Origin of the sequence: Salinisphaera sp. Q1T1-3, assembly GCF_003602005.1 — a bacterium.
GTDB lineage: Bacteria > Pseudomonadota > Gammaproteobacteria > Nevskiales > Salinisphaeraceae > Salinisphaera.
This window is the reverse complement of sequence record NZ_QZWD01000004.1, coordinates 1-115343: the sequence shown is the minus strand read 5'-3', so window position 1 is coordinate 115343 and position 115343 is coordinate 1. Positions and strand designations below refer to the sequence as shown.

Genomic DNA, 115343 nt, shown 5'->3' with positions numbered 1-115343 from the left:
GGCATCGGCCGCGGCGCGACGGGCCTCGGCCTGGGCGGATTGCAGCGCGGCCGTGGCATTGTCGATGTCGGCGCCGCTGGTCTGGCGGGTCACCGACAGATCCTGCTGGCTGGCGTTGTAGGAGGCCTGCGCCGACTCCAGGCTGGCCTCGGCCTTGGCGAGATCGGTCTGGAAGTCCGCCGGGTCGAGCGTGAACAGGACATCGCCTTTCTGCACGTGCTCGTTATCGCGCACGAAAACGCGCGCGACCGTGCCAGTCACCCGTGGGGCCATCTGGGCGATGTCGGATTGGACATAGGCATCGTCGGTCGATACCAGATGTCGGTGCAGGAACCACCAGGCCAGCCATATCAGGCCGCAGATCGCGACCAGCAGCACCGCGATCATCGCCACGCGTCGGCCCTTGTTCTTCTTCGGCGCCGGCGTCGCCGTGCTCGCTGTGTCCGTATCGGAGGTCGCACTCATGGCGTCATCGGGTGAGTCAGTGAAAATTGCTGGGCGCGCCCGAGGGCGGCGGCCAGGTTGATGCGGGCCCGGGTGTACTCGGCCAGGGCGTCGATCCGCTGGGTGCGGGCATCGGCGAGCGACGACTGGGCGTCGACGACTTCGACGTTGTCCGTCACGCCGTGGGCGAACCGGTCCTGCGAACGATCGAGTTCCTGCTTGGCCAGCGTCAGGTTGGCCCGTGCGGCGCGCACACGGGCGGCCAGCTCGGTGAGCGTCTCGCGCGACGTGCGCACGTCCTGCTCGACCTGATCCTGCGTGTCGCGAAAGCGGATCTGTTGCTGATTCAGACGGCTGGCGGCGGCATCGACCTGCCCGGAAATACGCCCGCCGTCAAAGATCGGCACCGAGAGCGTGGCGCCCACGGCATAGGTCGGCCGGCTGTTCTCGCTCGGCGTGTTGCCGGATTCACCGTAGTCCGCCTCCAGACCGAGGGTCGGCAGGCGCTGGCCGCGGGCCGAGGCCAGGTCGTGCTGACGCCGGGCGATCTGCAACCGTGCCATGGTGATCTCCGGCCGATCGGCGAGGGCCGAATCGATATCCGTGGTGGCGCTACCCAGCGGCATCGGGCGAAAGACCAGCGGGTCGGTCAGGTGGATCGGCTGGCCCAGTGGCAGGCCGACGGTACGGGCCAGACGGATGCGCGCACGCACCGCCGCGGCCCGGCGCTGGGCCAGGGTGGCCTGATCGCGTGCCAGCCGGGCCTGGGCCCGTGTGACATCCACGCCCGTGGCTACGCCGACGTGTTCCTGATCACGCGCGAGCTTGCGCAGAGTCTTGGCCTGGCGCACATCGGCCTCGGCCGCCTGCACGGCGGCCTGTGCCGAGCCGTAGGCCACGTAGTCCAGCTCGGCTTGCGAGGCGACCTGTTCGCGGGCCACGGCCAGTTGCGCATCGGCGGCGCGTTCGCCGATCTTTGCGCTCTGATAGTCCTTCCAGGCGCTGTAGTCGAACAGGGTCTGGCGCAGTTTGGCCCGGGCATCGAACGTGTTGTAGGTCACCGTCGTGGGGAAATTCAGATCGAGGCCGGGGCCGCCGGCCAGGTCGGGGCCGATATCGGAGCCGAAATCGAAGCCCTGGGCCGCCAGATTGGTCTGACGACGCGATTCGCTCACCTGGCCGGAGATGTGCGGCAAAAAGGCCGCGCGGGCCTGAACGCGCTCGCCGGCCGCTTCCTTCTGGCCGGCGCGCGCCAGCAGCGCATTCGTATTCGTTGCCAGCGCGCCGTTGATGGCCTGTTCCATCGACAGCGGCCGGCCGGCCGGGGCCTCGGCCAGAGCCGGCAGACTGGCCACGATCAGGCTCAGCGCCAGGGCGGCGACGGACAATGCCTGTATCGATCGCATCACTCGGTCCCCGCGTTCAGGCGGACGAGCAGGGCGCGGAGCTGTTCCTGCTCTGTGTCGTTCAGTGGCGCGAGCATCTCGGCCTTGGCCCGCTGAACGGCGGGGCCGATATCGACGAGCGTCTGCTGACCGGCCGCGGTGAGCGAGATGACATAGGCGCGGCGATCGTTCGGATCACGCTCGCGAGCCGCCCAGCCGTGCGTCTCGAGTCCGTCGACAAGATAGGTCACCGTCGTGCGGTCGAGCCCCAGCGCCTCGGCGATCTGGCTCTGCCAGAGTTTCTCGTGTGCCTCGAGCAGAAGCATGACGGCATATTCGCGCCCGGAGATCCCGAACGCGGCCGTATGCCGGGCGAACAGATCGAGCTGACGCAGGTAGGCCCGTGACAGCAGATAGGGCAGACGATCGCGAATGGTGTCGGGCAGACGGACGGACACGACGATTCCGGACTGATTGAATCCGGCGATATTCTTGTATCTAGATAGTCAGCAGTCAAGATTGTTTTGTCATACAGTTTTCTGGCCGATACAAAACGCTCGGTTTCGTGAAAAACTCTAATGAGAGGTCACACCTATGGCGTGTCGTCACGAGACAGGCAGCTGTATTGCCCCTGCCGGGCGCGTCAAGCAAGGCGTGGGCCGCCGAGCACGGTGCTACGGTCAAGGCACGCAACGCGGCGTGGCGCGGCCGGCAGGGGCAACCCGAGGGGCCAGCGGGCAAGCGAGGACAATCCGGCGTTATCGCCCGCTCACGCGGCTGGGCCACGCCATGCTCACGATGCCTTGTCTTGTCGCCGCTTGGCCGCGGGGGCGACGGTCCATCTCGTGACGACGCGCCCTGGGGCGTGTTGAGGTTTCGTGCGAGTCCGCGCCAAGTGCGCCCTGAAATTGACGATGGGCGGCAAGACGAGGTGTCGCAGGCATAGCGTGTCATGCTGCGCCAGCGGGCTACAACGCTGGATTGCCGTCGTGTTTTTGATTTCGGGGCGCCTGTCCCTTTGGGTTGGGCCGCCCATGAAAAATCGACGATGGGCGCCCGGCGGCGTTGCGAGTCTGGATCGTGGCACGCCACGATCGGCGACTCGCGCCTTGCCGGACACACGGCGATCTCTCGACGAAAAGGCGCTCGCACGAAACATCAACAGACCCTAGAACGCGCGGGCGATGAGGTCGGCGGCACGATCGCCGCAGTCGGCGACCCCATAAGCACGCGAGCCCGGTCCGGCGAGGCGCGTATCGCAGAACAGGGCACCGACCCAATCGGCATCGGCCCGCAGGAGGATGGCGGCCTGCAGGGCCTTGGCGGCATCCTCGGCCATGGCCCGGGCAGCGGCCGGTAGCGCGGCCGCGTCGTCAAACGATCGGGCAAGCCGGTCGCAGTGGGTGTCGAAATGCCGGTTCAGGCCACGCGCGGCGTCGAGCTCGGCCAGCAGGGCATCGCGACTGGCCGGACTGCGCGCCAGGGCGCGCAGCATGTCCAGACACTGGACGTTGCCGGCGCCTTCCCAGATGGAATTCAGCGGCGATTGCCGGAATAGTCGTGGCATCAGGCCGGTCTCGACATAGCCGGCGCCACCGAGGCATTCCTGGGCTTCGTTGACGAACGCCGGCGCACTGCGACAGATCCAGTACTTGCCGATCGGAGTGGCCAGGCGTGCCAGCTGCTGCTCATGTTCGTCACCGCCCTCGAAGGCCCGCGCCATGCGCATGGCCAGCGCGATCGCGGCCTCGGATTCGAGCGCGAGATCGGCAAGCACGCGTTGCTGGAGCGGCTGGTCGACGAGTGCGGCGCCGAAGACATGGCGCGCCCGTGAATGATGAATCGCCTGGACGAGGGCGGCGCGCATCAGGCCGGCCGAGCCGAGCATGCAGTCGAGCCGCGTCTGGCCGACCATTTCGATGATCGTGGCCACACCGCGGCCGGGCACGCCGATGCGATGGGCTTCGGCGTCGACGAATTCGACTTCCGAGGAGGCATTGGCGCGATCGCCGAGCTTGTCCTTGAGCTGCATGACGTTGATCGCGTTGCGTTGGCCGTCCGATCGCCAGCGCGGCAGCAGAAAACACGACAGGCCTTCATCGTCCTCCTGGGCGAGGACGATGAAGGCATCGCTCATCGGTGCGGAGAAGAACCACTTGTGACCGGTCAGATGATGCCGATCGTCGCCGGTGGCCACCGCACGCGTGGTGTTGGCCCGGACATCCGAGCCGCCCTGTTTCTCGGTCATGCCCATACCGATCGACAGGCCGCGTTTCTCGCCGGGCGGGCGACAGTCGGGATCGTACTCCGACGAGAGCACACCGGGCAGCCAGGCCGGTGCCAGTGCCGGGGCATGACGCAATACCGGCACGGCCGCATGGGTCATCGTGGTCGGACAGGCTGTGCCTGCCTCGTACTGGTTGTGCAGATAGCACAGGGCGCTGCGTACGACCTGGGCCCCGGGCCGTTCCTGCGTCCAGGTCAGGCTGTGCAGCTCGTGTTCGCGGGCCAGCGCCATGCAGCGGTGATAGGCCGGATGAAAATCGACCTCGTCGATACGCCCGCCGAATCGATCGAACGAGACCAGGCGCGGCGGATGCTCGTTGGCGGCGAAACCGAGCCGCAGCAACTCGCCACCGGCGATCCGGCCATAGGCATCGCACCGGCCTGCCCCCCAGTCACCGCCTTCACGAGCCAACGCTTCGACGAGCGGCGCGTCGGTGGCGAACGCGTTGAAGTCGAACAGCTCCGTCGGCTGGTTGCTGACCTCGTGCGTGACAAGGCGATGGCGCGGGCGCAGCGGCGTATGGTGATCCATGACAGGCCTCGATCCGTGGTTCATGCCGCAAGGCTTTAACACGCCCGAAGGTGGCGGTGATATGCGCGCTTCGGCGCAGGGCGGCGGTCGCCACCGGTCGCAGGCGTCGTGACAACGCGGCTGGCCGTCATGGCGGATCGGGTCGGGCGTCGGTCCCGAAAAAGAAAAAACCGGCCCGGAAGTGCTCCGGCACCGGTTGCGACACGGGGCATACCCCCGAAATCACCCAAGCTGTGGTCATACGGCTTGTTTTTCGCGTCGAGGCGAGCCCGACGACATTCATGCTGCCGAGCGTCGATGACAGCCGTATGACAACGACCCGGCGATTTTCAGACAGCCTGGCTCGTTGCCGGCACACGCTTGACCGGCGCAAAGCCCCCCACGAAGGAGATCTCCGGCTCCAGCCAGTATCCGGTGGTTGCCGAGACCGTGCGCTGGACATGCATGATCAGTGCACAGACCTCGGCTGCGGTCGCCCGGCCGCGGTTGACGATGATATTGGCGTGTCGCGGCGAGATTTCGGCATCCCCCACGCGAAAGCCCTTGAGGCCGGCTTCGTCGATCAGCCGGCCGGCGCCGATGCCGTCGATCTTCTTGAAGATCGAGCCAGCCGAGGGCTCGGTGTCCAGCGGCGGATGACGGTCGGCACGCCAGCGCAGATTCTCTTCCATGATGCGGGTCAGCGCATCACCGTTGGCCGGCTCCAGTTCGAAGGTCGCCGACAGCACGACATCGTCGCGGTTGTGGAGCACGGACTGGTCGTAGCCGAATTCGAAATAATCGACGTCCACCGTGCGGCGGACGTTGTCGGCGTCCAGGATGTCGGCGGATTCGAGCACTTCGCCAATGAACATCGTGCGCTCGCGGGCCGGCGCCGGTGAAAGGAAATGCAGGTTCTGCCAGAGCGCGCCGCCCACCGATGACGGGATGCCGACATAGTGCTCCAGCCCGGACAGCCCACGCGCAACCGCGGCATCGATGACGTCCGGGTAGATCAGCGCACCGCTGGCCGCGGTCAGACGCGTGCCACGCGTGGCGATCGCATCCGCGCGATTGGCGATCACTAGGCCGGCGAAGCCGCGGTCGCCGACCAGGATGTTGGCGCCGGTGCCCAACAGGAACCAGTCGATGTCCAACGCCCGGGCGACACGCACGGCCGTGGCCAGCGCTTCCGGCGTGCGAGCCTCGAAGTACAGCTCGGCGGGGCCGCCGATACCGAAACTGGTGCGCTCGGCCAGGCAGACGTTGCGAGTGAGCCCCGGCCCGAGCCGGCGCGCGAGGGCGCGCCGCTGGGCGGGCGTGGGGCGACGAGGATTGCGCATGAGGCCTCCGGACGGCTGACGCGGAAAATGGTCGGGGCCCGGGCCGTGCTTTGCAAGCCGGTCCGCAACGCGTGCTCGCGCGAATCGTCGACAGGGCCTAAGCTGGCACGAATCTCATCCGCGACCCGGGGCTGGATTGGCTTTTCATCCACGCATCGTCGTCTTCGATCTCGATGTCACGCTCACCGAGTACGATACGTTCCTGCCGTTTCTGTTCGGCTATCTGCGGCATTACCGTCGGCGCCGCAGTCTCAAGCTGTATCGCCTGCCAATCAATCTGCTCAAGTTCTGGCGCTGGGGCGATCGCACATGGCTCAAGACCGAGATGCTGCGCGCGTTTCTCGGCGGCGAGCCGCGCCATCGCATCGACGGCTGGGTGGCCGAGTTCGTCGAGGAGCTCATGGACGAAGCGATGCGCGAGCAGGGGCTGGCCCAGCTGCGCGCCTATCAGCGCGACGGCGTGCGGGTGATTCTCGCCTCCGCCAGTTTCGATATCTATGTCCGGGCGATCGCCGATGCCCTGAACATCGACGAGGTGCTGGCTACGCGAGCGGCCTGGGACCATCGCGATCGTCTGGTCGGCATGGACGGCGAGAACTGCCGCGACGACGAGAAGCTGCGTCGCGTCAAGGGGTTGGCCGACATGCCGGCGGATGGCAGCAGGGTGGCCGCCTATTCGGATTCCCATGCCGATCTGCCGTTGCTGCGCTGGGCCGAGCACGGCGTGGCCGTGTGTCCGTCCAAGCGGTTGTTTCATCAGGTCGGTGGGCTCGGGCTCGAAGTGGCGCGCTGGTGAACGATTTCGCGATGCGTGTGGGTGATCGCGCGTACACTCGGCGTATCGCACCGACCATGGGCAGTGGCCGTTCGCAGGCGTAGACTGCGCGCCGCGCGACGGTCCGGGGGCTGCAACAGGGGGCATATGTCGTTACTGGAATACACGATCACGCCGGCCGACCCGGCTGCGCATCGCGTGACCGTCGAACTGGCCTTCGCGGCCGAACCCGGGGCCACCGTCGGCCTGAATCTGGCCACCTGGATTCCCGGCAGCTACGTGATCCGCGATTTTGCACGTCATCTGCTGTCGATCGAGGCCGAGGCGGGCGGGACGCCGATTCCGGTCACGGCCGTCGAGCGCAGCCGCTGGACGATCGCGCCGCCGACCGGCGATGTCGTCGTGCGCTGCACGTTCTACGCCCGCGACCCGTCGGTGCGGGCGGCGTTTCTCGACGACACGCGGGCCCTGTTCAATTTCACCTCGCTGGCGCTCTGGCCGGACGGCGGACGTGGCCGCCCGGTGCGCGTGCATCTGGGCGAACCGCCGGCGCGCTACGACTGGCAGGTGGCCACCACGCTGGCCCCGGTGGACGATGACTGCGTCTCGGCGGCCGGCTACGGCGTGTATGAAGCACGCGATTACGACGATCTGATCGATCATCCCGTGGCGATGGGCGAGGCGATCGAGCGCGTGCCCTTCAGCGTGCGCGACGTACCGCACGCCTTCGTGCTGCTCGGCAGCCACGACGCCGACACCCGCCAGCTGGCCATCGACCTGGCTGCGATCTGCGAGGCTCAGGCAGCGGTCTTCGGTGAGCTGCCGGCCCGGCAGTATCTGTTTCTGGCCAATATCATGGCTCGCGGGTTCGGCGGGCTGGAGCATCGCGAATCCAGCGTGCTGGACGTGGCCCGCAACGCGCTGCCCAGCGCGGCACGCGTGGCCGCGACCGGCCGTCGCGACCCGGCCTACGAGACGCTGCTGGGGCTGGCCAGCCACGAATATTTCCATCTGTGGAACGTCAAGCGGATCCGTCCGGCCGCGGTGGCGGCCTCGGATCTCGCTGGCGAAGCGTATTTCCGGGATCTCTGGGCCTACGAGGGCGTGACCTCGTACTACGACGACCTGGGTCTCGTGCGGGCCGGGGTGATCACCGAGCAGAGCTATCTCGACCGGCTGGCCAAGCTTGCCACCCGCATCGAGCGCACGCCGGGGCGACATCGCCAGAGCCTGGCCGAGTCCTCCTTCGATGCCTGGCTCAAGTTCTATCGCCCGGACGAGAACACCCCGAACGCCGTCGTCAGCTACTACGGCAAGGGCGCCCAGCTCGCGCTCGGTCTGGATCTCAAGCTGCGTCTCGAGACCGAGGGGCGGGTTTCGCTGGATACCGTCATGCGCGCGGTCTGGCAGCGTTACGGCCGGGACGATGCGCCAGTGCCCGAGAACGCCCTGGCCCGGCTGGCAGCCGATGTCTCCGGCCTGGAGCTCGCGGATTTCTTCGATCTGCATCTGAATACCACCGCCGATGCGCCCTGGGCGGATTTCCTGGGGGATTTCGGCATCCGGGCGCTGGCTCGGCCGGCCGCCGACGACGCCGCGGTCGTGCGCGGCCGGATGGGGTTGTCGCGCGAGTCGCCCAGCTCGGCCCGTATCACGCACGTCGTGGATGACGGACCGGCCCAGCGGGCCGGCCTGTCGCCGGGAGACCGGTTACTGGCACTCGACGGCATCGAGATGGCCGAGGAGCTGGCCAGCCAGCTCGCACGCTATCCCGCCGGCGCCTGTCTGCGCGTGCATGTCTTTCGAGACGATCGGCTGCTGACGCGCGATGTCACGCTGGCCGGCGACGCCGCGCCGGAATGGCATCTATCGATCGACGAGACGGCCGATGCGACAGCCCATGCGCGTCGTGCGGCCTGGTTGCATCGTGAGTCGCGCGCCGACTGAGGGGCGACCGGCCGCCTGGCTGGACCGCGACAGCGCCGACACGCTCTGTGGGCTGTTCGATGCGCGGGTCGCGGCCACCCCTGATGCGCCGGCCTATCGGTTCTACTCGCCGCGGCGCGGGGCATGGCTGGATCGGACCTGGGCCGAGACCGATCGCCGTGTGGCCGCCTGGACCCGTGTGCTCAAGGCCCAGGGCGTGGGCGCCGGCGATCGGGTGGCGATCATGCTGCGCAACTCGCCGGAATGGCTTTGCGTGGAACAGGCCGCGATGCGACTCGGCGCGATGAGTGTGGGCCTGTTCTGTGCCGATACGCCGGCCAGCAATGCCCATCTCGTGGCGCACAGCCAGTCCTGTGTACTGGTGGCGGTCAAGGCGCGCTGGGTGATGCGCCTGCTGGCCGCCGATCCCTGCGAGCATCTGCGCGCCGCGCTGGTTTTCACCGGCGGGCTCGATGAGGACGCGCGGCTGACCAGCGCGGATGCTGCCCTTGAAGCGGCCACGGACGATACGGATCCCTTCGAGACCCGACCGCGTGCCGATGACGTCGCCAGCCTGGTCTATACATCCGGGTCCTCGGGACGCGCCCGCGGGGCGATGCTCACGCACGCCAATCTGTTGTCCAACGCGCAGGATGTGGCCGATGCGCTGCCGGCAGTGGCCGATGAATATGCGTTGTCCTATGTGCCGCTGGCCCACAGCTACGAGCGCGTGGTCGATGCCTATCGGGCGATGATCACCGGTGCCCGGATCGTGTTCTGTCGACACCCGCGCTTTCTGGGGCTGACGCTGGCGCGCGAACCGGTGACCACGCTCATCGGTGTGCCGCGGATCTACGAACGTTTCTATATCGAGCTGCATCGCTGGCTGTCGCGCCACCCGCGCTGGATCAAGCGTCTGGTCGCCACGACCATCAACGTCGGCGAGTCGGTCTTCGAGCGCCAACAGGGCCGCGGCCGGTTCGCGCTGTCGCATCTGGCCTGGCCATTGTTGCGCTATTTCGTCGCGCGGCGCTGCCTGCGTCTGTTCGGCGCCCACATGCAGCTCGCCGTCTCGGGGGCCGCCGCGTTGCCGCATCCGGTGGCCCGCACGCTGGTCGGGCTGGGTCTGCCGGTGTTGCAGGGCTATGGTCTCACCGAGGCGGGGCCGGTGGTCAGCGTGAACCGTGTCGACAACAACGAGATCGACAGTGTGGGCGTGGCCATCAACGGCGTGGCCACCAAGATCGGGCCGGACAACGAACTGCTCGTCCGCTCGCCCGGCGTGATGCACGGCTACTGGCGGGACGCCGAAGCCACGGCTCGAGTGCTCTCGCCGGGCGGTTGGCTCCATACCGGCGACAAGGTCAGCCGGTTGGACAAGAAACGGCTGTACCTGACCGGGCGCATGAAGGAAGTGATCGTGATGACCTCCGGCGAGAAGGCTTCACCGGAGCCGATCGAAGAGACCCTGCGTCTCGACCCGCTGGTCACCCGGGCCATCGTCGTCGGCGAAGCCCGTCCCGTTCTGGCAGCCGTGATCAGCTGTCCGGCACATCGCCTGACGCCGATCATGCGTCGTCTTGGGCTCGATCCGGATACACCGCAGGCGCTGGCCGCGGCGCGCCTGGAAAACTATTTTCTCGAGCGCTTCGCCCGTCTGATGACTCAGTTTCCTGCCCATGCCCAGATCCGGCGCGTGGCCGTGACCACGGACGGGTGGCGCCAGGACAATAGCCTGGTCACCGCGACCGACAAGACGCGCCGACGTCGGGTGGCGCGGCGTTATGCGACCGATATCGATCGTCTCTACGGCCGGCGCGCAGCCGGACAGAAAACCGATGTGTCCCAGAATACCAATCTCGGCTAGCCGAACACGGCCCGCTATGGCGCGTTGCCGTGGCCGAATGGCACCGACCGGCGCGGCGCGCCGGCGGCGGTCCGACAGCATGAACGGCCGGACGCATGCTTGAGGGCATGGCCATCGCGCTGGCGCTCGTATCCGCGTACCTGATCGGTTCGTTTTCCGGCGCGCTGGTGCTAGCACCGGTGTTCGGGGTTTCCGACGTGCGCGATCGCGGCAGCGGCAACGCCGGCGCCACCAATGCCTGGCGTGTGGGCGGGCGCGCCTACGGCGGGGCGGTGCTGGCCTTCGATGCCGTCAAGGGGGCGGTGGCGGCCGGGTTCGTGTCGGGCCTGATCGCCCCGGACCTGCCGTGGCCTTACGCCTGCGGCTGGCTGGCGATCGCCGGCCATGTCTGGCCGGTCTTTCATCGTTTCCGTGGTGGCAAGGGCGCGGCCACGGCCGTCGGCGTGTTCGCCATTCTGCTCCCGCTGGCGCTCGTGGTCGGTTGCCTTGTCTTTGCGGTGTTGCTCGCCTGGCGCCGGATCGTATCGGTAGCCACCCTCGGCGGGGGCGCGGCCTGCGTGCTGAGCGCCTGTCTGGTGCCGGGCTTGCCGGCGGCGGCCTCGGGGCTGGCCGTCTGTGCGTTCGCGCTGATCGTCTATACTCATCGGCCCAACCTGCAACGCCTGGCGGCCGGGACCGAGCCGCGCCTTGCCCGGCGCGACGGGCACAAGGTCTCGCAACGATGCCCCTGACCGATCGAATCGAGATGCCGGACCGGCTTCTGGCGGAACTGGCTGACGGCGAATGGCACAGCGGCCCGGCGTTGGCGCGGGCACTGGGCGTCACGCGGTCGGCGATCTCGGCACGAATCGGGCGTCTGCGTGCAACGGGGCTCGATGTGTTCAGCGTTTCCGGGCGCGGCTATCGGCTGGCCGCACCGCTCGATCTGCTCGACGGTGAACAAGTGCGCCACGAACTCGGTCCGCGAGCGGTCGGGCTGCTCGATCAGCTGCTCATCATGCAGCACACGGACTCGACCAACACCCGGCTGGCCGCTTACGACGACGGTGCCACGCGGGCCTGTCTGGCCGAGCAGCAAAGCGCTGGCCGAGGGCGGGCCGGCCGGGCCTGGGTTTCGCCCATGGCGAGCAATCTGTATCTGTCGGTCGGGCACGATCTGATGGCCGCCGGCGCGCCGCTCGGCGCCTTGAGCCTGGCGATCGGCGTGTCGGTTGCCGAGACACTGACGGACCTCGGCGTACGTGGCATGGCCCTGAAATGGCCGAACGACCTCTGGGTCGGACAGGCCAAGGTCGGCGGGATTCTGATCGAGGCCCGCAGCGAGGCCTCCGGCATTGCGCGTGTGGTCGCCGGTCTAGGGCTCAATCTGTCCATGCCGGCGACTGCCTCGTCACCCATCGATCAGCCCTGGACGCGCCTGGCCGATCACGTGACGCGCATGCCGGCCCGGAGCACGATTGCCGGTCGCTGTCTCGACGCTGTGTTGCGCGCGCTGGACACGTTCGCGGCGGCGGGTTTTGCGCCGTTCGCCCGACAGTGGCCATGTTTCGATCTTACCGTCGACCAGCCCGTACGGATCATCGACGGGCGCCACGAGCGATTCGGCATCGCACGCGGGCTCAACGACGATGCCAGCCTCATCGTCGAGATCGATGGGCGCCGAGAGGCCGTGTATTCCGGGGATGTGAGCCTGCGCCTGGCGTAAGGTCGGCCAGGCGAGACGGGTTTCGGGCCGGCGAGTCAGCGGGTACGGACGGGGCGCATGGCCGCCGGCGCTCGTGTTGCCTATGGCCAATCCGGGCCAGAGCATTCAGAATACCGCTCGACGACGCCCGCGTAGCTCAGCTGGTAGAGCAGCTGTCTTGTAAACAGCAGGTCATCGGTTCGACTCCGGTCGCGGGCTCCACTCGTCCCTCGTTGCGTTGTTGGTGACTGTGCATCCGGGCGCACCAGCGTGGCCGGATCGTTGGCCATAGCACTAAAGTAGCGCGCGGTTATCCTCGTTATCGTGCATCCAGGCCGCTAGGCTCGTGTTTCCGGGCCGTATGCATGGCGTGATTTTCGCTTGTCAGCAGGATCGCCGCTGCGCCGTGCGCGTGTCGGCTCGCATCATCTGCAGTGACTTTCGAGGAAAAGGCTTATGGCCACATCATCCGCCGCAGGCGGCAAGCTGAGACAGAGTGCCGGCCCGATCGGTCTTCTGTTTGCCAGCACCACGAGCATGATCGGCTCGGGTTGGCTGTTCGGTGCATACCACGCGGCCAAGCTCGCCGGTCCGTGGAGCATCCTGAGCTGGATCATCGGGGCCGTCATCATTCTCATGCTGGCGTTCTGCTTCGCCGAGCTGGCCACCATGTTTCCACGCAGTGGCGCGCTCGTGCACATCAGCCACGCCAGCCACGGCAGCGGCCTGGGCCGCATCTGGGGCTGGATGCTGTTTCTGGCCTATGTGCCGATTCCACCGGTCGAGGCCGAGGCGATCGTCACTTACGCGAACAACTATCTGCCGTTTCTGGTCAGTCCGGACAACGGCGTTCTGACCGTCACCGGTTTCATCGTTTCCGCGCTCCTGATCGGTTTGCTCGCCTGGCTGAACCTGCTGGCCGTGCGTACGCTGCTCAAGTTCAACTCGGCCGTGACGTGGTGGAAGATCTTCGTGCCGGTTGCCACGATCATCGGGTTGATCGTCGTTGCCTGGCATCCAGAGAACATGCACGCCGCGCCGGGCAGCTATCAGATTTCGGGCATTTTCACGGCGCTGCCGGCTGCCGGCATCGTATTCAGTTTCCTCGGCTTCCGGACGGCCATCGATCTGGCCGGGGAGAGCAGCAATCCGAATCGTTATATGCCGTTCGCGGTCATCGGCTCCGTGATACTGGCCAGCATCGTCTATGTGGGGTTGCAGGTCGCCTTCATCATGTCGATCAATCCGAGCGAGTTGGGCGGCGGCTGGGCCGCGTTGTCCTTCGCTGGCGATCTCGGGCCATTCGCCGGTCTGGCGGCCGGCCTCGGGATGACCTGGCTCGCCGCGATCCTCTATATCGATGCCTACGTCTCGCCGGGCGGGACCGGGCTGATGTTTTTGACCGGCGGCTCGCGCATCCTCATGGCCAACGGCCGACTCAAGGCCGGGCCCAGCGGTTTGGCGCGCTTGAACAGTCAGGGCGTGCCGTGGGTAGGCGTGCTCGTGATGTGGGTGGTCGGCTGTCTGTTCCTGCTGCCGTTCCCGGCCTGGCAGAAGATGGTCGGCTATATCACGTCGATCACGGTGTTGACCTACGGCATCGGTCCGGTCGTGCTGCTGTGTCTGAGGCGCAATGCGCCGGACGTGGCGCGGCCGTTCAAACTCGCAGGGGCCAACATCCTGGCGCCGATCGCTTTCATCTTGAGTAACTGGATCATCTACTGGGCCGGGTTCTACACGAACTCTGTCCTGTTCATCCTGATCGGCATCGGTTTCGTCATCTATGCCCTGTACTACCATTTCGTCGCGCGCATGCCGGGAGATGAATTCGGCTGGCGCCACATCGCCTGGCTTGCGCCCTGGTTCGGCGGCATCTGGTTGCTCTCCGCGCTGGGTGACATCGGCAACGGCCTGGGCGTGCTCGGCTTCGTGACCGAACTGATCCTGCTGGCGATCTGGAGCCTCGTGGTCATGTGGATCGCGTACAGGACCGCGCTCACGCCGTCCGAAACGCAGCACGCGATCGACCAGATTCTGGCCGATGAGGGCAGCGAGTCGGCGCATTCGCTGACGTAGCGCTATCGATAGGTCCAGGACGGATCAGCCGCTCGGCGGTCCGCTGAATCCGCGTGTATCGGGCCGGGCGGCGCCTTGGTCCGGCTCACGCGGCGCACGATGTCGCTGCCGGCCGCGCAACGCGCGGCGGAAGCGGATCGTGGCATGTCCGCTGCGTGCCGGATGGCGCGTGTGAGATCGATTCTGCTTGTGCGTTTCCAGAGGCTGTGGCAAAAGCGGCCCGCGCGGCGGCGCCGGCGGAAGGCAATCCCGGGTGCGGAGCGGCTGCGTCCGGGCCGCGGCGCGGCTGCTCATCGACGACCAAAGAGAATCATGAAAGATCTATCGCTGAAGCGGGTGGTGCTCGGCGCCGCCGCGACGCTGATCACGGCAGGCCAGGTCACGAGTGCGAGCGCGGCGCCGGTTCCGCGTACCGGCACGACTCGTCAGCCGATGTCGGATGCGTTGTTCACGGGCCCGCTGGTCGCGCCCAACGCGACCGCTCTGCCGGCGGGCCACTGGAACATCGAGCCGTATGTGGTGGATTCCATCCAGTACGGTCAGTTCGACAACGACTGGGACTCGCACAACACGAGCAACAGCCATGCGTATCGATCCGTCACACTGCTTGAATACGGATTCACTGACCGGCTAACCATCGCGTTGTTGCCGAGTTTCGGTTACAACGTGGCCGACGAGGGGCCGGACAGTCAGGGTGTCCAGCTCGGCGACACCACGCTGCGCATGCAGTACATGGTCCATGCCTTTTCCGAAGGCAGTCTGTTGCCGACCGTCGCGCTGTCGTATGCGCAAAACTTTCCGACCGGCAAATACGACGGGCTCCAGGGACACGTAGCCGATGGTCTAGGGAGCGGCGTGCTGTCCAGCACCGTCGGCCTCTTCACTCAGGATTATTTCTGGCTGCCGAACGGCCGGATCCTGCGCGCACGCCTGAATTTCACTTATACGTTCGCCGATGCCGACGCCTCGGTCGATGGTGTCAGCGTCTACGGTACGCCGGCCGGCTTCAACGGACACGTGGAGACCGGTGACAGCTATTCGGCGGATCTGGCCTTCGAATACAGCCTCACACGTCACTGGGCGCCGGCCATCGATATTGTCTACAACCACAGCCAGGGTGGCGTCATCCAGGGCAGTCGAGCGGCCGACGGCCTGATCACGCCGGTCCGGAGCAGCAGCGATTCCAGTGAGTCGATCTCGATAGCGCCGGCGTTGGAATACAACTGGAACAAGCACTACGGCGTCATCGTCGGGGCTGAGGTTGTCGCGGCCGGTCGTAACGCCGCCGCCACGGTCACGCCGCAGGCAGCGCTCAACATCTACTACTGAGATGCGCGCGGCAACGCGTGCCATGGACGACGGATGTCCGGCATGCGCGGCGATGTGGCCGTCGCGGCCCCGTGGGCCGGGCGCCGCGCCGGGCTCGCGAGACGTCGGCATCGCCTGGCAGCTGGCCGAGCGAGATGCCGTGGCCAGCCGATTGCGACATCATGGTTGACAAGCGCTGCGAATTTGCCAAAATGCGCCGCTCGATTGGGGAGGGATACCCAAGCGGTCAAAGGGAACAGACTGTAAATCTGTCGGCTCAGCCTTCGGAGGTTCGAATCCTCCTCCCTCCACCACATAAACATGAGTAATGGTCTGGCGATTGCGGGAGCCTGTCACGCGCAGGTCGCGGAATCGAGCGCCGGGTAAGCCGCTTTCAGGGCGGTGCTATTCGCAGGCCAAACCAAGGCAGTGCCGCATTCAAGTGGCGTCATGCCATGGTTTTGCCGGTTAATGGCTCGGCGATCTTTGGAATCGAAGCGGCTTGACCGGCCGCTCGGCGATTCCCGTTCCCTGGCAGGTGCCGCAGCGCGGGGCTTGCATCGAACGCAACGATTGGCCAGAGTCTGTCAGCGTTGAGCGTGCGGGCGTAGTTCAACGGTAGAACCTCAGCCTTCCAAGCTGATGATGCCGGTTCGATTCCGGTCGCCCGCTCCAGTTCGACTCGTCGAGCTGGTATCGACAACTTGTTGGCCCATGTAGCTCAGAGGTAGAGCACTCCCTTGGTAAGGGAGAGGTCACCGGTTCAACTCCGGTCATGGGCTCCATTGAACGCGTGCGGTGCGGTCGTAAAGAGCGCGCCGCTTGTATGGGTTGCCGGGTGCGTGTTGCGCCCCGGTCGGTACTTGAAGCCCAACGGCGAAAGGCGAGGCAATGTCCAAAGCAAAATTCGAGCGTAGCAAGCCGCACGTAAACGTCGGCACGATTGGTCACGTGGACCATGGCAAGACGACGCTGACGGCGGCGTTGACGGTGGTTTCGAACCGTTTGTTCGGTTCGGAGCTGTCGGCCTTTGACGCGATCGACAAGGCGCCGGAAGAGAAGGCGCGTGGTATCACGATCTCGACCTCGCACGTGGAGTACGAGTCGGAGACGCGTCACTACGCGCACGTCGACTGCCCGGGTCACGCGGACTACGTGAAGAACATGATCACGGGTGCCGCGCAGATGGACGGCGCGATTCTGGTGGTATCGGCGGCTGACGGCCCGATGCCGCAGACGCGCGAGCACATTCTGCTGGCGCGCCAGGTTGGCGTGCCGTTCATCGTCGTGTACCTGAACAAGGCCGACATGGTCGACGACGAAGAGTTGCTCGAACTCGTCGAAATGGAAGTGCGCGAACTGCTGGACGCCTACGACTTCCCGGGCGACGACACGCCGGTGATCGTGGGTTCCGCGCTGAAGGCGCTGGAAGGCGACGAAGGCGAGCACGGCTCGGAATCGATCGCCAAGCTGGTTCGTGCGATGGACGCCTTCATTCCGGATCCGGAGCGTGCCGTGGACGGTGCCTTCCTGATGCCGGTTGAAGACGTCTTCTCGATCTCGGGTCGTGGCACCGTGGCGACCGGTCGCGTCGAGCGCGGCATCGTCAACGTGGGCGACGACATCGAAATCGTCGGCATCAACCCGACGACCAAGACCACCGTCACCGGCGTGGAGATGTTCCGCAAGCTGCTGGACCAGGGTCAGGCAGGCGACAACATCGGCGCGCTGCTGCGCGGCACCAAGCGCGAAGACATCGAGCGTGGTCAGGTGCTGGCCAAGCCGGGATCGATCACGCCGCACACGCAGTTCGAATGCGAAGTGTATGTGCTGAAGAAGGAAGAGGGCGGTCGTCACACGCCGTTCTTCAAGGGCTATCGTCCGCAGTTCTACTTCCGCACGACCGACGTGACGGGCGCATGTGAACTGCCGGCGGACACCGAGATGGTGATGCCGGGCGACAACGTGACGATGAACGTCGAACTCATCCACCCGATCGCGATGGAAGAAGGCCTGCGCTTTGCCATTCGCGAAGGCGGCCGCACCGTGGGTGCGGGCGTCGTGACCAAGATTACGGTCTGAATCCGACCCTGAGGCCGGATGGTGGCCCGCAGCGATGACTCGCTGCGGGCCTTTTCGGCTCTGTGCTGCGACGCATCCGATCGGGGTGTGTTGTGGTGCCGAAGTTCTGGTACACTTCGTGGCAGTTGCCAAATGCGCGATTTGTGGTACCATCCGCGATCTTTATCGCGGCGACAAGTTTGTATTGCGTCTAGGTCAGTAGCTCAATTGGCAGAGCAGCGGTCTCCAAAACCGCAGGTTGGGGGTTCGAGTCCCTCCTGGCCTGCCATTCAAGACGCACGGTTTCCTTCAGGTCGAATAGTCGATGGCAACTTCCGAACAACGCTCTGCGAGCGCGCTCGACACGGCGCTGCTCTGGCTCGCCATCCTGGTTCTCGTGGCCAGCATCGCTGGTTACTACTGGTTCACGGCCTATTCCGATCTCATTCGCGTGCTGGGCATGCTCGGCGGCGTGGTTGTGGCGGCGCTGATCGCATTTCAGTCGGCGATCGGCAAGACGGCGTGGTCCTACGTGCAGGGCTCCCGAACCGAGTTGCGGCGCATGGTCTGGCCGACGCGTCGCGAAACCGTGCAGACCACGCTGCTCGTGGTCGTATTCGTGATCATACTGGCAGCCTTCATCTGGGCGCTGGATGTGGTCCTCGCCTATGCGGTGACAATGCTCACGGGGCGCGCGTAAGCGCGAAGGACAGTTATGGCCAAGCACTGGTATGTGGTTCAGGCCTTCTCGCAGTACGAGAAGAAAGTCCGTGACTCGCTCAAGGACTACGTGGCCCGCCACGAGATGGAAGACTATTTCGGCGATATCCTCGTGCCGACCGAGGAAGTGGTCGAAGTGCGCGACGGTCAGCGCCGCACCACCGAGCGCAAGTTCTTTCCGGGCTATGTGCTGGTCAACATGGAGCTGAATGACGACACCTGGCACCTCGTCAAGAGCGTGCCTCGTGTGCTCGGTTTCATTGGTGGCACCGCCGACCGGCCGGCGCCGATCACCGACGCCGAGGCCGATCAGATTCTCAATCGGGTCGAGGAGTCCGTCGACAAGCCGCGCCCGAAGACGGTCTTCGAGCCGGGTCAGGAAGTGCGCGTCATCGACGGGCCGTTCTCCGACTTCAACGGCGTGGTCGAGGAAGTCAACTACGACAAGAACCGGCTGCGTGTCGCGGTGACCATTTTCGGTCGCTCGACGCCGGTCGATCTCGAATTCGATCAGGTCGAAAAGACCTGATCATCGGGCGTCGCCGGTCGCGACGTCTTTCATCCAGGGAGCTCGGCAGCCCCGAGCGCGATCACCTGACAGGAGTGCAACATGGCTAAGAAAGTAGCCGGCTATATCAAGCTGCAGATTGCAGCGGGCAAGGCCAACCCGAGCCCGCCCGTGGGCCCCGCGCTGGGTCAGCATGGCGTGAACATCATGGAATTCTGCAAGGCGTTCAACGCCGCGACGCAGGACATCGAGCCGGGTCTGCCGACGCCGGTCGTGATCACGGTGTTCTCGGACCGCAGTTTTTCCTTCGTCACCAAGACGCCGCCGGCCTCCATTCTGCTCAAGAAGGCGGCCAATATCAGCTCCGGCGCCAAGGATCCGCTGCGCGAAAAGGTTGGCAGCGTGACTCGCGAGCAGGTCGAGCAGATCGCCGAACAGAAATGGCCGGACCTCAACGCGGCTGACATGGAAGCCGCAGTGCGCATCATTTCCGGCAGTGCCCGTTCGATGGGCATCAAGGTGGAGGGCTAAGCCATGGCGAAGATTTCCAAGCGCAAGGCGGCCATTCGCGATCAGATCGATCCGGTCAAGGCCTACACTGTCGACGAGGCGCTGGACCTGCTCAAGAAGCTGTCCAGTGCCAAGTTCACCGAAACCGTTGAAGTCTCGGTGAACCTCGGCGTCAACGCCCGCAAGTCGGATCAGAACGTGCGCGGTTCCACCGTGATGCCGAACGGCACGGGCAAAAGTGTTCGTGTGGCGGTGTTCACGCAGGGCGCCAATGCCGACGCGGCGACGGAAGCCGGTGCCGATATCGTGGGTCTCAATGATCTGGCCGAGCAGGTCCAGAATGGCGAGATCAATTTCGATATGGTCGTGGCCACGCCGGATGCGATGCCGGTCGTGGGGCGCCTCGGTCAGATCCTGGGCCCGAAAGGACTGATGCCGAACCCGAAGACGGGCACGGTCACCACGGATGTCGCGACGGCGGTCAAGAATGCGAAGGCCGGTCAGGTGCAGTACCGTACCGACAAGGCTGGCATCATCCATGCGCCGATCGGTAAGCTGGATTTCGACAACCAGGCGCTGCTCGAGAACCTGACCGCGCTGATTCAGGATCTCAAGAAGGCCAAGCCGGCCAACGCCAAGGGTGTGTATTTCCGCAAGGTCTCGCTGTCGACGACGATGGGCCCGGGGCTCACCGTCGATCACTCGGGTGTTGCGGCGTAAAAATGGCAATGCCGCGAGCCCGGCGCTCGCGACGTTGGCAGTAGAAGTTCTTTGTAGCGCAGCCCGCTCCGTCGATGGCTGCGTCGTCAAAGACCGCGAGGCGGGCCGTGTATCAGGCGGCTCTTAAAGACGAATCAGTCGTCAGCCTGCGCAGATGACGTGTGTCGCATGACCGAGTGTCATGTGGCAGTCGTCGACAAGGGTCCGCTCGTTAGCGGGCGGATTCGGGAATCATCGATGTTTTATGCATCGATATTTGAAGGAGTGATGACTATGGCCATGAGTTTCCAAGCCAAACAGGCCATGGTGGCAGAAGTCAGCGATGTGGCGAACCGCGCGCAATCCGCCGTTCTGGCGGAGTACCGTGGTCTCACCGCAGGGCAGATGGATCACCTTCGTACCGAGGCCCGCAATGGCGGTGCCTATCTGAAGGTGATCAAGAACAATCTGGCCAAGCTGGCACTCAAGGGCACCGAATACGAGTGCATGACAGATGCGTTCAAGGGGCCGGTGATCCTGGGTTTCTCGATCGAGGATCCGGGTTCGGCCGCACGCGTCATGTCTGCATTCGCCAAGGACCACGATGCCCTGAAGGTCACGGCGCTCTCGGTCAACGGGCAATTGCTGCCCGGTGAACAGCTCGATCGCCTGGCCAAGCTGCCGACACGTGACGAGGCGCTGAGTCAGTTGATGCGTGCCATGAAGGCGCCCATCGACAAGCTGGCCCGCACCACGCGCGAACCGGTGGCCAAGACTGCCCGTGCCATGGCAGCAGTCCGCGACCAGAAGCAGGCTGCTTGAATCCCGAGTTGAATACTCGTCATTGAATCGGATCAGTTGATCCCAACGTATTGAACAGGAGCTAGACAATGGCTGCTACGAAGGAAGAAGTACTCGAAGCGATCTCCGAAATGTCCGTGATGGACGTCGTCGAGCTCGTCGAGATGATGGAAGAGAAGTTCGGCGTCTCCGCTGCGGCCCCGGTCGCGATGGCTGCCGGCGGTGCTGCCGGTGGCGAAGCCGAAGCGGCGGAAGAGCAGACCGAGTTCGATGTCGTGCTGACCAGCTTCGGCGACAACAAGGTTGGCGCCATTAAGGCCGTGCGTCAGATCACCGGCCTTGGTCTGAAGGAAGCCAAGGAAATGGTTGAAGGCGTGCCGGCCACGCTGAAGGAAGGCGTCGAGAAGGAAGAAGCCGAGAAGATGAAGAAGGATCTTGAGGAAGCCGGTGCTTCCGTCGACCTCAAGTAATTCGCGCTTCGCGGCAGGATACGTATAACGAGTTGATCAAAAAGATAACTTGAAGTGTCCTCGGAATTGGCTGGTGGCGTGCTTCGCTGCCGGCCTTTTCCCGTTGTCGCTGCTTATGGAAATCTGGTGTGTGCTCCGCTGGCGTGGCGGATCAGACACAAGCTTTTCGAAGCTCGCGCGAATCCACCGTGGGAACGCCCCACCCGCGGTCCGTCCAACCAAGAGGGTTGAGTGACATGGCCTACTCGTTTACCGAGAAAAAACGAATCCGAAAGGATTTCGCCAAACAGCCTTCGGTGCTGGAGATGCCGTTTCTCCTCGCCACGCAGATCGACTCCTATCGGCAATTTCTGCAGCAGGGTCTGGATGCAGACAAGCGCGGCGACGTCGGTCTGCACGCGGCTTTCAACTCTGTCTTTCCGATGGCCAGCCATTCGGGGAGCGCGGCGCTCGAATACGTCGGCTACCGTCTGGGCATGCCGGTGTTCGACGAGAAGGAATGTCGTGTCCGCGGCATGATCTACTCGGCCCCGCTCCGGGTCACCGTGCGTCTGATCATCTACGACAAGGACAGCAAGGCCAACCCGAAGCCGGTCAAGGATATCAAGGAGCAGGAAGTCTACATGGGCGAAATGCCGCTCATGACGGATACCGGCACCTTCATCATCAACGGCACTGAACGGGTCATCGTCAATCAGCTGCACCGCAGCCCGGGCGTGTTCTTCGATCACGACCGCGGCAAGACCCACAGCTCCGGCAAGTATCTCTATTCCGCACGTGTGATTCCCTATCGCGGGTCCTGGCTCGATTTCGAGTTCGACCCGAAGGACAACGTGTATGTCCGCATCGATCGTCGCCGCAAGCTGCCGGCGACCATTCTGCTGCGGGCGCTCGGTTACGACACCGAGCAGATGCTGGACATGTTCCACGAGACCAATCTGTTCCACCTGACCTCGAACGGCGTGGAGATGGAGCTCGTGCCGGAGCGCCTGCGCGGCGAGACGGCCACGTTCGACATCAAGGCCGGCGGTGATGTGATCGTCGAGGAAGGGCGCCGGATCACCGTGCGTCACATCAAGAAGCTCGAGGAAGCCGGCGTCGACAAGCTCGAGGTCCCGTCCGACTATCTCATCGGCAAGATTCTGTCGAAGGCGATCGTGGACACGGACACCGGAGAAGAGCTCGCGGCCGCGAATACCGAGATCACCGAAGAGCTGGTCGATGCATTCCGCACGGCCGGTATCGTCGACGTGCCCACGTTGTACGTCAACGATCTCGATCACGGTCCGTACATCTCGACCACGCTGGGTCAGGACCCGTCGACGACGCAGCTCGAAGCGCTCGTCGAGATCTATCGCATGATGCGCCCGGGTGAGCCGCCGACCAAGGACGCGGCCGAGAACCTGTTCGACAACCTGTTCTTCTCCGAGGATCGATACGACCTGTCCGCGGTCGGTCGGATGAAGTTCAACCGTCGGTTGGGTCGCGAGTCGCCGGAAGGCGCCTCGACGCTGTCGAGCGAAGATATCGTGGACGTGCTCAAGGAGCTGGTCTCGATCCGCAACGGCGTCGGCACGACGGACGATATCGACCATTTGGGCAACCGGCGCGTGCGCAGTGTCGGCGAAATGGCGGAGAACGCCTTCCGTACCGGCCTGGTCCGCGTTGAGCGCGCCGTGCGTGAGCGGCTGTCGATCGCCGAGTCCGAGGGGCTGATGCCCCAGGATCTGATCAACGCCAAGCCCGTGGCCGCGGCGATCAAGGAATTCTTCGGCTCCTCGCAGCTGTCGCAGTTCATGGATCAGAACAACCCGCTGTCCGAGGTCACGCACAAGCGTCGTGTCTCCGCGCTCGGGCCGGGTGGCCTGACGCGCGAGCGGGCCGGCTTCGAGGTGCGCGACGTGCACCCGACGCACTATGGCCGTATCTGTCCGATCGAAACACCGGAAGGCCCGAACATCGGTCTGATCAACTCGCTGTCGGTCTATTCGCGAACCAACAAGTACGGGTTCCTCGAAACGCCTTACCGTCGTGTCGAAAACGGCGTGGCGACACAGGACATCGAATACCTGTCGGCGATCGAGGAAGGCCGTTACGTCATCGCCCAGGCCAACGCCAAGGTCGACGACGACGGGCAGTTCACCGACGAACTCGTCTCCTGTCGCTATCAGGGCGAGTTCACGCCGTCTTCGCCGGATCGTGTCCAGTACATGGACATTTCGCCGAAGCAGATTCTGTCGGTGGCCGCCTCGCTCGTGCCCTTCATTGAGCACGACGACGCCAACCGGGCTCTGATGGGCGCGAACATGCAGCGCCAGGCCGTACCGTGCCTGCGAGCTGACAAGCCGCTGGTCGGCACCGGCATCGAGCGCAAGGTGGCCGTGGACTCCGGCAATGCCGTCACGGCCCGCCGCGGCGGCGTCGTCGAGAAGGTCGATGCCTCGCGCGTCGTCGTGCGGGTGCACGATAGCGAGACCGGGGCCGACGAATCGGGCGTGGATATCTACAACATGGTCAAGTACACGCGTTCGAACCAGAACACGTGTCTGAACCAGCGCCCGCTGGTCTCGCCCGGTGACGTCATCGAGCGCGGTGACGTGCTGGCGGACGGGCCGTCGACGGACATGGGCGAGCTCGCGCTCGGCCAGAATCTGCTCGTGGCCTTCATGCCCTGGCACGGTTACAACTTCGAGGACTCGATCCTCATCTCCGAGCGCGTTGTCGAGGAGGACCGGTTCACCTCGGTGCACATCGAGGAAATGACCTGTGTCGCCCGCGAGACGAAGCTCGGGCCGGAAGAGATCACCTCGGACATCCCGAACGTCAACGAGTCCGCGCTTTCCAAGCTGGACGAGTCGGGCATCGCCTACATCGGTGCCGAGGTCAAGGCCGGGGACATCCTCGTCGGCAAGGTCACGCCCAAGGGCGAGACCCAGCTGACACCCGAGGAGAAACTCCTGCGGGCGATCTTCGGCGAGAAGGCCTCCGACGTGAAGGACTCCTCGCAGCGCGTGCCGCCGGGCATGGACGGCACCGTGATCGACGTGCGCGTGTTCACGCGTGACGGCGTCGAGAAGGATGCGCGGGCGTTGTCCATCGAAGAAGACGAGATGGACGAGGTCCGTCGCGATCTGGCCGATCAGCAGCGCATCTTCGAGGATGATCTGTTCGACCGGCTGCGCACGGTGCTGCTCGGCAAGACCGCCGATGGCGGGCCGAACAAGCTCAAGGCCGGCAGCGAGATCTCGGCGTCGTATCTCGACGATCTGGACCGCAACAAGTGGTTCGATATCCGTCTGCAGAACGAGGAGGCCCAGTCGCAGCTCGAAACCGCGGCCAAGCGTCTCAAGGAGCAGAAGGCCGACTTCGAGCGTCAACTGGCTTCGAAGAAGGAAAAGATCACCCAGGGCGACGAACTCGCGCCGGGCGTGCTCAAGATGGTCAAGGTCTACCTGGCCGTGAAGCGTCGTGTGCAGCCGGGTGACAAGATGGCCGGCCGCCACGGGAACAAGGGCGTGATCTCGCAGATCGTGCCGGTCGAGGACATGCCGTATCTGGAAGACGGTACCCCGGCCGACATCGTTCTCAACCCGCTGGGTGTGCCGTCCCGGATGAACATCGGGCAGGTGCTCGAGACCCATCTGGGCTGGGCGGCGCGCGGCATCGGCCTGCGCGTCGGCGAGATGCTCGAGCAGCAGAAGGCAGTCGGTGAGATTCGCGAGTTTCTGAAGAAGGCGTATTTCGTCCAGGACGGCACGCAGGAAGACGTCGATCAGCTGACCGATAACGAGATGCTGACCATGGCGCAGAACCTCGTGAAAGGCATGCCGACGGCGACGCCGGTCTTCGACGGGGCGCAGGAGCACGAGATCCGTGAACTGCTCAAGCTCGCCGGTCTGCCGGAGTCCGGCCAGGCGGAGCTGATCGATGGCCGCACCGGCGAGACCTTCGACCGGCCGGTCACGGTGGGCTATATGTACATGCTCAAGCTCAACCATCTGGTCGACGACAAGATGCATGCGCGTTCGACCGGACCGTACTCCCTGGTTACCCAGCAGCCGCTGGGCGGCAAGGCACAGTTCGGTGGTCAGCGCTTCGGCGAAATGGAGGTCTGGGCTCTGCAGGCATACGGCGCGGCCTATACGCTTCAGGAAATGCTCACCGTCAAGTCGGACGATGTGGCCGGTCGCACGCGGATGTACAAGAACATCGTGGATGGCGATCACAAGATGCACGCTGGGATGCCGGAGTCGTTCAACGTGCTGACCAAGGAAATCCGCGCGCTGGGTCTCAACATCGAACTCGAGGAAGACGATTAGTGAGATGTGCGGTGGCGGCCGGCCAAGCCGGTCGCCTGCACGGTCTAACCCGCCGTGCGCGTTGCAATCGACATCTCACGATCCGGAGTAGGACATGAAAGATCTGCTGAATCTGTTCAAAAGCGCTGACGACGTCGAAGAGTTCGACGCCATTCGGATCGGCCTGGCCTCGCCGGAGACGATCCGTTCGTGGTCGTATGGCGAAGTCAAGAAGCCTGAAACCATCAACTACCGCACGTTCAAGCCCGAGCGTGACGGCTTGTTCTGCGCGCGCATCTTTGGTCCGGTCAAGGACTACGAGTGCCTGTGCGGCAAATACAAGCGGATGAAGCATCGCGGCGTCATCTGCGAAAAGTGCGGCGTCGAGGTCACCCAGACCAAGGTGCGTCGCGAGCGCATGGGCCACATCGAGCTGGCTGCGCCGGTCGCCCATATCTGGTTCCTGAAGAGCCTGCCGTCCCGTATCGGCCTGCTGCTCGACATGCCGCTGCGTGCGATCGAGCGCGTGCTGTATTTCGAAGCCTATGTGGTGACCGATCCCGGCATGACGCCGCTCGAGCCGTATCAGCTGCTCTCGGAAGAAGAGTATCTGGACACGGTCGAGCAGTATGGTGACGAGTTCACCGCCAAGATGGGCGCCGAAGCGGTTCTGGACATCCTCAAGAACATGGATATGGGCGCCGAAGCGGCGCGCATGCGTGAGGAACTCAACGCCACCGGCTCGGCGACGAAGATCAAGCGGCTCGGCAAGCGCCTGAAGCTGCTGGAGTATTTCCAGCAGTCGGGTAACAAGGCCGAGTGGATGGTGCTGCGCGTGCTGCCGGTGCTGCCACCGGATCTGCGTCCGCTGGTGCCGTTGGACGGTGGTCGTTTCGCGACGTCGGATCTCAACGATCTGTATCGGCGCGTGATCAACCGCAACAATCGTTTGAGCCGCCTGCTGGACCTGAACGCCCCGGACATCATTGTGCGCAACGAAAAGCGCATGCTGCAGGAGTCGGTGGACGCGTTGATCGACAACGGCCGTCGTGGCCGGGCGATCACGGGTTCCAATCGTCGCCCGCTGAAGTCCCTGGCCGACATGATCAAGGGCAAGCAGGGCCGGTTCCGCCAGAACCTGCTCGGCAAGCGCGTCGACTACTCCGGCCGATCGGTCATCGTGGTCGGCCCGACGCTCAAGCTGCACCAGTGCGGCCTGCCGAAGAAGATGGCGCTGGAACTGTTCAAGCCGTTCATCTATTCCCGTCTGCAGCGTCTGGAGTATGCCTCCACGATCAAGGCGGCCAAGAAGATGGTCGAGCGCGAGGAGCCGGAAGTCTGGGACATGCTCGAGGATGTGATCCGCGAGCACCCGGTCATGCTCAACCGGGCGCCGACGCTTCATCGCCTGGGCATCCAGGCTTTCGAGCCGGTGCTCATCGAGGGCAAGGCCATCCAGCTGCATCCGCTGGTCTGCACGGCGTTCAACGCCGACTTCGACGGCGACCAGATGGCCGTCCACGTGCCGCTTTCCATCGAGGCACAGATGGAAGCCCGCGTGCTGATGATGTCGACCAACAACGTGTTGTCGCCGGCCTCGGGGGCGCCGATCATCGTGCCGACGCAGGACGTCGTGCTCGGCCTGTACTGGATGACGCGCTCGCGCGTGAACCAGCAGGGCGAAGGCATGATCTTCTCGAACCCGTCGGAGGTGCATCGCGCCTATGACGCCGGCCAGGTGCATCTCCAGGCGCTGATCAAGGTGCGCATGGACGATGTCCACATGGACGGCGATGGCAACACGACGCCGGTCACGCATATCGTCGATACGACCGTCGGCCGTGCGATGCTCTATGACATCCTGCCGCCCGGCATGCCGTTCGCGCTGATCAACCAGGAGCTCGGCAAGAAGAACGTCAGCGAGGTCATCAACCAGGCGTATCGCAACGTCGGGCTGAAGGAGACTGTGGTCTTCGCCGACCAGCTGATGTACACCGGTTTCCGGATGTCCACCAAGGCCGGTGTGTCGATCGCCGTGGGCGACATGGTCATCCCGGAAGAAAAGACCGAGCAGCTCGAGCGCGCCGAAGCCGAGGTCAAGGAGATCGAGGAGCAGTACACCTCCGGTCTCGTGACCCAGGGTGAGCGTTACAACAAGGTCATCGATATCTGGTCGCGTGCCAACGAGCACATTGCCGGGGCGATGATGGACAAGCTCGGTCTGGACGAAGTCGTCGACGGCGACGGCAATCCGGTCGATCAGACGTCGTTCAATTCCATCTTCATGATGGCGGACTCCGGGGCCCGTGGTAGTGCGGCCCAGATTCGTCAGCTGGCCGGCATGCGTGGCCTGATGGCCAAGCCGGACGGCTCGATCATCGAGACGCCCATCACCGCGAACTTCCGTGAAGGTCTGAACGTACTCCAGTACTTCATTTCCACCCACGGTGCGCGTAAGGGGCTGGCCGATACCGCGCTCAAGACCGCCAACTCCGGTTACCTGACTCGGCGTCTGGTCGATGTGTCGCAGGACGTGGTCATCACCGATCACGACTGCGGCACGGAAGTCGGCATCCCGATGTATCCGATCGTGGAAGGCGGCGACGTGGTCGAACCGCTGCGCGAGCGGGTGCTCGGTCGGGTGCTGGCCGCCGACGTCGTCGATCCGGCCACGAACGAGACGCTGATCGATGCCGGTACACTGCTCACCGAGCGGCTGGTCGACAAGCTCGAGACCAACTCGATCGACATGGTCCATGTCCGCAGCCCGATCACCTGCGAGGCCGCCTTCGGCGTCTGTGCGCAGTGCTACGGCCGTGATCTGGCCCGTGGTGAACAGGTCGCGATCGGGGAGTCGGTCGGTGTTATCGCTGCCCAGTCCATCGGCGAGCCCGGTACGCAGCTGACCATGCGCACCTTCCACGTCGGTGGTGCGGCCTCGCGTGCGGCTTCGGCGGATGGCGTCGAAACCAAGACCGACGGCACGGTCAAGCTGCACAACATCAAGACCGTGAAGCACGCCGAGGGCGGGCATCTGGTCGCGGTCTCGCGTTCCGGCGAGATCGGGGTGATCGACGAGAACTTCCGCGAGAAGGAACGTTACAAGATCCCCTACGGCGCCCGGTTGCACGTCGGCGAAGGCGATGAAGTCGCTGCCGGCACGCGTCTGGCCGACTGGGATCCGCACACCCATCCGGTGATCTCGGAAGTGGCCGGCAAGGTCAAGTTCGAGGACTTCATCGAGGGCGTGACAGTCCAGCGCGAGATCGACGAGATCACCGGCGTATCGACGCTGGTCGTGACCGAGCCGAAATCGCGTGGCCAAGGCAACCGTGACCTGCGTCCGGTGATCAAGCTGCTCGACGAGTCCGGCAACGAGCTGAACTTCCCGGGCACCGAGATCCCGGCCGCCTACAGCCTGCCGCCCAAGGCGATCGTGGTCGTCGAGGACGGCCAGGACGTGGTTGTCGGTGACGTGACCGCCCGTATTCCGCAGGAATCGTCCAAGACCCGCGACATCACCGGTGGTCTGCCGCGTGTTGCCGATCTGTTCGAGGCCCGCAAGCCCAAGGTCCCGGCGATTCTCGCCGAGGCCGCGGGTACGGTGCGCTTCGGTGAGGCGACCAAGGGCAAGCAGCGTCTCAAGATCGTCGACGGCGACGGTTACGAGACCGAGCTGCTGATTCCCAAGTGGCGTCAGATCAACGTGTTCGAAGGCGAGCACGTCGAGACCGGCGAGATGATCTCGGACGGTGAGCCGATGCCCCACGATATCCTGCGTCTGCAGGGGATCCCGAAGCTGTCGGACTACCTGGTCAAGGAGATTCAGGACGTCTATCGGCTGCAGGGTGTGCGGATCAACGACAAGCACATCGAGGTGATCGTTCGCCAGATGCTGCGTCGGGTCGAGATTCTGGACGCCGGGGACACCAAGTTCCTGCAGGGTGAGCAGCTCGAGTACCAGACCGTGCTCGACGAGAATCGTCGGGTCGAGGCCAAGGGCGAGCAGCCTGCGACCTTCGAGCGTCTGTTGCTCGGCATCACCAAGGCAAGCCTGTCGACGGAGTCGTTCATCTCGGCCGCCTCGTTCCAGGAGACCACGCGTGTCCTGACCGAGGCTGCGGTCCGCGGTGCGCGCGACGATCTGCGCGGTCTCAAGGAGAACGTCATCGTCGGGCGGCTGATCCCGGCCGGTACCGGTCTGGCCTACCACGAGCAGCGGCGTCGAGAGCGTCTCGGCCCGCTGGATCTGGCCGGCGCCTTGCCGGCCACGCAGGGCGAGGCCGGCGAGCAGGGGGTTGAGGCCGAGGCGGAGATCGCCGCCGATGCCGAAGATGCCCTCGATCGGGCCGATGCTGGCGATCACAACGCCGACGACACGACGATCTAGCGCGGAATCGTCGTGGCAGAGCGGCTCGCTTCGTTGACATGCGGGCTGCTCTGTTTTAGTATCCGCCGTCCTTTATCGGCAGCCCGGGTTCTCCGGGCTGCCTTAGTTTTTAGAAACGAAGCAGGGTGACGACGTGTCTACGGTCAACCAACTGGTCCGCAAGGGCCGCAAGGACAAGCGGCAGAAAAACGATGTGCCGGCGCTCCAGGGCTGCCCGCAGCGTCGTGGCGTCTGCACGCGTGTCTACACCACAACGCCGAAGAAGCCGAACTCCGCGCTGCGTAAGGTCGCGCGTGTTCGTCTGACCAACGGCTATGAAGTCGCCAGCTACATCGGCGGCGAAGGTCACAATCTCCAGGAACACTCCGTCGTGCTGATTCGCGGTGGGCGAGTCAAGGACTTGCCGGGTGTGCGTTATCACACGGTGCGCGGTGCGCTTGACGCCTCGGGTGTCGAGGCGCGTCGTCAGGGCCGTTCGAAGTACGGCGCCAAGAAGCCGAAGTCCTAAGGCTTTCGTCCTCGTCTTCATCGAATAGGTATATCAGGCTATGTCCCGTCGTGCTTCCGCCCCGCGTCGCGAGATCCTTCCGGATCCGCGCTACAACAGCGAACTGCTTGCCAAGTTCATGAACATGATCATGGAGGATGGCAAGAAATCGAAGGCCGAGATGATCGTCTACGGCGCGCTGTCCCAGATCTCCACCAAAAAGGGCACCGACGAGCCGATCGAGGTGCTGGAAGAGGCGCTCGACAACGTTCGTCCCGCGGTCGAGGTCAAGTCCCGTCGCGTGGGTGGTGCCACCTATCAGGTGCCGGTCGAAGTGCGCGCCGTGCGCCGTACCACGCTCGCCATGCGTTGGGTGATCGATGCATCCCGTAAGCGCGGTGAGAACACGATGGCCCGTCGTCTGGCGGGCGAGCTGATCGATGCCTCGGAGCATCGTGGTGCCGCGGTCAAGAAGCGTGAGGACACGCACCGCATGGCGGATGCGAACAAGGCCTTCTCGCACTTCCGCTGGTAATTGGCTAGCCACGCGGGTGCTTCCCGCGTGCTCCATTTCGACAAGATTCAAGAGATCCTCATGGCCCGCAAGCACCCTCTCGAGCGCTATCGCAATATCGGCATCATGGCGCACATCGATGCCGGCAAGACCACGACCACCGAGCGCGTGCTCTACTACACCGGCATTTCGCACAAGATGGGCGAAGTGCACGACGGCGCTGCCGTGATGGACTGGATGTCCCAGGAACAAGAGCGCGGCATCACCATCACGTCTGCTGCGACGACCTGTTTCTGGCAGGGCATGGAGCAGCAGTACCCGGAGCAGTATCGGATCAACATCATCGATACCCCCGGTCACGTTGACTTCACCATCGAAGTGGAGCGCAGCCTGCGCGTGCTTGACGGCGCCGTGTGCGTGCTGGACGCCAACGCGGGTGTCGAGCCGCAGACCGAGACGGTCTGGCGTCAGGCTGACAAGTACCACGTGCCGCGCATCACGTTCGTCAATAAGATGGACAAGCTCGGCGCGGATTACTGGCGCTGCATCGACATGATGAAGCAGCGTCTGGCGACCTATCCGGTCACTATCCAGCTGCCGATCGGCGCCGAGGACGAGTTCGAAGGCATCGTGGATCTGATCCGCATGCAGGCGATCTACTGGAACCAGGAAGACGCGGGTCGAACCTTCGAGGCACGCGAGATCCCGGACCATCTCAAGGCCGATGCCCAGAAGTATCGCGACGAGATGATCGAGGCCGCTGCCGAAGCCGACGAAGAGATCATGGAGATGTATCTCGACGCCGGCGAGCTGACCGATGACCAGATCAAGGCCGGTCTGCGCAAGCGGGTGATCAACAACGAGATCACACTCTGCCTCTGTGGCACCGCGTTCAAGAACAAGGGCGTCCAGGCGATGCTCGACGCCGTGATCGACTACCTGCCGTCGCCGACGGAAGTGCCGCCGATCAAAGGCCAGGACGCCAACGACGAAGAAATCCAGATCGAGCGTCATGCTTCGGACGAACAGCCGTTTGCAGCGCTCGTGTTCAAGATCGCGACCGATCCGTTCGTGGGTTCGCTGTCATTCATCCGGGTCTACTCGGGTGTGCTGCAGTCCGGCGACTCGGTCTACAACCCGATCGAGAACAAGAAAGAACGCGTCGGGCGTATCCTTCAGATGCACTCGAACACGCGTGAAGAGATCAAGGAAGTCCGCGCCGGCGATATCGCTGCCGTGGTCGGCCTCAAGAACGTGACCACGGGTTATACGCTGTGTGCCCCGGATTCCCAGGTCATTCTGGAGCGGATGGAGTTTCCGGAGCCGGTCATCGCGGTGGCCGTCGAGCCGAAGTCCAAGTCCGACCAGGAAAAGATGGGTGTCGCGCTGTCGAAGCTCGCGCAGGAAGACCCCTCCTTCCGTGTGCGGACTGACGAGGAAACCGCCCAGACCATTATTTCGGGCATGGGCGAGCTCCACCTCGAGATCATCGTCGATCGCATGAAGCGTGAGTTCGGTGTCGAGGCCAACGTCGGTGCGCCGCAGGTGGCCTACCGTGAAACCATTCGCACGCAGGTCGAACAGGAAGGCAAGTTCGTTCGCCAGTCGGGCGGTCGCGGCCAGTACGGTCATGTTTTCCTGCGGATCGAGCCGCAGGAAGAGGCAGGCGCCGGTTACGAGTTCGTCAACGCCATCGTTGGTGGCGTGGTGCCGAAGGAATACATCGGCGCCGTCGACAAGGGCATTCAGGAAGCGATGACCAATGGCGTCGTCGCCGGTTATCCGATGGTCGATGTCAAGGTCACGCTGTACGACGGCTCCTACCATGACGTCGACTCGAACGAGTCGGCGTTCAAGGTCGCCGCATCGATGGCGCTCAAGGACGGTGCCCGGAAAGCCAAGCCCGTGCTTCTCGAGCCGATGATGGACGTCGAGGTTGTCACGCCCGAGGAATACATGGGCGATGTCATGGGCGATCTGAACCGTCGTCGCGGCAACCTGCGCGGCATGGAAGACATCCCGACCGGCAAGCATTTGTCGGCATCGGTGCCGCTTTCCGAAATGTTCGGTTACGCGACCGACCTGCGCTCCATGAGTCAGGGTCGTGCAACCTACACCATGCAATTCGATAACTACGCAGAAGCGCCGAAGAACATCGTCGAGGCGCTGACCCGAAATCAACCGGAAAAGGCATAAGAGGTAGTCGCCGTGTCCAAAGCAAAATTCGAGCGTAGCAAGCCGCACGTAAACGTCGGCACGATTGGTCACGTGGACCATGGCAAGACGACGCTGACGGCGGCGTTGACGGTGGTTTCGAACCGTTTGTTCGGTTCGGAGCTGTCGGCCTTTGACGCGATCGACAAGGCGCCGGAAGAGAAGGCGCGTGGTATCACGATCTCGACCTCGCACGTGGAGTACGAGTCGGAGACGCGTCACTACGCGCACGTCGACTGCCCGGGTCACGCGGACTACGTGAAGAACATGATCACGGGTGCCGCGCAGATGGACGGCGCGATTCTGGTGGTATCGGCGGCTGACGGCCCGATGCCGCAGACGCGCGAGCACATTCTGCTGGCGCGCCAGGTTGGCGTGCCGTTCATCGTCGTGTACCTGAACAAGGCCGACATGGTCGACGACGAAGAGTTGCTCGAACTCGTCGAAATGGAAGTGCGCGAACTGCTGGACGCCTACGACTTCCCGGGCGACGACACGCCGGTGATCGTGGGTTCCGCGCTGAAGGCGCTGGAAGGCGACGAAGGCGAGCACGGCTCGGAATCGATCGCCAAGCTGGTTCGTGCGATGGACGCCTTCATTCCGGATCCGGAGCGTGCCGTGGACGGTGCCTTCCTGATGCCGGTTGAAGACGTCTTCTCGATCTCGGGTCGTGGCACCGTGGCGACCGGTCGCGTCGAGCGCGGCATCGTCAACGTGGGCGACGACATCGAAATCGTCGGCATCAACCCGACGACCAAGACCACCGTCACCGGCGTGGAGATGTTCCGCAAGCTGCTGGACCAGGGTCAGGCAGGCGACAACATCGGCGCGCTGCTGCGCGGCACCAAGCGCGAAGACATCGAGCGTGGTCAGGTGCTGGCCAAGCCGGGATCGATCACGCCGCACACGCAGTTCGAATGCGAAGTGTATGTGCTGAAGAAGGAAGAGGGCGGTCGTCACACGCCGTTCTTCAAGGGCTATCGTCCGCAGTTCTACTTCCGCACGACCGACGTGACGGGCGCATGTGAACTGCCGGCGGACACCGAGATGGTGATGCCGGGCGACAACGTGACGATGAACGTCGAACTCATCCACCCGATCGCGATGGAAGAAGGCCTGCGCTTTGCCATTCGCGAAGGCGGCCGCACCGTGGGTGCGGGCGTCGTGACCAAGATTACGGTCTGAATCATGGCAGCAAGTCAAAACATTCGTATTCGTCTCAAGGCGTTCGATCATCGTCTGATCGACAAGTCGGCCCGCGAGATCGTCGAGACCGCCAAGCGCACCGGTGCGCAGGTCCACGGCCCGATCCCGCTGCCGACTCGCAAGGAGCGCTACACGATCCTCATCTCGCCGCACGTCAACAAGGACGCGCGAGACCAGTACGAGATCCGTACGCACAAGCGGATGATGGATATCGTGGACCCCACCGAAAAGACGGTGGATGCGCTGATGAAGCTCGATCTGGCTGCGGGCGTCGACGTCCAAATTAAATTGCAGTAAGAACGAGACAACGACGGCGCGATCTGTTATAGTTCGCGCCCTTGTTCGCTGGGGCCCGCATCACGCGGGCCCTTTGCACTGGACACACCATACTTGAACTGTCGCCCCCTCTAGCGAGTGGCGATAAGCGAGAAGGTACTTATAAATGGCTATTGGATTGGTAGGTCGCAAGCGCGGCATGACGCGCGTGTTCGACGAAAATGGCGCGTCCGTGTCCGTCACGGTCGTGGAAGTCGAACCCAATCGAGTCGTTCAGAAAAAAGACGTTGAAGCCGACGGCTATCGCGCGTTGCAGGTCACCACGGGGACGCGTCGTCCCAGTCGTGTGACCAAGGCGGCGGCTGGCCACTTCAAGGCGGCCGGGGTCGAAGCCGGGCGCGGTCTCTGGGAGTTCCGCGTTGACGGTGACTGGCCCAAGGTCGCGGCGCCGACTTCCCAGGCAGCGGAAGGCGAAGAAGCAGGCGACGCCGAGCAGGTCGAAATCGAAGTGGGCGGCGAGCTCACGGTTTCGCTTTTCGAGGCCGGTCAGCAGGTGGACGTCATCGGGCGGTCGATCGGTAAAGGCTACGGCGGTGTGATCAAGCGTCACAACTTCCGTTCGCAGCGCACGACGCACGGTAACTCGAAGGCGCATCGCGCGCCGGGTTCGATCGGTCAGAACCAGTCGCCCGGCCACGTCTTCAAGGGCAAGAAGATGGCGGGGCAGCTGGGCAATGTCCGCAAGACGGTCCAGAACCTGGAAGTCGTCCGCGTCGACGCCGAGCGTGGCCTGATTCTGGTGCGCGGCGGTGTGCCGGGTGCCAAGAACGGTGACGTCATCATCCAGCCGGCCGTCAAGAAGGCCGGCTGAAGAGTCCGCGACTAGGTAGGTTCGACAATGGAATTGAATCTGGCAAACGGTGGCAAGGCAGTGTCGGTATCCGACGCGGTCTTTGCGCGGCCGTTCAATGAAACGCTGGTGCACCAGATCGTGACGGCCTATCTGGCAGGCGCGCGCGCGGGCACCAAAGCACAGAAGAACCGCGCGGCGGTCAGTGGCGGCGGCAAGAAGCCGTGGCGGCAGAAGGGCACGGGTCGTGCCCGTGCCGGCACCATCCGCAGCCCGATCTGGTCCGGCGGTGGCGTGACGTTCGCGGCCGTGCCGCGTGATCACGCTCAGAAGGTCAATCGGAAGATGTATCGCGCCGGCATGAGCGCGATCGTTTCGGAGCTGGTGCGCCAGGATCGCTTCTCGGTGATCGGCGAGCTCTCGCTCGACGGTCGTAGCACGAAGGGATTGGTCAAGGCGCTTTCCGAGGCCGGTTGCGAGGCCAAGGGCCTGCTGGTGGTCGATGAGGTCGACGACAGGCTGGGTTATTCGGCCAACAACATCGTCGGCTTCGACGTGGTTGCCGTGACGGATCTGGATCCGGTCACGCTCGTCGGTGCCGACAAGGTGATCATGACGGAAAACGCGCTTGCCGCGCTCGAAGGATGGCTGGCATGAACCAGGAACGAATGCTTCAGGTTCTCCGCGCGCCGCATCTCTCGGAGAAGACCACGACACAGGCCGATGAGGCCAATCAGGTTGTTTTCGAGGTCGCGCGCGACGCGAACAAGAAAGAAATCGCAACGGCCGTCGCCAAGCTTTTCGACGTTTCCGTCGTGGGTGTCACCACGAGCAACGTCAAGCCGAAGCAGAAGCGTTTTCGCGGTCGTCCGGGCGTACGTGGAGGTTGGAAAAAAGCCTACGTGACGCTCGCCGAAGGCGACGAGATCGATTTTCTCGACGGCGCCTCGAGCTAAGCGGATTAGGAGCACGCAATGGCATTGAAGAAAGCCAAACCGACATCTGCGGGCCGCCGCTTCGTCATCAGCGTCACCAACAAGGCGCTGTACGACGGTAAGCCGCACGCGCCGCTGTTGGTCAAAAAGACCCGTCAGGGCGGTCGCAATACCAATGGCCGCATCACGGTCCGTCATCGGGGCGGTGGTCATCAGAAGCATTACCGCCTGATCGACTTCAAGCGCAACAAGGACGGCGTGCCGGGCCGTGTCGAGCGACTCGAATACGATCCGAACCGGAGCGCGAACATCGCGCTGGTTCTTTATGCAGACGGCGAGCGCCGTTACATCATCGCCCCGCGTGGCGTGGATGTGGACACGCCGATCGTCTCCGGTCCGCAGTCGCCGATCCGTCCGGGCAACGCCTTGCCCCTGGCCAGCATTCCGGTCGGCACGACCGTGCACTGCGTCGAAATGCGTCCGGGCAAGGGCGCGCAGCTGGCCCGCAGCGCCGGAACGGCGATTCAGGTCGCAGCGCGTGCCGGTGAGTACTGCGTACTGCGCCTGAAGTCGGGAGAGACCCGTCGTGTGCATGTGAATTGCCGCGCGACGGTCGGCGAAGTCGGTAACAACGAGCACAGCCTGTCGCAGCTCGGCAAGGCCGGCGCCAAGCGCTGGCGCGGCAAGCGCCCGACGGTCCGTGGTGTGGCCATGAACCCGATCGATCACCCGCACGGTGGTGGTGAAGGGCGCACCAGTGGCGGTCGTCATCCGACGAGCCCGTGGGGTTGGAAGACGAAGGGCTTCAAGACCCGTTCGAACAAGCGGACGGACGGCATGATCGTGCGCCGCAGCTCCAAGCGCAAGAAGCGCTAGGTCGCGACAAGAGGTATTTAGCACTATGCCACGCTCTATCAAGAAAGGTCCGTTCATCGATCTGCACCTGGCCAAGAAGGTCGAGAAGGCGCAGGGTGCGAGCACCAAGCGTCCGATCAAGACCTGGTCGCGCCGCTCGATGGTCACGCCGGACATGATCGGTCTGACGATCGCGGTGCACAACGGCCGCCAGCACGTGCCGGTCTTCGTGTCCGAGAACATGGTCGGCCACAAGCTGGGCGAATTCTCCCCGACGCGGACGTTCAAGGGTCACCTTGGCGATCGCAAGGGCTAGCGCAGGAAGATCGTGATGGAATCAACAGCCAAACTGCGTTTCGCGCGCATCTCCCCGCAGAAAGCTCGGCTTGTCGCCGATGAAGTGCGCGGGATGCCGGTGGAGCGTGCATTGGAAACGCTCCAGTTTTCGACCAAGAAGGCCGCGCATGTCGTGCGCAAGGTGCTCGAGTCGGCCGTGGCAAACGCGGAGCACAACGAAGGCGCGGACATCGACGAGCTGACGGTTGCCACGATCATGGTCGACGAAGGTCCGGTCATGAAGCGGATGAAGCCGCGGGCTCGGGGCAGTGCGGACCGCATCATCAAGCGGACCAGTCACGTCACGATTCGTGTCGCCGACCGCTAGTCGGTACAGCTCAAGCGGATAGCAATATGGGTCATAAAGTACATCCTGTCGGTTTTCGGCTCGGCATCACGAGCGAATGGTCCTCGCGCTGGTACGCCGAGGGGCAGGGCTATGCGGATGCGCTGAACACGGATCTCGAGGTTCGTGATTTCATTCGCAACAAGCTCTCGCACGCCTCGGTCAGCCGAATCCAGATCGATCGTCCGGCGCGTTCGGCACGCATCACGATTCACACGGCACGTCCGGGTATCGTGATCGGCAAGAAGGGCGAGGATATCGACAAGCTGCGCGCCGAGGTATCTCAGCGCATGGGCGTGCCGGTGCATCTGTCGGTCGAGGAGATTCGTCGGCCGGAACTGGATGCCTATCTGGTGGCCCAGAATATCGCGCAGCAGCTCGAGCGCCGCATCATGTTCCGCCGCGCGATGAAACGCGCCGTCGGTAATGCGATGCGCCTTGGCGCCGGTGGTATCCGTGTCAATGTCGCGGGTCGCCTCAACGGTGCCGAAATCGCGCGGACCGAGTGGTACCGCGACGGTCGCGTACCGCTGCATACCCTGCGTGCCGATATCGACTACGGCCTGGCAGAAGCCAAGACCACTTACGGCGTGATCGGCGTGAAGGTCTGGATCTTCAAGGGCGAAGTGTTCGACACCGAGCCGCGAATCGAAGAAAGCGCCGAAGCCGGCGCTCAGGGGTAACGCGTCATGTTGCAACCGAAACGAGTCAAGTTCCGCAAGGTCCAGAAAGGACGCAACCGCGGCCTGGCCCAGCGTGGCAACGAGGTCAGCTTCGGCGAATACGGGCTCAAGGCGGTCGAGCGTGGCCGTCTGACGGCGCGTCAGATCGAGGCCGCACGTCGTGCGATGACCCGTCACATCAAACGTGGCGGCAAGACCTGGATCCGCGTGTTCCCGGACAAGCCGGTGACCAAGAAGCCCATCGAAGTGCGTATGGGCAAGGGCAAGGGCAACGTCGAATTCTGGGTCGCCAGAGTGCAGCCGGGTTCGATGCTTTACGAGATGGAAGGTGTCTCGCGCGAAGTCGCGCAGGAGGCATTTCGTCTCGCAGCGTCCAAGCTGCCGGTCAAGACCGTGTTCGTCGAGCGCAAGATTCTCTAAGAGGCGATCATGAAAGCAGCAGATCTTCGAGAAAAGACGGCAGCCGAGCTCAATGACGAGCTGATCGCGTTGCGCCGGGAGCAGTTCAATCTGCGTATGCAGAAAGCCTCCGGTCAGCTCGCGCAGACGCACCAGTTCGGTCAGATTCGCCGCGATATCGCCCGCATCAAGACGGTGCTGGCCGAGTCGCGCAACCAGGGTTAACGGCGATGAGCGATAACAGTAACGCTAATCAGGATGCCAACAGCCGCACGCTCGTCGGCCGTGTTGTCAGCAACAGCATGGACAAGACCGCCGTAGTGCGTATCGAGCGTCGCATGCAGCACCCGCTGTATGGCAAGTACGTCAAGCGCAGCACCCGGCTCAAGGTTCATGATGCCGAGAACGAGTGCAACGTGGGCGACTGGGTTGAGATCTTCGAAGGTCGACCCATTTCCCGCGGCAAGTCCTGGTCTCTCGCTCGCGTGGTCGACAAGGCCGGCGAATTCGACACGGCAGGGTAATAGCATGATTCAAACAGAATCGGAGCTTTCTGCGGCCGACAACAGCGGCGCGCGTCGTGTGCAGTGCATCAAGGTGCTCGGCGGCTCGCATCGTCGTTACGCACGCGTGGGCGACATCATCAAGATCACGGTCAAGGACGCCATCCCGCGCGGTCGTGTGAAGAAGGGCGACGTGATGAACGCCGTCGTTGTTCGCACCAAGCGCGGCGTGCGTCGTGCCGACGGTTCGGTGATCCGCTTCGACAGCAACGCGGCGGTCCTGCTCAATAGCAACAACGAGCCGGTCGGTACGCGTATTTTCGGGCCGGTGACGCGCGAACTTCGTGCGAAGTTCATGCGCATCATTTCTCTGGCGCCGGAGGTCCTATGAGCTCCCACAAGATTCGTACCGGCGACGACGTCATTGTCGTGACCGGCAAGGATCGCGGTCGTCGCGGTAACGTGACGCGCATTCTTGCCAACGACAAGATCGTGGTCGAAGGCATCAACATGGCCAAGAAACACGTGCGTCCGGATCCGAACGCCGGTGTCCAGGGCGGTATCGAGGAAAAGGAGATGCCGCTCCACGTGTCCAACGTCATGATCTACAACCCGCAGACCGACAAGGGTGAGCGGGTCGGTTTCAAGATGCTCGACGAGAACGGCAGACAGCGCAAGGTGCGCGTGTTCAAGTCCTCGGGCGAGCAGGTCGACGCGTAGGCGAGTCATGGAAAACGCAAAGCAGCAAAAGCCGGCCCGTCTGAAGACGGTCTACGACGAGCGCATCGTCAGCGAGCTGATCGAGAAGTTCGGTTATTCGTCGCGCATGGCCGTCCCGCGTCTCGTCAAGGTCACGCTGAACATGGGCGTCGGTGAAGCGGTCTCCGATCGCAAGGTCATCGATTCGGCCATGGGCGACATGGAAAAGATCGCAGGCCAGAAGCCGGTCATGACCCGGGCACGCAAGTCGGTCGCCGGCTTCAAGATCCGTGAAGGATGGCCGATCGGCTGCAAGGTGACGCTCCGCCGGGCCCGCATGTACGAATTCGTCGATCGCCTCGTGAACGTGGCACTGCCGCGTATCCGCGACTTCCGCGGTATCAATCCGCGGGCGTTCGACGGCCAGGGTAATTACAGCATGGGTCTGCGCGAGCAGATCGTGTTTCCCGAAATCGACTACGACCGCGTGGATGCCCTGCGCGGCATGGATGTGGTGGTGACCACGTCCGCCAAGACCGACGAAGAGGGGCGGGCCTTGCTCGAGGCCTTCAACTTCCCCTTCCGGAGATAAGGTATGGCCAAGAAAAGCATGATCGCGCGCGATGAAAAGCGCAAAAAGCTGGTTGCCAAATATGCGGCCAAGCGTGATGCACTTAAAGCGCGCATCAACGACCCGGAGGCAACGCCGGAAGAGCGTTTCGCTGCGGCCCAGGAACTCCAGGCGCTGCCGCGGGACGCCAGTCCCACGCGTGTGACGCGTCGTTGTCGTGCGACCGGCCGCCCGCAGGCGGTCTATCGCAAGTTCGGGCTGTCGCGCAACAAACTGCGTGAAGCTGCGATGCGCGGTGAGGTCCCCGGCCTCACGCTGTCGTCCTGGTAGTTCACAATCTATAGGTATCGGTACGCATGAGTATGACTGACCCTATTGCCGACATGCTGACCCGGATTCGCAACGGGCAGTCGGCAGACAAGGAATCCGTCGAAATGCCGTCGTCGAAGCTGAAGCTGGCGATCGCGAAGGTTCTCGAAGGCGAAGGCTACATCGCCGGCTTCGAGACCCGTGACGTCGACGGCAAGCCGCGACTGCGCGTCGCCCTGAAGTATTTCCAGGGCCACGGTGTCATCGAGTACATCGAGCGGGCCTCGAAGCCGGGGCTGCGCCTGTATTGCAACAAGAGCGATATTCCGCAGGTCGTCGGCGGCCTGGGTATCTCCATCATTTCGACTTCGCAGGGCGTCATGTCCGACCGGGCCGCGCGGGAAGCGGGCCACGGCGGCGAGGTTCTCTGCTACGTGTCGTAAGCTCGGATAAAGGTAAGAGATATGTCCCGAGTCGCGAAAGCACCGGTGAATCTGCCGAGCGGCGTGGAGTGCGTCGTCAACGGTTCCGACCTGACGGTCAAGGGCAAGAACGGCGAACTGTCGTTCCGTCTGCCGGCCGGCGTCGAAGTCGAAGTGAACGACGGCGTCGCCCAGGCCAAGGCCACAGGTCGTAACCCGAATCTGGCGATGGCTGGCACGGTTCGTGCCACCGTGGCGAACATGGTGCACGGCGTCTCCGAAGGCTTCGAGCGCAAGCTTGAACTCGTCGGCGTCGGCTACCGTGCCCAGGTCCAGGGCAACAAGGTCAACCTGTCGCTCGGTCTGTCGCATCCCGTGGTTCACGAGATGCCGGCCGGCGTGACGGTGGCCGCCCCCAGCGCAACGGAAATCGTGCTCAACGGTGCGGACAAGCAGGTTGTCGGCCAGACGGCCGCCGAGATCCGCGCTTATCGGCCGCCCGAGCCCTACAAGGGCAAGGGTATCCGGTATTCGGATGAGCGGATTGTCACCAAGGACGCGAAGAAGAAGTAGCGTTCGCGCCTACTGCAACGGATACAGGATCGTTATGCACAAGAAGACGGTTTCTCGTTTGCGACGTGCGCGGCGCGCCCGCATGCACATGCGCAAGCTGGACGCACATCGGCTGTCGGTGCACCGCACCCCGCAGCATATCTACGCCCAGATCGTCGCACCCGACGGCTCGCGCACGCTGGTTTCTGCGTCCACGGTCGAAAAGAGCCTGCGCTCCGAGGCCGGCACCACCGGCAACCAGGACGCCGCACGCCTGATCGGGCGCACGATCGCCGAACGGGCCAAGGCTGCCGGTATCGAGGAGGTCGCATTCGACCGCTCGGGTTTTGCCTATCACGGCCGCGTCAAGGCGCTGGCCGACGCCGCGCGTGAAGGCGGCCTCAAGTTCTAACGGATAGCACAGATGGCACAACGTAACGAACAACGCACGGAAGGCGACCTGCTCGAGAAGCTGGTGACCGTCAATCGCGTGGCCAAGGTGGTCAAGGGCGGCCGCCAGTTCGGTTTCACCGCGCTGACCGTCGTCGGCGATGGCGAAGGTCGCGTCGGCTACGGCTATGGCAAGGCGCGTGAAGTGCCGCTGGCCATCGCCAAGGCAATGGAAGCCGCGCGCAAGAGCATGGTCCGCGTCCAGCTCAAGGACGGCGGTACGCTGCAGCACGAGATGGTCGGCCGGCATGGTTCGAGCAAGGTCATCATGCGGCCGGCCTCCGACGGTACCGGTGTAATCGCCGGCGGTGGCGTCCGCGCCGTGTTCGAGGTCGCAGGCGTGTCGAACGTGCTGTGCAAGAGCTACGGTTCGCGAAATCCGATCAACCTGGTGCGTGCGACCATCAACGGTCTGCGTGACATGCACGATCCGGAGTACATCGCGGCCAAGCGCGGCAAGTCCGTCGAAGACATCACGGCGTAAACGAGGTCGTCATGGCAGATAAGCGTATCAAGGTAACGCTGGTCAAGAGCCCGATCGGTCGTGTGGCGCGTCACCGCGCCTGCGTCCGCGGCCTCGGCCTGCGTCGGCTTCATCATTCGGTCGAAGTGACCGACACCCCCGAGAACCGCGGCATGATCAACAAGGTCGCGGATATGCTCGTGGTCCAGGAGGTTTGAAATGAAGCTCAACGATCTTCATTACACCGACGGTTCCCGCCAGACTGCCAAGCGCGTCGGGCGCGGTGCCGGCTCCGATCTGGGCAAGACGGCCGGCCGCGGCCACAAGGGGCAGCACTCGCGTAGCGGTGGTTACAAGAAGACCGGTTTCGAAGGCGGTCAGATGCCGCTGCAGCGCCGTATTCCCAAGCGTGGCTTTCATTCGGCTGAGGCCGCCAAGGTCGCCGAAGTGCGTCTCGACAGCCTGAGCAAGCTCTCCGGCGACGTTGATCTCGCAGCACTCAAGCAGGCCGGGCTGGTATCGCGTCTGGCGCGACGTGCGAAGGTCGTCAAGACCGGTGAGATCACGAGCGCGGTCAACCTGAGCGGCGTCGCGGCGACAGCCGGTGCGCGTCAGGCGATTGAAGCGGCAGGCGGCTCGGTCGCAGAGTAAGTCATGGCCAAACGAGGCAACAACGCGAGCCAGGGCGGCATGGCAGGTGGCGCAGGCGGTAATCTGACGGAAATCCGTCAGCGCCTGATGTTCCTGCTCGGTGCGCTCGTGGTGTTCCGCATCGGCAGTTTCATTCCGGTGCCGGGTATCGATCCGGCGCAGCTGGCACAGTTGTTCCAGCAGCAGTCGGGCACGATTCTGGACGTCGGCGTGATGTTCACCGGCGGTGCGCTCAAGCGCCTGTCGATCTTTGCGCTCGGCGTCATGCCTTATATTTCGGCCTCGATCATCATGCAGTTGCTGACGGCGACGATTCCGTCGCTGAAGGAACTGAAGAAAGAGGGTGAGGCCGGGCGTCGCAAGATCACGCAGTACACGCGTTATGGAACCGTCTTTCTGGCGGGTTTCCAATCGATCGGGACCGGCATCGCACTATGGAACCAGGGCATTGCCCAGAATGGTGTGACCGAATTCCAGTTCATCTTCACGACGGCGATCACGCTCACGACGGGCGCGCTGTTCTTGATGTGGCTGGGCGAGCAGGTGACCGAGCGCGGTATCGGTAACGGTATTTCGATGCTGATCTTCTCGGCGATCGTGGCCGGTCTGCCCTCGGCGATCGGCGGGACGCTGGATCTGGTACGTACCGGTGAGTTGAGCTTCTTCTTCGTGGTGGCGTTGTTCGTGGGTGCCCTGGCGGTGCTGGCGTTCGTGGTATTCGTCGAGCGTGCACAGCGTCGTATTCCCGTTCATCACGCACAGCGGCAACGTGGTCGGCGGATGTACGCTGCACAGACGCAGCATCTGCCGTTGAAGCTCAACATGGCCGGTGTGATTCCGCCGATCTTCGCCTCGAGCATCATCCTCTTCCCGGCAACTGTGATCCGGTTTTTGGGTGAGGGCGGCTCGGTCGCGAACTGGGTGTCCAACGCAATCGCGCCGGGACAGCCGTTATACGTGCTGTTCTATTCCGGAATGATCATGTTCTTCTGTTTCTTCTATACCGCGCTGGTCTTCGACTCGCGCGAGACGGCGGAAAACCTGAAGAAGTCCGGTGCGTTCATTCCGGGGGTCAGGCCCGGTATCCAGACCGCGAAATACATCGACACGGTGTTGACGCGTCTGACGGTTGCCGGCGCGGTGTACGTGACCCTGGTCTGTCTGCTGCCCGAACTGTTGATCCTGAAGTACAACGTACCGTTCTATTTCGGCGGGACGTCACTGCTGATCATCGTGGTGGTCGTCATGGATTTCATGGCGCAGCTGCAGGCGCATATGATGTCGCATCAATACGAAGGCTTGATGCGCAAGAACAACCTCAAGGCCGGTGGCAATGCCGGGATGCTGCGCTAACGCGCTGCATCCCGTCGTGAACCCGCGACCGCATCCGAGACGAGCTCGGTCAGAGCAGAGGATTTGAGATGAAAGTCAGAGCTTCGGTTAAAAAGATCTGCCGTAATTGCAAGATCATTCGCCGCAACGGTGCGGTGATGGTGATCTGCTCCACGGATCCCCGGCACAAGCAGCGCCAGGGCTGATCCGCTCGGCATTGTCAAACACATCCATTTCAGTTATATTGGCGGGCTTTTCCGGCCAAGTGCGTGTTCATCAAGCCGCACCTGAGCCTTCCGCGAGCTGGGAGTACAATTAAATGGCGCGTATCGCTGGAGTCAATCTCCCGATCAACAAGCACGCATCGATCGCTCTGACGTCGCTTTATGGCGTCGGGCATACTCGCGCGAAGCAGATTTGCGCGGAAGCCGGCGTCGCGGTGGACACGAAGATCCGCGATCTGACCGAGGGCGAAGTCGAGTCGCTGCGTGCTCAGGTGCAGCAGTACACCATTGAAGGTGATCTGCGTCGCGAAGTTTCCATGAACATCAAGCGTCTGATGGACCTCGGCTGCTACCGCGGCGTGCGTCATCGTCGCGGTCTGCCGGTGCGTGGTCAGCGTACCAAGACCAATTCGCGCACCCGCAAGGGTCCGCGTCGTCCGATTCGCCGCTAGTCGCGGCTTCGCGTCGATTTACAGAGTAGGCAAGATTTATGGCGACAGGTACCTCCACGTCGAGCAGCCGCAGCCGCAAGGCGCGGGCTCGTCGCAACGTCACTGATGGCATTGCGTTCGTCTATGCGACGTTCAACAACACCATCATCACCATTTCGGACCGGCAGGGCAATGTCCTGTCCTGGTGCACCTCCGGCACCTGTGGTTTCAAGGGCTCGCGCAAGAGCACGCCCTTTGCCGCGCAGGTCGCTGCCGAGCGTGCCGGTGAAGGGGCGTCGCAGTATGGCGTGAAGAATCTCGAGGTGCGGGTCAAGGGTCCCGGCCCGGGCCGTGAGGCAGCGGTTCGTTCGCTCAACGGCGCCGGCTTCAAGGTCACGAGCATCATCGATGTGACGCCGATCCCGCATAACGGCTGTCGCCCGCCCAAAAAGCGTCGCGTTTAACGCTCGCACCAAAGGTTTTAGATCATGGCGAAGTACACTGGTCCCAAGTGCAAGCTTTCCCGTCGTGCCGGCACCGATCTGTTCCTGAAGGGACGCGGTCGTTCGCTCGAGGGCAAGTGCAAGATCGACACGCCGCCGGGTGCACAGGGCGCCCAGCGTCGTCAGCGTCTGTCCGATTATGCGTTGCAGCTGCGCGAAAAGCAGAAGCTGCGGCACATGTACGGCGTGCTCGAACGGCAGTTCAGCAACTATTACAAGAAGGCTGCGGGCCAGAAGGGCGCCACGGGCGCGCTGCTTCTCCAGCTGCTCGAGTCGCGTCTGGACAACGTCGTCTATCGCATGGGCTTTGCCGCGACGCGCGCCGAGGCGCGCCAGCTGGTCAATCACAAGGCTGTTGCGGTCAACGATTACCCGGTCAACATCCCGTCGTATCAGGTCAAGGCCGGCGACGTGGTGTCGATTCGCAATCGCGCCAAGAATCAGTCCCGTATTGTCGAGTCGCTCGCAGTCGCCTCGCAGCTCGGACTGGCGGACTGGGTTGAAGTGGATGAGAAGGGCCTGAAGGGCACTTACAAGTCCATTCCCGATCGCGACCAGGTCTTGCCCGACATCAACGAAAACCTCGTTGTCGAGCTCTATTCCAAGTAATCAGGCCTGTGCTGCGCTGGCAGCGAGAGGTATTTGCATATGCAGTCCAATGAATTGCTGAAGCCGCGCCTCGTCGAGGTTGAGCGCATCAGCGATCGGCGTGCCAAGATCTCCCTGGAGCCGCTGGAACGCGGCTACGGGCATACGCTTGGCAATGCGATTCGTCGCATCCTCCTGTCGTCGATCCCGGGCGCGGCCATCACCGAAGTGTCGATCGATGGCGTGCTGCACGAGTACACCACGGTCGACGGCATGCAGGAAGATGTCATCGACGTCCTGCTGAATCTCAAGAACGTCGCCGTGCGCATGAACGACCGCGATGAAGCCGAGCTTCATCTGCACAAGTCGGGTGCCGGCGCCGTCACGGCCGCCGATATCACCACCGGCGACGACGTCGAAATCGTCAATCCGGATCTGGTGATCGCGCATCTGACCACGGGCGAACTGCGCATGAGCATGAAAGTGCGCAAGGGTCGTGGCTATCAGGCGGCGCAGAGCAAGTCCGAGCCTGGCGAAGAGGATACCGGCGGTTCCGAGATTGGCGCGCTGCGTCTGGATGCGTCCTTCAGCCCCATTCGTCGCGTGAGTTATTCGGTCGACCGAGCGCGTGTCGAACAGCGTACGGACCTCGACAAGCTGATTCTCGATATCGAGACCAACGGCAGTGTCGAGCCGCAGGACGCCGTGCGAACGGCTGCTGCCACGCTGTATGACCAACTTTCGGTCTTCGTCGATCTGGAAGCCCGGGAAGAGGCCTCGCGCAAGAAGGAAGCCGGCAAGGTTGACCCGACCCTGCTCAAGCCGATCGAGGATCTCGAGCTGACGGTGCGGTCGACGAACTGCCTGAAGGCCGAGGACATCCATTACGTCGGCGATCTTGTCCAGCGCACTGAAACCGAGCTGATGCGTACGCCGAACCTCGGCAAGAAGTCGCTGACCGAGATCAGTGAAGTGCTCGCCGAACACAACCTCAAGCTCGGCATGACGCTTGAGAACTGGCCGCCGGCCGAACTGGAGAAGGCCTGAGACCGCGTCTCGCGTCTGAGCTCTCGACCGCCAAGGAATTTACGTTATGCGTCATCGCAAGAGCGGCAGCAATCTGGGGCGTGAGTCCTCGCATCGCGCTGCCATGCTGAAAAACCTGTCGGCTTCCCTGTTCAAGGAAGAGCTGATCCGTACCACGCTGCCGCGCGCCAAGGAACTGCGTCGGCATGCCGAGCCGCTGATCACGCTGTCCAAGGAAGACAGCGTGGCCAACCGGCGTCTGGCTTTCTCGCGCCTGCGCGACAAGGAAGCGGTCGGCAAGCTGTTCGGCGAGCTGGGACAGCGTTATGCCACGCGTCCGGGCGGCTATCTGCGCATTCTCAAGTGCGGCTATCGTCCCGGTGACAATGCGCCGATGGCTTTCGTCGAGCTCGTGGATCGCCCGCAGCCCGAGATGGAAGACGACGACTGATCATCGCCCAGCCGTGCGATGTTCTGAAAAAGCCGGCCTTTGGGCCGGCTTTTTTTATGCCTGGATTCCGGCCGCGGGCAGTATCGCGGGTCGGGGTCAGGCGCTATCGACCTGAATGAGTCGATCGGCCTCGGGGGGCGCATCGAGCTGCAGGGCCGTGAGTTGGCCGCCCCAGGCGGCGCCGGTATCGATGCCGTAGACCTGTTCGGTCGGCCACGCGACGTCTTCGAGTGCGGACCAGTGACCGAAGACCAGCGGGGTGCCGGCGCTGCGTCGTGTTGGTATCTGAAACCAGGGCAGTAGCCCGTCGGGTGCCCCGGCGATCGTCTTCTTGTACTTCATGTCGAGTCGGCCTTCGGCATCGACGAACCGTATCCGGGTCAGGGCATTGGCGATGAAGCGCAGACGCGCGTCGCCGGTGAGATCATCGGACCACTGCGCTGGTGTATCGCCGAACAGGGACTGCAGAAATCGCGCGTGATCGCGACTGCGCAGGACGGTTTCGAGCTCACGTGCGCCGGCATGCGCGGCCGCGAGATCCCATTCGGGGGCAAACCCGGCATGGACCATTGTCCACCCGAGCGTCGCATCGTGATGCGTGAGTGGGCGATGCCGGAGCCAGTCGAGCAGATCATCACGATCCGGTGCATCGAGAAGATCGTGCAGGCTCCGGTTGGCCTTTTGCTTGGGGTCAGGGCGCTGGGCGAGTGCCAACAGAGCGAGGTCATGGTTGCCGAGGACGGTGATCGCCCGGTCGCCGAGCGCTCGGATACGTCGGATGACGCCGGCCGAATCCGGGCCGCGATTGACCAGATCGCCGACGAACCAGAGTGCATCGATCGGGCCGCGCGCGGCCAGTTTGTCGAGCAGCGCCTCGAGTGTGGCGCGTGCGCCGTGAATATCGCCGATGGCGTAAGTGGCCAATTCGTGATCCCGAAGCCGTGGTTGTCGAAGCCCAACAGTGTGCCGGTGGGCGACGCGCACGACCAGGGCGCGGCGTGCATCATGTGCGTCCCGATCGGTTTCGCTCGGTGCCGCGTATCTCGGCCCGTGAGCTGTCGGGCGGCGCCGGGGGATGGTCGCGCGATGCGTGCGATGGGCAAGTAAGGCTTATGCGAGGGCGCGATGCGGGCGCCAGACCGGGAGATATGGCCACGATCGCCTTGCGCGCGCGTGCCAGGCTCGGGCGTGCCTCAGTGCTGCCTTTCGAACAGCAACATGTGGTTGCCGACCGCGCGGCGACGGTAATGCACATCATCGGTCAGTACCGGCGTGAGTGGCGCGTTGTCGGCGAGCAGCGCGGCCTCGATGTCCCAGCGCTCGAACAGGGCCTGCCAGCCGTCCCGGTATTGATAGGCGCGGAACCAGGCCAGTACGAAGGTTTCGGGATACATGTCGAAACGCGTATCGATGAAGACACGCCGCTTCGGGGCGACGAGATGCGTGCAGCTGCCCACCTTCTCGCTGGAGAACCAGTGCGCATCGGGCGGCAGATGGTGATCGAGATATCGGATGCCGTCTGTCATCGCGCGACAACCAGCCATCTGGACCGGGCCGGCTGTCGCGCCGCTGCCCGGGCTGGTGATCAGCAGCGCGCCGACGAGGCCCGGCAGCCAGACGTATCGCCACGGGCGGGTGGTCGGTCCCGTAGCGGCGATACGGCCGCCACTCATGCGAGCCAGTGCAGCGGCGATCACCGGCGGGGCCGCCAGAGCATAGAACAGGCCAGCCCAGATCACGAATCGAAGCGCGTCGATCGTCATGATCGTGAACAGGGCGACATGGAGAACGCCGGCCCAGGCGATACGCCGCCGCTGGATGATCAGGCAGACGAGATACAGCGCGATCAGGAGGAGCCCGACAATCATGTAGCCGTTGTCCAGCCGGGGTGGCATCAGCTCATGGATATGGGCGTTCATCTCGGTCTTGAGCGACAGGTCGACGATATAGCGATACAGCGACCAGCCGTAGGGGTTGCAGCCCGTGGCGAGTACGGCCGCACTGGCCAGACCGAGATAACGCGTGCAGAGGCGGCGCCGCGACGTGCAGGTGGCTGGGCGGCTCGTTCGTCCGTGTTCGATCAGATCGGCGGCGAAAAACAGAGCCAGAGAGGTCAGGCCGAGGGTGAAGCCGAGATGGCTGTTGGCCCAGATCGCGTAGATGAGGGCCAGCGCGCCGGCCGCCGGCCAGGCCCCGAGTCGGCCGGCACGCAGCCGCTCGATGACGACCCATTGCGCCAGCAGGGCCAGATTGCTGGCCAACATCGGCCGTAGCCCCAGATTGACGCTGACGGGGATCAGCGTCGCGCCGCCGATGGCCAGTGTAAGCCAGTACGGCACGCCGCGTCGGGCCAAGTACCAGGCGGGCCCGACGGCATACATGCCGAGCCCGACAAGACAGAGCGCATAGACGCTCAGGGTCGCGCCGAGCAGCCCATAGACCGGCGCGGCAACGGCTTCGAACAGCCATTGATAGACAACCCAGGGCCGGGCGGGAAACGTCCAGGACATCGTGTCGTGATGTGGCAGGCCGTGCTGCCAGAGCGACTGGCCGGCGCGATACAGCCAGGGCCAGTCGGCGGTGATCGCCCCCTGGCGCATGTGATTGCAGAACAGCCAGAAACCGAGCGCCGCGAGGCCGGCACAGCACAGACCGACGGTGTACGCGAGGCCGCGTCGCGGGTCGGCCGCGCGCTCAGTCCCCGGCGGCGAGTGCATTCGACAGTCGGGCGAATGCGGCAGGCGAGACCTGTTCGGGACGTTCGGTCGGGGCCACGTCGCAGGCTTCGATCTCTTCCGGCGTGAGCAGGCCTTTCAAGCCGTTGCGCAACACCTTGCGGCGTTGGTTGAAGGCGGCCGAAATCACGCGGTCGAAAGCCGACAGATCAACGATCTCGAACGTCGGGGTCTGTGGCACGACGCGCACCACGGACGACATGACGCGCGGCGGCGGGCGAAAAGCGCCCGGGCCGACGTCGAACAACGCGGTCGCCTTGGCCCGGGCGGCCAGTGCGACGGACAGCCGGCCGTAATCACGGCTGCCCGGGCTGGCGGTCATGCGATCGACCACTTCCTTCTGCAACATGAAATGCATGTCGCGGATCGGCGCCGCGCTTTCGAGCAGGGCAAACAGTAGCGGCGACGAAATATTGTAGGGCAGGTTGCCGACCAGCCGGATCGGCCGGCCAGCCGCCTCGGCCAGTGCCGCGTAGTCGACGGTCAGCGCATCGCCGGCGATCACTGATAACCCCGGATCCTGCGCGGCGCGTTGTTCCAGCTCGGCAATCAGGTCGCGATCGATCTCGATGACCTCAAGCCTGTCCAGACATGCGCGAAGCGGTGTCGTCAGCGCGCCCTGGCCGGGCCCGATCTCGACGACGTGGTCATCGGGCGCCGGGGCGATCGCCGAAAGGATACGATCGATGACGCCGCGCTCATGCAGAAAGTGCTGGCCGAAGCGTTTACGCGCCATGCGTGATCATCCGGCAAGCCACGCGAATCGCGGCTTCGAGGCTGCCGGTGTCCACCGCGTCAGTGCCGGCCAGCGCCAGCGCCGTGCCGTGGTCGACCGACGTCCGCACGATCGGCAGACCGAGGCTGATGTTTACTGTGCGCGAAAAGGCCGCGTGCTTGATCACGGGCAGGCCCTGGTCGTGATACATCGTGAGTACGGCGTCCGCTTCGGCGAGGTTGTCGGGCGTGAACAGTGTATCGGCCGGCAACGGACCCCGAGCCGTTATGCCGCGCTGACGGGCCTGGTCGATCGCGGGCGCGATGATGTCGATATCCTCGCGGCCCAGATAGCCGTCTTCACCGGCATGGGGATTGAGCCCGGCGACGAGAATACGCGGCTGCGCGATACCGAAGCGGTCGCGCAGGCCGGCGTGCATGACGTCGAGAATCGTGCCGAGCCCGGCGATATCCAGCGCTCGTGGCACATCGGCCAACGGGATATGGACGCTCGCCAGCGCCACGCGCAGATCCCCGGTGTCGGTGGCCAGCATCATGACGGGCGGCGGGGCATCGCAGCGGGCCGCGAGATAACCGGTATGGCCGGTGAAGACATGGCCGGCATCGTTGATCACGGCCTTGTGCACCGGACCGGTGACCAGCCCGGCCGCTGCGCCGGCTCGGCACCGTTCCACCGCCCGATCGAGCGTGGCCAGCACATAATCGGCGTTGGCCGGCTCGAGCACGCCCGGCGTGGCCGGGGCCGCGAGCGCCACCGGATCGCAGCGCAGCGTCCCGGCCGCCTGTGCCTGTGGGGCGGCGGCATAGTCGACGGTGTCGATCACCAGTGGCAGACCGATCGCCCGGGCACGCTCGGCCAGCAGCTCGGGATCGGCGACGGCCACGAGTTCGACATCATGCGCGTTCTGGGCGATGCGCACGGCCAGATCGGGGCCGATGCCGGCCGGCTCGCCCGGCGTCAGTAATAAACGCGGCACGGCCGGGATCAGCTGTCGGAACCGGGCGTCGGCTGATAGTCCGGCATGCGAATATCCACGTAGGCCTCGTCGCGCAGCTTGCGTAGCCAGAGGTTGCCCTGCTCGGCGGCACGCTGCTTGCCGAGCGTCTGACGAATCTTGTCGCGCTTGGCCTCTTGTGTCTCGTCGCGCTGGCGCTTGCCGTTGACCTTGACGATCTCGTAGCTGTTACCGGACTGGAACACCCGGCTGACGTCACCGGCCGACAGATCCTGGATCTGGCGACGCGTGCTCGGGGCCAGACGGTTCAGCGGGATCCAGCCGACGTCGCCGCCCTGGTTCGCGGTGCCGGAATCATCGGAATACTGTCGCGCCAGGGCCGAGAAATCGTCGCCTGCGGACAGGCGTTGACGGATCGTCTGGGCGAGCTGGCGAGTCCGGGCCTCGTCGCGAATCGTGTTCGGCTTGAGCACGATGTGCTGCAGATCGGCCTCGGTGACCATGACCTTGTTGTCGGTGCTGCTGTCGTCGCTGTCATCGGCCTGGCCGCCACGCTCGTCCTCGAGCTGGAGCAGGTACAACCCGTCGTCGCCGCGGAACACGTCGCTGATCTGGCCATCGGACAGGTCGGACAGGGCGGCGTCGAAGCTGTCGGGGACGTCGGTACCGGCAACCCAACCCAGATCGCCACCGTTGTCGGCCGAGGCGGCATCCGAGACCTGGCGCGCGGCCTGGGCGAAGGTGAGATCGCCGGCCGTGATACGGGCGCGCAGGCGCTGGAGTCGGTCGCGGGCTACGCCCGCGGTCGTGCTGTCGGCATCCGCCGGCAGATCGAGCCGGATTTCGGCCAGATGGTACTGGTGATCGCGCGAGAATCGCAGCGCCTGATTCTGCAGATAGCGATCGACGTCGGCATCCGAGATGCCGACTTTCTGCATGACATCTTTCTGACGGACCTTGGAGATCAGGATCTCGTCATGCACGCGATCACGCACCGATTGCAGATCCATGCCCGACTGGGTCACAGCCTGCTGGAACTGTGCCAGGTCCATGTTATTGCGCTGAGCGATGCGCGACAGTCCCTGCTGCAGTTCGGCCGGTGTGACCTTGATGCCTTCCTTCTGGGCCTGCTGGATCTGCAGCTGACGCATGATCAGCTGATCGAGAACCTGCGAGCGCAGCACGTTCGGCGGCACGTTGTCGGTCTGACCACCGCTTTGCTGCTTGAACTGCGCCACGGCGGCGTCCAGTTCGCTCTGCAGAATCACGTCCTGGTCGACGACCGCGACGATCTTGTCGATCGTCTGGGGCTGGGCGTTCTGAGCCGGCGCGCCGAGCGAAAAGCTGCCGAGACCACCGCCCAACTGGGCATGCGCGGTCGGTATCTGCAGCGCGAAAGGGATGAGGCCCACTGCCAGGGCCGATGCAAGTCGATATCTCATGGCGACGCGATCGTATCAAAGCTGTCGTAGGAATCGTCTTTCAAAGTCGGACTGAAGACGTCGTTGTCGACAAATGTCGAGATGCTGTTGCCGAAACGGCCAAGGCCGCGCAACACGAATTGAACCAGAATTGCATTGTCCTGGTCGCCGTTGTCGCCGGAGACATAGTGGCGAAAGCCGGCACGAACCGCGTAACAACACGACGGGCGATATTCGACGCCGGCCAGCGTCTCGACGTTCTGGCTCTTCTTGAGCGAGTAGTTCCACCGCCCGATCAGTTCCAGCTTGTCGCCGATCGGTGCGCGCAGGCCGATGGCGATCTGCGACAGCGTCTCGTACTCGCCGGCGATCAGGTTCGTCGTGGTGTCGTCGTCGCTGCCGTAGACATCGCGCGCCGGACGGAAATCACGATAGTAGCGATAACCCAGATCCAGCTGATAGCTGTTGCGCTGGCCGAACGTGGCCATCGCCTGAGCCCGGTCCAGACGGTTGTGGTCGGGGTTGTACTGGGCCAGGGCACGGGTGGTCAGCGATTCGCTCGGCGAGAACATGCCGCTGGCCAGATAATCCGAGCCTTTCTCGCTGTAGCCGGTAACGCCGCTGTTGGGCAGGCCGACGCGCAGATCACGGAAGCTGGTCATGCGGCCGAGCTCGACTTCGCCAACGGTGCGTCCGGTATGCGGCGAGATGAAACGAGACGACACGCCGAGCGTGACCTGGTTGGCGTCGGCGATGCGATCGATGCCGGTGTAACGGTTGTTCGAGAACAGCTGGTCGTAGTTGAGCGTGGCCGTCCCCGAATCGAAGATCGGGATATTCGATTGGTCCTGATAGCCGACCAGCAGGTACTGGGCCCGGGGTTCGAGGGTCTGGATCCAGCCGTTTTCCAGCGTACGGGAAAAGCGCAGCCCGGCATCGGCCTTGAAACTCGGAATCTCGCGGTTGATGACGTCCTGATCCGGCGTGACGAAGCCGTCGGCGCGATTCAAATCGCGCAGATCGTAGTGGGTCACGCGATAGGCCGCTTCGCTGCTGGCGAACCAGCCCCCGTCGTCGATGCCCCAGACCACGCGCGGTCGGACATCGGTACGAAAGGCGTTCACGCTGTCGTCGCGACGAAAGTTGGTGAACTCGCCGTCGAACCCGAGCTGGAACGGCGCCGTCGGCGTGAGCATGTGCAGGCGGGCTTCGGGCATCCGTCGATAGGGATTGTCCTCGAAACGGCCGCCGAGTCCGTTGAAGTCGTCGTCGAGCGTCTGGAAATCCTGGGCCAGCAGCGTGAAGCGCACGCCCGGCTGGACGGCGGTCAGCGTCACGCTGCGCTCGAGATTGGTTGTCGACGTATGGGCCAGATCATTGGACAGATCGTCGAAGTAATCGTCGTCGCTGACCCGGGTATAGGTCGCCGCGATGCCGACGTTCTCGGAAAGCTGGCCCTGATGGCGGAAATGCACGAGATCGCGTTCAGCGTTCTCGTGATAGTCGTACGGCAGGATCTGGCCGTCGAACTCGCCGCGCTGGTGTTCGGTCAGGTACCGGAACTGGCCGCCGAGCTGGAGTCCGCGCTTGGCCATGACACGCGGCACGATCGTCGCGTCGTAATTGGGCGCAAGGTTGATGTAATAGGGCGCGGCCAGCTGGAAGCCGGTATCGCTGGAAGCGCCGATCGTCGGTGCGAGAAAGCCCGTGTGTCGCTGATTGTCGATCGGAAAGTTCAGGTATGGCGTATAGAGCACCGGCACCCCGTAGATGCGCATCGTGGCGTCGTGGGCCACGCCGCGCCCGCTCTCCCGGTCCAGTTCGATGCGCTTGGCCGAGAGCAGCCAGGCCTTGGTCGTGCCGTCACAGGTGCTGTAGTCCGCACTGGTCAGCCGATAGCGATTGTCGCCGAGCGAATTCACCGTGGCGGCCTGGCCGCGCGCGCCGTTGGCCAGCACCGAATAATGAGCCTTACTGAACTGCCCGGCCCGATCCCGGGTGTTCACACTGCCCTGGTCGGCGGTCAGATAGAGCCCGTCGCGCAGATACTTCAGCCCGCCGCGCGCCTCGGCCTCGGTCGTGTCGCGGTTGTAGCGGACGAAGGGGGCTTCCAGAGTCTGGCCGTTGCGTTCAAGATGCACATCGCCCGTGGCCGTGGCGATGTCATCGGCCAGTTGGGCCTGATCGGCGATCAGCGACGAACTCGTCGCGTCGTCGGGCAGCGACAGCGGGGGCGGCGTCACCGCACATCCCTGATTGGTCGCGGGGTGGGTGTCGGCGGCATTGGCCGGTGCGGCAGCGGCCGTCACGGGCACGCCCGACAGGGCCGCCCAGCCGGCAACACAGATCAAGTGGCAACGATAGGTCTTGTTATGGATCACGGCGGGAGTACATCCCCTTGGAGCAGTGTCTTCGCGCGCAAAGCCGCGGGGCGGGCGAGCGCCGGTTCGTCTGATTCTGCTGGTAATGCCCCTTATGGCGGGGATTATGCGCACGCCGCGGGCTGCCCGCAACGAACGCGTTGCCAGGCAAGCGCATGAATATCGCCGACGATTCACGCGCCGACGCGCTCTCGGCGTGGGCCGAGGCCCGGTTGGGCCAGCCGCTTCGCTGGACGGTCGTCTCGGCCGATGCCAGCCGGCGCCGCTATTTTCGTGCGCGCCCGATCGATGCCGAGACACCGACCTGGATCGCGGTGGATGCGCCGCCGGCTCATGAAAACATGCCGGCGTTCGTGGCTGCGGCCGAGCTGCTGGCCGCGGCCGGACTCAACGTGCCGCATATTCATGCCCGCGATGAAACCGCAGGATTTCTGCTGCTGTCGGATTTCGGCGATCGGCGTTATATCGATGTCCTGGATACGCACAACGCCGATGCGCTTTTCGGTGCCGCCATCGGCGCACTGCTCGACTGGCAGGCCGCCAGCCGGCCCGGCTTGCTGCCCGATTACGACCGGGCGACCTTTCAGCGCGAGATGGCGTTGTTCCACGAATGGTTCTTGCCATCGGTGCTCGGCATCACGCCCGACGCCGAGGCCCAGGCGGCGTTGCAGGGGGCCTACGATTTCATTCTCGAGCGCGTGCTCGCCCAGTCGCCGGTCTTCGTGCATCGCGACTTCATGCCGCGCAATCTGATGATTGCCGATCCGCTGCCCGGCGTGCTCGACTTTCAGGATGCCCGCTACGGACCGGCGACCTACGACGTGGCCAGCCTGTTCCGCGATGCCTTCATCAGCTGGCCGGCCGATCGCGTGCAGGAATGGATCCGGCACTACTGGGACGGCGCGATCGGCCGCGGCCTGCCGGTGGCCTCCGACTGGACACATTTCCTCACCGATCTGGCACTCACCGGCGCCCAGCGGCATCTCAAGGTGCTCGGCCTGTTCGTGCGGATCGCCGAGCGCGATGGCAAGCCGGATTATGCGCGCGACCTGCCGCGTTTCGTCGACTACCTGATGCCGGTGACCGCCGCGCACGATCAGCTTGCGCCGGTGCATCGGTATCTGGTCGCGGCCCGGCCGGCGCTCGGGATGGCCCCATGAAGGCGATGATCCTGGCCGCCGGGCGCGGCGAGCGGCTGCGGCCCTGGACGGATCGTCAGCCCAAGCCACTGGTCGAGATCGCCGGTCAACCGCTGATCGCGCATCATCTGCGCGCCCTGGCCGCGGCCGGCTTCTGCGAGGTCGTGATCAATGTCGCTTATCGCGGTGACCAGATCGTGGCGGCGCTTGGCACGGGGCAGCGCTATGGCGTGACCATCACCTACAGCCATGAGACGCCGGGCGCGCTGGACACCGGCGGTGGGGTGGCCCGGGCGCTGCCGCTGCTCGGCGAGGGGCCGTTCGCGCTGATCAGTTCCGACGTGGTCACGGATTTCGACTACCGGTGTCTGCCACGGCAGCTGGGTGCAGATCTCGGGCATTTCGTGCTCGTGGCCAACCCGGCCCATCATCGCGACGGCGATTTCGGGCTGCGCGACGGTCGCATCGTGGAGACGGGCCCGCGTTCGACCTATGCAGGCATTGCAGTCTTCTCGGCCGAGGCGTTTGCCACGCAGGCGGATAGCCGTTTCCCGCTGTCCGCGGTGATGCATGCGGCACGAGCCGCCGGGCGGGCCAGCGGACAACACCATGCCGGCCGCTGGCTGGATGTCGGCCGCCCGGCGTCGCTGGCACGCGCGCGTCAGGCGGGGGCGCCCCGAGGCGATGTTTGCGAATCGGGCGGCTCGCGCTGCTAGACTCGCGCGCCACAGGCGCAGGCTGCACTCGGCAGTCCGCCGTTCGACCACGTTCGAGGGAGAGGCCGCATGCCGGTTGGTCCGAAACGATTGTCGCGCCAAGTGTGGCGCATGGCGATACTGCTGCTGGTCGCGGTGGCGTCCGCCAGCCTTGTCGGATGCGCAAGCGAGCGCGCCGCCCACGGCGACGCCAGTGTCTCCGTGCCCGACCAGAGCGTGCTCGATCCGGCCACACAGGCCCTCGACAAGGCGGTTCAGGCCAATGCCGATCAGTTCGCGCCAGAGACGGTTGCCGCGGCGCGGCGCCGCATCACGCTGGCACGCGATGTGTTGTTCAGCGCTGCGCGTGCGCACCGGCCGCTCAACGACAGTGAACGCCAGCGCGTCGATGACCTTGTAGCGGCCGCCAAGCTCGATGCCCGCGAGGCCCTGGTCGAAACCCAGGCCAAGGCGGTCCGGCATCAGCTCGATCAACTGCAGGGCACAGGCGATACGGCCGATCAGTCGGCCGCCGGTGATGCGTCGGCGCTAGACGGCGACGCGGACAACAGCAACAGCGGACTGGGCATGGGGCTTTCGGGCGCCGATAGCGATGACGGACTGGGGTACTGACATGGCGCGTTATCTGGTTCTTATGACCTGTCTCGTGCTGCCGTTTCTCGGCGGGTGTGCGGCCTTCGAGCAGGGCGACGTACCGCCGGCGCCGCATATCTCCGGTGCGAATACCCAGGCCCAGGCCTGGCGTGACGAGATCCAGCGCGATCCGCAGGGCGATACGCCGACCTTCGGCCCGCTTGAGGATGCACGCGATGCGGTCTCGGCCGCCAAGGCACAGCCGGGCGTCAACGATCACGACGGTCAGTCGCTGGCCCAGGCCGAGCAGGCTCTTTCCGAGGCCGAACAGAAATGGCACGCGATCGCCGACCAGAATGAGCGGAGCAATCAGGCGCTTGCCGGTGTCGCTGGCGATGCGCACCGCGCCCAGCGTCTGGCCCAGATCTCACAGTACACGGCCATGCGCGAATCCGGACTGGATCAGCTCAACCAGCTGCAGTCCCAGCAATCGCAGATGGTGCAATCGACGGGCGGCGCTAGCGTGTCGGGCAGCGATCAGCAGCTGGTCAACCAGCGCGTCGTGCCGACCATGCTGGGCAGTCTGCAGTTCCAGGAAGGCACGGCGCGTCTGACATCGGCATCGCGTCCGGTGATCGGCAAGCTCGCCAACCTGATGAAGCAGCATCCGAAACTCGGCGTGGCCATCTTTGGCTTCACCGACAACGCGACGCCGCCGCCCGAACAGCTCGATGCGTTCATCAACGCCAATCCGCAGCTGTCGAAGCAGAACCCGAGTCAGTCGCAGAAGGCCATGGCCTATCGTCAGGGACTGTCGGATGCCCGCGCCCGGGATATCGCGCAGCTGTTGGTCCAGGCCGGGGTGGACCCGGATCGAATCGGGGCACGCGGCCTGCGTGACCAGCATCCGATCGCTTCCAATGATACAGCCGACGGGCGTGCGAAGAACGAGCGGGCCGAGGCGATCATGGTCCCGATGAGCGCACTCAGCGGCGGTAGCGGCGGTAACTGAGCCGGGCTGCTTCTTTTCCCGGACCTCGCCGGCCGCATGGCGGCCGGCGGCGAGCGCGCCGGGTCGTGTCGTCCGCCGCCACAACGCCGGGCCCATTGACGGGGCGTGCCGACGCCATGTTGGTCCCCACAGCGTGTTCTGCAAGGCGCGGATCGCGGCGCGCCACGAGCCAGGCTCGCCACGCCGCAGAGCGCCCATCGTCGATGTTTTACGGGGCCCGATCCATCGGGCCAGACACGCCCATTAAAAACAGGACGGCCAGCTCGCTGGCATGGAAGGCCGGTGCCATGCGTGCGATAGACACCACCTCCGGCCGCTCACGGCCCATGCCGAGAGCGCCCGACGCGGACTTGCACGATGCATCAACAGGCCCGGGCGCGGCCCGAACGCGCGATCGGCGATCGCAAGGCGCGTCGATGGGGCGATGGGCAGGGCGGTCGGTGTGTCCGCGATAGACGGACGGGCGTCAAAGCCTGGCCAAGCGCGAGACTTGCCGATCGTTGACTGGCGGCAGGCTTGCGTTCTCATGGCTCAACAGCGAGGCCGAGGCGCGGCAATCACCAAGCCGCGGCGCCAACATGCGATATCCCATGGCCGCGCACTGATGCACGGTCTGGCCTAGCGTCAATCGCCGGTAATGGTTGGCGTACGACGTTTACGCGTCTTGAGTCCTGGCCCGTGTACGGGGCTGACGCGCGGGGCTATCACAACCAGCCCATGGCCGGCCTCTGGATGCCGGAGCGCCGTTGTATCCAGATCGGCAGCGTATCCTTGGCGCTCAGCGACCAGACAGCGCCCGATCTGCAACGTGGACGACCCGAGGGGCGGTTTCAGGAGATCGCGCGGAGCACCCCGACGGCCAGGCCTTCCAGGGCCAGCTCGTCGGCTTCGGCATCGACCGTGATATCCGGATAGTCGGGATTTTCGGCAAGCAGGCGAATACCGTCCCGATCGCGATGAAAACGTTTGACAGTGACATCGTCGCCCAAGCGAAAGACTGCGATCTGCCCTTCGCGGACATCGGTCGTCCGGCGTACGCCAAGCAGGTCGCCGTCGAGGATGCCGGCGCCTGTCATGCTGTCGCCCTGGACCGTCAGTAAATAGTCTGCCGGGGCCGAGAAGATGGCCTGCGACACCTGCACCCGCCGCTCGATGTGTTCGACCGCCAGCACCGGCATGCCGGCAGCGACGCGGCCAATCACGGCCAGGCCTTCATCGGTATGGTCGTCGTCGTTGGCAACAGGGCCGTCGAGGCCGATTGGCGCCCCGCCGAGCAGACGGATGCCGCGGCTGCGCCGGGAGCCGAGCTCGATCGCGCCCTTGCGTGCCAGCGTCCGCAGGTGCGCTTGCGCGGCATTGGCCGAGGCGAAACCCAGCGCTTCGGCGATTTCTGCGCGTGTCGGCGGGGCGCCGGTCGCGGCCAGCGTGTCGCGGATGTAGTCGTAGACGCGCTGCTGTTTCGGCGTGAGCTTTTCCATGCTGTAAATATATCCAGTCGGCAACGCGGCGTAAAGACCGGATCGTTGCACGACGGGAGCAGGTCGAAGAGGAGCGAATGGCATCCGGCCTTGCAGCCGGCCTCATGGAGCCGATGCGGCGCCGGTCGTTGGCGCGACCGGGCCGCCTTGTCGAGCCGGTGCATCCGCCTCGCGGGCCGGCGGGTCAGGCCTGCGGTGCGTCCTTGTCGTGCTCGATCATCGCATAGGCCGAGTGATTGTGTATCGACTCATAGTTCTCGGACGCCACGCGATAGCTTCGGAACCGATCGTCTTCGTTGAGGCGCGTGGCGATATCGCGAACCACGTCCTCGACGAACTTGGGATTTTCGTAGGCCCGTTCGGTCACGGCTTTCTCGTCGATGCGCTTGAGCACGCCGTACAGCTCGCAGGAGCCTTCCGATTCGGCGATATCGATCAGCTCCTCGGCCCAGAAGAATGCGTCCGCGCGTACACGAATGCTGACCAGCGAGCGCTGGTTGTGGGCGCCGTAATCCGAAATATCCTTGGAGCAGGGACACAGGGTGGTGACCGGTACCTTGACCTCGACATGAAGCGTGCTGACATCGCCGACACGATCGCCGATGAAACCGACTTCGTAGTCCATGACGCCTTTTTCACCGGTGACCGGGGCGTACTTGTCGACGAAGTAGGGAAACGTCATCTCGATATGACCGTTGCGAGATTCCAGCCGGTCGGTCATTTCAGTCAGCATCAGCTTGAACGAGTCGAGCGTGATCTGGTGTTCGTGGGCGTTGAGAATCTCCACGAAGCGCGACATGTGCGTGCCCTTGAACTCGTGCGGGAGATTCACATACATGCCGAAGGTGGCCACCGTGGACTGATGGCCGCCGACGCGCTGGGCGATGGAGACGGGATGCCGGATATCGCAGATACCGACCTTGTCGATGGCCAGCCGACGCGGATCCGCGCGGCCTTGTACATCTTCGATGTCGCGGGGCGTGTTGGCTTCGCCGGCGCCCGAAAGGGCAGCGCTGGCCTGACCGGTTTTTGCTGTAGTGCTCATGGTCGGAACAAGAACTGTGGGGTGATGCAGAAAAGGCGCCGGCGCGCGGCACGCGGCCGGCGCGCAATCACGCGGGTGCCGGTGATCATTGGCGGTTATCCCGCTGACAATAGCGACTGGTCGTGAAATTACAAGCCGATGTCATGCAACGCGAATACGAGGCCCATCCGATCGCCCGCGGCGGCCGGGTGCCTCAGCCGGGCGGCCAGTCGAACTCGCGCCCGCCGAGCACGTGCAGATGGATGTGAAACACGGACTGGCCGACGGCGGCGCCGTTGTTCATCACCAGCCGGAAGGCATCACCATAGCCTTCATCGCGCGCGATGCGGCGTGCCACGAGCATCAGATGGCCGAGCAGCGCTTCGTCGTCGTCGGTGGCGTTGACGAGCATGTCGATGGGTTTCTTGGGGATGACGAGCACGTGCAGCGGGGCCTGCGGTGCGATGTCGCGAAAGGCCAGACAGCGATCGTCCTCGTGGACGATGTCGGCTTCGATCTCGCGATTGATGATCTTGGAGAATATCGTGTCGCTCATATAAGACGCGTTCAGCCGATGAAAACCGTATTCTGTCAGACCATACACCGGCGCGCCGCGCCCGGTTCGTCTCGGAGGGCAACAACGACATGAACTATCTCGTGACCGGTGCGACCGGATTTCTCGGCCGCCGCCTGGTGGCCCGCCTGCTGGACCGGCGCGCGGCGACGGTCTATGTCCTGATGCGCCGTGCCAGCGCGGACAAGATGGACGATCTGCGTGCGCGCCTGGCGGCCTCCGAGTCGCGCCTGATTCCGGTCTGGGGCGATATCACGCGCGACGGCGTGATCGATGGCGAGGCGCGCCAGGCCCTGGCCGGGCGGATCGATCACGTGTTTCATCTGGCCGCGGTCTACGACATGAACATGTCGGATGCGACCGCTGACCGGGTCAATGTGGAAGGCACGGCCAATGTGGTAGCGTTGGCCGGGGCGCTAGCCAATGAAAAAGGCAACAAGCCGCTGTTTCATCACATGTCGTCCGTGGCCGTTGCCGGGGCGGATCACGAGGGCGTGTTTTCCGATGAGATGTTCGATGTCGGTCAGCGGCTGACGCATCCCTACTACCGGACCAAGTTCCAGGCCGAGGCGGTGGTACGCGAGCGCGCCGGTGTCCCGTGGCGAATCTACCGGCCGGGTATGGTCGTCGGCGACTCCGAGACCGGCGAGATGGACAAGGTCGACGGGCCGTATTATTTCTTTCCGGCCATCAAGGCGCTGCGCGACAACCTGCCGAAATGGCTGCCGCTGCTGGGCATCGAGGGCGGCCAGATGCCGGTCGCGCCGGTGGATTACGTCGTCGATGCGACCGTGCATATCGCGCACAAGCGCACCGGCAACGGCCAGGCCTACCTGCTCATCCAGCCCAATCCGCCGCGGGCCGGCGAGATGCTCAAGACCTTCGTGCGTGCCGCGCATGGTCCCGATGTCATCCACAACCTGCCGAGCCAGCAATGGTCCGGCGCGCTGGAAAGCCAGATCAAGGCATGGCGCAAGCGCGTGCCGGGCGCCGAATGGTTCGAAAAACGGCTGTCATCGGCTCTGGGGATTCCGCTGTCGATTCTCGGCTACGTGAACAATCGCGCGATCTTCGACGACGTGAACACACGCCAGGCCCTGTCCGGCAGCGGCATTTCCTGCCCGGAGCTGGCCGATTACGCCGAGACGCTCTGGCGCTACTGGGAGATGCACATGGACTGCGATGTCGATGTCCCGGCATCGCTGGTGCGTCGCGTCTCCGGCAAGGTGGTGCTGATCACCGGTGCCTCCAGCGGCATCGGGTTCGCCACCGCCAAGAAAATGGCGGCGGCCGGGGCCATCGTGTGCATGGTCGCGCGCAATCCCGCCAAGCTCGAGGAGACTCGGCGCATCGTCGAAAAGGCCGGCGACGGCGCGGCCCATGCCTATACCTGCGATCTATCCAAGATCGAGGCCATCGACGACTGCATCGCCCGGATCCTGGCCGACCATCATCATGTCGATATCCTGATCAACAACGCCGGGCACTCGATCCGGCGTTCGGCGTTCGAGTCGCTGGACCGGTTCCACGACTACGAGCGCACGATGCAGCTCAATTACTTCGGTGCGCTGCGTCTGATCTTCAATCTGTTGCCGACCATGGCCAAGCGCCGCTCGGGACACATCGTCAACGTGTCCTCGATTGGCGTGCTGACCAATGCGCCGCGGTTCTCGGCCTATGTCGCTTCCAAGGCCGCACTCGATGCCTTCTCGCGCTGTCTTTCGCCCGAGGTCGCCTCGCGCAACATCGATCTGACGGCGGTCTACATGCCGCTCGTGCGTACGCCGATGATCGCCCCGACCAAACTCTACGATTACGTGCCCGCGCTGACCCCTGATCAAGCTGCGGACATGATCGCCAACGCGGTGATCGACCGGCCCAAGAGCGTCGCCTCGCCGCTCGGCACGTTTGCCCAGGTCAGCTATGCGATGTGGCCGAAGGTCAACGACTTCGTGCTGCACAAGGCCTTTCACATGTTTCCGTCGTCGAAGGCCTCGCGCGGCTACGCCGGTCGCGCGGACGACAACCAGAAGCTCAACGTGCCGGCGCGCCTGCTGGCCGCCGTGTTGCCCGGGCCGTACTGGTAGTTCGCAACGGCCCGGTGCGACGTGTGCACCGGGCCGTTCGGTCGGCCGTGTCAGTCGTCGCTGTCGCCGGCGATCTCGCGGCGTTCGCGCACGGATTCGGCCAGCGAAGCGAGCAGTTTCTCCGTGTCGTCCCAGCCGAGGCAGGCATCGGTGATCGACACGCCGTACTCCGGCGCCACGCCGGGAAGCAGTTTCTGGTTGCCCTCGCGCAGGTGGGATTCGATCATCACACCGAAGATCGCGCGGCTGCCGGCGGCGATCTGGCCGCCCACGTCGTCGCCGACCTCCAGCTGTTTCTTGTGCTGCTTGCGGCTGTTGGCGTGCGAGAAGTCGATCATGACCCGGCCGGCCAGATGGGCCTGGCCGAGCTGGGCGACCGCGCCGGCCACGGCGTCGGCATCGTAGTTCGGCCCGTTGGCGCCGCCACGCAGAATCACGTGGCTGTCCGGGTTGCCGGCGGTGGTGAAGATCGCGGACTGGCCTTCCTTGGTCAGCGACAGGAAATGATGCGAGTGCTGTGTGGCTCCAACCGCGTCGACCGCGATCTTGATCGAGCCGCCGGTGCCGTTCTTGAAACCGACCGGGCAGGACAGTCCGGAGGCCAGCTCGCGATGGCCCTGCGACTCGGTGGTGCGTGCCCCGATAGCGCCCCAGGAGACGAGATCGGCCAGATACTGCGGCGTGATCAGATCGAGGAACTCGACGCCGGCCGGCATGCCGCGCTCGGCCAGCTCGCAGAGCAGATGACGGGCCAGGCGCACGCCCTTGTTGATCTTGAACGAATCGTCGAGATCCGGATCGTTGATCAGGCCCTTCCAGCCCACCGTGGTCCTGGGTTTTTCAAAATACACGCGCATGACGATCAGCAATTCGTCGGCGTAACGCTTGCGCAGGGCGGTCAGCCGGTCGGCGTATTCCAGGGCGGCATCCACGTCGTGAATCGAGCACGGGCCCACCACCACGACGAGCCGATCGTCTTCGCCGGCCAGGGCCTGCTGGATGGCCTGTCGGGCGTCGTGAACGGTGGTCGAGGCACGCGCGCTGACCGGGAATTCAGCCAGCAATGTGTCCGGTGAGACGAGCTCCTGGATGCCCTTGATGCGAAGGTTGTCGGTTTCGTGTTTCATGGGGGTCCGATTCGAACTGATGGCGGGCGATTGCGACGGCCAGAGTCTAGAGCCTGTCGATGTTTCGTGCGAGCGTCGCGTTGGCGCTACAAATCGTGTCCTGCAAGGCGCGAGCCGCCGATCGTGGCGTGCCACGATCCGGATTGGCAACACCGCAGGGCAGCCATTGTCGATGGTTCATGGGCGGTCCGACCCTTCGGCACAGGCGCCCAGAATCAAAAACACGGCCAGCAATCCCGCGTTCCAGCACGCCGGCGCCGAATGACAGGCTATGCGTACTACGCCTCGTCTGGCCGCTCATCGTCAATTTCAGGGGCATTGGGCGTGGCCGGCCGGGGCACCCCGAAGGGTCAGCGGCCAAGCGACGACCATCCGGGGTTATCGCACCCTCGCGTGGCTGCGCCACGACAGGCTCACGATGCCTTGTCTTGCCGCCGCTTGGCGGCGGGTGCGACGGTCTGTCTCGTGACGACGCGCCCTGGCAGACGACCGGGCGTTTGGGCCGCGCGGCTTTAGGGAACCTCTGATCTATTCATCTACGGTCGCGCCGGTGTCTTTTGCGCGCGTCTGACAAGACGCCGCGAGCGCCGTTTGCTGAATGCAAATGAGCGAGCGGCAACGCCGCTCAGGCGCGCGCAAAAGCCCGGCCGCCAAGCGGTTTGGCCCAAAAGGCCGCGCTACGGCGTTGCATGGCTGGATCATAGAGTAGCTATGACGCGGCGCCATGCGCCTTGTATCGTGGCCTTTTGGGACTCAAACGCGACCGTGGATGAATAGATCAGAGGTTCCTCAGGTGGTGTTCATGAGGATTTCGCGCTTCGTTCTGGCCGGATTGCTGGTTGTGCTGGCGGCCGGCTATGTGCTGGCGGCGCCGGGACAGTGGCTCGGCGGTCCCTGTGCCGAACACGGGTTGTTGAGTCTGGCCTGCTTCGAGGTCCAGCGGGGGGCGCTGGCCGACTGGGTGGCCATGCATCCGCTTGCGGCGGCGGCCGGCTATTTCGTGATCTATGTCGTGCTGACGGCCGTCTCGATTCCCGGCGCGGCCGTCATGACGCTGGTCGGCGGCGCGCTGTTCGGCCTGGCCGGAGGCGTGGTGCTTGTCTCCTTCGCCTCGGCGATCGGCGCCACGCTGGCGTTTCTGAGTGCTCGCTTCATCCTGCGTGACTGGGTCGAAGCCCGATTCGGCCAGCGCCTGGCCGCCGTGAATCGCGGTATTCAGCGCGAGGGGGCGTCGTATCTGTTCGCGTTGCGTCTGGTACCCGTCTTCCCGTTCTTCGTGATCAATCTCGTGATGGGCATCACGGCGATCCGAACCACCACGTTCTATATCGCCAGTCAGCTCGGCATGCTGCCGGGCACGCTCGTTTACGTGAATGCCGGCACACAGCTCGGTCAGGTGCATTCGATTGGCGGTATTGTCTCGCCCGGGCTGATCGCCTCGTTCGTGCTGCTCGGCGTGTTTCCGCTCATCGCACGACGGGCGCTTGCCCTGTATCGCCGCCGCCGGGCGTTGGCCGGCTATACGCGGCCGAAGCGCTTCGATCGCAATCTGATCGTCATCGGCGGTGGCTCGGGTGGACTCGTGTGTGCGCTGATCGCCGCCACGGTCAAGGCCCGCGTGACGCTTGTCGAGGCCGGCGAGATGGGCGGCGACTGTCTGAATACCGGCTGTATACCGTCCAAGGCCCTGTTGGCCAGCGCGCGTGCGGCGCAGGTCATGCGTCGCGCGGATCGTTACGGGCTGACGCCCATGGTGCCGCAGGTCGATTTCAAGGCGGTCATGGCCCGCGTGAAAAAGGTCGTGGCGACCATTGCACCGCACGACTCCCGCGCACGGTTCGAATCCCTCGGCGTCGACGTGCGTCAGGGCCACGCGCGTCTGCTCGACCCCTGGACCGTGGCATTCGAAGACGGCAGCCGCCTGACCGCTCGCGCGATCGTTCTGGCCACCGGTGCCGAGCCGATCGTGCCGGAGATCCCGGGGCTGGCCGCGGCGGATCCGTTGACCTCGAACACGCTCTGGTCGCTCACCCAGCTGCCGGCGCGCCTGGCCGTGATCGGCGGCGGCCCGATCGGTTGCGAGATGGGGCAGGCCTTCACCCGGCTCGGCGCCGATGTAGTGCTCATCGAGCAGGATGACCAGATCCTGCCGCGCGAGGACGCCGATGTTGCCGCGGCACTGTCCGATACGCTACGTGCCGAAGGGCTCCGGCTGGCCACAGACAGCCGGGTCACGCAGGTCTCGCCGGCGGCCGACGGAGGCTGGGCGTTGTCCTGTCGGAGCGGTGCGGGCGCGGTCTCGACGCTCGTGGTGGATCGGATCCTGGTGGCGGTCGGACGGCGGGCGCGCACGACCGACATGGGGCTGGAGGCGCTCGGTATCGCCCATGACGGGGTCATTGCCGTGGACACGTGTCTGGCCACGCATGTGCCGACCGTCTACGCCTGCGGTGATGCGATCGGTGGCTATCAGCTCACGCACGCCGGCTCTCACGAGGCCTGGCATGCCACGGTCAATGCCTTGTTCGGCATGTTCAAGTCGTTTGCAGTGCGCTACGACAGTCTGCCCTGGGCGGTCTATACCGAGCCCAACGTGGCGCACGTCGGGCACAACGAACGCTCGGCCACTGCGGCCGGCCTGGCCTATGAAGTCACGCATTATTCGCTGGCCGCCCATGATCGCGCCGTCGCGGAGTCGGCGACGACCGGTTTCGTCAAGATATTGACCGTGCCGGGCAAGGACCGTGTTCTGGGCGCTGCGATCGTTGGCGAGCATGCGGCGGAATGGATCGGCGAATATGTCGTGGCCATGCGCCACGGTCTGGGTCTGAACAAGCTACTGTCGACCATTCACAGCTACCCGACCTTCGCCGAGGCCAACCGGTTCGCGGCGGGTGAATGGAAGAAACGTCACGCACCGGCCTGGGTCTTTCCCTGGCTGGCGCGTTTTCATGCCTGGCGGCGTCGTTGAGCCGGGCGCCCGGCCTGTTGATGCAGCGCCAACCGCGCCCGACTTCGGCCGGCGATGTTTCGGGGGGATTGGCCATGAAAAAAGCCGGCATGACGCACATGCCGGCTTTTTTCGTTCCGGGGGTTCTATCGGTTCAGCGTCGAGCCACTGCGCGATAGACGGCCAGCAGGATGATGGCCCCGAGAATGGCGATGATGAAGCTGCCGATGTTGAAGCCGCTCACGCCGCCGAACCCGAGGATGCCGCCGATGAAACCGCCGACCACGGCACCGACGATGCCGATGATGATGGTGACGATGATGCCGCCCGGGTCGTCACCCGGCATGATCAGTTTGGCGATGGCCCCGGCGATCAGACCGAAGATGATCCAAGCGATGATACCCATGAGTCTTTTCTCCGCATTGCGTTGTTTTGCGTTGTCCGCTCACTGTGCGCTGCGTTTTTAACAATCGCAAGACAATCCGGGGCCGGGTTCGCCCGGATGTACAGGGTGCCGCTCAATCGGAACGATATCGTCGTTTCGCGCGTCGGCCCTTGGCGGCCAGTGCCGGGCGCAGCAGCCGTGGGAGTGTCGGGAACAGACTGCCGAGCGTGGTCATCACGCGCGCGCTCGTTGGCCAGGTGCGTTCCGGTCGACCGTCGAGGATGCACTGACATGCCAGTGCTGCGATATCGGCCGGCGTGCTCATGGTCTGCGAGAACGTCAGGTCGGTCACGGCATCCACATCGGCGAGAATGAAATCCGTGGCGATCGGGCCGGGGCAGACCACCGAGACCCCGACCGTGGTCCCGCGCAGCTCTTCGGCCAGCGCCAGACTCAGCGTGCGCAGACCGGCTTTGGTAGCCGAATAAGTGGCGCTGCCCGGAACCGGCATCCGGCCGGCCACCGAGCCCACGTTGATGATCGCCCCGCGCGGCGCGGCCTGCAGGTGCGGCAACGCCGCGCCGGCCAGTACAGTCGGCGCGCGCAGATTCACATCGACCATGGCCGCGAGCTGCATCGGCGTCGGCGTGTTGAAAGCACCGCGATGATGCAGCCCGGCGTTGTTGACCAGGATGTCGAGGCCGCCAAGCGCGGCCACCGCACGTGCCACCAGATCGATACAGGCCGCGGTTGATGACAGATCGACGATCAGCGGGTGCGCATCGATTTCCGCGGCCAGCTGCGCCAGCCGGTCCTCGCGCCGTGCCGCGATCGCCACCGTGGCGCCGGCGGCGGCGAGTTGTCGTGCCACGTGTTCGCCGACTCCGGAAGAGGCACCGGTAACCAGGGCGCGACGACCACGCAGATCCAGGGGCGCGCTCACAGGGTGTCGTCCGGGCCGGCATTCGGATCGGTTGACGGCCGGCCGTGTCGTGCCTGTGGGCCGAACCAGGCAGCCAATCGCGCGCTGGCCTGGCGCTTCACCTGTTCATCGACGTATTGCGAAATCGTGGCCACCGCAAGCGTGAGCGCGCCGAGATCGTCAGTCAGCCCGATGCCGAACAACCAGTCCGGCACCGCATCGAAAGGCATGATGAAATAAGCCAGCGCCCCGTAGGCCGTCGCACGGGCCCACTGCGGTGTATCGGGACGCTGCGCGGCATAGTGCAGCCAGAGGGCTTTCTCGACGAGCTCGTAGCCGGCCCGCTTGAACACATGCGACAGCTTGGTCCAGAACCGGGTTTCCGAGTACTGGTCGGCATAATCGCGTAGTTGTGCCGGTGTCTCGGGCGTGCCCGCGATCTCTGCCGCCTGACGTTGTCGACGGCGTCGGAAGAATGGCGACATGGCCTGAATCCTCGCAGAATCTCTCGATTGAATCGTACCGCGGCACGTGCGCACGCCAAACTGCAGGCACCCGCACGAAACATCAACAGGCCCTAGGCGGCGTGGCTTCGCGGCAGAAAGCTCTCCGCCTGTGCCCGGGCCCAGGCTGTTTCGTAACGGCCGGGACCGTTGGAGACCAGCAGTTCGCCCGGCTTGAGGAAACGATACACCTGATCGGCGGTATGGATCTCCGAATCGTGGGTGCGGCGGCACAGATGCTCCGGGGCGAGCTGGCTGGGGTGATCGAGTCCGACCGTGGCCACGACCTCCTGCATTGCGTTGACCGTCGCCCGATGGAAGTTGTAGACGCGCTCGGCCTTGTCCGGCACCACCAACGCGCGCTGGCGCCAGGCGTTCTGTGTGGCCACGCCCACCGGGCAGCGATCGGTATGACAGGATTCGGATTGCACGCAGCCGACCGCGAACATGAACCCGCGGGCCGTGTTGCACCAGTCTGCGCCCAGGGCCATGTTCGAGGCCATGCGAAAGCCGGACGTGATCTTGCCCGAGGCACCGAGCTTGATGCGCTCGCGCAGGCCGGCACCGACCAGGACGTTCTGGGCCCAGACCAGGCCTTCGCGCAACGGGGTGCCGACGTTGTCGGCGAGCTCGAGCGGGGCGGCCCCGGTTCCGCCCTCGGCACCGTCGATGACGATGAAGTCCGGGGTGATGCCGGTCTTGAGCATGGCCTTGGCCAGACTCATGAACTGCCATCCGTGGCCGATGCACAGCTTGAAGCCGACCGGCTTGCCGTTGGCGCCCGCGCGCAGATCGGCGATGAATTCCATCATCTCGATCGGCGTGGAGAATGCCGTGTGTGACGGGGGCGAGACACAGGTCTGGCCGACTTCAACGCCGCGTGCCTCGGCGATCTCCGGGGTCACCTTGGCGCCCGGTAGCACGCCGCCGTGGCCCGGCTTGGCGCCCTGGGAGAGCTTGATCTCGATCATCTTGACCTGATCGTCGGCGGCGTTGTCGACGAACTGGGCGCGATCGAAAGTGCCGTCCTTGGCACGACAGCCGAAATAGCCGCTGCCCAGCTCCCAGACCAGATCGCCGCCGTACAGGCGATGATGGCGTGAGATCGAGCCTTCCCCGGTGTCGTGAAAAAAACCACCTTTCGCCGCGCCCTTGTTCAGGGCCTGAATCGCGTTGGCGGACAAGGAGCCGAAACTCATCGCCGAGATGTTGAGCGTCGAGGCGGAATAGGGCTGGGTACAGTCCGGGCCACCGATCAGGATGCGTGCCGGCGTTTCCGATGGCTTGCGGGCCGCGATCGAATGCGCCATCCATTCATGGCCTTCGGCATACACGTTGAGTTCGGTGCCGAACGGGTCGGCGTCGTTGTCGCCCTTGGCGCGTGCATAGACCTGACTGCGCGATTCGCGGGAGAACGGCGCGGCTTCCGTATCGGACTCGATCAAATATTGCCGGATTTCCGGGCGGATGGCCTCGAAGAACCAGCGGAAGTGCGCCATCAGCGGATAGTTGCGCAACAGCGCGTGCTGCGACTGGAACAGATCGCGGATGCCGAGTAGCAGGAACAGCGCCGCGATGATGAAGAACAGCCCGAAATAGCGCGGCATGGCCAGGGTGGCCAGTCCGAGCAGCAGCGTGGCGAGTGCCGCGCCGATCAGAGCGATGTAACGCATGAGAGCGCCTGGACAGAGATGGATCGTGACGCAGGTTAGCGACCGGGGCGCTTGCCTGTCATCTAAGGAACCTCTGATCTATTCATCCACGGTCGCGTTTGAGTCCCCAAAGGCCACGATACAAGGCGCATGGCGCCGCGTCATAGCCACGCCATGATCCAGCCATGCAACGCCGTAGCGCGGCCTTTTGGGCCAAACCGCTTGGCGGCCGGGCTTTTGCGCGCGCCTGAGCGGCGTTGCCGCTCGCTCATTTGCATTCAGCAAACGGCGCTCGCGGCGTCTTGTCAGACGCGCGCAAAAGACACCGGCGCGACCGTAGATGAATAGATCAGAGGTTCCCTAAAGTCGGTTCGTGCCACGCTCAACGCTGACAGACGGGGCAGAAGAAAGTCGCGCGCTGGCCGATCACTTCGCGGCGAATCGGCCCGCAGCCGCGTGGGCAGGGGGCGCCGTCGCGTCCGTAGGCGGCCAGGCTGAGCTGGAAATAACCGGTATCGCCGTCCACGCCGATGTAATCGCGCAGGGTCGTACCGCCAACCGTGATCGCCTCGGCCAGGACGCGTTTGATGGCTTCGGCCAGATATATATAGCGCTGGAGGCCGATGCGCTGGGCCGCGCGTCTCGGGTGGATACCCGCGGCGTGCAGGGCTTCCGAGGCATAGATGTTGCCCACGCCGACAACCACCGCGCCGTCCATGATGAAGGTCTTGACCGGCATGCGGCGACCGGCGGCGCGTGTCTTGAGCCAGGCGCCGTCGAAATCCGGGGACAGCGGCTCGGGGCCGAGCCGGGCGAGTAGCGAGAATGTATGCGGATCACCGGTCAGCCAGAATACGGAACCGAAGCGACGGGCGTCGTTGAAGCGCACGAGCCAGCCGTTGTCGAGTTCGATATCCAGGTGATCGTGGGCCACGACGGGCGTATCCGCCGGCACCACGCGCAGCCGGCCGGACATGCCCAGATGCAGGCAGACGTGGCCGGTATCGGCGGCGAACAACAGATACTTGGCCCGGCGTTGGACGGCGTGCAACGTCTGACCGGGCAGGTCATGGGTGAGCGCTTCGGAGACCGGCCAGCGCAGGCGGGGTTCCCGCACCACGACACGACGCACGCGCTGACCCTGTACATGCGGCTCGATTCCGGCGCGCGTGGTCTCGACTTCGGGTAACTCGGGCATTGCGACATTATCGCACGTGCGTTGCAACGACGACCGCGCCGGCTCCGGTTTCACATGCCGGGATGCACGAGCCGCAGCAGCGGCGCGACGCGGTTGCCGGCGAAGTGATAATCCACGCCGAGCCTCGGATTGCGCAGGATCAGATTCGGGTGGTCCTCGATGATGTCGTAGACCTGTTTGTCGCCGTCATCGAAATAGAGCGTCACACGCGCGATGCGCGCGCGAGTGCGATCCGCGGGCACGACCGACAGTGCGCGTGCCTGTCGCCAGGCCGAGACGGTGGCCGCGGCGGCCGCCGGCGGTCGGTCGGTATCGGCCGGTGCCGCCTGCCACTGTCCGGCCGTGTCGCGGCTTAGCGTGTAGCGGGGCAACACGAGTCGCTTCAACCGGCGGTCGGGCGCCACGAGGCCTCGGTCCAGCCAGTCCGTCCATTGCCAGTCGAGCGGTGCCAGATGGGCAATCGGCACCAGAAACAGGCCGCGATCCGTCTGGACATAGTAGGTGCCGCGCTGCGGGCCGGCATGGCCGATGCGCACGGGCGCCGCATCGTCGTAGCGGACCACGATCGCGGCGTCCCCGGTGCCTGTCACGCGATCCGGAATGCTGCCCACATCGCCCAGCCGGCGGGCCGGCTGGGCGGCGGCCAGCGGCAGCAGCACCTGCAGATGGGCGGTATCGGCCGGGGCGGTGACCGGGGCCTGCAGGTGCCATCCGGTCTGGCCCCGTGCCAGCTCGACCAGATCGCTGCGATGGCGCACGGCCAGATGATGGATGCGATCGGGGGCGAGCCGCGTCAGCGTCGTTGGGCCGGGGGGCTGCGGCGGTGTCGTCGAGCGACTGGTCCACCAGAGCACGATGGCGAGGCTTGCCACGAGCGCGATCAGCAGCAGATTGATGCGCCGTTGGCGGGCCATTTCAGCGACGTCGCCGGATCAGCCAGCGCAGCAGGCCGATCGCGAGAAGCAGCGCCGGCAGGCCAGCGATGAACAGCCAGCGCAGCGTGGCCAGACGCGCCGGTGCCATCTCCAGCCGCGCGTCCACGGCGCGGGGCATGTCGATCGCGATCTGGTCGTCACGGGTGGCCAGCCATTGAAAGATCGACAGCGCCAGCGTGCGGTTGCCGAGCGTGTTCAGATGACCGTTGTCCATGAAATCGCTGTCCGCGACCACGGCGATTCGCTGATCGGGCGTCTTGTCCTGGTCAGCTGTGGCGGACGAGTCGCCGCGACTGTTCGGGCGGGCCCGTGTGCTCATCAGGCCGATCGTCTGCGGGCCGCGTTGATCGCCCTGGTCGGGCTGGAAAGTGATTTGCTGGCCGTCCAGCGGTCCGGTTTCCAGCCAGCTCCGCGCCGGTGAGCGGATGAATGCGCGCGTATGCCAGGGACTGTCAGCGACGGGCGAGACGCCGCCGGCAAAGGGAAACAGCGTGATCTCGTCGAGACGACGGGTGACGGGCGTGTCGGGATAATTGGCGACCACGGCAATCGCCGGGCTCTTGGTGCCGAGACGTTGATAGTCGGGATAGACAAGCGTGCCGTGCGCGAAGTGGACGCCAAGTGCTTCGGCGAGCGGCGTCAGGCCGTAGCGGGCGCCGGGATCGTCGACCCAGAGCAGATTGCCGCCGTGCGCGACGTAACGCTTGATCATGTCGACTTCGCCGGGCAGGTAGGCCTGCTGTGGTGAGGCGATGACCAGCAGCCCGGTGTTCGAGGGTACGGCCTGTGCCGAGGCGAGATTGACGGTGCGCACGCGCAGGCCCTGGGCATCGAGGGCGTCGGTGAGTGCCTGATACCCACCGGTATCGTCGGCATTCGGGGCCCGCTCGCCGTGACCGGTGACAAACACCACCCAGGGATTGCCGTCCGGACTCAACTGCATCAGCGCCCGCGTGACGCTGGGCTCGTCGTAGTCGGAGATCACCGTCCGGCGTCCCTGATAGGCCGCGACGACTGCCCCGTCACGCCCGATGCCGAGTTTGCGCACGGTCTGCGGATGACGGGCCGGATCGCGAAAGACCAGGTGAATGCGTGGATCGGCGCGGGTATAGCGCGCCAGACGCGTGCGCAGGTCCTGGCGCGCGGTGCCGGGATACATGTAGGCCGTGAACGTGATCGGCCCGTCCGACAGACTGTTCAGGACCCGTTGGCTGGCCGGGGTGAGCGAGTTGCGATTGTTGGCGGTCCAGTCGAAAGTCACGGACAGACGTGCGGCGACCAGCGCGGCCAGCAGGCCCGCCACGATGATCAGTGCGGCCGTGGCCCAGGAGCCGAGGCGACGTCGGGCGAAAAACGCCATCGTCAGCATCGCTCCGCGGTGAGCCGTGTGACGGTCAGCGCCAGGCATACGCTTGTTAGGATCACGAAATAAGCGACGTCAGCGCTCGAGAACAGGCCTCGCAGCAGCGCATCGTCATGGCCGATGGGCGAGGCGCCGCGAATGAGATGGCCGAGATCGAGCGTTTGACCGAAAAGTCGAGGCTGCCAGTCGACTGCCGAGACCGCGTAGGCCAGCCAGGCGAGCAGGAGCACGGCGAGCGTGTAGACCGCAGCCAGCGGCGGTTCGCGTGTCAGCGACGAGGCGAGCAGGCCGATGGCGGCAAAGGCGGCCATGACCAGCCATAGGCCGATCAGGCCGGCCGCGAGCATGCCCGGATCGAGCGGCGTGAACAGGCCGAGCGTGAGCGGCATCGCCGCCACCAGGGCCCAGATCAGCGTCAGATGCGTCATCACGCCGATGAACTTGCCCAGCACGAGGGCCGTCGTCGAGATCGGCGCCGCCGACAGCAGTTCGAGCGTGCCGGTCTTTCGTTCCTCGGCGAAGCCGCGCATGGTCAGCACGGGCACGATCAACAACAGCAGCAGGGTGACGAATCGAAACAGGCCGGCCGCCGTGAGGGCGGTCACGCCGTCGTCGGCGGCCAGACGCTGCGGGTTATTCACGATATCGGCCAGTGCCATCGTGAACAGCAGGCCGGATAACAGGGTGGCGGCCGCGGCGATCGTCCAGGCGAGCGGCGAGACGAACAGCCGCGTGATCTCGTGACGGGCGATGGCGAGCAGGCCGCTCAACGGGGCGCCTCGGCTTGGGTCTTCGCCTGGGTGAGCGCCATAAAGCGTTGCTCCAGCGTGGTCTGGCGGCGAGTCAGCGTATGGAGCTGCCAGCCCTGCTGTGCCGCGGTCTCGGCCAGCGCGATCCGGATGTCCCGGCCCGGGGTGCTGCGCAGCTGCCAGTGGCCGGGCCCGATGGCGGATACGGCCGCGATGTCGGGCAGGGCGCGCAGGGCCGTTTCGCCGGGATCGTTGGCAAAGCCGGCCTCGAACCAGTCGTCATCATCGGCCATGCGGGCGAGCGGCCGGTCGAGTACGAGGCGTCCGCCGGCCACGATCATCACGCGTGTGGCCACGGCCTGGATTTCCGAAAGCATGTGACTGGACAGGATCACCACGTGCCGTTCGGCCAGTTGCTGGATCAGCAGCCGCACGCCGGCCAGCTGATGCGGGTCGAGACCGGCGGTGGGTTCGTCGAGAATCAGCACATCCGGCCGATGCACGATCGCCTGGGCGATGCCGGCCCGCTGGGCATAGCCCTTGGACAGATGTCCGATCAAGCGTCGCCGCACCGGTGCAAGCCCGGTCTCGGCCACGGCACGCGCGATGGCGTCGCGGCGCTCGGCCCGCGGGATGCCGTGCAGCCGCGCGGCAAACGCCAGATATTCATCGACGGTGAGTTCCGGATAGACCGGCACCCGCTCCGGCAGGTAGCCCAGATGTTGCTTGGCCCGGCGGGCGGCGCGGTCCAGATCGTGGCCGGCGATCGACACATGCCCGGCCGAGGGCGCGAGGGTGCCGGCCAGCATGCGCAGTATCGTGGTCTTGCCGGCCCCGTTGGCGCCGAGCAGGCCGAGGACTTCGCCGGCCGCGACCGACATATCGATATCGGCCACGGCGCGATGCGGGCCATAGTCGCGAGTCAGGCCCTGCGCGCAGAGCAGCGGCTCCTCAGTCATCCGTCGTCTCGCCCTCGAGGACAAAACATCAGCTTAGCCAATCGGGCGGCGGTATCGGCGAACGGTCTCGCCCGAGACCCGGATATGGGGCGTCGCACACAAAAAAGCCGGCACGAGGCCGGCTTTCCCACGATCGGCGCGTACGCGATCGTTACTTGATCTTGGCTTCCTTGAAGACCACGTGCTTGCGAGCCTTCGGATCGTACTTCTTCATCTCGAGCTTGTCGGGCGTATTCCGCTTGTTCTTGAACGTGGTGTAGAACACGCCGGTGTCTGCCGTCGAGACCATGCGAATCTTTTCGCGCATTAGACTTTCTCCCCACGCTTGCGAAGGTCGGCAAGGACGCTTTCGATGCCTTGACGATCGATGATACGCATACCCTTGGCAGAAACCCGAAGACGCACGTAGCGCTGCTCCGAATCGACCCAGAAGCGATGCCGGTGCAGATTCGGCACGAAGCGACGCTTCGTCTTGTTGTGGGCGTGCGAAACGTTGTAACCGGTAACCGGCTTCTTGCCGGTGACCTGACAAATCTGGGACATTGATGAACTCCTGGTCGCGCGCTGATCGGCGTCGGCGAAGCCGCGTATTTAAGCATTTCTGCCAAGCGTGCACAACCGCCGTTTGAGATATCCGACGCCGTAAAGACAACACCCCGCCGGAGCGGGGTGTTGCAGCGGGCCGCGGACGGTTCCCGTATCGGGCGGCAACGCGGGACGTGTTACTAGAACGTATAACGCGCGCCGACGTTGACGACGTTGTGCACGTCTTCATCGGTCGGGCCGACGCCGATGTCGCTGCGATCGTAGCCGGCGGTCAGTGCATAGTGCTGATCCGGGTCGAGATAGCCGACCAGCTGCAGGCCGTATTCGAAGCCGTCCGGGCTACCGTAGTCGGTGCCGTCACCGGACACGCTGCCGTAATCGACGTAGGTGGCATGCGGATTGACTTCCACCTGAGCGACCGGCATCCAGCGCAGGCCGGCGGTCACGCCCCAGCCATCGGCCGTGGCGTCAGCGCCGTCGCTGTAGCCGCCCGGTACGTTACGCAATTCCAGGCGCTGATAGTTGACGGTGCCATAGACGCCGACACCGCTGCCTTGCGGACCGCCGTAGTCGAAGAAGCTCTCGGCACCCAGGCCGACATGGGCTTCGTTGATCGCCGAACCGGAATTGTCGATGTTCAGGCGATGAAACCCGCCCTGCAGGATCGGGTGGACGGGCAGGGCGCTGTCGGTGGCAAAACCCATCGACACATCGCCGCCGTAACCCCAGAGATCATTACCGGCGGAATCGAGGTTGCCTTCCGGCATGTACTCACCCTGAGCGTACGTGTAACCCGGGCCATCGGTTTGTTCCGTGGACGCGACGATGCTCGGGGCGGCCATGGCCGCAGCGGCCGGCAGCATCGATGCGCACAGGATAAACGCGGCTTTTTTCATAATATTCTCCAATTCGATCATCCAGATAGGGGGAAATCTGGCAAAGGTCAAGATAGAAAGCCGCGACCGAATTGTCAATTAAAAGTTAACTAATCGTTACGATAGCTTTAACGTGCATATTACATTAAACCACGCTCGGCGAGACTTGTCGTCCCTTGTTTTGCAATGACCAGATGGTCGAGTACGCGGATGTCGACGAGCTTGAGTGCATCGACCAGGCGATGCGTGATGTCACGATCTGCCTGACTGGGCTCGGCGAGGCCGGAGGGGTGGTTGTGCGCCAGAATCAGCGCCGCGGCGTTGTGGCGCAGTGCGGCCTTGACCACTTCTCGCGGATAGACCGCTGCCGCATCGATCGTGCCGCGGAACATCGGTTCGAAGGCGATGACCCGGTTTCGGTTATCCAGAAACAGACAGGCAAAGACTTCGTGCTCGCTGTCGGCCATGTGCAGCGCGAGATAATCGCGCGTGGCCTGGGGATCGCTCAATACATCGCGCTCTCGAAATCGTTCGCCTGCGTGACGACGTGCCATCTCCAGCACGGCCTGGAGTTGCGCGAATTTCGCCGTGCCCAGCCCGTGCGTGGCCACGAAGCGTCGTCGATCGGCCGACAGCAGGGCGGCCAGCGAGCCGTAGTCGCTCAACAGCTGTCGCGACAGATCCACCGCGCTCTGGCCGGCCACGCCGGTACGCAGGAATATCGCCAGCAGTTCGGCATCGGACAGCGCGGCCGCCCCGCGGTCCAGCAGTTTCTCACGGGGCCGTTCGCTCGCCGGCCAGTCCGAGATCGCCATGTCATCTCCCCCAACGTGAATCACTTGGCGCGATCATCATGGCCGGTCCGGATGTGGCAGGTACAATGACGACCATGAAAGCACTCGCCGGACAACGCGTGCTGCTGGGCGTGACCGGCAGCATTGCGGCTTACAAGACGCCTCATCTCGTACGTTGCCTGGTCGCCGCCGGGGCCGAGGTGCAGGTTGTGCTGAGTGCGGCCGGGTCGCGATTCGTCGCCCCCATGGCGCTGGCGGCCGTGTCGGGCCATCCGGTGCGCGACGACCTCTGGGATGCCTCGGCCGAACTGAACATGGGCCACATCGAGCTGGCACGCTGGGCGGATGTGATTCTCATCGCCCCGGCCAGCGCCGACGTGCTGGCCCGTCTGGCCAACGGGCTCGCCGACGATCTGTTGACCACGCTGTGCCTTGCCAGCACGGCCGAACTCTGGCTGGCCCCGGCGATGAACCACGTGATGTGGGCGCATCCGGCGACATGCGAGAACATGGCGCGGTTGTTGGCCCGCGGGGCGAGGTGTATCGGCCCGGAAACCGGCGAGCTGGCCGAGCGCGAGGTCGGTGCCGGGCGCATGAGCGCGCCCGAGACCATCTGTGAGGCACTGACGGCCGGGCGCGGGACATCGACCGGGTCACTGGCCGGTCGGCGCGTCGTGGTCACGGCAGGGCCAACGCGCGAGGCGATCGATCCGGTGCGCTACATCACCAATCATTCCTCGGGACGGATGGGCTATGCGCTGGCCGCCGCAGCCGCCGCGGCCGGGGCCGAAGTCACGCTTGTCTCCGGGCCGACGACGCTCGCCGCGCCCTGCGGCGTCCAGCGTATCGATGTCGCCTCGGCGGCCGAGATGCATGCCAGTGTCATGGACGCCGTGCCCGAAGCCGATGTGTTCATCGGTGCGGCGGCAGTGGCCGATTATCGGCCGGCGGAGATCGCCGAACACAAGATCAAGAAGGCCGAGGGCGACGCTGCGATCGCGCTCACGCGAACGCGCGACATCATTGCTGATGTGGCGGCGCGTTTTCCGCGGGTGTTCACGCTCGGCTTTGCGGCCGAAACACGCGATGTCGCGGCTGCCGCACGAGACAAGCGACGTCGCAAGGGACTGGGCATGATCGCCGGCAACCTCGTTGGTCCGGACGACGCTTTCGGCCGAGACGACAACGCGCTGGTCGTGGTCTGGACCGGGGGCGAGCGCACTCTGGCGCGTGCATCCAAACGCGATCTGGCCGATCAGCTCGTGGCGATGGTGGCCGATGCGCTGACCGGACCGCGGGGCGGCTGAGAGACCGCCCGCGGGCGATGCGGCCGGGCCGGTGGCGCCCTGCAGACAGCTCATGCGCCGGCCGCTGGGGCCGGCACCACAAGGAAGATTCGATGACGCAACTCAAGGTCAAGGTGCTGGATGCACGTCTCGGCACGGAATTTCCGATGCCCGAGCGGGCGACGGCGGGTTCGGCGGGCATGGATCTGCGCGCAATGATCGAAGCGCCGATGCAGCTCGCTGCCGGTGCCTCGGCCATGTTGCCCTCGGGGCTGGCCGTCTACATCGAGAACCCGGATCTGGCCGGTATCGTGCTGCCGCGCTCGGGGCTCGGGGCCAAGCACGGCATCGTGCTCGGCAATCTGGTCGGCCTGATCGACTCGGACTATCAGGGGCCGTTGATGATCTCGGTCTGGAATCGCAGCGCGCAGGCGTTCACCATCGAACCCGGAGAGCGCATCGCACAGTTCGTGTTGATGCCCGTGGTGCGGCCGGAGCTCGCTCTGGTCGATGATTTTACGACCAGCGACCGCGGTGCCGGCGGCTTCGGTTCCACCGGCACGGTCTGACGGTCATGCAACAAAACAAGCGCATGTCACTGGATCCGCAGAACGCGGCACGCATCGCCCGCGTATTGGGCGAGGCGTTGCCCTACATCCGGCGTTTCGCCGGCAAGACCGTGGTCATCAAATACGGCGGCAACGCCATGACCGATCCGGAACTGAAGTCCGGCTTTGCACGGGACATCGCGCTGATGAAGCTGGTCGGCTTCAATCCGGTCGTCGTGCACGGCGGTGGCCCGCAGATCGGCCGTGTACTGGAGCGCGTCGGCAAGCAGACCGACTTCATCAAGGGCATGCGGGTGACCGACGAGGAGACGATGGACGTCGTCGAGATGGTCCTCGGCGGCCTCGTCAACAAGGAGATCGTCAACCTGATCAACCAGCACGGCGGGCGCGCCGTTGGGCTGACCGGCAAGGACGGCAATCTGATCGCCGCGCGCAAGCTGGCGCTGGTCGATGATGACACCGACCTGGGCTTCGTCGGTGAGGTTGCGGACATCGATGCGCGGATCGTCAAACGGCTCGAGGCCGACGACTTCATTCCGGTCATCGCGCCGATCGGTGTGGGCGCGGACGGGCGCAGCTACAACATCAACGCCGATCTGGTGGCCGGTCGCATCGCGTCCGTGCTCGGGGCCGAGAAGCTCATGCTGCTGACCAACACGCCGGGCGTGCTCGATGCCGACGGCCATCTGCTGACCGGGCTGACCATCGCTCAGGTCGAGCAGTTGATCGAGACCGGCGTCATCCACGGCGGCATGCTGCCCAAGATCCAGTGCGCCCTCGATGCCGTGGCCGATGGTGTCACGGCCGCGCATATCGTCGACGGCCGCGTCGACAACGCCGTGCTGCTCGAGCTGTTCACCGACGCGGGCGTCGGCACGCTGATTCATCGCGAGGATCGGGATGCGCCGGTCGACGACACGCCGGGGCCGCGTTCGGCCTAGGGCCTGTTGAGGTTTCGTTCGAGTCCGCGCCAAACAGCACTTGTCCCGAAGGGTTGGGCCACAAATCCCGCCCGGCGGCGTTGCGGGCCTTGATCGTGGCACGCCACGATCGGCAACTCGCACCTTGCCGGACAGGGTTTGTGGCGCCAACGCGGCGCTCGCACGAAACCTCAACAGACCCTAGGCCACGCTGTGCGCGGCGCGATAGGCATGGATGCGCGCCAGCGTATCGGCATCCAGGCCGCGTTGCTCGGCATAGGCGATGACGTCGGTCAGGGTGGCCACCGCGGCGGTCGGAATGCCTTCGTCTGCGGCCAGGGCGACCAGTGGCGAGCGATCATCGGCACCGCGTTCCTGGCGGTCGAGCGCGATGAGCACGCCGGCGACTTCGACCCCGGCTTCGCGAATCATGGCAATCGCCTCGCGAACGGCCGTGCCGGCGGTGATCACGTCATCGACGATGACCACGCGCCGGCCGAGCGGAGCGCCGACAAGGCGTCCGCCTTCGCCATGGGCCTTGGCTTCCTTGCGGTTGTAGGTGAACGGCACGTCCCGGCCGTGATCGGCGAGCGCGCAGGCCACGGTCGCCACCAGTGGAATGCCCTTGTAGGCAGGACCGAACAGGCTGTCGTAGGAAATGCCGGAATCGTTGAGCGCGGCGGCGTAACCGGCTGCCAGCCGTTTCATGCCGTCACCGCTGGCGATCTCGCCCATGTTGAAGAAATAGGGCGAAACCCGGCCGGACTTGAGCGTGAATGCGCCGAACTTGAGAGCGTCGTAGCGTTCGGCCAGCGCGAGAAAGTCCTGGGCGTAATCGGTCGTCGCAGGGGACATGGGCGAGCAATCCTGTGTGTCGGTCCGGTCGATTCAGTCCGTATGATAAGTCACCGACGACGGTGACGGGCCGACAGGCGGTCTTGTGCCATTCAATGCAGGGAACGATTCTTCATGCGGGTGATGTCCTTCAACGCCAACGGTATCCGTGCGGCTCAGCGCAAGGGGTTCTTCGAGTGGATGTCCACACAGGCGCCCGACGTGGTGGCCATCCAGGAGCTCAAGGCGCAGCAGCATCAGCTGGACGGCATCGAGGCGTTCTGGCCGGCCGGCTATCATTGTTTCTACGAAGAGGCGACGCGCCGCAAGGGGTACTCCGGGGTGGCGCTCTACAGCCGGCGCGAGCCCGATGAAATCATCCGCGGCATGGGACACGACGAGTTCGATGCGGAAGGCCGCTATATCGAGGCTCGCTTCGCGCGGCCCGAGGGCGATCTGCGTATCGCCAGCCTCTATGCGCCCTCGGGCTCGTCCGGCGATCATCGACAGGATTCCAAGGAGCGCTATCTCGCGTATTTCCTGGACTTCCTGCGAGCCCGTGCCGCCGAGCCCGGCGATTATCTGATCTGTGGCGACTGGAACATCGCGCACAAGGAGATCGATCTGAAGAACTGGAAGAACAATCGCAAGAACTCGGGTTTTCTGCCGCACGAGCGCGAATGGATGAGCGCGGTGTTCGGCGATGTCGGTCTGGTCGATGTCTTTCGCGAGATCAATCCCGACGAGGATCAGTTCACCTGGTGGTCCCAGCGCGGCGCGGCCTGGGACAAGAACGTGGGCTGGCGTATCGATTATCACGTCGCCACCCCTGGGCTGGCCGCGGCGGCCCGGTCCGAGTATGTGTATCGCGAGTCGCGCCTGTCCGATCATGCGCCGCTGACCATCGATTATGACGTCACATTCTGATTTCCGTGTTGCCGGCCGGGCAGGACCCGGCCCGGAGCCGAATCGTCGCGACTGGCGCGGTGCGCTGGTCAATTACACGCGGCCGCGTGTAATCGGCATGGCCTTGCTCGGGTTTTCTTCCGGGCTGCCGTATCTGCTGGTCTTCTCGACGCTGTCGGCGTGGCTGGCCACGGTCGGCGTGTCGAAGACCGCGATCGGTTTCTTCTCCTGGATCGGCATCACCTATTCGATCAAGTTCTTCTGGGCGCCGGTCATCGACCGGGCGCGGGTGCCGGGACTGACACGCTGGCTGGGGCGACGCCGCAGCTGGATGCTTGTCGCCCAGGTCGGGTTGATGGTCGGGCTGTTCTGCATGGCCCGGACGGACCCGGCGACGAATCTGGAAGCGATGGCCTGGTTCGGGCTGCTGGTGGCGTTCTCGGCGGCGACCCAGGACGTCACGGTGGATGCCTGGCGCATCGAGGCAGTGGCCCGCGATCAGCAGGGGGCGATGGCGGCGATGTATCTGGCCGGCTACCGCATTGCGATGCTGGTCGCCGGGGCCGGGGCGTTCTATATCGCCGCGGCCGCGTCGTGGTCGACGGCCTATCTCGTGATGGCGGGGCTGGTCGCGATCGGCATGCTCACGGTGTTGGCACTCGGCGAGCCGGCGGTCGAGGCCGGCCGCGACACCGAGCTGCGCGAGCAGTGGGCGATCGACTGGCTGGCCGCGCGATCCGCGCACCCGGTCTGGCTGCAGCGCGTCGAGCGTCTGGTCATCGGCACGATCGTCTGTCCGTTCTGGGATTTCTTCTCGCGTTATCGCCGCCAGGCGATCGCGATTCTCTGTCTGGTGGGGGTGTACCGGCTATCCGATATCACGTTGGCGGTGATGTCGAACCCGTTCTATCTCGACATCGGCTATACCCCGGACGAGATCGCCAGTGTCTCCAAGATCTTCGGGTTGGCCATGACATTGGCCGGGGCGGCCCTCGGCGGCCTGCTCGTGGCCCGGATCGGCCTCTTGAAGACCGTGTTCGCCGGGGCCGTGCTCACCTCCAGCGCCAATCTCGTGTTTGCTTGGCTGGCCACCGTCAACGGCCCCGGTCTGGTCGATCTGGCCATCACGATCTCGGCCGAGAATCTGGCCGGCGGCATTGCGATGACCTCGTTCATCGCTTATTTATCGAGCCTGACCAATACTGACTACACCGCAACGCAATATGCGCTGTTCTCGTCGTTGATGACGCTGCCGGGCAAGTTCATCGGCGGCTTTTCCGGCTGGGTGGTCGACGACTACGGCGGTTATGCCTGGTTTTTCTTGTACACGGCCGTCGCCGGGCTGCCGGCGATCGCGTTGCTGGTTTTGCTGATGCGCCAGAGCCAGCGCCGGCGCGAAGGAGTTCCGAGATGAAACGAATCGTTCCTGCCCTGACCGTCGCCGGTCTGTCGGTGATCGCCGCCTCGAACACCGCGTTGGCCGCCGATGGCGGGCCGTCGCGGGATAGCGTCGATGCGATTGCGCTCTACAGTCGGGGCATGGCGGTGGTCGCCGATGATCGAACGGTCGATCTTGACGCCGGCGCTCAGGATATTGACTGGCCGGTGGCGGTGCCGCCGGCGGCCGACAGTCTCTCCCTGCAGGGCAAGGGCATTCGTCTGGCCGGTTTCGATGTCGGCGCGCCGGCGCGCACCGATCTGTCATCGCGTATCGGTCAGCCAGTGCGCCTGCAGGATGTCGGCGGCGGGCAGGCACGACAGGGCACGCTCGTCGGCATGGACGGCGATGCGGCGCTGGTTCGCGTGAATGATCGCATCGAGCGGGTGCCGGCGAATGCGCCGGTGCTGCTGAGCTGGCCGGCCGGCCAGGGCGGTACGCTCGGTGCCACGCCGCTCACGTTGCATGTGGTCGCCGATCAGGCCGGCCAGGCCGACCTCGAGCTGCTGTATCAGCGGCCCGCGCCGGGTTGGCAGGCCAGCTATACCGGGCGTTATGACGCGCGCACCGGCAAGCTTGCACTGCAGGCCAGCGCGGTAATCGACAACAGCGGCGATACGCCGCTCGACGCGGACAAGGCCTGGCTGGTGGCCGGCGAGGTGAATCGGGCACACGGTGGCGGTCCACAGCCGATGGTGATGATGGCCCAGGCGCGGACCAAGACCGAGCGCATGGGTGCGCCGGAATCGGCGGGCGGGCTGTATCGTTATCCGTTGTCCGGCGGTCTGCACGTCCCGGCAGGTGCCACGCGCGGTGTCTCGCTTCTGGGGCCGTTGACGCTGGATGCGAAACGCGAGACGCGTTTCGAACATCATGCGATGAGCGATTCCGGTGACACGCGGGACCATGCCGATCTCGTGCTGCACGCGGTCAACCAGAGCGACAAACCGTTGCCATCCGGGGCGATCCGGATCTATGACGCGTCACGCCAGGCTCAGTTGATGGGCGGTGATCAGCTCGACGACACGCCGGCCGGGGCGCCGATCGATCTGGCGCTGGGCCAGGCCTTCGACATCACCGGCACGCACCGCGTCGCCGCCGGTGACAATGCCACCCATAAGGTCACGATCACACTGCACAACGCCACCGATGCACCGCGCACGGTGACGATCGCCGAGCGTCTGCCGTCCAACGGCCAACTCGGTCCCGATGCGCCCAAGCGCAGCGGCGGCCAGCCCGGAGCACCGGAGTGGCAGGTCAAGGTGCCGGCCAGCGGCCAGCAAACCTTCGCCTACACTTTCCGCACGCCGTCGCGCGACAACGGCTGAGGCGCGCTCGCCCGCCGCGAGCGGGCGGCGCCGTTGTATTCAGCGATCGCGTTTGACGATTTCGGCGGCCAGCGCGCGGAGATCGTCGGCGCGATCGCCCAGGATATCGAGCGCGGCCGTGGCCTCGGTATAGAGCCGGTCGGCCAGCGCCTTGGCCTCGTCTAGACCCAGCAGGGCCGGATAGGTCGCCTTGTCGTGGGCGATGTCGGCGCCTTGTTGCTTGCCGAGCTGCTCGGTGGTGGACTCGATGTCCAGCACGTCGTCGCGAACCTGAAAGGCCAGCCCGATACGGGCAGCGAAGATTTCCAGGCATTCGGCGACATCGGATGACAGATCGTCGGCGGCGGCCGCGGCCATCATCACCGCGGCCGAAAGCAGGGCGCCGGTCTTGAGGTTGTGGACCGTCTCCAGGTCCTCGACGGTCACGCCAGTCTGCCCTTCGAAGGCTATGTCCAGCGCCTGGCCGCCGACCATGCCCCGCGAGCCCACGGCCCGGCCGAGGCGGCGGATGACCGCCACGCGTGCGGCCGGCGCGTCGTCGAGTCCGGCATGCGTGGCCACGATCTCGAAGGCCAGGGCCTGCAAGGCGTCGCCGGCCAGAATCGCGGTCGCATCGTCGAAGGCCTTGTGCGTCGTGGGCCGGCCGCGTCGCAGATCGTCGTCATCCATGGCCGGCAGATCGTCGTGGACCAGCGAGTAGGCATGGATCAGCTCGATGGCGGCCGCGGCCCCGTCCACGCGCGACAGCGGCACGCCGAGTGCCGTGGCGGCGGCATAGACCAGGCGCGGCCGCATGCGTTTGCCCGGTGAAAGCGCGGCATAGCGCATCGCTTCGTGCAGCCGTGCCGGTGCCCGATCCTCGGTCGGCAGACAGGCCTCAAGCACGTGTTCGATGCGTTGGCTATAATGCGTCGCTTGATACGGTTCCATCGGCGGTTCGCCTTGAGGCCGGCCGGCACTTTTTGAATGCCGCCAGCGAGACAGTGGCGGGCTAGCTAGCCATTGTTGTCGGGCAGCGTCAAGCGCGTCGAATGCGCGGTGCTGCCGCCGGTCGGTCGCCCAGAGCGCGGCCCTCCCGCCGGCCCAAACCTGGGAAGTCGCTCGTTCATGTCACAAGCACCTCTTCAGACGCCGTCAGGCCGGCTCGCGCTGGCCTTTCAGGACGAGATCCTGCCGCATGTCTCGCGTACGTTTGCGCTGACCATTCCGGAGTTGCCGGAGCCACTGCGGATCGCCATCGGCAATGCGTATCTGCTGTGCCGGATCGCGGACACGATCGAAGACGATGCCGAGATGGCGCGCGCCGACAAGGCCGCCTGGCACGCCGAATTCGTCAACGTCGTGGAAAGCGGTGCCGGGGCGGCGGCGTTCGGCACGCGGCTGGCGCCGCAGCTGTCGGCGGCCACGCTCGACGAAGAGCGCCGACTCGTGGCGCATACGGCCGATGTGCTGACCGTCACGCTCGGCCTGGGGGCGAACCGTCAGGCCGCGATCGCGCGCTGCGTGCGCATCATGTGTGCCGGCATGCCGGAATACGAGGGAGCGGTGACCAGCGAGGGGCTGCCCACGCTGGCTCATCTGGATCGCTACTGTTATTTCGTGGCCGGCGTGGTCGGCGAGATGCTGACCAGCGTGTTCACCGATTACGAGCCTGAAATCGGCGAGCACGACGCCGAGCTCAATCGGCTCGCGGTATCGTTCGGCCAGGGTCTGCAGATGACCAATATCCTCAAGGATATCTGGGCCGATCGTGAACGCGGCGTCTGCTGGCTGCCGCGGGATCTCTTTGCCCGCCACGGCTACGATCTGTCCGCCATGGCCGATATCGGTCATGACCCGGCCTTCGCGGCCGGCCTGTCGGAGCTGATCGGGCTGGCCCACGGCCATCTGCGCAACGCGCTGGAATACACGCTGCGTATTCCCGGCGAACAGAAGGGCATGCGGCGTTTCTGTCTGTGGGCGATCGGCCTGGCGCTGCTGACCCTGCGCAAGATCCAGGCGAATCCGCATTTCACGCATGCCTCGCAGGTCAAGGTTTCGCGTCGCACCGTCCAGGCCACGGTATTGACGACCAATCTCGCGGTTTCCGACGACGACCGGCTGCGTTATCTGTTCCACATGACGGCCGGCGAGTTGCCCGCGCTGACGCCGAAGCTCGCCGATGATCCGGCGGCCCCGATCAACGATATTGCCAGCATGCCCAAGGCACAGGCCCCACGGGTCGCGCCACCGGCCGGTCTCGAGGCCGCGATCGAGGCGGCGGCATCCAGACTGCATGCCGAGCAGAAAAGCGACGGCCACTGGTGCTACGAGTGCGAGGCCGACTGCACGATCCCGGCCGAATACATCATGATGATGCACTTCGTCGGCGATATCGATCGCGACGTGCAGGCCCGCGTGGCACGTTTCATTCGTCACAAGCAGGCAGCCCACGGCGGCTGGCCGCTGTACTACGGCGGCGACATGGATCTGTCGTGTTCGGTCAAGTGCTACTACGCGCTGAAGCTGGCCGGTGATGATGTCGATGCGCCGCACATGGTTCACGCGCGCGAGGCAATCCGGGCGCGCGGCGGGGCCGGCCAGGTCAACGTGTTCACCCTGATCGCGCTCGCCCAGTTCGGTCAGGTGCCCTGGCGGGCGGTGCCCTTCATTCCGGTGGAGGTCATGCTCATGCCGGAGATCTCGCCGTTCCACCTGTCGAAGGTCTCGTACTGGTCGCGCACGGTGATGGTGCCGTTGTTCATCCTGACCAGTCTGCGGGCCATGGCCAAGAACCCGGCCGGCGTGAACGTGCGCGAACTGTTCACGGTTCCGCCGGAGCAGCAACGCGATTTCGTGCCGGTCTCCAGCCCGTTGCAGCACCTGTTCAAGGGGCTGGATGCCGTGGGCCGGCGCGTCGAGCCGCTGATTCCGCAGATGGTGCGCAAGCGCGCGATCCGCAAGGCCGAGGCCTGGATCATCGAGCGGCTCAACGGCGAGGACGGCATCGGCGCCATCTTCCCGGCGATGGTCAACGTCTACGAGGCGCTGGGCGAGCTCGGCTATGCGGCCGATCATCCCTATCGGGCCAGCCAGCGCAAGGCGCTGGATGACCTGGTCTTCGAGCACGGCGAGATGGCCAACGTGCAGCCCTGTGTCTCGCCGGTCTGGGATACCGGGCTGGGTATCCTGGCGCTGCAGGAAGCGGCCGGCCAAGGCGATACGCCGCCGGTGCGCGCCGGGCTCGACTGGCTGGCTGCCCGGCAGGTGCTGGACGGCGCCGGCGACTGGCGCCGCGGTCATCCGGAGCTGGCCGGCGGTGGCTGGCCGTTCCAGTACGCCAACGATCACTATCCGGATCTGGACGACACGGCGGTCATCGCCTGGGCGATGTACAACACCGGCGACCATGCCACCTATGGCCGCGCGATCACGCGGGCCACCGACTGGCTGGTCGGTATGCAGTCGGCCAACGGTGGCGTCGCGGCCTTCGATTCGGATAACAATCACGAATATCTCAACGCGATTCCGTTTGCCGATCACGGCGCGTTGCTCGACCCGCCCACGGCCGATGTGACCGCGCGTGTCCTGACGCTGGCCGGTCTGCTCAAGCGTCCGCAGGACCGGCCGTTCATCCGCCGTGCGCTGGCGTATCTCAAACGCACGCAGGAAGCGGACGGCTCCTGGTTCGGTCGCTGGGGGACCAATTACGTATACGGCACGTGGTCGGTCCTGACGGCACTCGAAGTGCTGGGTGAGGACATGAACCAGGACTGGATCCAGCGGGCCGTGGCCTATCTCAAGGGGATGCAGCGTACCGACGGCAGCTGGGGCGAGGACAACGGCACCTACTGGGACCCGCCGCGCGGCCGGGCCGATGTCTCGACCAGTTTTCAGACCGCCTGGGCGATGCTCGGCCTGATGGCAGCCGGTGAGCGCGATACACCGGCGCTGGCGCGTGGCGCGGCGTGGCTGATCGCCCGTCAGGCCAGTGATGGCATCTGGCACGATCCCGAGCACACCGCGCCGGGTTTCCCGCGTGTGTTCTATCTCAAGTATCACGGTTACACACGCTACTTCCCGATGTGGGCGCTGGCGCGTTATCGCAATCTGCACGGGGCCACGTCGCCGATGACGGTGGACACGATCGAGACAGCGGACGAGGTCTGACGTGCGCATGATTCATTCATCGCGGATCTGCCACGCGATCGACGCCCTGCGGCGAGCGACATGAGTCAGCCGGCCCCCGATCGCATCGCCTTTATCGCGGCACTGCCTGGAGAGGCGCGGGCACTCGCGCGCCTGCCGGCGCTCGGCAGCGCGTATCGGCTCGACGGCAGCCGCGTGATCCTCGGTGGCATGGGGCCGACCCGGGCCGAGGCGGCAGCCCGCCGGGCGATCGATGAGGGTGCGACCGGACTGGTCAGCTGGGGCGTCGCCGCGGCCCTGTCGCCGGCCGCCGCTCCGGGGGATCTCCTGCTGGCCGGCAGTATCATCGATGCCGACGGCCAACGTCATTGCGTGGATCCGGCCTGGCGGGCCGCGATCGCCTCGCGGGTGCCGCCGGGCCTGAACGCTGCATCGGTCGATATCGCCGAAACGCCGGTCGTGCTGGCCGATGCCAGGGCCAAGGCAGCCCTGTACAGCGCGACCGGTGCCATCGGCTGCGACATGGAAAGCGGTGCGATCGCCCGGGTGGCCGCAGAACGCGGCGTCCCTTTTCTCGCGGTTCGCGCCGTGCTCGATGATGCCAATATGGTGCTGCCGTCAGCCGCTCGCGCAGCCATGGACGAGTCCGGGCATCTCCAGCCGCTGGCCTTGACCCGCGCCATGATCGGCCGGCCGCGACGTCTGCATGCCGAATTGCGGGGCTTGAAACATCTGGCCGTGGCGTTCCGCGCGGCGCGGACGACGCTGGCCGCGCTTGCCCCGGCCTTCGACCGCGAGGCGGCCGCATGAGCAAGCGAATCAGCGCAGCACTCGCGGCCTGGATCGGTTTGATGACACGGCATGCGGCCTTGGTGGTCGCGGCGGGCGTGCTGCTCACGCTGCTGGTCGGTGCCTTCGCCGCGACGCATCTGTCCATGGATACGGACGATGCGAATCTGATCAGCGCCGACGTGGGCTGGCGCCAGGATTACATCAATTACCAGCACGCGTTTCCGGTCTATACCGATAATCTCGTGGTGGTGATCGACGGCAGCGATGCCGATGTGGCCGGTGCGGCGACCGACAGGCTCGCGGATGCAATGCGCCAGCGCAATGATCTGTTCGCCTCCGTCTATGAGCCGGGCGGCGGCGATTTCTTTGCGCGTAACGGGTTTCTCTATCTCAAGCCGGACAAGCTCGATGCGCTGGCCGCGCGCCTGAACCGGCTGCAGCCCTTTCTGGGCCGGCTGACGGCTGATCCGACGCTGCCGACCTTTTTCGATCTGCTCGATCGGGCGATGGCGCCGGATGCGCCGGTCGATCTCGATCTGAGTCCGGTGTTCTCCGAGCTGACCGGCGTACTGTCGTCTCAGCGGGCCGGGCAGTTCGGCAATCTGTCCTGGCAACAGCTGATCGGCGGCGACCAGCCGGGGGTCTCGGATCGGCGCTTCATCATCGCCAAGCCCAAACTGGACTACGCACGGTTGCTGCCGGCCGAGCCGGCGATGAACGCCGTGCGCGAGATGGCCCAGCGCAACGGGCTCGACGGCGCGCATGGCGTACGGGTCCGTCAGACCGGCGAGGTGGCCCTGTCCGACGAAGAACTGGCCAGCGTCACGCAAGGCGCGGCCTGGGGCGGCATCGCAGCGCTGATCGTGGTGGCGATCCTGTTGTATGTCGGCCTGCGCTCGTGGGCGTTGATGGGGGTCTCGCTTGTCTCGTTGCTGGCCGGTCTGGTCGGCACAGCGGCCTTCGCGGCGTTGGCGGTCGGCCGCCTGAATCTGATCTCGATCGCCTTTGCCGTGCTCTATATCGGTCTCGGTATCGATTATGCGATCCACGTGTGTCTGCGTTATCGCGAGGCGCTGGCCGAGCGCGCGGCCGAGACGACCGACCGGGCCGCGAGCGTGCGCCAGGCGCTGTGTGTGGCGATCGGCGATGTCGGGGCCTCGCTCGGGCTGTGCGCAATCACGACCGCGGCCGGTTTCTTTGCGTTCATTCCCACGTCTTATTCCGGAGTCGCCGAGCTCGGTCTGATCTCGGGCGCGGGCATGTTCATCAGTCTGCTGGTGAGTCTGACGTTCCTGCCGGCGGCGATTGCGCTCGTGCGACCCTGGGTGCCGGCAGCCACCGCCACGCGTTCGCGGGCGCCGTTCATCGGCCGCAAGAGCCAACGCGTGATCTGGGTGGTGGCCGGGCTGGCCACGATCGCGACCGCGGCGGCCTTGCCGAGCCTGCGCTTCGACCCGAGCACGCTGGACCTGAAGAACCCGAACTCGGAGTCGGTCAAGACCTATCGCGATCTGCTTTCGCATAGCGATCATTCGCCGTTGACGCTCGTCACCACCCGCGACTCGCTCCCGGCCGCCGAGCAGCTCGCGGCGCGCATCAGCAAGCAGCCGCACGTCTCGTCGGCGATCACGCTGGCCGATTATGTGCCGAAACATCAGGACGCCAAGCTGGCGACGATCGGCGATCTCGCGTTGACGATGGCCGTCATGGCGCCCGACATGAGCCAGACCGCCGATTTCTCGGCTCGCCGCGATGCGATCGCCTCTTTTGCCGACAAGCTCGGTGCCTATCGGGCGCGCCAGACGCGCGCCACGCCGGCCGCGGATGATCTGGCACGTGCGCTCGATGCATGGCGTACGTGGCTGGCCGATCAGCCGGCCGCGAAACAGAAACAGGCGCTCGCCGGGCTCCACGACCGGATTCTCGGCGGCCTGCCACGGCAGGTCGAGCGGCTGTCGCAGTCCCTGTCGGCAACGCGTGTCACGCTCGATAATCTGCCTGCGGCATTGCAGAAACGCTGGATCGGCGAGAACGGCGGTTACCGGGTCGAAGTCACCCCCGAGGGCGATCTGTCCGATGAATCCGTGATGGCGGACTTCGTGGCCAGCGTGCAGCGCGTGGATCCGCACATCACCGGGGCACCGGTGATGGAGATCTCGGCCGGGCGCACGGTCTCGCATGCCTTTGTCATGGCATTCATTTATGCCGGGGTGTTCATCACGTTGTTCCTGCTCGTGCTGTTGCGCAGCGTGGTGGATACGCTGCGTGTGCTCGCGCCGTTGGCGCTGTCGGGCTTGATCCTGTCCGCATCGACCGTATGGTTCGGCATACCGTTCAACTTCGCGAACGTGATTGCGTTGCCTTTGCTGCTCGGCGTCGGTGTCGACAGCGGGATTCATGTGGTCCACCGCCTGCGACAGGGGCGTCAGACCCGTGCCTTCCTGGCGACGAGCACGGCTCGCGCCGTATTATTGTCATCGATGACGACCATGGCCGGTTTCGGCAGTCTCGCGTTCTCGCACCACGCTGGCACCGCCAGCATGGGGCAACTGCTGACGATCGGGATGCTGGCGATCCTCGCCACGACGCTGATTCTCGTGCCCGCGCTGTTTCCTGTCGGACGCGTCGACAATGGTTTGAAGGAGTAGCATGGCTGATCCCCTCGATTCGGCGAACCGCGCGACCGGCGCGCCGGCCCGTCCGCTGGATGCACGTCTGGCGCGGGCGCTGGTGCGCCCGCTCGACGGCACGGCGGCCCGACCCAATCATCTGACCACGCTGCGTCTGGCCATCGGGATCGCCTCGACGATCTGCCTGACGCACGAGAACCTGGCGATTGCCAACGTCGGCGCTTTTCTATTTGCTCTGTCTAATTTCGTGGACCATGCAGATGGTGAGCTCGCCCGCCTGTCCGGCGCCTTCAGTCGTCTTGGCCATGCCTACGATCTGGCCTGTGACGCGATCATCCACACGCTGTTGTTCGCTGCGGTCGGTTGGAGCCTGATGAACACCGGCCTCGGCGTCGCGGCCCCGATCATGGGGTTGATCGCCGGCGGCTCGGTGGCCTTCATCTTCTGGCTGCACATGGTCATGGAAACCGAACTGGGCAAGGCCGGGGCGAAGCTGCCTTCGGCAGGCCTGTTCGAGATCGAGGACGTGCTTTATTTATTCCCGCTGGTCACGCTGTGCAACGTGCGGGAGCCGTTTCTCATCATCTCGTTCATCGGGGCGCCGGCGTTCGCGCTATGGCTGACCTGGTATTTCCGCCAACTGCGCGCGGCGCGCGCCTCGGTGCGCTGAGATGCGTTGTCTGATCACGGGAGCAACCGGTTTCGTCGGCAGTGCCGTCGTGCGTGCGGCGTTACGTGACGGCTGGCAGGTCGTGGCCGCGCGCCGGCCGGCCAGCGACATGAGCGCGCTCGAAGGCCTGTCGGTCGAGACCGTGCAGGTCGACCTGGGTGATGCGGATGCGCTGGCCGCGGCGATGGCCGGTTGCGACGCGGTATTCCACGTCGCGGCCGACTATCGTCTCTGGGCCGCGAATCCCGAAGAGCTGTACGAGAACAACGTCGAGGGCACCCGTCGGGTGTGCCAGGCGGTCCAGGCAGCCGGTGTCTCGCGTCTTGTCTATACCTCGAGCGTGGCCACGCTGGGCCTTCCCAAGGACGGCACACCGGGCGACGAGGACACGCCGGTCTGCCTCGACGACATGATCGGCGACTACAAACGCTCGAAATATCTGGCCGAGGCGGTCGTGCGCGAGTTTGTCGACGACGGTCTGGATGCGGTGATCGTCAATCCGTCGGCGCCGATCGGCCCGCGCGATCACAAGCCCACGCCGACCGGCCAGATGGTGCTGGAAGCCGCGGCCGGTCGCATGCCGGCCTTCGTGGATACCGGGCTCAACGTGGTGCACGTCGATGATGTGGCCCGTGGCCATCTGCAGGCCCACGCCCGCGGCGTGTCCGGTCGACGCTATGTGCTGGGCGGTGTGGACATGACGCTGGCCGAAATTCTCGCCCTGGTGGCAGAAATCGTGGATCGGCCGCCGCCGCGCGTGAGATTGCCGCACAATCTCGTGCTGCCGGTCGCCCACGTGGCCGAGCGTATCGCCCGCGTGACCGGCCGACCGCCGCGGGTGACCGTCGATGGCGTCAAGCTCGCCAAGAAGCACATGTTCTTCTCGCACGCGCGGGCCACGCGCGAACTGGGTTATCGGGCACGACCGGCGCGTGACGCGCTGGCGGATGCCGTGGCCTGGTACTACGCGCATCGTTACCTGCCGGCGGGCAAGCGTCCGTGATGCGTCCGGTCGCTGCACTCGCGCTCCTTTGGCTCGTCGTCGTGCCGGTAACGGCACTGGGCAAGGCGTTGCCCGCAGCGGCGATCGCCGGATTCTGGCGTACCGAGGGCGGGGAAGCGATCATCCGAATCGATGCGCACGCGGGTCATTTTCCCGGTCGACTGGCCTGGCTCGCCGAGGATCACTATCCGGCCGATGACGATCAGGGCATGGGCGGCCAGCCTGTGGTCGATCGCCATAACCCGGATCCGGCGAAGCGCAATCGGCGACTGCTCGGCCTGAAGATCATCAAGAATCTCGATTACCATGTCGGGGACGATCAGCAGGCGCACTGGGTCAACGGCCGGATCTACGATACCGAGCGCGGCAAGTGGTTCGACTGTCGTATCCAGCTTGCCGACCGCGATCATCTCAAGCTGCGCGGCTATATCGGGCTCCCGGTGCTCGGCCGAACCACGACATGGACCCGCGTACCCGATCCGAATCAACATCCGCCGCCAAGGCGCTCGTCGTCGGCGGGTGCTTCATGACGGCGCGTCGGCGCGGCCGCGAAAAATGCCGACTCGCGCCGGGGCTTTGTGGCGGCCCGCCGATTTCGGGCACCACGCCATTCTTTCATTGAATGCCTGACATGCCGGCCCGGCCGGCGGCCAGCGCTACACCGGCCAGAAGCCGGATTTCTGGCCCGTTCCGTTCCGGAGAACGTTATGAGTACGACTGTCAACGAGGCCATCGCCGATGCGGATGCCCGCGACGATGCCGAATTCGTCGCCGCGCTGGATACGCCGGCGCTCAAGTCGCGTTTCGAGCGCGATAACGAATTCCTGTTCCTCGACGAGTTCCTGCCGAGTCAGACGACCGCGCGTTTTCAGGCCCGGATTCCCGAACTGATCGATCATGTGCATCGCAACTATATTCCGCGGCACAAGAAGGGCGGGTCGGTCTCGCGCTACACGCTGGACGAGCTCGCGCCCGAGATCCCGGCGCTGTATCGCAATCCGAAATTCATTGCGTGGCTGGAATCGATGACCGGCGAGAAACTCGAGGTCTGCCCCGAGTCCGATCCGCATGCCTATGCATTGTATTTCTACACCGAGCCGGGTGATCACATCGGCTGGCATTTCGACACGTCCTACTATGCCGGCAAGCGTTACACGCTGCTGCTCGGCGTCGTCGACGAGTCTTCTTCGAAACTCGAGTTCGAGTTGTTCAAGAACGACGACAATCGCGAGACGGTGGCCGATGCGCGGAACCTGCGCCCCGGGGCGATGTGTTTTTTCAACGGCGACGAGGTCTGGCACCGCATCACCCCGCTCGGCGACGGTGAACGGCGCATTTCGTTGACTTTCGAGTACGTCACCGATGCCCATATGAGCGGCTGGCAGCGGTTCGTGTCCAACATGAAGGATTCGATCGCCTATTTCGGCTTCAAGCAGGTCTTCAAGCGCAACAAGCGCTGATCGCACCGGCATCTGGTCCGCGTTTTAAACGAGTCGTCGCATGAAGCGTATGGCAGCGTTGATGCTGCTGGTCGGGCTGGCTTTGTTCACGGCCATGCTCGCCTGGCAGGGCGCCGGCGCGCTTGCCCGTGCGGTGGCCGCGGTCGGCTGGGGTCTGGTCGCGGTCACGGCCTGGCATCTGGTGCCACTGGTCATCGACAGCCACGCCTGGCGCCTGCTGTTCGATCGGCCGCGCCCGCCGATATTGCATATCGTCTGGGCCCGCTGGATCGGCGAATCGATCAACGGTCTGTTGCCGGTTGCCCAGATCGGCGGCGACATCGCCAAGGCCCGCCTGCTCATCAAGCGGGGGCTGGCCGGCGCTGAAACCGGGGCGAGCGTGGTGGTCGACACGACGCTGGCGGCCATCGGCCAGATGCTGTTCGCGATCGCCGGGCTGCTCATGCTTCTGGCCCTGATGAGCCGGCCGGACCTGGCCTGGGCACTGGGCATCGGCATTGCCGCGATGCTGGCGATTCTGGCCACGTTCTACCGGCTGCAGCGCGGCGGCATGTTCGGCGTCCTGGCCGGTTTCGTGCACCGCGTCGGCGGCGGCCGCGCGGGGCTGGATTTCGTTGGTGGTGCCAAGGCGCTGGATGTCGCGATTGCGGCGATCTATGCCCGGCCGGGTGTCGTGCTGCGCGGACTGGCCTGGCGTCTGGTGGGCTGGTTCGTGGGCACCGGCGAGGTCTGGCTCGCGCTGTATTTCCTCGGCCATCCGGTCGGTGTCGACGATGCGCTCATGATCGAGGCCCTTGGCCAGGCCATTCGCGGCGCCGCGTTCGTGATCCCCGGGGCGCTCGGCGTACAGGAAGGCGGATTCGCCCTGCTTGCCACACTGGTCGGGCTCGATGCCGAGACCGGTGTGGCGCTGTCGCTGGTCAAGCGGGTGCGCGAGCTGTCACTCGGTCTGCCGGGTCTGGTGGCCTGGCAGATCGCCGAGGGCCGCATCGTATCCGGCCGAGCGCGCCGTATCCGCGGTGAGAAACCGCGGTCGTCCATCCGACAAACCTGAAGGATTTTCTATGCACGCAGTGCTTCTGGCAGCCGGTCTCGGCCGTCGTCTGGATCGCATCACCGGTGGCGGGCCGAAATGCCTTCTGCCGTTCGAGGGCAAGAGTCTGCTCGAGCGCCACTTGCGGCATCTGGCCGCGGCCGGTGTGCACCGACTCAGCGTGGTCGTCGGCAGTGAGGCCATGCAGATCGAACAGGCGCTGTCGGCCGTCGTGCCCGACGCTGCGCCCGAAATGACCGTCGATACCGTGCATAACGCGGCTTTTCGCGAAGGCAGCGCGGGCTCCGTCATGGCCGCGCGGGACATCATGTCCGGCGATGACGATGTCCTGCTCATGGACGCCGACGTGCTCTACGACGATCGCCTGCTCGCCCGGTTCGTGGGCGCCGGTGCCCCGGACCGGCTGGCCATCGACTGCAGTGTGGCCGCCGATGACGCCGAGGCGGTCAAGGTGGCCCTGGCCGATGGCCGGGTGGTGGCGTTCGACAAGAACCTGCCCGCCGATCTGGACTACGACACGGTCGGCGAGTCGGTCGGGTTCTTCCGGTTGTCGCCGGCCAGCGCGCGGCGCGTGCTCGAGGCCTGCGTGGCGGTTCATGCCGCCGACGCGGATGCCCCGCACGAAGCCGCGCTCCAGCAGGTCATGTGTGCGGCTGACAGCGCGTTCGAGGCCGCCGATATCACGGGCCTGCCCTGGATCGAGATCGATTACCCCGATGACGTGACGCACGCCGAGGCCGATGTGCTGCCCCGGCTCGAAGATCACGCCCGCTAGACAGACGACCTGTTTCCCCCGCTCCCCGACGCTCTATTCTTATGGCCAAGCAACGAACCAAGGCGCGCGCCCTGCGCGATCTGCTCGAATCCGACCGGCTCGAGTTCATCATGGAAGCGCACAACGGCCTGTCCGCGCGCATCGTCGAAGAGGCCGGTTTTGCCGGAATCTGGGCTTCGGGCCTGGCGCTGTCGGCGGCGTTCGGCGTGCGCGATTCCAACGAGGCGAGCTGGACGCAGGTGCTCGAAGCGGTCGAATTCATGGCCGATGCCTCCGAGGTGCCGATCCTGCTGGACGGCGATACCGGCTACGGCAACTTCAACAATCTGCGCCGGCTGGTCACCAAGCTCGAGTCACGTGGTGTGGCCGGTGTGTGCATCGAGGACAAGCTGTTTCCCAAGACCAACAGCTTCATCGACGGCGAACGTCAGCCGCTGGCCGACATCGATGAATTCTGCGGCAAGATCCGGGCCGGCAAGGATGCCCAGCGGGATCCGGATTTCTGCATCGTGGCTCGCGTCGAGGCCCTGATCGCCGGCTGGTCCGTCGAAGAGGCGCTGGAGCGCGCGCGGGCCTACGAGGCCGCCGGGGCCGATGCCATCCTCATTCACGACAAGGCCCGGACGTTCGACAACATCAAGCGTTTCGCGGCCGGCTGGGACGGGGCCTGCCCGCTGGTGATCGTGCCCACCAAGTACTATTCCACGCCGACCGATGTATTCCGGGCGGCGGGTATCAGTCTGGTGATCTGGGCCAATCACACCGTGCGCGCGGCGGTGACCGCCATGCAGAAGACGGTCGCTGAAATTCACGAGACCCAGACACTGGCCGGCGTCGAGGATCGTATCGCCCCGGTATCGGAAGTGTTCCGTCTGCAGGGCGACCCGGAGCTGCGCGAGGCCGAACGCCGCTACGCCGGTGATGCGGGCGCGGCCACGCGCGCGATCGTGCTGGCCGCAGCACGCGGCGAAGGGCTGGAACCGGTGACAAAGGCACGTCCCAAGGCCATGCTCGAAGTCGCCGGCAAACCGCTATTGCGGCATCTGGTCGACGTCTTCAAGCAGAACGGGCTGCACGACATCACCGCCGTGGGCGGCTATCACCCGGAAACGATCGATGTGGCCGGGGTGAAAGTCGTCGAGAACCCCGACTATGAGACGACCGGCGAGCTGGCCTCGCTGAACTGTGCGCGCGAGCATTTCGGCGATGACAACCTGATCATCTATGGCGACCTGCTGTTCCGTCGCCACGTGCTGGCTGACCTGCTCGACATCGATCATGAAATCACCGTGGTCGTCGATTCGCACGGCCGGCGCAGCGAGGCCCCGCCGCGCGATCCGGCCTGGTGCAGCGCACCGGATGATCGCTCGATGTTCGCGCAAGATGTCACGCTGGCCCACGTGGGCGGGGCGGATGCCCCGGAGCGTGCCCCCGACGGGCGCTGGATCGGCATCATGCGCACGCGCGGCGAGGGCCGGGTCTGGATTCGCGAAGCGCTGGACACACTGCGTGCCGAAGGGCGTTTCGAGACCGCGGGCGTCCCCGATCTGCTCAATACGCTGATCGCCGCCGGTCGTACTGTCCACGTCATTTACATCACCGGGCACTGGCTCGACATCAACGATCTGGACGATCTGCGGGCGGCCTCTGCCTTTGCTTACGGAGAGACGCGATGATCGAAGCCGACGATTTCATCGATCGGGCCGCCGCCTACGGCTACGACTATTACGCCGGGGTGCCGTGTTCGTTTCTCACCCCGTTCATCAACACCGTGATCGATGCCGAGCGGCTGACTTATGTCTCGGCCGCCAACGAGGGCGATGCGGTGGCCCTGGCCGCCGGTCGGGCGTTGGCCGGCGGCCGGGCCGTGGCCATGATGCAGAACTCCGGTCTCGGTAACGCGGTCTCGCCGCTGACCTCGTTGAACTGGGTGTTCGAGCTGCCGATCCTGCTGATCGTGACCTGGCGCGGCGCGCCGGACGTCTCGGACGAGCCGCAGCATGCGTTGATGGGCCGGATCACCACGGACATGCTCGAAACGATGGACGTGCCGTGGGAATTCTTCCCCGACGAGGCCGAGGCGATCGATGCTGCGCTCGCTCGGGCCGAAGCCCACATGAACGAGACCGGGCGGCCATACTGCCTGCTGATGAAGAAAAACACGGTCGCCCCGGCCGAGCTGCGCGAGAGCGCCTCGCCGAGCCAGAGCCGCGGCGCCATCACCTATCGGCCGGCACCGCGCCGTCCGGTCGATGCGCCGGGCATTTCGCGCCGCGACGCGCTGCGTGATCTGGTGGCCTCGACCGATCCGGACAACAGTGTGATCATCGCCTCGACCGGGTACGCCGGACGTGAACTGTTCGCCGTGGCCGATCGGCCCAACCATCTTTACATGGTCGGCTCGATGGGGTGTGCGCCGCTGCTGGGCCTGGGACTGGCCTCTGCCCGACCCGACCTCAAGGTCATCGTCGTCGACGGCGACGGGGCCGCCCTGATGCGCCTCGGCGGAATGGCCACGCTGGCCGCCTACGGGCCGACCAATCTGGCGCATCTGTTGCTGGACAATGGCATGCACGAATCAACCGGGGGCCAGGCCACCGTATCCGCCGGTCTGTCGTTCGGGGCGATCGCCGCCGCCTGCGGTTATCGCACGGTCCATGAAGGCCACGAACGGAGCCTGATCGATCAGCTGCTGACCGGCAGCACGCAGGGCCCGGCCTTCGCCCACCTGCATATCGAGCCGGGCGTGGACAAGGCCAATCTGCCGCGGCCGAACGTCTCGCCGATCGACGTGCGGACGCGTCTGATGGCACATATCGGTGCGGGGGGATCATGAGCGGTGAACTGTTGCTCAATCCCGGTCCGGTGACGCTGACCCCGCGTGTACGCAACGCGCTCGCCGGGCCGGATCTGTGTCATCGCGAGGCCGAATTCTTCGACCTGCAGGACGATATCCGCGCGCGGCTGCTCGCCGTGCATGATCTGGCGCCCGACGACTGGGCGGCGGTGGTGATCAGCGGTTCGGGGACCGCCGCGGTCGAGTCGATGATGGCCTCGCTGCCGGGCGAGGGCGCGCGCGTGCTGGTGATCGAGAACGGCGTCTACGGCGAGCGCATGACACGCATGGCCGAAGTCCACGACATCGATCACGATACGCTGCGTCTGGACTGGGGCGAGGCGATCGACATGGCGGCGCTGTCCGCGCGAATCGATGCCGTCGTGCCCACGCATGTCGCCGTCGTACATCACGAGACCACCACCGGGCGGTTGAACGACCTGGCCGACATCGCGCATTGCTGCGAGCGCCACGGGGTGGCGTTGCTCGTCGATGCCGTGTCCAGTTTCGGTGCCGAGGCGATCGAGTTCGCCCCGGCGGTGACAGCCGTGGCCGCGACCGCCAACAAGTGTCTGCACGGCGCGCCCGGTGCCGCGTTCGTGATCGTGCGTCGTCGCGCGCTGGCTAGGGCTGTGCCACGGGCGCTGTATCTGGATCTGGCGGGTTACTGTGCCAAGCAGGATGCGCGCGGCACCCCGTTCACGCCGGGCATACCGGCTTTTTACGCGCTGGCCGAAGCCCTGCAGGAGCATGCCGAGGCCGGTGGCTGGTCGGCGCGTCGTGACCGGTATCGTCAGCTCGCCGATCAGGTCGAGGCCGGACTGGTCGAGCGGGGGATCGAACGGTTGCTGCCGCCGGGGGTCTCGTCGGCGGTCCTGCGTGCCTATCGGCTGCCGCCGGGCGTGTCCTACGATAGGCTGCACGATGGGCTCAAGACAGCCGGCTACGTGATCTACGCCGGTCAGGGCACGCTGGCCGACGAGATCTTTCGCATCTCGACGATGGGGGCGCTCGAGCCGAGCGACATGACCCGACTGATCGAAACGATCGACGAGATCATTGCGCGCTGATGTGCAACAATGGTCGATGTATCACATTGAATGTATAATGCAGTCGGAGAAACGGGCCGGCCGGTCATTATGCTGCCGCCCGACACACCCCGCATGACGTCGGGCGCCAAGAAGAGGTTCAAATGTCCGTACCGCTGATTCAACAGTATCGCGTCGCCAGCTACATCATGAAGCAGAAACTGGCGCGCGTGGAACGCTATCCGCTGGTGCTGATGCTGGAACCGCTGTTCCAGTGCAATCTGGCCTGTGCCGGTTGCGGCAAGATCGACCATCCCAAGGATATTCTCAAACAGCGCATGAGCGTCGAGGATGCCCTGAACGCGGTCGACGAGTGCGGCGCGCCCATGGTCTCGATCCCCGGCGGTGAGCCGCTGATTCACAAGGACATGCCCGAGATCATCAAGGGCATCGTGGCGCGCAAGAAGTTCGTGTATCTGTGCACGAACGCGCTTCTCATGAAGAAGAAGATGGACGATTACGATCCGTCGCCTTACTTCACCTGGTCGGTCCATCTGGACGGCCTGAAGGAGCGTCACGACGAATCCGTCTGTCAGGAAGGCGTGTTCGAGAAAGCGGTCCAGGCCATCGAGATGGCGCGTGATCGTGGCTTCCGGGTGACCATTAACTGCACGTTGTTCGACGGCGAAGTGCCGGAAGAGGTCGCCGACTTCTTCGATTACGTCACCGATCTGGGTGTCGAGGGCATCACCGTCTCGCCGGGCTACTCCTACGAGCACGCACCGCGCCAGGACGTCTTCCTGGGCCGTTCCAAGGCCAAGAACCTGTTCCGTGAGATCTTCCGTCACGGTCGCGAGCGCGGGTCGGACTGGAAACTCAACCACTCGTCGCTGTATCTGGACTTCCTGGCCGGTAACGAGTCCTACGAGTGCACGCCCTGGTCCAACGTCACCTACAACATCTTCGGTTGGCAGAAGCCCTGCTATCTCCTGGTCGACGAAGGTTACGAAAAGACCTTCAAGGGCCTGATGGAAAACACCGAATGGGACAAGTACGGCGTGGGCCGCAATCCGAAGTGCGACAACTGCATGGCGCACTGCGGCTACGAAGGCACGGCGGTCGACGATACCTTCCGGCACCCGCTCAAGGCGTTCCGCGTGATGATGCAGGGCCCGCGTCTGACCGGCGATTTCGCCGAGGAACAGCCGATTCTCTACGGGGATCGCAGCGAAGCGACGGCCACGCGTATTCCGATTTCGTCGATCGGGCGTCGCGACAGCGAGAAGAGCGGCGAGCGCGAAAAAGTCAGCTGAACCGCTGTCGGCGGCCGCCTCAGGGGCGTGCCGCCGGCCGGCTTGCGATTACGGCCGGGCGCGGTGAGGCGGCGGCAAATCGTCGTCGATCGTGCCGGCCGACTCGAATCGCCACCGGCTGATGCCATGTGACCGTCGAAAATCTCGGCGGTCTTTTTGATTGTTGCGCCGAAAGATATGCTCGAATCTTCACTCGAGATCCTGTCCTGGGCCGCCGTGCTGATCTGGCTGGGCGTGCTTGTCCAGCCCTGGCTGCCCTGGCTGTTGCGTGAGCGCTTCGAAGCGCATCCGCAACGCGCTGCCGATTGCGATCTGTCGGATACCACGGTTCTGATCCCGGCGCGTGACGAGGCGGACTCGATCGGCGATACGCTGGCCGCACTCGCGCGTCAGGGCCACGGCCTCTCCGTGATCTTGGTGGATGACAACTCCACGGACGGTACTGCCGCCGCCGCCCGGGCCAGTGGTCTATCGAATCTCATGATCCTGAGCGGCGATGCCTTGCCGGAAGGCTGGACAGGCAAGCTCTGGGCGCTGGAGCAGGCACGTCGGCACGTGGTCACGTCGCGCGTCGTACTGCTCGATGCGGATATCCATATCGCGCCCGGTACCATCGCCGGCCTGCGCGACAAGGCCATCGCCGAGGATCGGCAGCTTGTTTCGCTGATGGCGCGTCTGCGCATGCAGAGTCTGGCCGAGAAACTGCTGATCCCGGCTTTCATCTATTTCTTCAAGCTGCTGTATCCGTTTGCCCTGTCCAATGCCGGTTCGCGGTTCGTCGCAGCGTCGGCCGGCGGCTGTGTCCTGCTCGAAACCCGCATGTTGGACGCGATCGGTGGGTTCGGATCGCTGGCCGATGCAGTAATCGACGACTGCACGCTGGCGCGGCGCGTACGCGATCACGGCGGACGGACCTGGGTCGGTGTCACCCATGCCGCGACCAGTCTGCGCGGCTATGACGACGTCGCGGGCATTCATGCCATGGTCGCGCGCTCGGCCTACAGCCAGCTGCGCTATTCCCCGTGGCTGCTGGGCGGCTGCACGTTGGCGATGGGGCTGATGTTCTGGGTGCCACCGCTGGCGCTGGTGGCTGGAACGGGGCTGGCCGACAGTCTGGGTGCCATCGCATGGGTACTGATGGCGGTCAGTTATCTGCCGACGCTGCTCTACTATCGTCGGACCGGTGCATGGGCGTTGGCGATGCCGTTGATCGGCACGTGTTATCTGCTGATGACCTGGTCGTCGGCACTGCGCTACCGGCGTGGCCTGCGCACCGCTTGGCGTGGTCGGGATTATCGTCGTGTTCCCTGATGGATCAATAACTTGGCGGTGGGCCGCCGACGTCCGATCGGTCGGGTTATTCAGCAGACAGACATTCTCGAAAGCGTCTAATTCGGGTTGTTGATCAAGACAGTGGCCGCATATTCATCGACCCGCCGTGCGGCGCCTGTGAAACAAGGAAGTTTGGTATGAAGTCAGTGACTCGACTGTTGAGAGGCCTGAGCGCGGCTGTGGTGATCTGCGCCAGCGTCGGCGTCTGGACCGCAGCAGCGGCCGCGCCGGCCAGGAACGTGGTCGATACGCTCGACAACACGCTCATCGCGACCATGAAGCAGGGCCAGGATCTCGGATTCGAGGGCCGATACAAGAAACTGGCCCCCGTGATCGACGAGTCCTTCGATCTGAATCGTATCGCCAAGCTGGCGCTGGGCAGTTCGTGGTCCAAGCTCAGCGCGGCCCAGCAGAAGCAGTATCAGGCGATGTTCCGCAAGGATACGATCGCGACCTATGCAACGCGCTTCGATAGCTACAGCGATCAGTCGTTCAAGATCAAGAGTACCGGCGATGCGCCGGGTGGCCGTTCCCAGGTCAACACCGTGATCGTTTCCAACGGCAAGGAAATCCCGATCAACTACGTGCTCGATAACGATGGCGGGCAGTGGAAGATCGTCAATGTCGTCGCCAAGGGCGTGTCTGATCTGGCGCTCAAGCGCGGTCAGTACACCAGCTCGATCCGCGACAATGGGCCGGACGGCTTCATCAAGCAGTACGAGAAGCAGCTGGCCAAATATCCGGATATTCCGAACGTGCCGGTCGCCAAGAACAACGAGACCAGTACCAAGCCGTCGGCGAGCCCGAACACGGACACCTCGACCAAGCAGGCCGCCGGCGATGACGAGGGCGATGCCCCAAACAGCGATTCGGCGCTGAGCCAAAACGCCGGGAGCTGATTGTTCGTCCGCCGCTAGACTCGACACAAAGAAAGACAGCGCCCCCGGGCGCTGTCTTTCTTTGCAGAATGGTCAGGCCTGTTATGAACCCGGCATAAGAATAGATGATTTTTCAGGTTGATAATGCGCGTGTGCGACAGCACGCGCGCCACGGCCAACGGCCGTGAAGCCATTGAAAATAAAAAGACGGACAAGGGCCGGCGTTTCTTTCGATGGCGTTGAAAACAGCTGACGTCGTCAGCTGTTTGGGTGCCGGATTAAGGAACCTCTGATCTATTCATCTACGGTCGCGCCGGTGTCTTTTGCGCGCGTCTGACAAGACGCCGCGAGCGCCGTTTGCTGAATGCAAATGAGCGAGCGGCAACGCCGCTCAGGCGCGCGCAAAAGCCCGGCCGCCAAGCGGTTTGGCCCAAAAGGCCGCGCTACGGCGTTGCATGGCTGGATCATAGAGTGGCTATGACGCGGCGCCATGCGCCTTGTATCGTGGCCTTTTGGGACTCAAACGCGACCGTGGATGAATAGATCAGAGGTTCCCTAATAACACGTCCCGCGTGCGCCGCGCCGGCGCTCATTTTTTGCAAGACAAGGCATCATGAGCGCTCGATAACGCCGGATTGTCGTCGCCTGGCCGCTGGCCCTTCGGGTTGCCCGTGCCGATCTCGCGGCGACACGCCCTGGGCTGCTTCGGACGTGGGATCGCCCGGTGATGATGCGGCCGTCGCGGATCAGGCGGCGATGGTCGCTGCGATGCGGTCCCAGTGGTCGGCGCGGATGCGCGGCCATTCCATCTTCAGCCACGGTGTGTAACGGGCGGGTTCGTCGATCAACGCGGCGTCCAGGGCGTCGGGGGGCATGAACGCGAAATCGGCAATCTCGGTCGGGTTGCCGGCGACCGGCGCATTCGAGCGCGCAAAGAACACCGAGCACATCTCGTGCTCGGCGCCGATCTCCCCGAACTGGGCGTGGTATTCGAACTTGTAGAGGAAGTGCACGTCGGCGTCGACGTCGATTTCCTCGGACAGCCGCCGGCGTGCGGCGTCGGCCACCGCCTCGCCGCGGCGCGGGTGGCTGCAGACACTGTTGGACCAGAAACCGCCCCAGAGCATCTTTTCGTCGGCGCGTTGTTGCATGAGCACATCGCCAGCGTCGTTGAACAGGAAGATCGAAAACGCGCGATGAAGCACGCCTTCGCCGACGTGGGCCTCGGCCTTGGGCATATGGCCGGTGACGTTGTCGTCGGAGTCGACCAGGATGAGAGGTTCGTCATCGAAGGATACGATCCGGGCGTTGGCAGCGTTCATGGCGTGACTCACGAGCGGATTTCGGTAATGAAACTATTGTAGCCGGCTGCGCGCATGGCCGCCGCGACGCCTTCCACGCGATCGGTTTCGGCGACCGCGATCATCGCGCCGCCGCCGCCGCCGCCGGTCAGCTTGGCGCCCAGCGCGCCGTTGGTGCGCGCGATCTCGACGAGTTCTTCGATCTCCCAGGAGGAGACCTGCAGGGCATTGAGCAGACCGTGATCGATGTTCATCAGGTCGCCCAGTTCAGCGATATCGCCGCGCGCCAGGGCGTCGACGCCGGCCAGCGCGAGACCGTCGATCTGGTCGAAGATGGCTTCGTAGCGGGCCGGATTCTTCTGCCAGGCCGCGCGCACGTTGCCTACGGTCTGGGCCGTCAGCGTCGCGACGCCGGACAAGCCGATGACCACCGGGATCGGCCGCGGGGTTGCCAGATCGCGGATCTCTGCTCGGGCCTGCGGGTCGTCCTTGCGGAACAGGATCGGTCGGCCGAAGGTTGCCAGTGTGTTGTCGATACCGCTTGGCGTGCCGTGGGCGATCTTCTCGACGTCGTAGGCCAGATTGGAGATCTCGCGGTCTGTCATCGAAATCTCGAAGGCTCGGGCCATGGCGCGGATGACCGAGACGGCCAGCGCCGCCGAGGCGCCCAGGCCGTTGGCCCGTGGTACCCGTGGGAACACATCGATGCGCATGCCGCGATCGGCCACACCCAGACGCTCGGCGATCAGGGAGATGGATTCGTGCAGCGAGCTGATCGAGCCTTCCGGCTCGGAGAACCGCATCTCCACGCCCCAGCGTGGAATCAGCAGGTCGATATCCTGGGCCTGGGGGCGTACCTCGGCGCGTACGTTGAGCGGGATCGGGGCCGCGATGGCGTGTCGGCCGTAAACCACGGAATGCTCCCCGAGCACGATGATCTTGCCGTAGCCGAAGTCGCCCGTGGCATCACCGTGACCCACGGTTTCGGTGGATGTGCCCGGGCTGGCCGCACCGGCGTTGTCGGGGGCAGGGTCGTCGAGCGTGGCGATGATCTCGCGCGCCTTCCAGACCTTGATGTCACCGCCGGCCACCAGTCGATCGACGACTTCGTCGAAATTCGCTTCGGTCGCACCGGCCGCCATGGCCACGCTGCGGGCGTGCAGGGTCATGTGGCCGCGCTGAATGCCGTCGGTGGACAGGGCCTTGATAGCGGCGAAGTTCTGCGCCAGCCCGACCGCGCACATCACCTGGGCCAGTTCGGCCGCCGACTCGATCCCGAGCACCCGATGCGCGATCTTGACCGCCTGGTTCGATTCGACCTGACCGCCGACCGTGCCCACCTTGAGGGGAATCTCGAGCTCGCCGACCAGGTGTCCGGCCTCGTCGGCATACCAGCGCGTCAGGGATCGATAGCGTCCGGTCCGTGCCGCGTAGGCGTGGGCAGCGGCCTCGATGGCACGCCAGTCGTTGCCGGTGGCGATCGCCACGGCATCGATGCCGTTCATGATCCCCTTGTTATGCGTGGTCGCCCGGTACGGGTCCATCTCCGCGAATTCGTTGGCCAGGATGATCGAGTCACGGACCTCGGTGCCGGCGCGATCGCCGGAGGCGAGAAGCTCCGGCGGAATCGCACAGCGCGCCCGCACCAGGGCCCGGTCGGTCAGATTCGACAGGATGCGCAGAAACACTTCACCGCCGGTGATCTTCTCGATCAGCGGCGCGGCGCCTTCGCACATCGTGTTGACGAGGTTGGCGCCCATTGCATCGCGTGTGTCCACCACCAGATGCACGACCAGCATTTCGCCGTGATCGGCGGTCGGGCCATGGGTGATGACTTCGACGTCCCGGGCCCCGCCGCCGCGCGCGACCATGTTCGGATGCAGGCTGTTGGCCAGATTGAGGATCTCTTCCTTGGCCTGTAGAACCGCCTGCTTGGCATGGGCGGCATGCGGCACGTTGACGACCTGAATCTGGCCGATGAGCATCGGTCGTTCGGCGTGCGAGGAAAAGCCGCCGGCTCGACGCACGAGCTTGGCGGCCGAGGAGACCGCGGCGATGATCGAGGGTTCCTCGACGACCATCGGGATCAGATAGTCCTGTCCGTTGACCGAGAAATTCAGCCCCAGGCCCATCGGCAGCCCGAAGGCGCCGATCACGTTTTCGATCAGCCGGTCGGCGGTGTCGGCGTCCAGCAGATGCGTGCCGTCGATCAGCGCATCGTATTCCGTTTCGCTAATGACTTCGCGCTCGAGCAGGGCGCGCAGCCGATCGGCCACGGAAAACTTGTAGAACTGGGGAATTCGGGAATGACTCATGCAGGCGGATCCTCGGCGGAAACGATCGACACGGCGTCCGGTGTCGTTGCCTAATGCAATAGTTTAACGCAGATCTAACACGGGGCTCGATTCCGCCCGTCAGTCGTCGACCGGCGAGGGCGTGTCGAAACATACGCCGGGCGCACCGAAAACCAGATCGAGAACGGCGGCCCCGGCGGTCTCGAATGCGACGATAAGCGCATTCGTCAGATCCTCGGCGTGGGCGAACAGCAGGCCGACATCGCCGCCGCCGGCGCCCGAGCTCTTGAACACCGTGTGGTATCGGGCTGCCAGTGCCGCCAGTTCGTGGTGACGCGCGCTGACGATGCCGGCCTCGGCGTGCGTATCGAGCGCGATCAGGGCATCGAAGTAATCGCGGGCGGTATCGAGAAACCGCGCCGCTTCACCGACGTGTGAGCCGACGCGTTCGGCCAACGCGGCCAGACGGGTCATGTCGGTGTGGAACCTGTCCGGATCGCGTGCCCGGTAGGCATAGACCCGGGCGACCAGCTCCGGCGTGCTCGCGCCCTGGCCTGTGACCACCGCTCGCCCGGTCAGCGTTTCGGGCCAGTCCAGCGGTGTGGGCGCCTGGTCGCGCACATAGCCGATGAAGCCGCCGTAGACGGATACGGCCACATCGCCGCCGCTGCCCGTGCCGTTCTGGGCCCGACGATGCGCAGCGACGGCCAGACGTGTGAGCGTGGCCCGGTCGGGCGATTGGCCGGCCGCGGCAGCGAGCGCCTGCGTGAGGGCCACGGCCACTGCAGCACTGGAGCCGAGTCCGAGCTTGTGGCCGTCACGCGCGAAATCCGTGGTGTCGATATGAACGGCCAGTGCCGGCAGCGGTTGTGTGACGTGGGCCGAAACAGTGGTGCGCACGGCATCGAATACCGCGAGATGACGAGACAGATCGGCATCGGCGTCGGCCGGCAGCCGCCCGTCGGGCCCGAGAGGCTGATCGTGCACGCCGAGATTCGGCGCCGAGATTCGCCAGTCTGGCCCGTCGATGGGCCTCAGTTGCACCCGGGCACGACGATCCACCGCGGTCAAAAGCGCCGGTGCCCCTTCGAGCACGGCGTATTCGCCCATCAGGAAGAGCTTGCCCGGCGCGCTGGTGTGAATCATGGTGGCTGTCATGGTCACAGCACGGCGGCGTCGGGGCCGAGAGCGGTTAGGCGCGTTTCCAGAACACCGGGGACCTGGGCCAGTTCGGCGGCCACCGCCTGGCCCTGGCCCGGCGCACAGAGCGCCTTGACCTGCGGGCCGGCATCGATCGTGAAATAGACGTCCAGGCCACTGGCGCGCATCTCGCGTACCGCGTGCATCGCCGAGACCGTGGCGGCATTCCAGTAGATCAGGCCGGGGCGCGTGGAGAGCATCAGCCCGTGCAGTTTGAGACAGCTCATCTCGGACAGGGCGCCGACGGTGGCGAAATCCCGGGCCTTGATGGCCTCGCGCATCGAAGACAGATCGTCCTCGGCGTGGGCGAGCCAACCGTCGTAGAAGTCCGATCGGGCATCGAGATCGCTCATGCCGATCGTCGAGTTGACCTTCTTGCTCGCGTTATCGGTGATCGCGACCACGACCTCGAGCGGCCAGGCGTTCTGGGCGAGAATCGGTTCGGCGAAGGCATCCAGACCGTCCTCATCCTGGCCTCGATGCATTTCCACGAGCCCGCCGAACAACGAGCGCGCCGCCGAGCCGGAGCCGCGACGGGCGAGAATCGACAGCGCGCGCGGGGACATCTCGAGCCCGGCGGCGCGGGTGGCGGCCAGCGCCAGTGCGGCGAAGCCGGAAGCCGACGATGCCAGGCCGGCGCCGGTGGGAAAGTTGTTTTCGGAGACGATGCGGGCCGGGACATTGGTGCCCGCGGTTTCTCGAACAATGTCGAGAAAGCCGGACAGGCGCCCGGGATCCACCTCGGCGCCGCCGATCCGAGCCTGGTCGGCGGCGAGGGTATCGTCGAAGGACACGGTCGTATCCGTGTACAGATCGGCCAGCGTGATCGAGATCGAGCCGACGGCCGGCAGGTTGAGGCGCGCATCGCGCTTGCCCCAGTACTTGATCAGCGCGATGTTACTGTGCGCGCGTGCGCTGGCTTGTTTCATGCGGGATTCGCCGATGGCCGCGATTGGTCGCGCGCAAGGATACTGCATCAAACCGCCCGTGCCGAATGGGGCGCGCCCGCTGTCGTGGCATTGTCTTCGCTGCACTACGAGCGTGCAGGGCACAGCTTTTGCTAGCATAGCGGCCCTGAAAACCCATCGCCGCGCGTCGCGCGACGTCAAAAGACGAGGCTTGCCATGCCGGGAATCAGTGGATTGGCGCTCTATCTGCCGCCATATCGCGTCAAGCTCGAAGACTGGTGTCAATGGAACGATCAGCCCTGGGACAAGATCCGCAAGGTGGTCGGCCACAGTTTTCGCATGCGAGGGCCGGAGCAGAGTGTCTATACGCTGGCGGCCAACGCGGTCTGGCGTCTGATTCAGTCCTACGACATCGATCCGCGCGAGATCGGCTATCTGGCGCTCGGTACCGAATCCTCGTCGGACAACTCGGCGGGTGCGGTGATCGTCAAGGGCATGCTCGACGATGCGCTGGCCACCCACGGCAAGCCGGCCATGTCGCGCGAGTGCGAGGTGCCGGAATTCAAGCACGCCTGCCTCGGCGGTGTGTATGCCATGAAGGGGGCGCTGCGCTATCTGGCCACGGACGGCGAGGCCCGCAAGGCGATCGTGGTGTGTTCGGACATCGCCGAGTACGAGCGCGGCTCCACCGGCGAGCCGACCCAGGGCGCGGGGGCGGTGGCGATCCTGCTCGAGGCCGAGCCCAAGCTGCTGCATATCGATCTGTCCCGCTCCGGCAGCGCGTCCGATTACCGCATGGTCGACTTCCGCAAGCCGTTCGCTCGTTTCCGTGGCCAGGCCCAGCGGGCCGACGGTCAGATGCAGGATCTGCCGGTCTTCAACGGTCGCTATTCGACGAGTTGCTACGTCGATGCCACGCGCGCGGCGATGAACGCCATGCTGGCGCGCCAGGGCGGCGGTCGCCGTGCCGACTACTTCCACGCGGTGGATGCGGTGTTCATGCATCGGCCGTATCACCGGATGCCCTCGGCCGGCTGGGCGATGGCCTATCTGTTCGCCCTGGCCGACGGTGATGCCGATAACCATGCCGAGCTGGCGGAATATGCGGCCGCGGCCGGTGTCGATTTCGACGCGCTGGTCGCCGAGATCGCCGGTGTCTCGCCCAACATGCGCGAGCGGGTCGCCGCCGGCGCCTCGGGCGACGATGCCTTCCCGCTGGCGGGCGATCTGATGCGCTACCTGCGCAAGACCGAGCTCTGGGCCAATCTGGTCGCCGGCAAGCTGTCGCTGGGCAGCGACACGATGCGCGATCTCGGCAATCTGTATACCGCCGCGCTCCCGGCGTGGCTGGCTGCCGGTTTCTCCGAGGCCTACGAGAACACGCTGAGCCTCGGTGGCCAGCAATGGCTGGCGCTCGGCTACGGCAGTGGCGATGCGGCCGAGGCATTGCCCATGCGAGTGGCCGAGGGCTGGGAGAAGGCCGCGGCGCGCATCAACTTCAAGAGCGCGCTCGGCCAGCCGCTCAATCTCGATGCCGACCAGTATGCCGCACTACACGACGGCCATCCGGCCGATGTCGAGCCGGCCCCGGCCAGCGATGAATTCGTGGTCGACTCGATCGGCAACACCGATCGCAGTGATTTCCGCGATGTGGGCATCGAATACTATCGTTACGTGCCGGCTGCCGAGGCCAACAGCGCGGTTTCGACGCACGACAGCGCACGGACGGCGATTGGCTAGCGCCTGTTGAGGTTTCGTTCGAGCGCCTTTTCGTCGAGAGACCGCCGTGTGTCCGGCAAGGCGCGAGTCGCCGATCGGGGCGTGCCACGATCGGCGACTGGCAACGCCGTAGGGCGCCCATCGTCGATTTTTCATGGGCGGCCCAACCCGAAGGGACAAGTGCCCCAAAATCAAAAACACGACGGCAATCCAGCGTTCTAGCACGCTGGCGCAGAATGACACGCTATGCGTGCTATGCCTCGTCTTGCCGCCCATCGTCAATTTCAGGGCGCACTTGGCGCGGACTCGCACGAAACATCAACAGGCCCTAGCACGCTGGCGCAGAATGGCTGCACGGCGCGCACGACGCCTCGTCTGGCCGCCCATCGTCAATTTCAGGACGCACTGGGCGCGGACTCGTACGAAACATCGACAGGCCCCAATGCCGTTCACTTAGCGATATACTATTGAATATTGATCGCTTCCGGTAATCGGCATGGCAGGCAAGGCGTCGACGTTGGGTGGTCCCATCCGCATGGCGGACTATCTCAGCATTGGATTGCTGTCACGCCTGGTCTCGCCAGCGCTTGTCGATGAAGCGCTTCGTCTTCATG

110 protein-coding genes and 5 tRNA genes (1 of these 115 running past the window's edge) are annotated in these 115343 nt (G+C 64.9%); 81 read left to right on the top strand and 34 right to left on the bottom strand.

Annotated elements, in window-relative coordinates; genetic code table 11:
• The 5 genes from D3260_RS05650 to murB all read right to left on the bottom strand — a co-directional run.
• On the bottom strand, positions 1-465 hold the 5' end (the start) of the coding sequence (locus tag D3260_RS05650) for an HlyD family secretion protein (protein WP_120097605.1). The gene continues 705 nt to the left of window position 1, outside the view; the window shows 465 of its 1170 coding nt (coding positions 1-465); its start codon is at positions 463-465; its stop codon lies beyond the left edge, outside the window.
• Complete coding sequence (locus tag D3260_RS05645; protein WP_120097604.1) at positions 462-1850, bottom strand: TolC family protein; 1389 nt, start codon at positions 1848-1850, stop codon at positions 462-464. Before D3260_RS05645 ends, D3260_RS05650 begins: the two co-directional genes overlap by 4 nt.
• Complete coding sequence (locus D3260_RS05640; RefSeq protein ID WP_120097603.1) at positions 1850-2287, bottom strand: MarR family winged helix-turn-helix transcriptional regulator; 438 nt, start codon at positions 2285-2287, stop codon at positions 1850-1852. The genes D3260_RS05645 and D3260_RS05640 overlap by 1 nt, the downstream gene beginning before the upstream one ends.
• 710 nt (positions 2288-2997) lie before the next feature.
• Complete coding sequence (locus D3260_RS05635) at positions 2998-4647, bottom strand: acyl-CoA dehydrogenase family protein (protein ID WP_120097602.1); 1650 nt, start codon at positions 4645-4647, stop codon at positions 2998-3000.
• A gap of 329 nt (positions 4648-4976) precedes the next feature.
• Positions 4977-5969: a UDP-N-acetylmuramate dehydrogenase gene (murB, locus tag D3260_RS05630; RefSeq protein ID WP_120097601.1), complete on the bottom strand. Its 993-nt coding sequence runs from the start codon at positions 5967-5969 to the stop codon at positions 4977-4979.
• 136 nt (positions 5970-6105) lie between these two features.
• Between murB and D3260_RS05625 the strand changes: the two genes are divergently transcribed.
• From D3260_RS05625 to rplQ, 53 genes are all read left to right on the top strand, one after another.
• On the top strand, positions 6106-6765 hold the full coding sequence (locus D3260_RS05625; protein WP_120097600.1) for an HAD family phosphatase: 660 nt from the start codon (positions 6106-6108) through the stop codon (positions 6763-6765).
• Between the two features lie 126 nt (positions 6766-6891).
• The gene (locus D3260_RS05620; RefSeq protein ID WP_158583407.1) at positions 6892-8691 is read left to right on the top strand and encodes a M61 family metallopeptidase; all 1800 of its coding nucleotides are present in this window, start codon (positions 6892-6894) and stop codon (positions 8689-8691) included.
• Positions 8672-10537: a long-chain fatty acid--CoA ligase gene (locus tag D3260_RS05615; RefSeq protein ID WP_158583406.1), complete on the top strand. Its 1866-nt coding sequence runs from the start codon at positions 8672-8674 to the stop codon at positions 10535-10537. Before D3260_RS05620 ends, D3260_RS05615 begins: the two co-directional genes overlap by 20 nt.
• Before the next feature lie 95 nt (positions 10538-10632).
• Entirely contained in the window at positions 10633-11268 is a 636-nt protein-coding gene (locus D3260_RS05610) for a glycerol-3-phosphate acyltransferase (RefSeq protein WP_120097597.1), read from the top strand.
• Complete coding sequence (locus D3260_RS05605; RefSeq protein WP_120097596.1) at positions 11259-12242, top strand: biotin--[acetyl-CoA-carboxylase] ligase; 984 nt, start codon at positions 11259-11261, stop codon at positions 12240-12242. Before D3260_RS05610 ends, D3260_RS05605 begins: the two co-directional genes overlap by 10 nt.
• Before the next feature lie 125 nt (positions 12243-12367).
• Positions 12368-12443, top strand: a tRNA-Thr gene (locus D3260_RS05600).
• 234 nt (positions 12444-12677) lie between these two features.
• Positions 12678-14297: an APC family permease gene (locus D3260_RS05595; protein WP_120097595.1), complete on the top strand. Its 1620-nt coding sequence runs from the start codon at positions 12678-12680 to the stop codon at positions 14295-14297.
• A gap of 312 nt (positions 14298-14609) precedes the next feature.
• Positions 14610-15626, top strand: a complete 1017-nt coding sequence (locus D3260_RS05585) for a transporter (protein WP_120097593.1) — start codon at positions 14610-14612, stop codon at positions 15624-15626.
• Between the two features lie 208 nt (positions 15627-15834).
• Positions 15835-15919: transfer RNA gene (locus D3260_RS05580), tRNA-Tyr, on the top strand.
• 287 nt (positions 15920-16206) lie between these two features.
• Positions 16207-16280, top strand: a tRNA-Gly gene (locus D3260_RS05575).
• A gap of 35 nt (positions 16281-16315) precedes the next feature.
• Positions 16316-16390: transfer RNA gene (locus D3260_RS05570), tRNA-Thr, on the top strand.
• 106 nt (positions 16391-16496) lie between these two features.
• A complete protein-coding gene (tuf, locus tag D3260_RS05565; protein WP_120097581.1) occupies positions 16497-17687 on the top strand; it encodes an elongation factor Tu in 1191 nt (396 codons plus the stop codon).
• A gap of 192 nt (positions 17688-17879) precedes the next feature.
• Positions 17880-17955 (top strand) — tRNA-Trp (locus D3260_RS05560).
• Positions 17956-17991: 36 nt separating this feature from the next.
• On the top strand, positions 17992-18366 hold the full coding sequence (gene secE, locus D3260_RS05555) for a preprotein translocase subunit SecE (protein WP_120097592.1): 375 nt from the start codon (positions 17992-17994) through the stop codon (positions 18364-18366).
• A gap of 15 nt (positions 18367-18381) precedes the next feature.
• Positions 18382-18915: a transcription termination/antitermination protein NusG gene (nusG, locus tag D3260_RS05550; protein ID WP_120097591.1), complete on the top strand. Its 534-nt coding sequence runs from the start codon at positions 18382-18384 to the stop codon at positions 18913-18915.
• A gap of 81 nt (positions 18916-18996) precedes the next feature.
• Complete coding sequence (gene rplK, locus D3260_RS05545; protein WP_120097590.1) at positions 18997-19425, top strand: 50S ribosomal protein L11; 429 nt, start codon at positions 18997-18999, stop codon at positions 19423-19425.
• A gap of 3 nt (positions 19426-19428) precedes the next feature.
• The gene (gene rplA / locus D3260_RS05540) at positions 19429-20124 is read left to right on the top strand and encodes a 50S ribosomal protein L1 (RefSeq protein ID WP_120097589.1); all 696 of its coding nucleotides are present in this window, start codon (positions 19429-19431) and stop codon (positions 20122-20124) included.
• A gap of 273 nt (positions 20125-20397) precedes the next feature.
• Positions 20398-20925, top strand: a complete 528-nt coding sequence (rplJ, locus tag D3260_RS05535; RefSeq protein ID WP_120097588.1) for a 50S ribosomal protein L10 — start codon at positions 20398-20400, stop codon at positions 20923-20925.
• Positions 20926-20993: 68 nt separating this feature from the next.
• Entirely contained in the window at positions 20994-21374 is a 381-nt protein-coding gene (gene rplL / locus D3260_RS05530; RefSeq protein ID WP_120097587.1) for a 50S ribosomal protein L7/L12, read from the top strand.
• Between the two features lie 236 nt (positions 21375-21610).
• Positions 21611-25693 (top strand): DNA-directed RNA polymerase subunit beta, encoded by a 4083-nt coding sequence (gene rpoB, locus D3260_RS05525; protein WP_120097586.1) that lies wholly within the window; start codon positions 21611-21613, stop codon positions 25691-25693.
• A 94-nt stretch (positions 25694-25787) separates the two neighbouring features.
• Positions 25788-30062, top strand: a complete 4275-nt coding sequence (gene rpoC, locus D3260_RS05520) for a DNA-directed RNA polymerase subunit beta' (protein WP_120097585.1) — start codon at positions 25788-25790, stop codon at positions 30060-30062.
• A 133-nt stretch (positions 30063-30195) separates the two neighbouring features.
• Complete coding sequence (rpsL, locus tag D3260_RS05515; protein WP_120097584.1) at positions 30196-30570, top strand: 30S ribosomal protein S12; 375 nt, start codon at positions 30196-30198, stop codon at positions 30568-30570.
• A 40-nt stretch (positions 30571-30610) separates the two neighbouring features.
• Complete coding sequence (gene rpsG / locus D3260_RS05510; RefSeq protein ID WP_120097583.1) at positions 30611-31084, top strand: 30S ribosomal protein S7; 474 nt, start codon at positions 30611-30613, stop codon at positions 31082-31084.
• Between the two features lie 60 nt (positions 31085-31144).
• Positions 31145-33259 carry an elongation factor G gene (fusA, locus tag D3260_RS05505; RefSeq protein ID WP_120097582.1) on the top strand — a complete coding sequence of 705 codons (2115 nt, stop codon included), beginning with the start codon at positions 31145-31147 and terminating at the stop codon, positions 33257-33259.
• Between the two features lie 12 nt (positions 33260-33271).
• On the top strand, positions 33272-34462 hold the full coding sequence (gene tuf, locus D3260_RS05500) for an elongation factor Tu (protein WP_120097581.1): 1191 nt from the start codon (positions 33272-33274) through the stop codon (positions 34460-34462).
• 3 nt (positions 34463-34465) lie between these two features.
• Entirely contained in the window at positions 34466-34780 is a 315-nt protein-coding gene (rpsJ, locus tag D3260_RS05495) for a 30S ribosomal protein S10 (protein ID WP_120097580.1), read from the top strand.
• A 145-nt stretch (positions 34781-34925) separates the two neighbouring features.
• Complete coding sequence (gene rplC / locus D3260_RS05490; RefSeq protein ID WP_120097579.1) at positions 34926-35630, top strand: 50S ribosomal protein L3; 705 nt, start codon at positions 34926-34928, stop codon at positions 35628-35630.
• Positions 35631-35657: 27 nt separating this feature from the next.
• Complete coding sequence (gene rplD / locus D3260_RS05485; RefSeq protein WP_120097578.1) at positions 35658-36266, top strand: 50S ribosomal protein L4; 609 nt, start codon at positions 35658-35660, stop codon at positions 36264-36266.
• Positions 36263-36565 carry a 50S ribosomal protein L23 gene (gene rplW, locus D3260_RS05480; protein ID WP_120097716.1) on the top strand — a complete coding sequence of 101 codons (303 nt, stop codon included), beginning with the start codon at positions 36263-36265 and terminating at the stop codon, positions 36563-36565. Before rplD ends, rplW begins: the two co-directional genes overlap by 4 nt.
• An 18-nt stretch (positions 36566-36583) precedes the next feature.
• On the top strand, positions 36584-37420 hold the full coding sequence (rplB, locus tag D3260_RS05475) for a 50S ribosomal protein L2 (protein ID WP_120097577.1): 837 nt from the start codon (positions 36584-36586) through the stop codon (positions 37418-37420).
• A 25-nt stretch (positions 37421-37445) separates the two neighbouring features.
• Positions 37446-37715 (top strand): 30S ribosomal protein S19, encoded by a 270-nt coding sequence (gene rpsS / locus D3260_RS05470; RefSeq protein WP_120097576.1) that lies wholly within the window; start codon positions 37446-37448, stop codon positions 37713-37715.
• Between the two features lie 15 nt (positions 37716-37730).
• On the top strand, positions 37731-38063 hold the full coding sequence (gene rplV / locus D3260_RS05465) for a 50S ribosomal protein L22 (protein WP_120097575.1): 333 nt from the start codon (positions 37731-37733) through the stop codon (positions 38061-38063).
• A 26-nt stretch (positions 38064-38089) separates the two neighbouring features.
• Complete coding sequence (gene rpsC, locus D3260_RS05460) at positions 38090-38764, top strand: 30S ribosomal protein S3 (protein WP_120097574.1); 675 nt, start codon at positions 38090-38092, stop codon at positions 38762-38764.
• Positions 38765-38770: 6 nt separating this feature from the next.
• A complete protein-coding gene (rplP, locus tag D3260_RS05455) occupies positions 38771-39184 on the top strand; it encodes a 50S ribosomal protein L16 (protein WP_120097573.1) in 414 nt (137 codons plus the stop codon).
• A 9-nt stretch (positions 39185-39193) separates the two neighbouring features.
• Positions 39194-39388, top strand: a complete 195-nt coding sequence (gene rpmC / locus D3260_RS05450) for a 50S ribosomal protein L29 (protein ID WP_120097572.1) — start codon at positions 39194-39196, stop codon at positions 39386-39388.
• Between the two features lie 5 nt (positions 39389-39393).
• Positions 39394-39687 (top strand): 30S ribosomal protein S17, encoded by a 294-nt coding sequence (gene rpsQ, locus D3260_RS05445; RefSeq protein ID WP_120097571.1) that lies wholly within the window; start codon positions 39394-39396, stop codon positions 39685-39687.
• A gap of 4 nt (positions 39688-39691) precedes the next feature.
• Positions 39692-40057 (top strand): 50S ribosomal protein L14, encoded by a 366-nt coding sequence (gene rplN, locus D3260_RS05440; protein ID WP_120097570.1) that lies wholly within the window; start codon positions 39692-39694, stop codon positions 40055-40057.
• Positions 40054-40386, top strand: a complete 333-nt coding sequence (rplX, locus tag D3260_RS05435) for a 50S ribosomal protein L24 (protein ID WP_120097569.1) — start codon at positions 40054-40056, stop codon at positions 40384-40386. Before rplN ends, rplX begins: the two co-directional genes overlap by 4 nt.
• Positions 40387-40393: 7 nt before the next feature.
• Positions 40394-40957, top strand: a complete 564-nt coding sequence (rplE, locus tag D3260_RS05430) for a 50S ribosomal protein L5 (RefSeq protein ID WP_120097568.1) — start codon at positions 40394-40396, stop codon at positions 40955-40957.
• 3 nt (positions 40958-40960) lie between these two features.
• Positions 40961-41266, top strand: coding sequence for a 30S ribosomal protein S14 (rpsN, locus tag D3260_RS05425; RefSeq protein WP_120097567.1), 306 nt, complete (start codon positions 40961-40963; stop codon positions 41264-41266).
• 26 nt (positions 41267-41292) lie between these two features.
• Positions 41293-41688, top strand: a complete 396-nt coding sequence (gene rpsH, locus D3260_RS05420) for a 30S ribosomal protein S8 (RefSeq protein ID WP_120097566.1) — start codon at positions 41293-41295, stop codon at positions 41686-41688.
• 21 nt (positions 41689-41709) lie between these two features.
• A complete protein-coding gene (gene rplF / locus D3260_RS05415; protein WP_120097565.1) occupies positions 41710-42240 on the top strand; it encodes a 50S ribosomal protein L6 in 531 nt (176 codons plus the stop codon).
• A 34-nt stretch (positions 42241-42274) separates the two neighbouring features.
• The gene (gene rplR, locus D3260_RS05410; RefSeq protein WP_120097564.1) at positions 42275-42631 is read left to right on the top strand and encodes a 50S ribosomal protein L18; all 357 of its coding nucleotides are present in this window, start codon (positions 42275-42277) and stop codon (positions 42629-42631) included.
• A gap of 12 nt (positions 42632-42643) precedes the next feature.
• Positions 42644-43153, top strand: a complete 510-nt coding sequence (rpsE, locus tag D3260_RS05405) for a 30S ribosomal protein S5 (RefSeq protein ID WP_120097563.1) — start codon at positions 42644-42646, stop codon at positions 43151-43153.
• Between the two features lie 11 nt (positions 43154-43164).
• Complete coding sequence (gene rpmD, locus D3260_RS05400) at positions 43165-43350, top strand: 50S ribosomal protein L30 (protein ID WP_120097562.1); 186 nt, start codon at positions 43165-43167, stop codon at positions 43348-43350.
• Position 43351: 1 nt separating this feature from the next.
• Complete coding sequence (gene rplO / locus D3260_RS05395; RefSeq protein WP_120097561.1) at positions 43352-43783, top strand: 50S ribosomal protein L15; 432 nt, start codon at positions 43352-43354, stop codon at positions 43781-43783.
• A gap of 3 nt (positions 43784-43786) precedes the next feature.
• The gene (gene secY, locus D3260_RS05390) at positions 43787-45136 is read left to right on the top strand and encodes a preprotein translocase subunit SecY (RefSeq protein ID WP_370456281.1); all 1350 of its coding nucleotides are present in this window, start codon (positions 43787-43789) and stop codon (positions 45134-45136) included.
• A gap of 68 nt (positions 45137-45204) precedes the next feature.
• Positions 45205-45321, top strand: a complete 117-nt coding sequence (gene rpmJ / locus D3260_RS05385) for a 50S ribosomal protein L36 (protein ID WP_120097560.1) — start codon at positions 45205-45207, stop codon at positions 45319-45321.
• A 113-nt stretch (positions 45322-45434) separates the two neighbouring features.
• Positions 45435-45791 (top strand): 30S ribosomal protein S13, encoded by a 357-nt coding sequence (gene rpsM, locus D3260_RS05380; RefSeq protein ID WP_120097559.1) that lies wholly within the window; start codon positions 45435-45437, stop codon positions 45789-45791.
• Positions 45792-45829: 38 nt separating this feature from the next.
• On the top strand, positions 45830-46234 hold the full coding sequence (rpsK, locus tag D3260_RS05375; protein ID WP_120097558.1) for a 30S ribosomal protein S11: 405 nt from the start codon (positions 45830-45832) through the stop codon (positions 46232-46234).
• Positions 46235-46258: 24 nt separating this feature from the next.
• Positions 46259-46882 (top strand): 30S ribosomal protein S4, encoded by a 624-nt coding sequence (gene rpsD, locus D3260_RS05370; protein WP_120097557.1) that lies wholly within the window; start codon positions 46259-46261, stop codon positions 46880-46882.
• 33 nt (positions 46883-46915) lie between these two features.
• Positions 46916-47908 carry a DNA-directed RNA polymerase subunit alpha gene (rpoA, locus tag D3260_RS05365; protein ID WP_370456280.1) on the top strand — a complete coding sequence of 331 codons (993 nt, stop codon included), beginning with the start codon at positions 46916-46918 and terminating at the stop codon, positions 47906-47908.
• A gap of 46 nt (positions 47909-47954) precedes the next feature.
• Positions 47955-48338, top strand: coding sequence for a 50S ribosomal protein L17 (gene rplQ / locus D3260_RS05360; protein ID WP_120097555.1), 384 nt, complete (start codon positions 47955-47957; stop codon positions 48336-48338).
• Positions 48339-48434: 96 nt separating this feature from the next.
• Here the strand turns inward: rplQ and D3260_RS05355 are convergent, their stop codons facing one another.
• From D3260_RS05355 to D3260_RS05330, 6 genes are all read right to left on the bottom strand, one after another.
• Positions 48435-49262, bottom strand: a complete 828-nt coding sequence (locus D3260_RS05355; protein WP_120097554.1) for a symmetrical bis(5'-nucleosyl)-tetraphosphatase — start codon at positions 49260-49262, stop codon at positions 48435-48437.
• Positions 49263-49531: 269 nt separating this feature from the next.
• Positions 49532-51055, bottom strand: coding sequence for a hypothetical protein (locus D3260_RS05350; protein WP_120097553.1), 1524 nt, complete (start codon positions 51053-51055; stop codon positions 49532-49534).
• Complete coding sequence (rsmA, locus tag D3260_RS05345; protein WP_120097552.1) at positions 51033-51809, bottom strand: 16S rRNA (adenine(1518)-N(6)/adenine(1519)-N(6))-dimethyltransferase RsmA; 777 nt, start codon at positions 51807-51809, stop codon at positions 51033-51035. Before rsmA ends, D3260_RS05350 begins: the two co-directional genes overlap by 23 nt.
• On the bottom strand, positions 51799-52785 hold the full coding sequence (gene pdxA, locus D3260_RS05340) for a 4-hydroxythreonine-4-phosphate dehydrogenase PdxA (RefSeq protein WP_233543974.1): 987 nt from the start codon (positions 52783-52785) through the stop codon (positions 51799-51801). The genes rsmA and pdxA overlap by 11 nt, the downstream gene beginning before the upstream one ends.
• An 8-nt stretch (positions 52786-52793) precedes the next feature.
• The gene (locus tag D3260_RS05335) at positions 52794-54206 is read right to left on the bottom strand and encodes a peptidylprolyl isomerase (protein WP_120097550.1); all 1413 of its coding nucleotides are present in this window, start codon (positions 54204-54206) and stop codon (positions 52794-52796) included.
• Positions 54203-56566 carry an LPS-assembly protein LptD gene (locus D3260_RS05330; RefSeq protein ID WP_147418108.1) on the bottom strand — a complete coding sequence of 788 codons (2364 nt, stop codon included), beginning with the start codon at positions 56564-56566 and terminating at the stop codon, positions 54203-54205. The genes D3260_RS05335 and D3260_RS05330 overlap by 4 nt, the downstream gene beginning before the upstream one ends.
• Positions 56567-56721: 155 nt before the next feature.
• Between D3260_RS05330 and D3260_RS05325 the strand changes: the two genes are divergently transcribed.
• The 4 genes from D3260_RS05325 (at position 56722) to D3260_RS05310 (ending at position 60006) form a co-directional block, all read left to right on the top strand.
• Positions 56722-57726, top strand: a complete 1005-nt coding sequence (locus D3260_RS05325) for an aminoglycoside phosphotransferase family protein (RefSeq protein ID WP_120097548.1) — start codon at positions 56722-56724, stop codon at positions 57724-57726.
• Complete coding sequence (gene murU, locus D3260_RS05320) at positions 57723-58421, top strand: N-acetylmuramate alpha-1-phosphate uridylyltransferase MurU (protein WP_120097547.1); 699 nt, start codon at positions 57723-57725, stop codon at positions 58419-58421. Before D3260_RS05325 ends, murU begins: the two co-directional genes overlap by 4 nt.
• A gap of 111 nt (positions 58422-58532) precedes the next feature.
• Complete coding sequence (locus tag D3260_RS05315) at positions 58533-59033, top strand: hypothetical protein (RefSeq protein ID WP_120097546.1); 501 nt, start codon at positions 58533-58535, stop codon at positions 59031-59033.
• Positions 59014-60006, top strand: a complete 993-nt coding sequence (locus D3260_RS05310) for an OmpA family protein (protein WP_120097545.1) — start codon at positions 59014-59016, stop codon at positions 60004-60006. Before D3260_RS05315 ends, D3260_RS05310 begins: the two co-directional genes overlap by 20 nt.
• Positions 60007-60836: 830 nt before the next feature.
• Here D3260_RS05310 and lexA read toward each other — a convergent pair.
• The 3 genes from lexA to D3260_RS05295 all read right to left on the bottom strand — a co-directional run bounded on the left by lexA (position 60837) and on the right by D3260_RS05295 (position 63064).
• A complete protein-coding gene (gene lexA / locus D3260_RS05305) occupies positions 60837-61484 on the bottom strand; it encodes a transcriptional repressor LexA (protein WP_120097544.1) in 648 nt (215 codons plus the stop codon).
• A 184-nt stretch (positions 61485-61668) separates the two neighbouring features.
• Entirely contained in the window at positions 61669-62529 is an 861-nt protein-coding gene (gene folE2 / locus D3260_RS05300) for a GTP cyclohydrolase FolE2 (RefSeq protein WP_120097543.1), read from the bottom strand.
• Between the two features lie 193 nt (positions 62530-62722).
• Positions 62723-63064, bottom strand: coding sequence for a histidine triad nucleotide-binding protein (locus D3260_RS05295; RefSeq protein WP_120097542.1), 342 nt, complete (start codon positions 63062-63064; stop codon positions 62723-62725).
• Between the two features lie 89 nt (positions 63065-63153).
• Between D3260_RS05295 and D3260_RS05290 the strand changes: the two genes are divergently transcribed.
• On the top strand, positions 63154-65169 hold the full coding sequence (locus D3260_RS05290) for an SDR family oxidoreductase (protein ID WP_120097541.1): 2016 nt from the start codon (positions 63154-63156) through the stop codon (positions 65167-65169).
• Positions 65170-65219: 50 nt separating this feature from the next.
• Here the strand turns inward: D3260_RS05290 and D3260_RS05285 are convergent, their stop codons facing one another.
• On the bottom strand, positions 65220-66296 hold the full coding sequence (locus tag D3260_RS05285; RefSeq protein WP_120097540.1) for a 3-deoxy-7-phosphoheptulonate synthase: 1077 nt from the start codon (positions 66294-66296) through the stop codon (positions 65220-65222).
• Positions 66297-67098: 802 nt separating this feature from the next.
• Between D3260_RS05285 and D3260_RS05280 the strand changes: the two genes are divergently transcribed.
• Positions 67099-69267 (top strand): FAD-dependent oxidoreductase, encoded by a 2169-nt coding sequence (locus D3260_RS05280; RefSeq protein WP_120097714.1) that lies wholly within the window; start codon positions 67099-67101, stop codon positions 69265-69267.
• A 133-nt stretch (positions 69268-69400) separates the two neighbouring features.
• Here the strand turns inward: D3260_RS05280 and D3260_RS05275 are convergent, their stop codons facing one another.
• The 13 genes from D3260_RS05275 to radC all read right to left on the bottom strand — a co-directional run bounded on the left by D3260_RS05275 (position 69401) and on the right by radC (position 80148).
• Positions 69401-69652, bottom strand: coding sequence for a GlsB/YeaQ/YmgE family stress response membrane protein (locus D3260_RS05275; protein WP_120097539.1), 252 nt, complete (start codon positions 69650-69652; stop codon positions 69401-69403).
• A 112-nt stretch (positions 69653-69764) separates the two neighbouring features.
• Positions 69765-70574: an SDR family oxidoreductase gene (locus D3260_RS05270; RefSeq protein WP_233543973.1), complete on the bottom strand. Its 810-nt coding sequence runs from the start codon at positions 70572-70574 to the stop codon at positions 69765-69767.
• The gene (locus tag D3260_RS05265) at positions 70571-71038 is read right to left on the bottom strand and encodes a YkvA family protein (RefSeq protein WP_120097538.1); all 468 of its coding nucleotides are present in this window, start codon (positions 71036-71038) and stop codon (positions 70571-70573) included. Before D3260_RS05265 ends, D3260_RS05270 begins: the two co-directional genes overlap by 4 nt.
• 92 nt (positions 71039-71130) lie before the next feature.
• The gene (locus tag D3260_RS05260; RefSeq protein WP_120097537.1) at positions 71131-72729 is read right to left on the bottom strand and encodes an FMN-binding glutamate synthase family protein; all 1599 of its coding nucleotides are present in this window, start codon (positions 72727-72729) and stop codon (positions 71131-71133) included.
• Between the two features lie 361 nt (positions 72730-73090).
• Positions 73091-73906 carry a bifunctional DNA-formamidopyrimidine glycosylase/DNA-(apurinic or apyrimidinic site) lyase gene (gene mutM / locus D3260_RS05255; RefSeq protein ID WP_120097536.1) on the bottom strand — a complete coding sequence of 272 codons (816 nt, stop codon included), beginning with the start codon at positions 73904-73906 and terminating at the stop codon, positions 73091-73093.
• A 50-nt stretch (positions 73907-73956) separates the two neighbouring features.
• Positions 73957-74820, bottom strand: a complete 864-nt coding sequence (locus D3260_RS05250; RefSeq protein WP_120097535.1) for a hypothetical protein — start codon at positions 74818-74820, stop codon at positions 73957-73959.
• 1 nt (position 74821) lies between these two features.
• Complete coding sequence (locus D3260_RS05245; RefSeq protein WP_158583405.1) at positions 74822-76201, bottom strand: GldG family protein; 1380 nt, start codon at positions 76199-76201, stop codon at positions 74822-74824.
• A 2-nt stretch (positions 76202-76203) separates the two neighbouring features.
• Entirely contained in the window at positions 76204-76974 is a 771-nt protein-coding gene (locus D3260_RS05240) for an ABC transporter permease (RefSeq protein WP_120097533.1), read from the bottom strand.
• Entirely contained in the window at positions 76971-77912 is a 942-nt protein-coding gene (locus D3260_RS05235) for an ABC transporter ATP-binding protein (RefSeq protein ID WP_120097532.1), read from the bottom strand. The genes D3260_RS05240 and D3260_RS05235 overlap by 4 nt, the downstream gene beginning before the upstream one ends.
• Before the next feature lie 151 nt (positions 77913-78063).
• On the bottom strand, positions 78064-78219 hold the full coding sequence (rpmG, locus tag D3260_RS05230) for a 50S ribosomal protein L33 (protein WP_120097531.1): 156 nt from the start codon (positions 78217-78219) through the stop codon (positions 78064-78066).
• Complete coding sequence (rpmB, locus tag D3260_RS05225) at positions 78219-78455, bottom strand: 50S ribosomal protein L28 (RefSeq protein ID WP_120097530.1); 237 nt, start codon at positions 78453-78455, stop codon at positions 78219-78221. Before rpmB ends, rpmG begins: the two co-directional genes overlap by 1 nt.
• Positions 78456-78637: 182 nt before the next feature.
• The gene (locus tag D3260_RS05220) at positions 78638-79354 is read right to left on the bottom strand and encodes a hypothetical protein (RefSeq protein WP_120097529.1); all 717 of its coding nucleotides are present in this window, start codon (positions 79352-79354) and stop codon (positions 78638-78640) included.
• A 119-nt stretch (positions 79355-79473) separates the two neighbouring features.
• Positions 79474-80148: a DNA repair protein RadC gene (gene radC, locus D3260_RS05215; protein WP_120097528.1), complete on the bottom strand. Its 675-nt coding sequence runs from the start codon at positions 80146-80148 to the stop codon at positions 79474-79476.
• Between the two features lie 74 nt (positions 80149-80222).
• Between radC and coaBC the strand changes: the two genes are divergently transcribed.
• From coaBC to argB, 3 genes are all read left to right on the top strand, one after another.
• Positions 80223-81434: a bifunctional phosphopantothenoylcysteine decarboxylase/phosphopantothenate--cysteine ligase CoaBC gene (coaBC, locus tag D3260_RS05210; RefSeq protein WP_120097712.1), complete on the top strand. Its 1212-nt coding sequence runs from the start codon at positions 80223-80225 to the stop codon at positions 81432-81434.
• A gap of 92 nt (positions 81435-81526) precedes the next feature.
• On the top strand, positions 81527-81982 hold the full coding sequence (dut, locus tag D3260_RS05205; protein ID WP_120097527.1) for a dUTP diphosphatase: 456 nt from the start codon (positions 81527-81529) through the stop codon (positions 81980-81982).
• 5 nt (positions 81983-81987) lie between these two features.
• Entirely contained in the window at positions 81988-82923 is a 936-nt protein-coding gene (gene argB, locus D3260_RS05200) for an acetylglutamate kinase (protein WP_233543972.1), read from the top strand.
• A gap of 180 nt (positions 82924-83103) precedes the next feature.
• Here the strand turns inward: argB and pyrE are convergent, their stop codons facing one another.
• Positions 83104-83757 carry an orotate phosphoribosyltransferase gene (pyrE, locus tag D3260_RS05195; protein WP_120097526.1) on the bottom strand — a complete coding sequence of 218 codons (654 nt, stop codon included), beginning with the start codon at positions 83755-83757 and terminating at the stop codon, positions 83104-83106.
• 114 nt (positions 83758-83871) lie between these two features.
• Between pyrE and D3260_RS05190 the strand changes: the two genes are divergently transcribed.
• Genes D3260_RS05190 through D3260_RS05180 form a run of 3 tightly spaced genes read left to right on the top strand, consistent with a single transcriptional unit; the run spans position 83872 to position 87408 of the window.
• Entirely contained in the window at positions 83872-84663 is a 792-nt protein-coding gene (locus D3260_RS05190; RefSeq protein ID WP_120097525.1) for an exodeoxyribonuclease III, read from the top strand.
• Complete coding sequence (locus D3260_RS05185; protein ID WP_120097524.1) at positions 84647-86056, top strand: MFS transporter; 1410 nt, start codon at positions 84647-84649, stop codon at positions 86054-86056. Before D3260_RS05190 ends, D3260_RS05185 begins: the two co-directional genes overlap by 17 nt.
• The gene (locus D3260_RS05180; RefSeq protein WP_120097523.1) at positions 86053-87408 is read left to right on the top strand and encodes a DUF4139 domain-containing protein; all 1356 of its coding nucleotides are present in this window, start codon (positions 86053-86055) and stop codon (positions 87406-87408) included. Before D3260_RS05185 ends, D3260_RS05180 begins: the two co-directional genes overlap by 4 nt.
• A 39-nt stretch (positions 87409-87447) precedes the next feature.
• Here D3260_RS05180 and D3260_RS05175 read toward each other — a convergent pair whose 3' ends face one another.
• Positions 87448-88338, bottom strand: coding sequence for a polyprenyl synthetase family protein (locus tag D3260_RS05175; protein WP_120097522.1), 891 nt, complete (start codon positions 88336-88338; stop codon positions 87448-87450).
• Between the two features lie 177 nt (positions 88339-88515).
• Between D3260_RS05175 and shc the strand changes: the two genes are divergently transcribed.
• The 15 genes from shc to D3260_RS05100 all read left to right on the top strand — a co-directional run bounded on the left by shc (position 88516) and on the right by D3260_RS05100 (position 107328).
• Positions 88516-91557, top strand: coding sequence for a squalene--hopene cyclase (gene shc, locus D3260_RS05170; protein WP_120097521.1), 3042 nt, complete (start codon positions 88516-88518; stop codon positions 91555-91557).
• A 60-nt stretch (positions 91558-91617) separates the two neighbouring features.
• Positions 91618-92346, top strand: coding sequence for a purine phosphorylase (locus tag D3260_RS05165; RefSeq protein ID WP_120097520.1), 729 nt, complete (start codon positions 91618-91620; stop codon positions 92344-92346).
• Positions 92343-94976, top strand: a complete 2634-nt coding sequence (locus D3260_RS05160; protein WP_120097519.1) for an MMPL family transporter — start codon at positions 92343-92345, stop codon at positions 94974-94976. The genes D3260_RS05165 and D3260_RS05160 overlap by 4 nt, the downstream gene beginning before the upstream one ends.
• A gap of 1 nt (position 94977) precedes the next feature.
• The gene (locus D3260_RS05155; RefSeq protein WP_120097518.1) at positions 94978-95628 is read left to right on the top strand and encodes a CDP-alcohol phosphatidyltransferase family protein; all 651 of its coding nucleotides are present in this window, start codon (positions 94978-94980) and stop codon (positions 95626-95628) included.
• Position 95629: 1 nt separating this feature from the next.
• Positions 95630-96631, top strand: coding sequence for a hopanoid-associated sugar epimerase (gene hpnA, locus D3260_RS05150; RefSeq protein WP_120097517.1), 1002 nt, complete (start codon positions 95630-95632; stop codon positions 96629-96631).
• A complete protein-coding gene (locus tag D3260_RS05145; RefSeq protein WP_120097516.1) occupies positions 96631-97161 on the top strand; it encodes a DUF2147 domain-containing protein in 531 nt (176 codons plus the stop codon). Before hpnA ends, D3260_RS05145 begins: the two co-directional genes overlap by 1 nt.
• A 177-nt stretch (positions 97162-97338) precedes the next feature.
• The gene (locus D3260_RS05140) at positions 97339-98091 is read left to right on the top strand and encodes a 2OG-Fe(II) oxygenase (protein ID WP_120097515.1); all 753 of its coding nucleotides are present in this window, start codon (positions 97339-97341) and stop codon (positions 98089-98091) included.
• 40 nt (positions 98092-98131) lie between these two features.
• A complete protein-coding gene (locus D3260_RS05135; protein ID WP_120097514.1) occupies positions 98132-99145 on the top strand; it encodes a lysylphosphatidylglycerol synthase domain-containing protein in 1014 nt (337 codons plus the stop codon).
• A 10-nt stretch (positions 99146-99155) separates the two neighbouring features.
• Positions 99156-99920, top strand: a complete 765-nt coding sequence (locus tag D3260_RS05130) for an NTP transferase domain-containing protein (RefSeq protein WP_158583404.1) — start codon at positions 99156-99158, stop codon at positions 99918-99920.
• A 41-nt stretch (positions 99921-99961) separates the two neighbouring features.
• On the top strand, positions 99962-101596 hold the full coding sequence (gene aepX, locus D3260_RS05125) for a phosphoenolpyruvate mutase (RefSeq protein ID WP_120097512.1): 1635 nt from the start codon (positions 99962-99964) through the stop codon (positions 101594-101596).
• The gene (gene aepY, locus D3260_RS05120; RefSeq protein ID WP_120097511.1) at positions 101593-102756 is read left to right on the top strand and encodes a phosphonopyruvate decarboxylase; all 1164 of its coding nucleotides are present in this window, start codon (positions 101593-101595) and stop codon (positions 102754-102756) included. Before aepX ends, aepY begins: the two co-directional genes overlap by 4 nt.
• The gene (locus tag D3260_RS05115) at positions 102753-103826 is read left to right on the top strand and encodes an aminotransferase class V-fold PLP-dependent enzyme (RefSeq protein WP_120097510.1); all 1074 of its coding nucleotides are present in this window, start codon (positions 102753-102755) and stop codon (positions 103824-103826) included. Before aepY ends, D3260_RS05115 begins: the two co-directional genes overlap by 4 nt.
• Before the next feature lie 122 nt (positions 103827-103948).
• Positions 103949-105097, top strand: coding sequence for an adenosyl-hopene transferase HpnH (gene hpnH / locus D3260_RS05110; protein ID WP_120097509.1), 1149 nt, complete (start codon positions 103949-103951; stop codon positions 105095-105097).
• A 177-nt stretch (positions 105098-105274) separates the two neighbouring features.
• Complete coding sequence (locus tag D3260_RS05105) at positions 105275-106408, top strand: glycosyltransferase (RefSeq protein ID WP_120097508.1); 1134 nt, start codon at positions 105275-105277, stop codon at positions 106406-106408.
• A gap of 158 nt (positions 106409-106566) precedes the next feature.
• On the top strand, positions 106567-107328 hold the full coding sequence (locus tag D3260_RS05100) for an ABC transporter substrate-binding protein (protein ID WP_120097507.1): 762 nt from the start codon (positions 106567-106569) through the stop codon (positions 107326-107328).
• Between the two features lie 725 nt (positions 107329-108053).
• Here the strand turns inward: D3260_RS05100 and idi are convergent.
• From idi to mvaD, 4 genes are all read right to left on the bottom strand, one after another.
• On the bottom strand, positions 108054-108629 hold the full coding sequence (gene idi / locus D3260_RS05095) for an isopentenyl-diphosphate Delta-isomerase (RefSeq protein ID WP_120097506.1): 576 nt from the start codon (positions 108627-108629) through the stop codon (positions 108054-108056).
• Positions 108630-108637: 8 nt separating this feature from the next.
• The gene (locus tag D3260_RS05090; protein WP_120097505.1) at positions 108638-110923 is read right to left on the bottom strand and encodes a hydroxymethylglutaryl-CoA reductase, degradative; all 2286 of its coding nucleotides are present in this window, start codon (positions 110921-110923) and stop codon (positions 108638-108640) included.
• 99 nt (positions 110924-111022) lie between these two features.
• Positions 111023-112060 carry a mevalonate kinase gene (locus D3260_RS05085; RefSeq protein WP_147418107.1) on the bottom strand — a complete coding sequence of 346 codons (1038 nt, stop codon included), beginning with the start codon at positions 112058-112060 and terminating at the stop codon, positions 111023-111025.
• A gap of 2 nt (positions 112061-112062) precedes the next feature.
• The gene (gene mvaD, locus D3260_RS05080) at positions 112063-113031 is read right to left on the bottom strand and encodes a diphosphomevalonate decarboxylase (protein WP_120097503.1); all 969 of its coding nucleotides are present in this window, start codon (positions 113029-113031) and stop codon (positions 112063-112065) included.
• A 195-nt stretch (positions 113032-113226) separates the two neighbouring features.
• On the opposite strand from mvaD, the gene D3260_RS05075 reads away from it, so the two are divergent.
• On the top strand, positions 113227-114750 hold the full coding sequence (locus D3260_RS05075) for a hydroxymethylglutaryl-CoA synthase family protein (protein ID WP_120097502.1): 1524 nt from the start codon (positions 113227-113229) through the stop codon (positions 114748-114750).
• The last annotated feature ends 593 nt before the right edge of the window (positions 114751-115343 follow it).

Coding starts and splice junctions, on each gene's coding strand:
- D3260_RS05265 (WP_120097538.1), bottom strand. CDS start 71,038: ATGTCGCCATTCTTCCGACGCCGTCGACAACGTCAGGCGGCAGAGATC.
- D3260_RS05105 (WP_120097508.1), top strand. CDS start 105,275: ATGCTCGAATCTTCACTCGAGATCCTGTCCTGGGCCGCCGTGCTGATC.
- rplJ (WP_120097588.1), top strand. CDS start 20,398: ATGGCCATGAGTTTCCAAGCCAAACAGGCCATGGTGGCAGAAGTCAGC.
- rplR (WP_120097564.1), top strand. CDS start 42,275: ATGCACAAGAAGACGGTTTCTCGTTTGCGACGTGCGCGGCGCGCCCGC.
- D3260_RS05140 (WP_120097515.1), top strand. CDS start 97,339: ATGAGTACGACTGTCAACGAGGCCATCGCCGATGCGGATGCCCGCGAC.
- rpsN (WP_120097567.1), top strand. CDS start 40,961: ATGGCCAAGAAAAGCATGATCGCGCGCGATGAAAAGCGCAAAAAGCTG.
- folE2 (WP_120097543.1), bottom strand. CDS start 62,529: ATGAGCACTACAGCAAAAACCGGTCAGGCCAGCGCTGCCCTTTCGGGC.
- D3260_RS05075 (WP_120097502.1), top strand. CDS start 113,227: ATGCCGGGAATCAGTGGATTGGCGCTCTATCTGCCGCCATATCGCGTC.
- D3260_RS05290 (WP_120097541.1), top strand. CDS start 63,154: ATGAACTATCTCGTGACCGGTGCGACCGGATTTCTCGGCCGCCGCCTG.
- D3260_RS05085 (WP_147418107.1), bottom strand. CDS start 112,060: ATGACAGCCACCATGATTCACACCAGCGCGCCGGGCAAGCTCTTCCTG.
- D3260_RS05325 (WP_120097548.1), top strand. CDS start 56,722: ATGAATATCGCCGACGATTCACGCGCCGACGCGCTCTCGGCGTGGGCC.
- D3260_RS05610 (WP_120097597.1), top strand. CDS start 10,633: ATGCTTGAGGGCATGGCCATCGCGCTGGCGCTCGTATCCGCGTACCTG.
- D3260_RS05260 (WP_120097537.1), bottom strand. CDS start 72,729: ATGCGTTACATCGCTCTGATCGGCGCGGCACTCGCCACGCTGCTGCTC.
- rplN (WP_120097570.1), top strand. CDS start 39,692: ATGATTCAAACAGAATCGGAGCTTTCTGCGGCCGACAACAGCGGCGCG.
- D3260_RS05155 (WP_120097518.1), top strand. CDS start 94,978: ATGGCTGATCCCCTCGATTCGGCGAACCGCGCGACCGGCGCGCCGGCC.
- rpmJ (WP_120097560.1), top strand. CDS start 45,205: ATGAAAGTCAGAGCTTCGGTTAAAAAGATCTGCCGTAATTGCAAGATC.
- D3260_RS05175 (WP_120097522.1), bottom strand. CDS start 88,338: ATGGAACCGTATCAAGCGACGCATTATAGCCAACGCATCGAACACGTG.
- rpoC (WP_120097585.1), top strand. CDS start 25,788: ATGAAAGATCTGCTGAATCTGTTCAAAAGCGCTGACGACGTCGAAGAG.
- D3260_RS05220 (WP_120097529.1), bottom strand. CDS start 79,354: ATGAAAAAAGCCGCGTTTATCCTGTGCGCATCGATGCTGCCGGCCGCT.
- D3260_RS05315 (WP_120097546.1), top strand. CDS start 58,533: ATGGCGATACTGCTGCTGGTCGCGGTGGCGTCCGCCAGCCTTGTCGGA.
- D3260_RS05165 (WP_120097520.1), top strand. CDS start 91,618: ATGAGTCAGCCGGCCCCCGATCGCATCGCCTTTATCGCGGCACTGCCT.
- rplV (WP_120097575.1), top strand. CDS start 37,731: ATGGAATCAACAGCCAAACTGCGTTTCGCGCGCATCTCCCCGCAGAAA.
- D3260_RS05280 (WP_120097714.1), top strand. CDS start 67,099: ATGAGGATTTCGCGCTTCGTTCTGGCCGGATTGCTGGTTGTGCTGGCG.
- rpsQ (WP_120097571.1), top strand. CDS start 39,394: ATGAGCGATAACAGTAACGCTAATCAGGATGCCAACAGCCGCACGCTC.
- D3260_RS05135 (WP_120097514.1), top strand. CDS start 98,132: ATGAAGCGTATGGCAGCGTTGATGCTGCTGGTCGGGCTGGCTTTGTTC.
- D3260_RS05090 (WP_120097505.1), bottom strand. CDS start 110,923: ATGAGTCATTCCCGAATTCCCCAGTTCTACAAGTTTTCCGTGGCCGAT.
- rpsS (WP_120097576.1), top strand. CDS start 37,446: ATGCCACGCTCTATCAAGAAAGGTCCGTTCATCGATCTGCACCTGGCC.
- rpoB (WP_120097586.1), top strand. CDS start 21,611: ATGGCCTACTCGTTTACCGAGAAAAAACGAATCCGAAAGGATTTCGCC.
- D3260_RS05145 (WP_120097516.1), top strand. CDS start 96,631: ATGCGTCCGGTCGCTGCACTCGCGCTCCTTTGGCTCGTCGTCGTGCCG.
- rpsC (WP_120097574.1), top strand. CDS start 38,090: ATGGGTCATAAAGTACATCCTGTCGGTTTTCGGCTCGGCATCACGAGC.
- fusA (WP_120097582.1), top strand. CDS start 31,145: ATGGCCCGCAAGCACCCTCTCGAGCGCTATCGCAATATCGGCATCATG.
- D3260_RS05190 (WP_120097525.1), top strand. CDS start 83,872: ATGCGGGTGATGTCCTTCAACGCCAACGGTATCCGTGCGGCTCAGCGC.
- rplK (WP_120097590.1), top strand. CDS start 18,997: ATGGCTAAGAAAGTAGCCGGCTATATCAAGCTGCAGATTGCAGCGGGC.
- hpnA (WP_120097517.1), top strand. CDS start 95,630: ATGCGTTGTCTGATCACGGGAGCAACCGGTTTCGTCGGCAGTGCCGTC.
- D3260_RS05635 (WP_120097602.1), bottom strand. CDS start 4,647: ATGGATCACCATACGCCGCTGCGCCCGCGCCATCGCCTTGTCACGCAC.
- rplX (WP_120097569.1), top strand. CDS start 40,054: ATGAGCTCCCACAAGATTCGTACCGGCGACGACGTCATTGTCGTGACC.
- D3260_RS05180 (WP_120097523.1), top strand. CDS start 86,053: ATGAAACGAATCGTTCCTGCCCTGACCGTCGCCGGTCTGTCGGTGATC.
- rpsE (WP_120097563.1), top strand. CDS start 42,644: ATGGCACAACGTAACGAACAACGCACGGAAGGCGACCTGCTCGAGAAG.
- coaBC (WP_120097712.1), top strand. CDS start 80,223: ATGAAAGCACTCGCCGGACAACGCGTGCTGCTGGGCGTGACCGGCAGC.
- rplP (WP_120097573.1), top strand. CDS start 38,771: ATGTTGCAACCGAAACGAGTCAAGTTCCGCAAGGTCCAGAAAGGACGC.
- D3260_RS05160 (WP_120097519.1), top strand. CDS start 92,343: ATGAGCAAGCGAATCAGCGCAGCACTCGCGGCCTGGATCGGTTTGATG.
- rplC (WP_120097579.1), top strand. CDS start 34,926: ATGGCTATTGGATTGGTAGGTCGCAAGCGCGGCATGACGCGCGTGTTC.
- rpsD (WP_120097557.1), top strand. CDS start 46,259: ATGGCGAAGTACACTGGTCCCAAGTGCAAGCTTTCCCGTCGTGCCGGC.
- dut (WP_120097527.1), top strand. CDS start 81,527: ATGACGCAACTCAAGGTCAAGGTGCTGGATGCACGTCTCGGCACGGAA.
- rpmD (WP_120097562.1), top strand. CDS start 43,165: ATGGCAGATAAGCGTATCAAGGTAACGCTGGTCAAGAGCCCGATCGGT.
- nusG (WP_120097591.1), top strand. CDS start 18,382: ATGGCCAAGCACTGGTATGTGGTTCAGGCCTTCTCGCAGTACGAGAAG.
- D3260_RS05350 (WP_120097553.1), bottom strand. CDS start 51,055: ATGCACTCGCCGCCGGGGACTGAGCGCGCGGCCGACCCGCGACGCGGC.
- idi (WP_120097506.1), bottom strand. CDS start 108,629: ATGAACGCTGCCAACGCCCGGATCGTATCCTTCGATGACGAACCTCTC.
- D3260_RS05245 (WP_158583405.1), bottom strand. CDS start 76,201: ATGGCGTTTTTCGCCCGACGTCGCCTCGGCTCCTGGGCCACGGCCGCA.
- rpmB (WP_120097530.1), bottom strand. CDS start 78,455: ATGTCCCAGATTTGTCAGGTCACCGGCAAGAAGCCGGTTACCGGTTAC.
- D3260_RS05310 (WP_120097545.1), top strand. CDS start 59,014: ATGACGGACTGGGGTACTGACATGGCGCGTTATCTGGTTCTTATGACC.
- rsmA (WP_120097552.1), bottom strand. CDS start 51,809: ATGGCGCGTAAACGCTTCGGCCAGCACTTTCTGCATGAGCGCGGCGTC.
- mvaD (WP_120097503.1), bottom strand. CDS start 113,031: ATGAAACAAGCCAGCGCACGCGCGCACAGTAACATCGCGCTGATCAAG.
- rplL (WP_120097587.1), top strand. CDS start 20,994: ATGGCTGCTACGAAGGAAGAAGTACTCGAAGCGATCTCCGAAATGTCC.
- rplE (WP_120097568.1), top strand. CDS start 40,394: ATGGAAAACGCAAAGCAGCAAAAGCCGGCCCGTCTGAAGACGGTCTAC.
- rplA (WP_120097589.1), top strand. CDS start 19,429: ATGGCGAAGATTTCCAAGCGCAAGGCGGCCATTCGCGATCAGATCGAT.
- rplF (WP_120097565.1), top strand. CDS start 41,710: ATGTCCCGAGTCGCGAAAGCACCGGTGAATCTGCCGAGCGGCGTGGAG.
- murB (WP_120097601.1), bottom strand. CDS start 5,969: ATGCGCAATCCTCGTCGCCCCACGCCCGCCCAGCGGCGCGCCCTCGCG.
- aepY (WP_120097511.1), top strand. CDS start 101,593: ATGATCGAAGCCGACGATTTCATCGATCGGGCCGCCGCCTACGGCTAC.
- rpsG (WP_120097583.1), top strand. CDS start 30,611: ATGTCCCGTCGTGCTTCCGCCCCGCGTCGCGAGATCCTTCCGGATCCG.
- secY (WP_370456281.1), top strand. CDS start 43,787: ATGGCCAAACGAGGCAACAACGCGAGCCAGGGCGGCATGGCAGGTGGC.
- D3260_RS05185 (WP_120097524.1), top strand. CDS start 84,647: ATGACGTCACATTCTGATTTCCGTGTTGCCGGCCGGGCAGGACCCGGC.
- D3260_RS05130 (WP_158583404.1), top strand. CDS start 99,156: ATGCACGCAGTGCTTCTGGCAGCCGGTCTCGGCCGTCGTCTGGATCGC.
- hpnH (WP_120097509.1), top strand. CDS start 103,949: ATGTCCGTACCGCTGATTCAACAGTATCGCGTCGCCAGCTACATCATG.
- D3260_RS05620 (WP_158583407.1), top strand. CDS start 6,892: ATGTCGTTACTGGAATACACGATCACGCCGGCCGACCCGGCTGCGCAT.
- D3260_RS05250 (WP_120097535.1), bottom strand. CDS start 74,820: ATGGCCCGCCAACGGCGCATCAATCTGCTGCTGATCGCGCTCGTGGCA.
- tuf (WP_120097581.1), top strand. CDS start 16,497: ATGTCCAAAGCAAAATTCGAGCGTAGCAAGCCGCACGTAAACGTCGGC.
- D3260_RS05605 (WP_120097596.1), top strand. CDS start 11,259: ATGCCCCTGACCGATCGAATCGAGATGCCGGACCGGCTTCTGGCGGAA.
- mutM (WP_120097536.1), bottom strand. CDS start 73,906: ATGCCCGAGTTACCCGAAGTCGAGACCACGCGCGCCGGAATCGAGCCG.
- rpmC (WP_120097572.1), top strand. CDS start 39,194: ATGAAAGCAGCAGATCTTCGAGAAAAGACGGCAGCCGAGCTCAATGAC.
- pyrE (WP_120097526.1), bottom strand. CDS start 83,757: ATGTCCCCTGCGACGACCGATTACGCCCAGGACTTTCTCGCGCTGGCC.
- rpmG (WP_120097531.1), bottom strand. CDS start 78,219: ATGCGCGAAAAGATTCGCATGGTCTCGACGGCAGACACCGGCGTGTTC.
- D3260_RS05645 (WP_120097604.1), bottom strand. CDS start 1,850: ATGCGATCGATACAGGCATTGTCCGTCGCCGCCCTGGCGCTGAGCCTG.
- rplB (WP_120097577.1), top strand. CDS start 36,584: ATGGCATTGAAGAAAGCCAAACCGACATCTGCGGGCCGCCGCTTCGTC.
- radC (WP_120097528.1), bottom strand. CDS start 80,148: ATGGCGATCTCGGACTGGCCGGCGAGCGAACGGCCCCGTGAGAAACTG.
- lexA (WP_120097544.1), bottom strand. CDS start 61,484: ATGGAAAAGCTCACGCCGAAACAGCAGCGCGTCTACGACTACATCCGC.
- rplQ (WP_120097555.1), top strand. CDS start 47,955: ATGCGTCATCGCAAGAGCGGCAGCAATCTGGGGCGTGAGTCCTCGCAT.
- D3260_RS05585 (WP_120097593.1), top strand. CDS start 14,610: ATGAAAGATCTATCGCTGAAGCGGGTGGTGCTCGGCGCCGCCGCGACG.
- rpsJ (WP_120097580.1), top strand. CDS start 34,466: ATGGCAGCAAGTCAAAACATTCGTATTCGTCTCAAGGCGTTCGATCAT.
- D3260_RS05100 (WP_120097507.1), top strand. CDS start 106,567: ATGAAGTCAGTGACTCGACTGTTGAGAGGCCTGAGCGCGGCTGTGGTG.
- D3260_RS05335 (WP_120097550.1), bottom strand. CDS start 54,206: ATGAGATATCGACTTGCATCGGCCCTGGCAGTGGGCCTCATCCCTTTC.
- D3260_RS05275 (WP_120097539.1), bottom strand. CDS start 69,652: ATGGGTATCATCGCTTGGATCATCTTCGGTCTGATCGCCGGGGCCATC.
- rplO (WP_120097561.1), top strand. CDS start 43,352: ATGAAGCTCAACGATCTTCATTACACCGACGGTTCCCGCCAGACTGCC.
- D3260_RS05595 (WP_120097595.1), top strand. CDS start 12,678: ATGGCCACATCATCCGCCGCAGGCGGCAAGCTGAGACAGAGTGCCGGC.
- rplW (WP_120097716.1), top strand. CDS start 36,263: ATGAACCAGGAACGAATGCTTCAGGTTCTCCGCGCGCCGCATCTCTCG.
- D3260_RS05235 (WP_120097532.1), bottom strand. CDS start 77,912: ATGACTGAGGAGCCGCTGCTCTGCGCGCAGGGCCTGACTCGCGACTAT.
- aepX (WP_120097512.1), top strand. CDS start 99,962: ATGGCCAAGCAACGAACCAAGGCGCGCGCCCTGCGCGATCTGCTCGAA.
- D3260_RS05295 (WP_120097542.1), bottom strand. CDS start 63,064: ATGAGCGACACGATATTCTCCAAGATCATCAATCGCGAGATCGAAGCC.
- secE (WP_120097592.1), top strand. CDS start 17,992: ATGGCAACTTCCGAACAACGCTCTGCGAGCGCGCTCGACACGGCGCTG.
- rpsH (WP_120097566.1), top strand. CDS start 41,293: ATGAGTATGACTGACCCTATTGCCGACATGCTGACCCGGATTCGCAAC.
- shc (WP_120097521.1), top strand. CDS start 88,516: ATGTCACAAGCACCTCTTCAGACGCCGTCAGGCCGGCTCGCGCTGGCC.
- D3260_RS05115 (WP_120097510.1), top strand. CDS start 102,753: ATGAGCGGTGAACTGTTGCTCAATCCCGGTCCGGTGACGCTGACCCCG.
- rpsK (WP_120097558.1), top strand. CDS start 45,830: ATGGCGACAGGTACCTCCACGTCGAGCAGCCGCAGCCGCAAGGCGCGG.
- D3260_RS05285 (WP_120097540.1), bottom strand. CDS start 66,296: ATGAAACACGAAACCGACAACCTTCGCATCAAGGGCATCCAGGAGCTC.
- argB (WP_233543972.1), top strand. CDS start 81,988: ATGCAACAAAACAAGCGCATGTCACTGGATCCGCAGAACGCGGCACGC.
- rplD (WP_120097578.1), top strand. CDS start 35,658: ATGGAATTGAATCTGGCAAACGGTGGCAAGGCAGTGTCGGTATCCGAC.
- murU (WP_120097547.1), top strand. CDS start 57,723: ATGAAGGCGATGATCCTGGCCGCCGGGCGCGGCGAGCGGCTGCGGCCC.
- rpsM (WP_120097559.1), top strand. CDS start 45,435: ATGGCGCGTATCGCTGGAGTCAATCTCCCGATCAACAAGCACGCATCG.